The sequence below is a fragment of the Stenotrophomonas sp. TWI169 genome (assembly GCF_039674705.1).
Taxonomy (GTDB): Bacteria; Pseudomonadota; Gammaproteobacteria; order Xanthomonadales; family Xanthomonadaceae; genus Stenotrophomonas; species Stenotrophomonas maltophilia_P.
The window spans coordinates 1-108151 of record NZ_JBDJOB010000015.1 but is presented as its reverse complement, the minus strand read 5'-3'; the positions used below and the strand labels follow the sequence as shown (position 1 = coordinate 108151).

Annotated in this window: 99 protein-coding genes; 68 read left to right on the top strand and 31 right to left on the bottom strand. The window is 66.7% G+C overall.

Going from position 1 to position 108151, the window contains the following annotated elements; translation table 11 throughout:
- Nucleotides 1-369 precede the first annotated feature (369 nt).
- On the top strand, nt 370-1281 hold the full coding sequence (hemC, locus tag ABE543_RS12845) for a hydroxymethylbilane synthase (RefSeq protein WP_279942221.1): 912 nt from the start codon (nt 370-372) through the stop codon (nt 1279-1281).
- Nucleotides 1282-1349: 68 nt separating this feature from the next.
- Here hemC and ABE543_RS12840 read toward each other — a convergent pair whose 3' ends face one another.
- Nucleotides 1350-2126, bottom strand: coding sequence for a DUF481 domain-containing protein (locus ABE543_RS12840; protein ID WP_065175204.1), 777 nt, complete (start codon nt 2124-2126; stop codon nt 1350-1352).
- Nucleotides 2127-2232: 106 nt separating this feature from the next.
- Complete coding sequence (locus tag ABE543_RS12835) at nt 2233-2835, bottom strand: hypothetical protein (protein WP_346475766.1); 603 nt, start codon at nt 2833-2835, stop codon at nt 2233-2235.
- Between the two features lie 83 nt (nt 2836-2918).
- On the opposite strand from ABE543_RS12835, the gene ABE543_RS12830 reads away from it, so the two are divergent.
- Both ABE543_RS12830 and ABE543_RS12825 read left to right on the top strand, forming a co-directional pair.
- Nucleotides 2919-3890, top strand: a complete 972-nt coding sequence (locus ABE543_RS12830; RefSeq protein WP_053520325.1) for a YafY family protein — start codon at nt 2919-2921, stop codon at nt 3888-3890.
- 26 nt (nt 3891-3916) lie between these two features.
- A complete protein-coding gene (locus ABE543_RS12825; protein ID WP_065175202.1) occupies nt 3917-4711 on the top strand; it encodes a MetQ/NlpA family ABC transporter substrate-binding protein in 795 nt (264 codons plus the stop codon).
- 73 nt (nt 4712-4784) lie between these two features.
- Here the strand turns inward: ABE543_RS12825 and glpK are convergent, their stop codons facing one another.
- The 3 genes from glpK to ABE543_RS12810 form a co-directional block, all read right to left on the bottom strand.
- A complete protein-coding gene (gene glpK, locus ABE543_RS12820) occupies nt 4785-6284 on the bottom strand; it encodes a glycerol kinase GlpK (RefSeq protein ID WP_346475765.1) in 1500 nt (499 codons plus the stop codon).
- Nucleotides 6285-6347: 63 nt separating this feature from the next.
- Nucleotides 6348-7859: a glycerol-3-phosphate dehydrogenase gene (glpD, locus tag ABE543_RS12815; protein WP_346475764.1), complete on the bottom strand. Its 1512-nt coding sequence runs from the start codon at nt 7857-7859 to the stop codon at nt 6348-6350.
- 158 nt (nt 7860-8017) lie between these two features.
- Nucleotides 8018-8653: an OmpW family outer membrane protein gene (locus ABE543_RS12810; protein ID WP_053520322.1), complete on the bottom strand. Its 636-nt coding sequence runs from the start codon at nt 8651-8653 to the stop codon at nt 8018-8020.
- 187 nt (nt 8654-8840) lie between these two features.
- Here ABE543_RS12810 and ABE543_RS12805 point away from each other — a divergent pair, with 187 nt between their 5' ends.
- From ABE543_RS12805 to lpdA, 3 genes are all read left to right on the top strand, one after another.
- Nucleotides 8841-9356, top strand: a complete 516-nt coding sequence (locus ABE543_RS12805; RefSeq protein ID WP_053518745.1) for a DNA-deoxyinosine glycosylase — start codon at nt 8841-8843, stop codon at nt 9354-9356.
- Between the two features lie 167 nt (nt 9357-9523).
- Nucleotides 9524-11236, top strand: a complete 1713-nt coding sequence (gene aceF, locus ABE543_RS12800) for a dihydrolipoyllysine-residue acetyltransferase (RefSeq protein WP_346475763.1) — start codon at nt 9524-9526, stop codon at nt 11234-11236.
- A 107-nt stretch (nt 11237-11343) separates the two neighbouring features.
- Nucleotides 11344-13152 carry a dihydrolipoyl dehydrogenase gene (gene lpdA / locus ABE543_RS12795; protein ID WP_065175199.1) on the top strand — a complete coding sequence of 603 codons (1809 nt, stop codon included), beginning with the start codon at nt 11344-11346 and terminating at the stop codon, nt 13150-13152.
- 475 nt (nt 13153-13627) lie between these two features.
- Here the strand turns inward: lpdA and ABE543_RS12790 are convergent, their stop codons facing one another.
- On the bottom strand, nt 13628-14446 hold the full coding sequence (locus tag ABE543_RS12790) for a hypothetical protein (protein WP_053518741.1): 819 nt from the start codon (nt 14444-14446) through the stop codon (nt 13628-13630).
- A gap of 460 nt (nt 14447-14906) precedes the next feature.
- Between ABE543_RS12790 and ABE543_RS12785 the strand changes: the two genes are divergently transcribed.
- The 9 genes from ABE543_RS12785 (at nt 14907) to ABE543_RS12745 (ending at nt 22107) form a co-directional block, all read left to right on the top strand.
- Entirely contained in the window at nt 14907-15272 is a 366-nt protein-coding gene (locus ABE543_RS12785) for a hypothetical protein (RefSeq protein ID WP_180876808.1), read from the top strand.
- Nucleotides 15273-15302: 30 nt separating this feature from the next.
- Nucleotides 15303-16103: a F0F1 ATP synthase subunit A gene (atpB, locus tag ABE543_RS12780; protein WP_053518739.1), complete on the top strand. Its 801-nt coding sequence runs from the start codon at nt 15303-15305 to the stop codon at nt 16101-16103.
- Nucleotides 16104-16176: 73 nt separating this feature from the next.
- Nucleotides 16177-16482, top strand: a complete 306-nt coding sequence (gene atpE / locus ABE543_RS12775; RefSeq protein ID WP_005411133.1) for a F0F1 ATP synthase subunit C — start codon at nt 16177-16179, stop codon at nt 16480-16482.
- 106 nt (nt 16483-16588) lie between these two features.
- Nucleotides 16589-17059 (top strand): F0F1 ATP synthase subunit B, encoded by a 471-nt coding sequence (locus ABE543_RS12770; RefSeq protein WP_053518738.1) that lies wholly within the window; start codon nt 16589-16591, stop codon nt 17057-17059.
- A 2-nt stretch (nt 17060-17061) separates the two neighbouring features.
- A complete protein-coding gene (locus tag ABE543_RS12765; protein WP_053518737.1) occupies nt 17062-17589 on the top strand; it encodes a F0F1 ATP synthase subunit delta in 528 nt (175 codons plus the stop codon).
- 44 nt (nt 17590-17633) lie between these two features.
- Nucleotides 17634-19181 carry a F0F1 ATP synthase subunit alpha gene (atpA, locus tag ABE543_RS12760; RefSeq protein WP_053518735.1) on the top strand — a complete coding sequence of 516 codons (1548 nt, stop codon included), beginning with the start codon at nt 17634-17636 and terminating at the stop codon, nt 19179-19181.
- Nucleotides 19182-19262: 81 nt separating this feature from the next.
- Nucleotides 19263-20126, top strand: a complete 864-nt coding sequence (gene atpG, locus ABE543_RS12755) for a F0F1 ATP synthase subunit gamma (RefSeq protein ID WP_053518734.1) — start codon at nt 19263-19265, stop codon at nt 20124-20126.
- Nucleotides 20127-20164: 38 nt separating this feature from the next.
- A complete protein-coding gene (atpD, locus tag ABE543_RS12750) occupies nt 20165-21571 on the top strand; it encodes a F0F1 ATP synthase subunit beta (RefSeq protein ID WP_049429233.1) in 1407 nt (468 codons plus the stop codon).
- Between the two features lie 113 nt (nt 21572-21684).
- Complete coding sequence (locus ABE543_RS12745; RefSeq protein ID WP_005419509.1) at nt 21685-22107, top strand: F0F1 ATP synthase subunit epsilon; 423 nt, start codon at nt 21685-21687, stop codon at nt 22105-22107.
- Between the two features lie 67 nt (nt 22108-22174).
- Here the strand turns inward: ABE543_RS12745 and ABE543_RS12740 are convergent, their stop codons facing one another.
- On the bottom strand, nt 22175-22558 hold the full coding sequence (locus tag ABE543_RS12740) for a GtrA family protein (RefSeq protein WP_053518733.1): 384 nt from the start codon (nt 22556-22558) through the stop codon (nt 22175-22177).
- An 81-nt stretch (nt 22559-22639) separates the two neighbouring features.
- Between ABE543_RS12740 and glmU the strand changes: the two genes are divergently transcribed.
- Together glmU and ABE543_RS12730 are read left to right on the top strand one after the other, a co-directional pair.
- Nucleotides 22640-24007: a bifunctional UDP-N-acetylglucosamine diphosphorylase/glucosamine-1-phosphate N-acetyltransferase GlmU gene (glmU, locus tag ABE543_RS12735; protein WP_065175197.1), complete on the top strand. Its 1368-nt coding sequence runs from the start codon at nt 22640-22642 to the stop codon at nt 24005-24007.
- Nucleotides 23976-24527 (top strand): GNAT family N-acetyltransferase, encoded by a 552-nt coding sequence (locus ABE543_RS12730; RefSeq protein ID WP_111186217.1) that lies wholly within the window; start codon nt 23976-23978, stop codon nt 24525-24527. The genes glmU and ABE543_RS12730 overlap by 32 nt, the downstream gene beginning before the upstream one ends.
- Nucleotides 24528-24621: 94 nt before the next feature.
- Here the strand turns inward: ABE543_RS12730 and ABE543_RS12725 are convergent, their stop codons facing one another.
- From ABE543_RS12725 to ABE543_RS12695, 7 genes are all read right to left on the bottom strand, one after another.
- Nucleotides 24622-25974, bottom strand: coding sequence for an ATP-binding protein (locus tag ABE543_RS12725; RefSeq protein ID WP_053518729.1), 1353 nt, complete (start codon nt 25972-25974; stop codon nt 24622-24624).
- Nucleotides 25971-27317 (bottom strand): sigma-54 dependent transcriptional regulator, encoded by a 1347-nt coding sequence (locus tag ABE543_RS12720; protein ID WP_346475762.1) that lies wholly within the window; start codon nt 27315-27317, stop codon nt 25971-25973. The genes ABE543_RS12725 and ABE543_RS12720 overlap by 4 nt, the downstream gene beginning before the upstream one ends.
- A 123-nt stretch (nt 27318-27440) precedes the next feature.
- The gene (locus ABE543_RS12715; protein ID WP_180876814.1) at nt 27441-27833 is read right to left on the bottom strand and encodes a PDZ domain-containing protein; all 393 of its coding nucleotides are present in this window, start codon (nt 27831-27833) and stop codon (nt 27441-27443) included.
- A gap of 1 nt (nt 27834) precedes the next feature.
- Nucleotides 27835-29058 (bottom strand): FtsX-like permease family protein, encoded by a 1224-nt coding sequence (locus ABE543_RS12710; RefSeq protein WP_053518725.1) that lies wholly within the window; start codon nt 29056-29058, stop codon nt 27835-27837.
- Between the two features lie 16 nt (nt 29059-29074).
- Nucleotides 29075-30379 carry an ABC transporter permease gene (locus ABE543_RS12705; RefSeq protein WP_053518747.1) on the bottom strand — a complete coding sequence of 435 codons (1305 nt, stop codon included), beginning with the start codon at nt 30377-30379 and terminating at the stop codon, nt 29075-29077.
- 10 nt (nt 30380-30389) lie between these two features.
- On the bottom strand, nt 30390-31112 hold the full coding sequence (locus tag ABE543_RS12700; RefSeq protein ID WP_053518723.1) for an ABC transporter ATP-binding protein: 723 nt from the start codon (nt 31110-31112) through the stop codon (nt 30390-30392).
- Between the two features lie 24 nt (nt 31113-31136).
- Nucleotides 31137-32414, bottom strand: coding sequence for an efflux RND transporter periplasmic adaptor subunit (locus ABE543_RS12695; RefSeq protein ID WP_053518722.1), 1278 nt, complete (start codon nt 32412-32414; stop codon nt 31137-31139).
- Between the two features lie 203 nt (nt 32415-32617).
- Here ABE543_RS12695 and glmS point away from each other — a divergent pair, with 203 nt between their 5' ends.
- Both glmS and ABE543_RS12685 read left to right on the top strand, forming a co-directional pair.
- On the top strand, nt 32618-34456 hold the full coding sequence (glmS, locus tag ABE543_RS12690; protein WP_346475761.1) for a glutamine--fructose-6-phosphate transaminase (isomerizing): 1839 nt from the start codon (nt 32618-32620) through the stop codon (nt 34454-34456).
- A gap of 448 nt (nt 34457-34904) precedes the next feature.
- Entirely contained in the window at nt 34905-35336 is a 432-nt protein-coding gene (locus ABE543_RS12685; RefSeq protein WP_053518718.1) for a CBS domain-containing protein, read from the top strand.
- A gap of 66 nt (nt 35337-35402) precedes the next feature.
- On the opposite strand, the gene ABE543_RS12680 is transcribed toward ABE543_RS12685, so the two are convergent.
- Together ABE543_RS12680 and gloA are read right to left on the bottom strand one after the other, a co-directional pair.
- A complete protein-coding gene (locus tag ABE543_RS12680; RefSeq protein WP_053518717.1) occupies nt 35403-35831 on the bottom strand; it encodes a VOC family protein in 429 nt (142 codons plus the stop codon).
- Between the two features lie 147 nt (nt 35832-35978).
- A complete protein-coding gene (gene gloA / locus ABE543_RS12675; protein WP_053518716.1) occupies nt 35979-36497 on the bottom strand; it encodes a lactoylglutathione lyase in 519 nt (172 codons plus the stop codon).
- Nucleotides 36498-36853: 356 nt separating this feature from the next.
- Between gloA and ABE543_RS12670 the strand changes: the two genes are divergently transcribed.
- The 5 genes from ABE543_RS12670 (at nt 36854) to ABE543_RS12650 (ending at nt 43836) form a co-directional block, all read left to right on the top strand.
- Nucleotides 36854-37261, top strand: a complete 408-nt coding sequence (locus tag ABE543_RS12670; protein ID WP_053518715.1) for a CopL family metal-binding regulatory protein — start codon at nt 36854-36856, stop codon at nt 37259-37261.
- A gap of 94 nt (nt 37262-37355) precedes the next feature.
- Nucleotides 37356-40070, top strand: coding sequence for a TonB-dependent receptor (locus tag ABE543_RS12665; RefSeq protein ID WP_346475760.1), 2715 nt, complete (start codon nt 37356-37358; stop codon nt 40068-40070).
- A 55-nt stretch (nt 40071-40125) separates the two neighbouring features.
- Nucleotides 40126-40818, top strand: a complete 693-nt coding sequence (locus tag ABE543_RS12660; protein WP_065181783.1) for a PepSY domain-containing protein — start codon at nt 40126-40128, stop codon at nt 40816-40818.
- Nucleotides 40815-42626, top strand: a complete 1812-nt coding sequence (locus ABE543_RS12655) for a 2Fe-2S iron-sulfur cluster-binding protein (protein ID WP_345776119.1) — start codon at nt 40815-40817, stop codon at nt 42624-42626. Before ABE543_RS12660 ends, ABE543_RS12655 begins: the two co-directional genes overlap by 4 nt.
- A gap of 97 nt (nt 42627-42723) precedes the next feature.
- Entirely contained in the window at nt 42724-43836 is a 1113-nt protein-coding gene (locus ABE543_RS12650; protein WP_065181781.1) for a PLP-dependent cysteine synthase family protein, read from the top strand.
- 378 nt (nt 43837-44214) lie between these two features.
- Here the strand turns inward: ABE543_RS12650 and ABE543_RS12645 are convergent, their stop codons facing one another.
- A complete protein-coding gene (locus ABE543_RS12645; protein ID WP_065175187.1) occupies nt 44215-44619 on the bottom strand; it encodes a hypothetical protein in 405 nt (134 codons plus the stop codon).
- A gap of 169 nt (nt 44620-44788) precedes the next feature.
- Between ABE543_RS12645 and ABE543_RS12640 the strand changes: the two genes are divergently transcribed.
- A complete protein-coding gene (locus tag ABE543_RS12640) occupies nt 44789-46819 on the top strand; it encodes a M3 family metallopeptidase (RefSeq protein WP_197600916.1) in 2031 nt (676 codons plus the stop codon).
- Nucleotides 46820-46876: 57 nt separating this feature from the next.
- On the opposite strand, the gene ABE543_RS12635 is transcribed toward ABE543_RS12640, so the two are convergent.
- Both ABE543_RS12635 and ABE543_RS12630 read right to left on the bottom strand, forming a co-directional pair.
- Nucleotides 46877-47680 carry an SDR family oxidoreductase gene (locus ABE543_RS12635; RefSeq protein ID WP_053519823.1) on the bottom strand — a complete coding sequence of 268 codons (804 nt, stop codon included), beginning with the start codon at nt 47678-47680 and terminating at the stop codon, nt 46877-46879.
- The gene (locus ABE543_RS12630; RefSeq protein WP_053519826.1) at nt 47677-48243 is read right to left on the bottom strand and encodes a DUF1415 domain-containing protein; all 567 of its coding nucleotides are present in this window, start codon (nt 48241-48243) and stop codon (nt 47677-47679) included. Before ABE543_RS12630 ends, ABE543_RS12635 begins: the two co-directional genes overlap by 4 nt.
- Nucleotides 48244-48436: 193 nt before the next feature.
- On the opposite strand from ABE543_RS12630, the gene ABE543_RS12625 reads away from it, so the two are divergent.
- From ABE543_RS12625 to ABE543_RS12615, 3 genes are all read left to right on the top strand, one after another.
- Nucleotides 48437-49903: an aldehyde dehydrogenase family protein gene (locus ABE543_RS12625; protein WP_197600917.1), complete on the top strand. Its 1467-nt coding sequence runs from the start codon at nt 48437-48439 to the stop codon at nt 49901-49903.
- 17 nt (nt 49904-49920) lie between these two features.
- Nucleotides 49921-51048: an NAD(P)-dependent alcohol dehydrogenase gene (locus ABE543_RS12620; RefSeq protein WP_346475759.1), complete on the top strand. Its 1128-nt coding sequence runs from the start codon at nt 49921-49923 to the stop codon at nt 51046-51048.
- 116 nt (nt 51049-51164) lie between these two features.
- On the top strand, nt 51165-52262 hold the full coding sequence (locus ABE543_RS12615) for a helix-turn-helix domain-containing protein (RefSeq protein ID WP_111186208.1): 1098 nt from the start codon (nt 51165-51167) through the stop codon (nt 52260-52262).
- Between the two features lie 35 nt (nt 52263-52297).
- Here ABE543_RS12615 and ABE543_RS12610 read toward each other — a convergent pair whose 3' ends face one another.
- A complete protein-coding gene (locus tag ABE543_RS12610) occupies nt 52298-52780 on the bottom strand; it encodes a YajQ family cyclic di-GMP-binding protein (protein ID WP_053519819.1) in 483 nt (160 codons plus the stop codon).
- Nucleotides 52781-52899: 119 nt separating this feature from the next.
- On the opposite strand from ABE543_RS12610, the gene ABE543_RS12605 reads away from it, so the two are divergent.
- From ABE543_RS12605 to ABE543_RS12595, 3 genes are all read left to right on the top strand, one after another.
- Nucleotides 52900-53796 (top strand): DMT family transporter, encoded by an 897-nt coding sequence (locus ABE543_RS12605; RefSeq protein ID WP_065175182.1) that lies wholly within the window; start codon nt 52900-52902, stop codon nt 53794-53796.
- Between the two features lie 207 nt (nt 53797-54003).
- On the top strand, nt 54004-55011 hold the full coding sequence (locus ABE543_RS12600) for a methionine ABC transporter ATP-binding protein (RefSeq protein ID WP_346475758.1): 1008 nt from the start codon (nt 54004-54006) through the stop codon (nt 55009-55011).
- Nucleotides 55008-55697 (top strand): methionine ABC transporter permease, encoded by a 690-nt coding sequence (locus ABE543_RS12595; RefSeq protein ID WP_053519816.1) that lies wholly within the window; start codon nt 55008-55010, stop codon nt 55695-55697. Before ABE543_RS12600 ends, ABE543_RS12595 begins: the two co-directional genes overlap by 4 nt.
- A gap of 84 nt (nt 55698-55781) precedes the next feature.
- Here the strand turns inward: ABE543_RS12595 and ABE543_RS12590 are convergent, their stop codons facing one another.
- Nucleotides 55782-56384, bottom strand: a complete 603-nt coding sequence (locus tag ABE543_RS12590; protein WP_346475757.1) for a lipocalin family protein — start codon at nt 56382-56384, stop codon at nt 55782-55784.
- Between the two features lie 128 nt (nt 56385-56512).
- On the opposite strand from ABE543_RS12590, the gene ABE543_RS12585 reads away from it, so the two are divergent.
- Both ABE543_RS12585 and ABE543_RS12580 read left to right on the top strand, forming a co-directional pair.
- On the top strand, nt 56513-56833 hold the full coding sequence (locus ABE543_RS12585) for a hypothetical protein (protein ID WP_053519814.1): 321 nt from the start codon (nt 56513-56515) through the stop codon (nt 56831-56833).
- A gap of 68 nt (nt 56834-56901) precedes the next feature.
- The gene (locus ABE543_RS12580) at nt 56902-58998 is read left to right on the top strand and encodes a prolyl oligopeptidase family serine peptidase (RefSeq protein WP_164150656.1); all 2097 of its coding nucleotides are present in this window, start codon (nt 56902-56904) and stop codon (nt 58996-58998) included.
- A 74-nt stretch (nt 58999-59072) separates the two neighbouring features.
- Here ABE543_RS12580 and ABE543_RS12575 read toward each other — a convergent pair whose 3' ends face one another.
- On the bottom strand, nt 59073-60257 hold the full coding sequence (locus ABE543_RS12575; protein WP_346475756.1) for a pyridoxal phosphate-dependent aminotransferase: 1185 nt from the start codon (nt 60255-60257) through the stop codon (nt 59073-59075).
- Between the two features lie 153 nt (nt 60258-60410).
- Between ABE543_RS12575 and ABE543_RS12570 the strand changes: the two genes are divergently transcribed.
- From ABE543_RS12570 to hslU, 8 genes are all read left to right on the top strand, one after another.
- Nucleotides 60411-62522 (top strand): S9 family peptidase, encoded by a 2112-nt coding sequence (locus ABE543_RS12570; RefSeq protein WP_065175180.1) that lies wholly within the window; start codon nt 60411-60413, stop codon nt 62520-62522.
- Between the two features lie 54 nt (nt 62523-62576).
- Entirely contained in the window at nt 62577-62999 is a 423-nt protein-coding gene (locus ABE543_RS12565) for a YbaN family protein (protein ID WP_053520181.1), read from the top strand.
- Between the two features lie 84 nt (nt 63000-63083).
- Nucleotides 63084-63329 (top strand): lipoprotein, encoded by a 246-nt coding sequence (locus ABE543_RS12560; protein ID WP_053520180.1) that lies wholly within the window; start codon nt 63084-63086, stop codon nt 63327-63329.
- On the top strand, nt 63322-64173 hold the full coding sequence (gene dapF, locus ABE543_RS12555) for a diaminopimelate epimerase (RefSeq protein WP_065175178.1): 852 nt from the start codon (nt 63322-63324) through the stop codon (nt 64171-64173). The genes ABE543_RS12560 and dapF overlap by 8 nt, the downstream gene beginning before the upstream one ends.
- On the top strand, nt 64170-64844 hold the full coding sequence (locus ABE543_RS12550; RefSeq protein ID WP_065175177.1) for a DUF484 family protein: 675 nt from the start codon (nt 64170-64172) through the stop codon (nt 64842-64844). Before dapF ends, ABE543_RS12550 begins: the two co-directional genes overlap by 4 nt.
- A 16-nt stretch (nt 64845-64860) precedes the next feature.
- Nucleotides 64861-65733 (top strand): tyrosine recombinase XerC, encoded by an 873-nt coding sequence (gene xerC / locus ABE543_RS12545; protein ID WP_053520177.1) that lies wholly within the window; start codon nt 64861-64863, stop codon nt 65731-65733.
- Between the two features lie 153 nt (nt 65734-65886).
- On the top strand, nt 65887-66438 hold the full coding sequence (gene hslV, locus ABE543_RS12540; RefSeq protein WP_053520176.1) for an ATP-dependent protease subunit HslV: 552 nt from the start codon (nt 65887-65889) through the stop codon (nt 66436-66438).
- Between the two features lie 88 nt (nt 66439-66526).
- Complete coding sequence (gene hslU / locus ABE543_RS12535) at nt 66527-67900, top strand: ATP-dependent protease ATPase subunit HslU (RefSeq protein WP_346475755.1); 1374 nt, start codon at nt 66527-66529, stop codon at nt 67898-67900.
- A gap of 56 nt (nt 67901-67956) precedes the next feature.
- Here hslU and ABE543_RS12530 read toward each other — a convergent pair whose 3' ends face one another.
- Entirely contained in the window at nt 67957-68616 is a 660-nt protein-coding gene (locus ABE543_RS12530) for a TetR family transcriptional regulator (protein WP_065175175.1), read from the bottom strand.
- Between the two features lie 221 nt (nt 68617-68837).
- Between ABE543_RS12530 and smeD the strand changes: the two genes are divergently transcribed.
- From smeD to smeF, 3 genes are all read left to right on the top strand, one after another.
- Nucleotides 68838-70019, top strand: coding sequence for a multidrug efflux RND transporter periplasmic adaptor subunit SmeD (gene smeD / locus ABE543_RS12525; protein ID WP_065175174.1), 1182 nt, complete (start codon nt 68838-68840; stop codon nt 70017-70019).
- 12 nt (nt 70020-70031) lie between these two features.
- Nucleotides 70032-73154 carry a multidrug efflux RND transporter permease subunit SmeE gene (gene smeE, locus ABE543_RS12520; protein ID WP_053520172.1) on the top strand — a complete coding sequence of 1041 codons (3123 nt, stop codon included), beginning with the start codon at nt 70032-70034 and terminating at the stop codon, nt 73152-73154.
- Between the two features lie 97 nt (nt 73155-73251).
- Nucleotides 73252-74637, top strand: coding sequence for a multidrug efflux RND transporter outer membrane subunit SmeF (smeF, locus tag ABE543_RS12515; RefSeq protein WP_346475754.1), 1386 nt, complete (start codon nt 73252-73254; stop codon nt 74635-74637).
- Nucleotides 74638-74940: 303 nt separating this feature from the next.
- On the opposite strand, the gene ABE543_RS12510 is transcribed toward smeF, so the two are convergent.
- The 5 genes from ABE543_RS12510 to ABE543_RS12490 all read right to left on the bottom strand — a co-directional run bounded on the left by ABE543_RS12510 (nt 74941) and on the right by ABE543_RS12490 (nt 77501).
- Nucleotides 74941-75393 (bottom strand): transposase, encoded by a 453-nt coding sequence (locus tag ABE543_RS12510; protein WP_277381092.1) that lies wholly within the window; start codon nt 75391-75393, stop codon nt 74941-74943.
- Nucleotides 75394-75697: 304 nt separating this feature from the next.
- Complete coding sequence (locus ABE543_RS12505) at nt 75698-76120, bottom strand: low affinity iron permease family protein (RefSeq protein WP_111186203.1); 423 nt, start codon at nt 76118-76120, stop codon at nt 75698-75700.
- Nucleotides 76121-76189: 69 nt separating this feature from the next.
- A complete protein-coding gene (locus tag ABE543_RS12500; RefSeq protein WP_111186202.1) occupies nt 76190-76516 on the bottom strand; it encodes a hypothetical protein in 327 nt (108 codons plus the stop codon).
- Between the two features lie 74 nt (nt 76517-76590).
- Nucleotides 76591-76851 (bottom strand): hypothetical protein, encoded by a 261-nt coding sequence (locus ABE543_RS12495; protein ID WP_346475753.1) that lies wholly within the window; start codon nt 76849-76851, stop codon nt 76591-76593.
- A 197-nt stretch (nt 76852-77048) separates the two neighbouring features.
- Nucleotides 77049-77501 (bottom strand): nucleoside deaminase, encoded by a 453-nt coding sequence (locus ABE543_RS12490; protein ID WP_346475752.1) that lies wholly within the window; start codon nt 77499-77501, stop codon nt 77049-77051.
- An 80-nt stretch (nt 77502-77581) separates the two neighbouring features.
- Here ABE543_RS12490 and ubiE point away from each other — a divergent pair, with 80 nt between their 5' ends.
- The 4 genes from ubiE (at nt 77582) to ABE543_RS12470 (ending at nt 81963) form a co-directional block, all read left to right on the top strand.
- Nucleotides 77582-78343: a bifunctional demethylmenaquinone methyltransferase/2-methoxy-6-polyprenyl-1,4-benzoquinol methylase UbiE gene (gene ubiE / locus ABE543_RS12485; protein WP_346475751.1), complete on the top strand. Its 762-nt coding sequence runs from the start codon at nt 77582-77584 to the stop codon at nt 78341-78343.
- A 247-nt stretch (nt 78344-78590) separates the two neighbouring features.
- A complete protein-coding gene (locus tag ABE543_RS12480; RefSeq protein ID WP_111186200.1) occupies nt 78591-80519 on the top strand; it encodes a M1 family metallopeptidase in 1929 nt (642 codons plus the stop codon).
- Between the two features lie 92 nt (nt 80520-80611).
- Complete coding sequence (locus ABE543_RS12475; RefSeq protein ID WP_164150675.1) at nt 80612-81343, top strand: hypothetical protein; 732 nt, start codon at nt 80612-80614, stop codon at nt 81341-81343.
- Nucleotides 81343-81963 carry an HAD family hydrolase gene (locus ABE543_RS12470; protein WP_346475750.1) on the top strand — a complete coding sequence of 207 codons (621 nt, stop codon included), beginning with the start codon at nt 81343-81345 and terminating at the stop codon, nt 81961-81963. Before ABE543_RS12475 ends, ABE543_RS12470 begins: the two co-directional genes overlap by 1 nt.
- 188 nt (nt 81964-82151) lie before the next feature.
- On the opposite strand, the gene ABE543_RS12465 is transcribed toward ABE543_RS12470, so the two are convergent.
- The gene (locus tag ABE543_RS12465; RefSeq protein WP_053519641.1) at nt 82152-83090 is read right to left on the bottom strand and encodes a carbohydrate kinase family protein; all 939 of its coding nucleotides are present in this window, start codon (nt 83088-83090) and stop codon (nt 82152-82154) included.
- A gap of 283 nt (nt 83091-83373) precedes the next feature.
- Between ABE543_RS12465 and ABE543_RS12460 the strand changes: the two genes are divergently transcribed.
- From ABE543_RS12460 to ABE543_RS12420, 9 genes are all read left to right on the top strand, one after another.
- Nucleotides 83374-84420, top strand: coding sequence for a rod shape-determining protein (locus ABE543_RS12460; protein ID WP_005411077.1), 1047 nt, complete (start codon nt 83374-83376; stop codon nt 84418-84420).
- Nucleotides 84421-84541: 121 nt separating this feature from the next.
- Nucleotides 84542-85609 carry a rod shape-determining protein MreC gene (mreC, locus tag ABE543_RS12455; RefSeq protein ID WP_128989983.1) on the top strand — a complete coding sequence of 356 codons (1068 nt, stop codon included), beginning with the start codon at nt 84542-84544 and terminating at the stop codon, nt 85607-85609.
- On the top strand, nt 85606-86091 hold the full coding sequence (mreD, locus tag ABE543_RS12450; RefSeq protein ID WP_053519639.1) for a rod shape-determining protein MreD: 486 nt from the start codon (nt 85606-85608) through the stop codon (nt 86089-86091). Before mreC ends, mreD begins: the two co-directional genes overlap by 4 nt.
- Before the next feature lie 3 nt (nt 86092-86094).
- Nucleotides 86095-88173, top strand: coding sequence for a penicillin-binding protein 2 (mrdA, locus tag ABE543_RS12445; RefSeq protein ID WP_065175165.1), 2079 nt, complete (start codon nt 86095-86097; stop codon nt 88171-88173).
- A complete protein-coding gene (rodA, locus tag ABE543_RS12440; RefSeq protein ID WP_053519637.1) occupies nt 88170-89282 on the top strand; it encodes a rod shape-determining protein RodA in 1113 nt (370 codons plus the stop codon). The genes mrdA and rodA overlap by 4 nt, the downstream gene beginning before the upstream one ends.
- 105 nt (nt 89283-89387) lie before the next feature.
- Complete coding sequence (locus tag ABE543_RS12435; RefSeq protein ID WP_197572726.1) at nt 89388-89576, top strand: hypothetical protein; 189 nt, start codon at nt 89388-89390, stop codon at nt 89574-89576.
- Nucleotides 89577-89811: 235 nt separating this feature from the next.
- Entirely contained in the window at nt 89812-90957 is a 1146-nt protein-coding gene (gene mltB / locus ABE543_RS12430) for a lytic murein transglycosylase B (RefSeq protein ID WP_346475749.1), read from the top strand.
- Nucleotides 90954-92216, top strand: a complete 1263-nt coding sequence (locus tag ABE543_RS12425; RefSeq protein WP_197600926.1) for a septal ring lytic transglycosylase RlpA family protein — start codon at nt 90954-90956, stop codon at nt 92214-92216. Before mltB ends, ABE543_RS12425 begins: the two co-directional genes overlap by 4 nt.
- Nucleotides 92217-92314: 98 nt before the next feature.
- The gene (locus ABE543_RS12420; RefSeq protein ID WP_053519634.1) at nt 92315-93532 is read left to right on the top strand and encodes a D-alanyl-D-alanine carboxypeptidase family protein; all 1218 of its coding nucleotides are present in this window, start codon (nt 92315-92317) and stop codon (nt 93530-93532) included.
- A 95-nt stretch (nt 93533-93627) separates the two neighbouring features.
- Here the strand turns inward: ABE543_RS12420 and ABE543_RS12415 are convergent, their stop codons facing one another.
- Nucleotides 93628-94686, bottom strand: a complete 1059-nt coding sequence (locus ABE543_RS12415) for a lipid A deacylase LpxR family protein (protein WP_346475748.1) — start codon at nt 94684-94686, stop codon at nt 93628-93630.
- 274 nt (nt 94687-94960) lie between these two features.
- Between ABE543_RS12415 and ABE543_RS12410 the strand changes: the two genes are divergently transcribed.
- The 7 genes from ABE543_RS12410 to gnd all read left to right on the top strand — a co-directional run bounded on the left by ABE543_RS12410 (nt 94961) and on the right by gnd (nt 102382).
- Nucleotides 94961-95239: a YbeD family protein gene (locus tag ABE543_RS12410; RefSeq protein ID WP_053519645.1), complete on the top strand. Its 279-nt coding sequence runs from the start codon at nt 94961-94963 to the stop codon at nt 95237-95239.
- The gene (gene lipB, locus ABE543_RS12405; RefSeq protein ID WP_053519632.1) at nt 95227-95937 is read left to right on the top strand and encodes a lipoyl(octanoyl) transferase LipB; all 711 of its coding nucleotides are present in this window, start codon (nt 95227-95229) and stop codon (nt 95935-95937) included. The genes ABE543_RS12410 and lipB overlap by 13 nt, the downstream gene beginning before the upstream one ends.
- 18 nt (nt 95938-95955) lie before the next feature.
- The gene (gene lipA, locus ABE543_RS12400; protein WP_346475747.1) at nt 95956-96966 is read left to right on the top strand and encodes a lipoyl synthase; all 1011 of its coding nucleotides are present in this window, start codon (nt 95956-95958) and stop codon (nt 96964-96966) included.
- Between the two features lie 269 nt (nt 96967-97235).
- Nucleotides 97236-99413 carry a carboxy terminal-processing peptidase gene (locus tag ABE543_RS12395; protein ID WP_053519630.1) on the top strand — a complete coding sequence of 726 codons (2178 nt, stop codon included), beginning with the start codon at nt 97236-97238 and terminating at the stop codon, nt 99411-99413.
- Between the two features lie 194 nt (nt 99414-99607).
- On the top strand, nt 99608-100210 hold the full coding sequence (locus ABE543_RS12390; RefSeq protein ID WP_053519316.1) for a DUF2242 domain-containing protein: 603 nt from the start codon (nt 99608-99610) through the stop codon (nt 100208-100210).
- Between the two features lie 17 nt (nt 100211-100227).
- Entirely contained in the window at nt 100228-101466 is a 1239-nt protein-coding gene (locus ABE543_RS12385) for a hypothetical protein (RefSeq protein WP_346475746.1), read from the top strand.
- A gap of 10 nt (nt 101467-101476) precedes the next feature.
- Nucleotides 101477-102382, top strand: coding sequence for a phosphogluconate dehydrogenase (NAD(+)-dependent, decarboxylating) (gnd, locus tag ABE543_RS12380; RefSeq protein WP_053519312.1), 906 nt, complete (start codon nt 101477-101479; stop codon nt 102380-102382).
- A 56-nt stretch (nt 102383-102438) separates the two neighbouring features.
- Here the strand turns inward: gnd and ABE543_RS12375 are convergent, their stop codons facing one another.
- On the bottom strand, nt 102439-103482 hold the full coding sequence (locus tag ABE543_RS12375; protein ID WP_346475745.1) for an oxidoreductase: 1044 nt from the start codon (nt 103480-103482) through the stop codon (nt 102439-102441).
- A 172-nt stretch (nt 103483-103654) separates the two neighbouring features.
- Between ABE543_RS12375 and ABE543_RS12370 the strand changes: the two genes are divergently transcribed.
- The 4 genes from ABE543_RS12370 to ABE543_RS12355 all read left to right on the top strand — a co-directional run bounded on the left by ABE543_RS12370 (nt 103655) and on the right by ABE543_RS12355 (nt 108020).
- Nucleotides 103655-104041, top strand: a complete 387-nt coding sequence (locus ABE543_RS12370; protein ID WP_053519307.1) for a BON domain-containing protein — start codon at nt 103655-103657, stop codon at nt 104039-104041.
- A gap of 208 nt (nt 104042-104249) precedes the next feature.
- Entirely contained in the window at nt 104250-106067 is a 1818-nt protein-coding gene (locus ABE543_RS12365) for an ATP-binding protein (protein ID WP_053519305.1), read from the top strand.
- Entirely contained in the window at nt 106064-106504 is a 441-nt protein-coding gene (locus tag ABE543_RS12360; RefSeq protein ID WP_053519303.1) for a response regulator, read from the top strand. Before ABE543_RS12365 ends, ABE543_RS12360 begins: the two co-directional genes overlap by 4 nt.
- 4 nt (nt 106505-106508) lie before the next feature.
- Nucleotides 106509-108020, top strand: a complete 1512-nt coding sequence (locus ABE543_RS12355; RefSeq protein ID WP_346475744.1) for an ATP-binding protein — start codon at nt 106509-106511, stop codon at nt 108018-108020.
- Nucleotides 108021-108151 lie beyond the last annotated feature (131 nt).

Below are 108151 nucleotides of genomic sequence, written 5' to 3'. Positions count from 1 at the left end.
CGCCCCACCCTCGCGTGTTTCCTGGTGCCGGACGGCACCTTTTTTTGGGGTGGGTGATAGGTGTCAGATCCTTTTTCCGCTGTAAATGGGATCTCACCCCGAGAGCCGCTGGCTGTTGCTTCTGCTTCTTTCTTTTGATCTTCCGTGGCTGGCGCACACGGAAACTGTCAGAGGCCGGGCGGGGTGGGTTGCGCAGGGGCGTGAGCCGCATGGATGCGGCGACCGAGCTTACATGGACGTGCTTGCAGCGGCCCCTGCGCAGCCCATCCCGCCCGGCCAAGCACGGCTGTTGCTTCAGCCTTGTCCCCAGCCAGCCACGAGGGGCTCCGCCGTTGGCCGTATCCGCGCCGAAGGCGCGATAATGACCGGATGGAAACCGTCCGCATCGCCACCCGCAAGAGCCCGCTCGCCCTCTGGCAGAGCGAACACGTCGCCGACCGCCTCCGCCAGGCCCATCCCGGCCTGCACGTGGAACTGGTCCCGATGAGCACGCGCGGCGATGAAGTGCTCGACCGCTCGCTGGCCGCCATCGGTGGCAAGGGCCTGTTCCTGAAGGAACTGGAGCTGGCCATCCTCCGCGGCGATGCGGACTGCGCCGTGCATTCGCTGAAGGATGTGCCGATGGAACTGGATGCGCCGTTCGTGCTGCCGGCCGTGCTGCCCCGTCATGACCCGGCCGACGGCTTCGTCTCCAACCTCTATGCCTCGCTTGATGCGTTGCCCATCGGCGCGCGCGTCGGCACGTCCTCGCTGCGCCGCCAGGCCCAGCTGCGTGCGCTGCGCCCGGACCTGGAACTGCTGGACCTGCGTGGCAACGTCAATACGCGCCTGGCCAAACTCGACAACGGGGGCTACGACGCCATCGTGCTGGCCGTCGCCGGGCTGGAGCGCCTGGGACTGGGCGATCGGATCGTGCTGCGCCTGCAGCCGCCGCACTGGCTGCCGGCGCCGGCGCAGGGCGCCGTGGCCGTGGAGTGCGACGGCAGCAATGCGCCGCTGATGGCCTTGTTCGCTGCGCTCGATGACGCCGCGACACGCGCCTGCGTGGAAGCGGAGCGGGCAATGAACCGCGCGCTGCATGGCAGCTGCCATGTGCCGGTGGCGGCGATCGCGCAGTGGCAGGGGCAGGACCTGCACCTGCAGGGGCTGGTCGGCAGCGCCAGCGATGGCCGTGCGGTGCGCGCCGAAGGCGTGGGCCCGGCCAGCGACCCGGACGCGCTGGGCCAGCGCGTGGCGCAGAGGCTGCTCGATGGCGGGGCGGGTGAGCTGCTGAACGCCTGACCCGGCCGATTCCCTCGGCCAGGCGCTGCGGAACAGAAACGAAAACGGGCGCCAGGCGCCCGTTTCGCTTATTTGAACTTGTAGACCACGTTCATGGTGGTCAGCGTATCGGTCTTGCGCTTGTCCACCGCGACGTCGCTGTTGTAGCGGGCCTGCCAGCCGGCCTTCAAGGCCAGGTGTTCATTCATGCTCACCGACAGGCCGAAATCGTTCTGGCCGAAGGTGTTGTACGACCCCGATTCGACCAGCAGCGTGTTGACCAGATCGGTGTTCTCGGTAAGCGAGTACTTCATGTCGAACAGGCCACGACCGATCAGCCCGGTACGGGTGCGATCATCCTCGGTGCTGTGGGTGCGGCGCACACCGGGGCCGACCTGGGCATCGAAATAGAAGCGCTCGGTACTCCACAGACGGGTGCCGTAACCCAGACCGAACGAGCTCTGGCGGTCGTAGGTGGCGAAGTCATCGCGCTCGGTACGCACCGTGGCGGTCAGCTGGCGGTGCTCGCCCAGCTGCAGCGCGCTGCCGGCGCTGCCGGTGTAGCGGTTGGCGGTGGTGTTGTTGCGGCGGGTGGTGGTGCCGTCGTCGTTGGTCTCGGTCACCTTGGAGCTGGAACGCAGGCCGAACAGGTCCATGCTGTGCACCCAGTCACCGTCGGTGTAGCGCAGGCGCAGGCGGCCGTTGAAGCTCTCGGTGCTGCTGTTGCCGCGTGCCGAGGCGAAGCCGAGCTCGCCGCCGCTGCCGCTCCAGGGCGAGGACATCGCCGCCAGTTCGGATGCATCCTGCGCGTACGCCAGCGGGGCGCAGAGCAGCAGGGGAATCAGCAGGGACACGCGCAGGGACATCGAGGCTTCTCCGAAGCGGTTAACAACCCGTGATGATACTGGAAGCGTGATGGCCGTCCGCCCCATGGCGCTGGCCGCTTCAGCAGGCGTTGTCACCGCTCCCCATTCAGGGCAGCTCGATGCGGAGGGAGGGGTCGTTGAAGCGCGAATAGCGCAGGCGCAGCTGGAACACCTGGCCGTTGCTGCTGCCGCTGCGCACGATCTGGCGTGGCAGGCCCTTCCCGTCCACCCAGTACTCCAGGCGCTCGCCGGGGCCGGCGCCACGCAGCCGGTAGCGGCGGGTCTGGACCCCGTCCAGCGTCTGGCTGCCCAGATCCTCGGCCTGCAGCGCCGCGGGCGCGACGTCGGCCGGCAGCGGCGTCCGCCATTGCTCGAGCAGACCGGGCAGCGTCGGCACCTGGCGGATGGCCCCGTCGGCCTGCAGGAACATCGTGTCACCGATGATGGTCTGTGCACCGGCCGCCGTCTGTACCCGGAATCGGTCCGGGGCCACGAAGTCCATCGCACTGCGGACCGGCTGTGGCGTACCCAGCACTTCCAGTTCCGCGTGGAAGCTGCGCAGGGCGGCGAACCGTTGGCTGGCGGCCAGTACCGCCTGCGCCGGGTCGGCCTGCGGAACGACCGCGTCGCCGCCGGACGGCGCTGGGGGGCGACCACAGGCAGCCAGCAGCAGGCAGGCCAGCAGGGGCAGGGCGGGCAACCGGCGCATGGGAGGGCTTTCGCAGAGGGCGGGGCGCCCACGATAGCCCAAACCCCCCACACAAGACCCGCGACTCGGACATAATCGGGGGCATGGACCGATACGAACGCATCACCGCCCTGCATCGTCTGCTCAAGTCCGCGCGCTATCCGGTGACGGTGGCGACCCTGCAGGACAAGCTCGGTTGTTCCCGTGCCACCGTCTACCGCGACCTGGCGTTCCTGCGCGACGCGCTGATGGCGCCGATCGAGGGCGATGGCGAGGCCGGTTTCCGCTATCACGCCGACGAAAGCGACCGCTTCGAACTGCCCGGCCTCTGGCTCAGCTCGGAGGAGCTGCATGCCCTGCTGGCATCGCAGCACCTGCTGGCCCGTACCGGCGGGGGCGTGCTGTCTTCGGTGCTGGCACCGCTGCAGCAGCGCATCGAAAGCCTGCTGGCCGCGCAGGCGGGGGTCTCCAGCTGGCCGGTGGACCGGGTGCGGGTCATTCCGCATCGCGGCCGCAAATTCGACGAAGGCAGCTTCCGCAGCGTGGCTTCGGCCGTGCTCGAGCGGCGCCAGCTGGGTTTCGAGTACCGCGCCCGTTCCACCGACGAACCGACCAAGCGCACCGTTTCGCCGCAGCGCCTGACCCACTACCGCGACAACTGGTACCTCGATGCGTGGGACCACGACCGCGAGGCCCTCCGCAGCTTCGCGGTGGACCGGATCCACAAGGCGCGGGTGATCGACCACACGGCCCGTGACGTGGCCGACAGCGAACTGGACGAGCAGCTGGGTGCCAGCTACGGCATTTTCTCCGGTGCGCCGAAGGGCTGGGCCACCATCCTGTTCAGCGCCAAGGCTGCGCGCTGGGTCGCCGATGAGCACTGGCATTCCAAGCAGCAGGGCCGTTTCCTGGCCGACGGCCGCTATGAACTGAAAGTGCCTTACAGCGTGTCACGCGAACTGCTGATGGATGTGCTGCATTACGGCTCGGATGCCGAGATCGTCGAACCGACGATGCTGCGCGAGCAGGCCAAGGCGCTGCTCGAGCTGGCCCTGAGCAACTACGATAGATCCTGACCTCCCCCCCGAGAATCATTCCGCCCATGAAGAAGACCCTGTTGCTGCCCCTGCTCGCCGCTGCGCTGGCCCTGACCGCCTGCGGCAAGTCCGGCGAGCCTTCGCAGAAGCTGGTGGTGGCCGCCACGGCCGTGCCGCACGCCGAAATCCTCGAGGTGGTCAAGCCGATCCTCAAACAGGAAGGCGTGGAACTGGACGTGCGCGTGTTCAACGACTACGTGCAGCCCAACGACCAGCTGGTGCAGAAGCAGGTGGACGTGAACTACTTCCAGACCGAGCCGTACCTGGACGCCTACAACCGCGACCGCAAGACCGATCTGGTGACGGTGATCGGCGTGCACATCGAGCCGTTCGGCGCATACTCGCGCAAGATCAAGTCGCTGGCCGAACTGCGCGAAGGCGCGGATGTGGTCATCCCGAACGATCCGAGCAACAACAGCCGGGCGCTGATCCTGCTGCACAAGGCCGGTGTGATCGAGCTGAAGGATCCGACCAATGCGCTGGCAACCCAGCGCGACATCGTCTCCAATCCGAAGCAGCTGAAGTTCCGCGAGCTGGATTCGGCGATGCTGCCCCGCGTACTGGATCAGGTGGACCTGGCCCTGATCAACACCAACTATGCATTGGATGCGGGTCTGAACCCGACCCGGGATGCGCTGGCGATCGAGAGCAAGGACTCGCCGTACGTGAACTTCCTGGTGGCCCGGCCCGACAACAAGGATGATGCGCGCGTGCAGAAGCTGGCCAAGGCGCTCACCAGCGCACAGGTGAAGGCGTTCATCGAGACCAAGTACAAGGGTGCCGTGCTGCCGGCGTTCTGATGTTGGGGTAGCGCCGGTCCATGCCCGGCGGATTGGGGATTGATTTGCCGGGCATGGCCCGGTGCTGCCGCCCTCAATCGACGTGGAAGGCCAGGGTGGCGGCGACCGCCTGCTGCCACCCGGCATACAGCGTCTCGCGCCGTGATGCCGGCATCTGCGGCTCGAAACGGCGGTCCAGTCCCCATTGCGCGGCGATCTGTTCGCGGCTTTCCCAGAATCCCACCGCCAGCCCGGCCAGGTAGGCCGCGCCCAGCGCCGTGGTCTCGGTCAGCCGTGGCCGCAGCAGCGGAACGCCCAGAATGTCGGCCTGGAAGCTGGCAAGGAAGTCGTTGCCGATCGCGCCGCCGTCGGCACGCAGCTCGCTCAGGCCGATACCTGCATCGGACTGCATGGCATCGAGTACATCGCGGGTCTGGTAAGCCATTGCTTCCAATGCTGCACGCACGAAGTGCGACCTGCTGGTGCCCCGGGTCAGGCCGAACATCGCTCCACGCACGTCGCTGCGCCAGTAAGGCGCACCCAGGCCCACGAACGCCGGCACCAGATAGACGCCAGCGCTGTCGCCGACCTTCGCGGCCAGCGCCTGGCTGTCGCTGGCCCGATCGATCATGCGCAGGCCGTCGCGCAGCCACTGCACCACCGAGCCGGCGATGAAGATCGACCCCTCCAGTGCGTACTCCACGCGCCCGTCCAGGCCCCAGGCGATGGTGGTCAGCAGGCCATTGTGCGAACGCACGGCCTGCGTTCCGGTGTGCATCAGCATGAAGCAGCCGGTGCCGTAGGTGTTCTTCACCATGCCCGGCTGGAAGCAGGCCTGGCCGAACAGCGCGGCCTGCTGGTCGCCAGCGATACCGGCGATCGGAATCGGGTGGTCGAAGAAGAACTGCGGCCGGGTGTGCGCGTACACCGCGCTGGAGTCACGCACCTGCGGCAGCATGGCGCGCGGAATGTCCAGCAGCGCGAGCAGCTCGTGGTCCCAGTCCAGGGTGTGGATGTTGAACAGCAGCGTGCGTGCGGCGTTGCTGTAGTCCGTCACGTGTGCCTGGCCGCCACTGAGATTCCAGACCAGCCAGCTGTCGATGGTGCCGAACAGCAGTTCGCCACGCTCCGCGCGCTGTTGTGCGCCTTCCACGTGATCGAGGATCCAGCGCACCTTGGTGGCCGAGAAGTAGGCATCGATCAGCAGGCCGGTGCGTTCACGGATCAGCGCTTCGTGCCCCTGCGAGCGCAACCGCTCGCAGATGGCCTGGCTTTGCCGGGACTGCCAGACGATGGCGTTGTGGATCGGCTGGCCCGTGGCGCGTTCCCAGACCACGGTGGTCTCGCGCTGGTTGGTGATGCCCAGTGCGGCGATGTGGCGCGGGTCGATCTGTTCGCGGCTGAGCAGCTCGGTCAGCGTGGCGTAGACGCTGGTGAGGATCTCGCGCGGGTCATGTTCCACCCAACCGGGCTGCGGGAAAATCTGGGCGAACTCACGTTGCGCGCTGCCGACGATGTCGCCGGCGTGATCGAACAGGATCGCGCGCGAACTGGTGGTGCCCTGATCGATGGCCAGCACGTAGCGGGGCGTCATGCGGCGTCTCCGGTAGAGATGGGGAAATCCTACTGCATCGGCAGCGACGGGCCATGCCGGGTGTCACCGCGATCGGCCGGGCATGGCCTGGTGCTGCTGTTCCTCCAACCAGTCCTGCAGGCGTGCCACCTGTGCGGTGTCCAGCCGCAGTCCCAGCTTGCTCCGCCGCCACAGTATGTCCTCGGCGGTATGCGCCCATTCGTGATCGCGCAGGAACACGACCTCATGGGCGTGCAGCCCACCGCCGAAGTGTTCGCCGAGATCGTCCATGCCCTGCACCCCGTGCAGCAGCTCGGTGCTGCGGCTGCCATAGGCCTCGGCCCAGCGCCGCGTAGTGTCCTCAGGCAACCACGGTGCGAGTCTCCGCAGGTGAGAGCGTGCCTGCACGGCATCGCCCCAGTCGCTGCCCGGCAGCGGCGTCCCGGCTGCCGTCCATGCCGGCCCCATCTGCGGCAGGTGGGGCCGCAGCAGATCCAGCGCTTCTTCGGCCGGAACGCGGTAGGTGGTCAGCTTCCCCCCCAGCACGTGCACGGCGGGCGCGCCCTGCACCTGCAACTGCAGGCGATAGTCGCGGCTGAGTCGTGCCGCGCGCGGATCCGGGTCGGCCAGCAGCGGGCGCACGCCGGCAAACTGCCAGACCACCTCCGTCGCCGTGATCGGCTGGCGCAGATAGCGGTTGGCTGCCTCGCACAGGTATGTCACTTCCGAAGGCAGCACGTGGCAGCGCGCCGGATCGCCCTGATAGTCGGTGTCGGTGGTACCCACCAGCAGGTGGTCGTGGGTGAAGGGCAGCAGGAATACGACCCGTCCGTCGGGCTGCTGCAGCAGGCAGGCGCTGTCATCGGGCCAGGGCCGGCGCAGCACGATGTGGCTGCCCTGCACCAGGCGCAGGGCCGGTGTGCCGCTGCGCGCCTGCATGCGTTGCAGCAGGCCTCCGGCCCAGGGACCGGCCGCGTTGGCCACGGCATGTGCATGCACCGTCTGCTGCTGTCCCGCTGCATCGACCAGTACCGCCCGCCAGTGGCCCTGCTCGCCGTGCAGTTCGACGCAGCGGGTGCGAACCTGTACACGGGCACCGCGTTGCGCGGCATCCAGCGCGTTGAGCAGGACCAGGCGTGCATCGTCCACCTGCGCGTCGGCATAGCTGAAGGCCTGGTGCAACGATGGCGACAGCCACGTGCCCAACGGGTCGTGTGGCAGGTGCAGTGCGCGCGAAGCCGGAAACGCTGCGCCGCGATGGCCGAGGTGGTCATACAGCCACAGGCCGAGCCGCAGCATCCAGCGTGGCCGCAGGTGGGGTTCCCAGGGCAGCACGAAGCGCAGCGGCCGGACCAGGCAGGGCGCCTGCCTGCGGAGCACATCGCGTTCGCCCAGCGCCTTGCGCACCAGGCCGAACTCGCCCTGTTCCAGGTAGCGCAGCCCGCCATGGACCAGCTTGCTGCTGGCGCTGGAGGTATGTGACGCAAGATCGTGCTGCTCGCAGAGCAGCACGCGCAGGCCGCGGCCTGCGGCATCGCGCGCGATGCCGGCGCCGTTGATGCCACCTCCGATCACCAGCAGGTCGACGTTGTCCATCACGATCACCGGCCTTCCGTCCTTTGCAGAGTCAAGCCCTGCTCGACGTCCGGAGAAAAGCAGTCGAGCACGGCCCGACTCTACACAGAACGCGGGTGACGGAAACGACGACGGGCCCCGAAGGGCCCGTCGCGTACAGACAGTGAAGCAGGCGGTGCTTAGAAGCGGGCGCCGATACCCACGCCGACAGTCCACGGATCCAGCTTGGCTTCGCCGATCTTCTCGCCACCCACCTTCACGTCCGGGCGGGCGCGCATGTAGCGGGCATCAGCACGGGCGAACCAGGTGGAGTTGATGTTCATGTCGACGCCGACGGTGCCGATCACGCCCTTGGCATCCTTCAGGCGGATGTCGGAGCTGCTGCCGTCAGCCAGCGATTCGTTGCTGAAGGCCGACTGGAAGTAGCCCACGCCCACGAACGGACGGAACACGTTGTCGGCCTGGCCGAAGTGGTACTGGCCGCTCAGTGCGACCGGCTGCTGCTCGACGCTGCCCAGGCGGGTGTTGCCCGGACCCTTGACGCGGTGATCGAACTTGTCGGCAGCGCCCCACAGCTCAACGGCCCAGTTGTCGTTGACGTAGTAGCTGAAGCTGACGGTCGGCGCCGGGCCGCCATCGAGCTTCTTGACGCCGGTGATCGGGTCATTCTTCGGCTGCAGCAGCGTGACGCCGCCAACCACGGCAAAATGCTTGCCCGAGGCGGTGTCGGTGGTGCTGCTGTCCTGGGCGAAAGCGGCCGGCGCGAAGGCGGCCGAGGTCAGCAGGGCGAGACTCAGGATACGGATGGAGCGCATGGGGGTATCTCCTAATGTTTCTTGTTTTTGGGCCCCCGGTTGCGGGGCGAGCACACCGTAGTCGCCTCAACATGAATCGAATCCGACGCGCGTTAAAAAATAGTTCGCTCTGTTCAGCGATGAGTTCGAAAAGCCTGTTTTCATGGGGTTTTTGCTCTGGAGGAATGTTCATGCAGTTGCACAAACCGTGAGCGCGCCAACGCTCTGCACCGGCCTGCCCGCGCAGGTGAACACGCGATCGCGCGTGTTGCTGCTTGGTTCGATGCCGGGTGCTGCGTCGCTGCACGCTGGCCAGTACTACGCGCATCCACGCAATCGTTTCTGGCCGCTCATGTCCGATATCTGCGGCTTTGACGCCGGTTTGCCCTATCCGCAACGCATGCGCGCGCTGAACGCCGCCGGTGTCGGGGTGTGGGATGTGATCGGCCGATGCGAGCGCCGGGGCAGCCTGGATGCGGACATCGTGCGTGGCACGGAAGTGGCCAACGCGCTGCCGGAACTGATCGCCCTGCTGCCTGAGCTGCAGCTGATCGGCTGCAATGGTGCTGCGTCGATGCAGGCATTCCAGCGCTGGGTGCTGCCTGTCCTGGGGGCGCCACCGCGTGTGCTGGCGCTGCCCTCGACCAGCCCGGCCAATGCGGCCTGGTCGCTGCAGCGCCTGCGTCAGGCCTGGCAGCCGGTGGCCGATGCACTGGCGACATGAAGCGGACATCGTGCGGACAATACGCTACCCACTGGAGGTGCCTGCGCCCCATGGGCAACAGCGTGTCCCGGCTGCGTGCGTACTGAAAACACCTGTAACGGTTGGCGCTGGCCCCCGCTGGCCGCACAATAGACGTTTCCCTACACCAGATTGCCGGAGTTATCCCCATGGCCGAAATCAAGGAAGCACTTGTCCCCGATATCGGTGACTACAGCGATATCCCGGTAATCGAGGTGCTTGTCGCCGTTGGCGATACGGTCAGGAAGGACCAGGGCCTGGTGACGCTGGAAAGCGACAAGGCGACCATGGAAGTGCCGTCTTCGGTGGCCGGTGTGGTCAAGGAGATCAAGGTCAAGGTGGGTGACACCCTGTCCGAGGGCAAGGTCGTGGCGCTGATCGAAGTGGCGGCAGACGAGGCCGCAGCGCCGGCCGCTCCGGCCCCGGCCCTGGCCAAGGCCGCTGCCCCGGCGGCTGCCACCCAGAGCGCCCCGGCCCCGGCGGCTGCCGCGCCGGCCGCCCCGGCTGCCGGTGGCGGTGCGGTTGAAGCCCGGGTGCCGGACATCGGCGATTACACCGACATCCCGGTCATCGAAGTGCTGGTCGCCGTGGGCGACACCGTCAAGAAGGATCAGGGCCTGGTCACGCTGGAAAGCGACAAGGCGACCATGGAAGTGCCGTCCTCGGTGGCCGGTGTGGTCAAGGAACTGAAGGTCAAGGTGGGGGACACCCTGTCGCAGGGCAATGTGGTGGCCATCATCGAAGCCGAGGGTGCTGCTGCGCCGGCGCCGACCCGCGAAGCGGCTGCGGCGGCCCCGGCCGCTGCCGAGACCGCCACCCAGGTCGAGCCGGTCGCTGTGCCCGCCCAGCCGGACAAGCTGGCGGCTCGTGAGATCGCGTCGGCCGGCGCTCCGTCCAGCCCGCCCGTACAGTTCAACGCCGATGGCGTGCTGCCGGCCAAGGTGCCGTATGCCACCCCGGCGGTGCGCGTGTTCGCCCGCGAGCTGGGCGTGGACCTGCTGCAGATCAGCGGTACCGAGAAGGGCGGGCGCATCACCAAGGGTGACGTGCAGAAATTCGTCAAGGCCGCGCTCAGTGGTGGCGTTCCGGCCGCGGGCGGCACCGCTGCCGCCGCAGGCGGTGGGCTGAACCTGCTGCCGTGGCCGAAGGTCGATTTCAGCAAGTTCGGCGAGACCGAAGTGCAGCCGCTGTCGCGCATCAAGAAGATCTCCGGCGCGAACCTGGCCCGCAACTGGGCGATGATTCCGCACGTCACCCAGTTCGACCAGGCCGACATCACCGACCTGGAAGCACTGCGCGTGGCACTGAACAAGGAGAACGAGAAGGCCGGCATCAAGCTGACCATGCTCGCCTTCCTGATCAAGGCCAGCGCCGCGGCGCTGAAGAAGTTCCCGGAGTTCAACGCCTCGCTGGACGCCAGCGGCGAGAACCTGACCCTGAAGAAGTACTTCAACATCGGGTTCGCCGCCGATACGCCGAACGGCCTGGTCGTGCCGGTGATCCGCGACGTCGACAAGAAGGGCGTGGTGCAGATCGCGCAGGAAACCGGCGAGCTGGCCAAGAAGGCGCGCGACGGCAAGCTGGGCCCGGCCGACATGAGTGGCGGCTGCTTCTCGATCAGCTCGCTGGGCGGGATCGGTGGCACCGCGTTCACCCCGATCGTCAATGCCCCGGAAGTGGCCATCCTGGGCGTGTCCAAGTCCTCCATCCAGCCGGTCTGGAATGGCAAGGAATTCGCACCGAAGCTGCTGCTGCCGCTGTCGCTGAGCTACGACCACCGCGTCATCGATGGCGCCCTGGCCGCACGCTTCACCACGTACCTGTCGCAGGTACTGGCCGACATGCGTCGCGTGCTGCTGTAAGGCACCCGCTTCGCCCCCACCGTGTGGCCGTCGCCCTTGGCGCGGCCGCCTGACGAAACGCAGTGACAGCCCGCCGGCCACCCCGGCCGGGCATGAGGAAAACCACCATGGCCACGATTGAAGTCAAGGTTCCCGACATCGGCGATTACAGCGATGTGCCGGTGATCGAAGTATTGGTCGCCGTCGGCGACACGGTGAAGAAAGACCAGGGCCTGGTGACCCTGGAATCGGACAAGGCCACGCTGGAAGTGCCGTCCTCGGCCGCCGGTGTGGTCAAGGAACTGAAGGTCAAGCTCGGCGATACGCTGTCCGAGGGGGCCGTGGTGGTCCTGCTGGACACCGAAGGAGCCGCCGAGGCCCCGGCCAAGGCAGCCGCACCTGCGCCGGCGGCCGCCGCCCCGGCCAGCAAGCCGCCGGTGACCCCGTCGCATCGTGCCCCGGCCGAACCGGCCGCACCGAAGCCGGCGCTGGCCAGCGGCAAGCCGGCCGACATCGAATGCGAGATGGTCGTGCTGGGCTCCGGCCCGGGCGGCTACACCGCCGCGTTCCGCGCAGCCGATGTCGGCCTGGATACGGTACTGGTCGAGCGCTACGCCAGCCTCGGCGGCGTCTGCCTCAACGTCGGCTGCATTCCGTCCAAGGCACTGCTGCATGCGGCGGCGGTCATCGATGAAGTCGCCCATGCCGGCGATTTCGGCGTGGAGTTCGGCAAGCCGACGATCACGCTGGACAAGCTGCGCCAGTACAAGGAAAAGGTCGTCAACCAGCTGACCAAGGGTCTGGCTGGCATGGCCAAGCAGCGCAAGGTGCGCAACGTGCAGGGTGTCGGTCGGTTCCTGTCGGCCAACGAGCTGGAGATCACCGCCGCTGACGGCAGCACGCAGCTGCTGCGCTTCCAGAAGTGCATCATCGCCGCCGGTTCGCAGGCGGTGAAGCTGCCGAACTTCCCGTGGGACGACAAGCGCGTGATGGATTCCACCGACGCGCTGGAGCTGGCCGAAGTGCCGGGTTCGCTGCTGGTTGTCGGTGGCGGCATCATCGGCCTGGAAATGGCGACCGTGTACGGTGCGCTGGGCAGCAAGGTCACCGTGGTCGAATTCATGGACCAGCTGATGCCGGGCGCCGACAAGGACCTGGTCAAGCCGCTGGCCGACCGCCTGAAGAAGCAGGGCATCGACGTTCACCTGAAGACCAAGGCGTCGGGCGTCACCGCCGATGCCAAGGGCATCACCGTGACCTTCGAGGCGGCCGAGGAAGGGCAGTCGCCGGCGCTGGCGCAGGGGACCTTCGACCGCGTGCTGGTCGCCGTGGGTCGTTCGCCGAATGGCAAGAAGATCGATGCCGAGAAGGCTGGCGTGCAGGTCACCGAGCGTGGCTTCATCCCGGTTGACCGGCAGATGCGTACCAATGTGCCGCACATCTTCGCCATCGGTGACATCGTCGGCAACCCGATGCTGGCCCACAAGGCCACGCACGAGGGCAAGCTGGCGGCTGAAGTGGCGGCCGGCCACAAGAAGGAGTGGGTGGCCCGCGTGATTCCGTCGGTGGCCTACACCAACCCGGAGATCGCCTGGGTGGGCGTGACCGAGACCGAGGCCAAGGCCAAGGGCCTGAAGGTCGGCGTGGCCAAGTTCCCGTGGGCGGCCAGTGGCCGCGCGATCGGCATCGGTCGCACCGAGGGCTTCACCAAGCTGATCTTCGATGAAGAGACCCACCGCATCATCGGTGGCGCGATCGTCGGTGTGCATGCCGGTGACCTGCTGGCCGAGATCGGTCTGGCCATCGAGATGGGCGCGGAAGCCGAAGACATCGGCCACACCATCCATGCCCATCCGACGCTGAGTGAATCGGTGGCGATGGCTTCGGAAATCTACGACGGCACGATCACCGATCTGTACATGCCGAAGAAGAAGTAAGGCGCTTGCGCCGGGCCATGCCCGGTGAAACGGAAAGCCCGGCGAAAGCCGGGTTTTTTGTTGGTGGCTTCTGTGGTTTCGGTGACTCTGGTCGCGAGCTTCAGGGCCTCTGCGCGAGTGGCAGACGCTTGGACAAATGTCCCCCGTCGTCCGCCTGCGGCGGTCGCCTCCCCCTTTACTGTGTCGAAATGCCTGCCACCCGTGCAGCGGCTCGGCTTTCGGAGGGTCCAGCCGCAAGAGGCACTTCGACAGGCGCGTGGAGGCCTGACACGCGGAGGGAGAGGGGGCTGCGTGCGAAGTAAAGGAGGAGGTGACGGCCGCAGGCCGGCGCCGGGGGACATTCGCACGCAGCCCCCTCTCCCTCCAGCGCTCGACCATGCCGCTTTACCCCGGCAGGACAAAGCAGCACAAAAAAACGCGGCCCCCGATGTTTCGGAGGCCGCGCCAGGAGAGAGTGCGATGGAAGGGGCAGGAATCAGAACACGAAGCTGACGCCGGCCACCGGGCCCTTGAATTCCTGCTTCAGACCGATGGTGCCGTCGCTGCCCTTCTTGTCCGCATCCAGCTTGAACCAGTCGTAGCCGGCGAACAGGCCGAAGTTCTTGGTCAGGCGGTAATCGACGATGGCATTGGCGCGGCTCAGGTCACCCTTGTAGTCATCGAAGCTGCCCCAGCGGGTGTTGAGGTACTGACCCTGCAGGGTGATCATCCACTTCTCGGACGGGGTGAAGCTCAGGCGTGCACCGACCACCGGTGCCACACCGTCGGTCTTCTCGTCCAGGAACTGGCCTTCATACACGGTGCCCAGGTCCGCATAGCCCTTGGTGCTGACCTTGGCGTACTCCGCACCCAGCTGCAGGCCCAGATCGAAGGTGTCAGTGTCGACGACGGAGTAGTCGTAGACCAGGCTGGCCACCTGGTACTTCAGCTCGGCCTTGACGAAGCTGTCAGCCGGCACGTTGACGCCGCCGAAGGAGATGTCCTGGCCCAGCGTCTCGCGCCGGTCCTTGTCGTACTTGAAGTAGTTGAACAGGAAGCGCTGGCGGTCGCTGAGGCGGAACATGCCGTCTACCCGCGGTTCCCATTCCTTGCCGCCCAGCTTGAAATCTTCCGAGAAACCGACGTCCTGGCCGGCGACAGTGGTGTTGCCGCGCAGCGTGTTGTCCGAATCGATGTTCATCGCACCCAGGCGCAGGGCGAAACGGTCATCGCCTTCGGCGGCATGGGCGGCGCTGGCGAACGATGCGCCGGCGGCAAGCAGGGAGAGGGCGAGCAGGGTGGGGACGGAGCGCATCGAAGAGTCCTTGCAGTGGTTCATCAGAATGAAGCCCACTGTGCAGGACGCACTCGTCCACCATGCGTGAACGTATGGTCGATGGCGTGTGCACGGTTCAGCGCTGTCACGACCATGAAAAAGGATGGCCCCGGAGCCGGGCTTCGGGGCCATCGTGGACCTGCGGGGCGAAGCGTCGACGAGGTTGCTGCAGGCAGGTCGGAAGGTCGGACCGGCAAGGTCGCGGAAAGTTCCCAGGCGTGCGACCAAAGTTCAATACGCTGCACCGCAGCATCATGTGGACGTCATTGTCCCTTGGGCGGCACGCAAAAATGTAACCGTTACCGCAACTTGCGCCCTTCCGGGATGAACAGGCAGCGGTTGTCTCGCAAATTGTCCCATTGCTATAATTTGGCGGCTCGATGAGGCCCCCCTGCTGTAGCCGCCTCAGCCCTCCACTTGCAACCACGCGGGACGTCCTGTGCTGAACTCCGTTGAAGCGGGTCGGCGACTGATGCTGCGCGCCGCGGTCTACCCGCTGGCCGCAGTGGCTGTCCTGGCCCTGGCCTTCCTGCTGGTAGGGCCGAAGTACGCGCTCGGTGCCCTGGCATCCGGCGTGGCGATCTCGGCCGGTGGCTGGGTCGCGGCACGGATGGCGCTGGGCGGGGGTGCCCTGGCTGCGGGGTCGGCAATGGCACGGCTGATCATTGCGATCGTGGCGAAGTGGGTAGTCGTTTTCGGCGTCCTGCTGGTGGGGTTCCTGGTCTTCAAGCTGCCTGCATTGGCGCTGTTGGCCGGTATCGCCGTCGGCTTGATGTTCCAGGTCCTGGCGATGGCCAGGCGTTGACAGAATTCAATTAACTAAGGTTCCGGACACATGGCGGGCGAGGCTCTAACCCCTACCAGCTACATCCAGCATCACCTGCAGAACCTGACCGCACCGGTCGGCAACGGCGACGGGATGTTCTGGCATATTCACGTCGATACCTTCCTCACCGCGGTCCTGATGGGCCTGGTGATCGTGGTCGCCTTCTGGCTGGGCACCCGCAAGGCCACGGCTGGCGTGCCGGGCAAGTGGCAGGCCTTCGTGGAGATCTGCCTGGAGTTCGTCGACCGCCAGGCCAAGGACACCTACCACGGCAAGAGCAAGTTGGTCACGCCGATCGCCATCACGATCTTCTTCTGGATCCTGATGATGAACCTCATCAAGATGATCCCGGCCGACTTCATCGCCAAGCCGCTGGAGCTGGCGGGCATCCATTACTGGAAGCCAGTGCCGACCGCCGACGTCAATGCCACCCTGGGCATGGCCATCAGCGTGTTCTTTCTGATGCTGTTCTTCGCGCTGAAGTCCAAGGGACTGGGCGGCTTCATCAAGGAGTTCCTGACGGCTCCGTTCGGCAAGTGGATGATGCCGTTCAACCTGATCCTCAACATCGTCGAGTGGCTGAGCAAGCCGATCTCCCTGGCGATGCGACTGTTCGGCAACATGTTCGGCGGCGAAATCGTGTTCCTGCTGATCTGGGTGCTGGGTGGTGCCGGTTTCTTCGGCGCCATTGCCGGTGGTGCGTTCGGCCTCGGCTGGATGCTGTTCCACCTGCTGGTGATCCCGCTGCAGGCCTTCATCTTCATGATGCTGTCGATCGTGTACCTGAGCCTGTCGGAAGACGCTCACTGAGTTTCAAGCTTCAACGCGTTTCAACCTTCATCCGTTTCATCACCCTTAGCAACTTAAGTTCCTGGAGATAACCATGTACTTCGCCGTCCTGACCAACTTCGCGCAGATTCAGAGCTCCACCGCCCTCGCCGTCGGCATCATGATCGGCCTGGCCGCGCTGGGCGCCGGTCTGGGTCTGGCCATCATGGCTGGTAAGTTCCTGGAGTCGGCCGCCCGCCAGCCGGAACTGATCCCGGTCCTGCAGGTCCGCATGTTCATCACCGCCGGCCTGATCGACGCCGCGTTCATCATCTCGGTCGCCGTCGGCCTGCTGCTGGCCTTCGCCAACCCGCTGTCGGCCGCCTTCGCCGGTGCCGTCACCAAGGCTCTGGCCGGCTGATACAGCGGTTTGAGACGACCGGGTGCTGATGCACCCGGTTTCGGATGAAGGCCGGATGCGCCGCCCCGGCGGCGCGTCCACCCCGAAACCAGCGATCGAGCTAACCATGAATATCAATTTCACCCTTCTTGCGCAGGCGCTCGCCTTCGCTGGTCTGATCTGGATCATCGCGACCAAGATCTGGCCGCCGCTGATGAACGCGATCGAAGAGCGCCAGCAGAAGATTGCTGAAGGCCTCGCTGCTGCCGACCGCAGCCAGAAAGATCTGGCCCAGGCGCAGGAGAAGGTCAACGAAGCGCTGAAGGAAGCCCGCACCAAGGCCAACGAGATCATCGACCAGGCCCACGCGCGCGCCAACCAGATCGTCGACGCAGCCCGTACCGAAGCGATCACCGAAGCCACCCGTCAGAAGGAACTGGCCCAGGCTGAGATCGACGCCGCCGCCAACCGTGCCCGTGAAGATCTGCGCAAGCAGGTGTCCGCGCTGGCCGTGACCGGTGCCGAAAAGCTGCTCAAGCGCGAAATCGACGCCAACGCCCACAAGGCGCTGCTCGACGAGCTGGCCTCGGAGATCTAAGGATGAGCCAGGCCCTCACGCTTGCCCGCCCGTACGCCCGCGCCGCGTTCGCGACCGCGCGCGACGAAGGCGCGTTCGCGCCGTGGTCGGACGCCCTGGCGTTCTCCGCCCACGTCGCCGCCGACCCGCGCGTGGCGGCCCTGCTCGCCAACCCGGAGCTCGGTCGTGACGACGCTGTCGCCCTGCTGGCGCCGGCGACCCACGGCGAAAGCTTCTCGCGCTTCCTGGCCATCCTGGCCGAATCGCATCGTCTGCCGCTGCTGCCGGAGATCTCCGGCATGTTCGACGCCCTGCGCGCCGAAGCCGAGCACGTGGTCAAGGCCACCGTGACCTCGGCCGCCGAACTGTCGGCCGGCGAGCTGGACGCGATCAAGGTCGCGCTGCGCAAGCGCTTCAACCGCGAGGTCGATGTGACCACTGCGGTCGATGCCTCGCTGATCGGCGGCGCCGTGATCGACGCCGGCGACGTGGTCATCGATGGTTCGCTGAAGGGCAAGCTGGCCCGCCTGCAGACCGCGCTCGCTAACTGAATTCATTTAACGTCCGGCCCCGCTGCCGGCACTAGGACTTGACGATGGCAACCACGCTCAACCCCTCCGAAATCAGCGAACTGATCAAGAACCGCATCGAGAAGGTCAAGCTGGCCGCGGAATCGCGCAACGAAGGCACCGTGACCAGCGTGTCCGACGGCATCGTGCGCATCTTCGGTCTGGCCGACGTGATGCAGGGCGAAATGATCGAACTGCCGAACAACACCTTCGCCCTGGCCCTGAACCTGGAGCGCGACTCGGTCGGCGCCGTGGTCCTGGGTGACTACGAGCACCTGCGCGAAGGCGACGTCGCCAAGACCACCGGCCGCATCCTGGAAGTGCCGGTCGGTCCGGAACTGCTGGGCCGCGTCGTCAACGCGCTCGGCGAGCCGATCGACGGCAAGGGCCCGCTGGGCACCGACGTGACCGCTCCGGTGGAGCGTGTTGCTCCGGGCGTGATCTGGCGCAAGTCGGTCGACCAGCCGGTGCAGACCGGTTACAAGTCGGTCGACTCGATGATCCCGATCGGCCGTGGCCAGCGCGAGCTGATCATCGGTGACCGCCAGACCGGCAAGACCGCCATGGCGATCGACGCGGTGATCAACCAGAAGGGCACCGGCATCAAGTGCGTGTACGTTGCGATCGGCCAGAAGGCATCGACCATCGCCAACATCGTGCGCAAGCTGGAAGAAAACGGCGCCCTGGCCCACACCATCGTCGTGGCCGCCACCGCGTCCGAATCGGCTGCGATGCAGTACATCAGCGCCTACTCGGGCTGCACCATGGGTGAGTACTTCATGGACCGCGGCGAAGACGCGCTGATCGTGTACGACGATCTGTCCAAGCAGGCCGTTGCCTACCGCCAGATCTCGCTGCTGCTGAAGCGCCCGCCGGGCCGTGAAGCCTACCCGGGCGACGTGTTCTACCTGCACTCGCGCCTGCTGGAACGCGCTGCCCGCGTGTCCGAGGAGTACGTCGAGAAGTTCACCGAAGGCAAGGTCACCGGCAAGACCGGTTCGCTGACCGCGCTGCCGATCATCGAAACCCAGGCCGGCGACGTGTCCGCCTTCGTTCCGACCAACGTGATCTCGATCACCGACGGCCAGATCTTCCTGGAAACCGACCTGTTCAACGCCGGCATCCGCCCGGCCGTGAACGCCGGTATCTCGGTGTCGCGCGTCGGTGGTTCGGCGCAGACCAAGATCATCAAGAAGCTGTCGGGCGGCATCCGCATCTCGCTTGCCCAGTACCGTGAGCTGGCTGCGTTCGCGCAGTTCGCTTCGGATCTGGACGAAGCCACCCGCAAGCAGCTGGAACGTGGCCAGCGCGTCACCGAGCTGATGAAGCAGAAGCAGTACGCGCCGATGTCGATCGCCAACCAGGCGCTGTCGATCTACGCCGTCAACGAGGGTTACCTCGACGACGTGCCGGTCAACAAGCTGCTGGCGTTCGAAGAGGGCCTGCACGCCCACTTCGCCAACACCCAGGGCGAGCTGATCAACAAGGTCAACGCCACCGGTGGCTGGGACAACGATATCGAAGGTGCCTTCAAGAAGGGCATCGCCGACTTCAAGACCACCGGCAGCTGGTAACAGCGCATGGGGAACGGGGCCTGGCCCCGTTCCACCGTTGAACAACGCGGGGCATCAGCCCCGCGCCACGGGAAACAAGAGATGGCAAGCGGACGCGAAATCAAAACCAAGATCAAGAGCGTGCAGAACACCCGCAAGGTGACGCGCGCCCTGGAGATGGTCTCGGCCTCCAAGATCCGCAAGGCGCAGGATCGGATGAAGACCTCGCGTCCGTACGCGCAGGCGATGAAGCAGGTGATCGGCCACCTGGCGCAGGCCAGCACCGATTACCAGCATCCGTTCCTGGTCGAGCGCGAGCAGGTCAAGCGGGTCGGTTTCATCGTGATCTCCTCCGATCGCGGCCTGGCCGGCGGCCTGAACAACAACCTGTTCCGCAAGATGCTGGGCGAAGCCAAGGCATGGCAGGACAAGGGTGCGGAAGTGGATCTGGTGACCATCGGCCAGAAGGCATCGACCTTCTTCCGCCGCGTCAAGGTCAACATGGTCGGCAGCGTGACCCACATCGGCGACGTGCCGAAGCTGGAATCGCTGATCGGTGTGATCAAGGTCATGCTCGACGCCTTCACTGAAGGCAAGGTCGACCGCGTGTACCTGGTCTACAACCGCTTCGTGAACACCATGACGCAGAAGGCCAGCTTCGATCAGCTGCTGCCGCTGCCGGCGGCCGAGAAGCAGGTCGCGCACCACGACTGGGATTACCTGTACGAACCCGATGCCGCGACCGTGCTTGAGCACGTGATGACGCGTTACATCGAGTCGCTGGTGTACCAGGCATTGCTGGAAAACGTCGCCTCCGAACATGCCGCACGCATGGTCGCGATGAAGGCGGCGAGCGACAACGCCAACAAGCTGATCGGTACGCTGCAGCTCGTCTACAACAAGGCGCGCCAGGCAGCGATCACCCAGGAAATCTCCGAAATCGTCGGCGGCGCGGCAGCAGTCTGACCGCGTTCGTTCAAAGCACACATTTAGAGGATGCAGCAATGAGTCAGGGCAAGATCGTTCAGATCATCGGCGCGGTCGTCGACGTCGAATTCCCGCGTGAGTCGGTGCCGAAGGTGTACGACGCACTGAAGGTCGACAACACCGAAATCACCCTTGAAGTCCAGCAGCAGCTGGGCGACGGCGTGGTGCGTACCATCGCCCTCGGTTCCACCGATGGCCTGAAGCGCAACCTGGTCGCCACCAACACCGGTCGTGGCATCTCGGTGCCGGTCGGCGCCGGCACCCTGGGCCGCATCATGGACGTGCTGGGCCGTCCGATCGACGAAGCCGGCCCGGTCGCTGCCAGCGACAACTGGGAAATCCACCGTGCGGCACCGTCGTACGAAGACCAGTCCCCGGCCACCGAGCTGCTGGAAACCGGCATCAAGGTCATCGACCTGATGTGCCCGTTCGCCAAGGGCGGCAAGGTCGGCCTGTTCGGCGGCGCCGGCGTCGGCAAGACCGTCAACATGATGGAACTGATCAACAACATCGCCAAGGCACACAGCGGTCTGTCCGTGTTCGCCGGCGTGGGTGAGCGTACCCGTGAGGGCAACGACTTCTACCACGAAATGAAGGACTCCAACGTCCTCGACAAGGTGGCGATGGTGTACGGCCAGATGAACGAGCCGCCGGGCAACCGCCTGCGCGTCGCGCTGACCGGCCTGACCATGGCCGAGTACTTCCGCGACGAGAAGGACGAGAACGGCAAGGGCAAGGACGTGCTGCTGTTCGTCGACAACATCTACCGCTATACCCTGGCCGGTACCGAAGTGTCGGCACTGCTGGGTCGTATGCCGTCCGCCGTGGGTTACCAGCCGACCCTGGCCGAGGAAATGGGCGTCCTGCAGGAGCGCATCACCTCGACCAAGAACGGTTCGATCACCTCGATCCAGGCCGTCTACGTTCCCGCGGACGACCTGACCGATCCGTCGCCGGCGACCACCTTCGCCCACCTGGACTCGACCGTGACCCTGTCGCGTTCGATCGCCTCGCTGGGTATCTACCCGGCCGTCGATCCGCTGGACTCCACCAGCCGCCAGATGGACCCGCTGGTCATCGGCCACGAGCACTACGACACCGCCCAGCGCGTCCAGCAGACCCTGCAGAAGTACAAGGAACTGAAGGACATCATCGCCATCCTGGGCATGGACGAACTGTCCGAAGAAGACAAGCAGGCCGTGTCGCGCGCCCGCAAGATCGAGCGCTTCTTCAGCCAGCCGTTCCACGTGGCCGAAGTGTTCACCGGTTCGCCGGGCAAGTACGTGCCGCTGAAGGACACCATCCGTGGCTTCAAGGCCATCGTCGATGGCGAGTACGACCACCTGCCGGAGCAGGCGTTCTACATGGTCGGCGGCATCGAAGAAGCGGTCGAGAAGGCCAAGAAGATGGCCGAGAAGGCCTGATCCGGGAGGGGCGGGAGCGATCCTGCCCGACCTGACGCCGGCGCCGGGCAGCCGCCCGGGCCGGTGGACCTCCACGGTGGCATCGCGCCACCGCGAACAGCGAAGAGATTTGCATGAGCACGATCCGTTGCGACATCGTCAGCGCCGAGCAGGAAATCTTCCGTGGCGAAGCGACCTTGGTCGTGGCCACCGGTGAGCTGGGCGAACTGGGCATCGCGCCCAAGCACGCACCGCTGATCACCCGCCTGAAGCCGGGCAAGGTGGTGGTGACCACGCCGAACGGCGAGCAGCTGGATTTCGCCATTTCCGGCGGCATCCTGGAGGTTCAGCCGCAGGTGGTGACCGTGCTGGCCGACACCGCGATCCGCGCGCAGGACATCGACGAAGCCTCGGTCCGCAAGGCCAAGGAAGAAGCCGAGCGCATCCTGGCCAACCGTGGTGAAGCCATGGAAGTGGCCGAAGCCCAGCAGAAGCTGGCCGAAGCCGTGGTCCAGTTGCAGGCGCTGGAGCGCCTGCGCAAGAACCTCAAGCACTGAGGCTCGCCACACCCACAGGAACGCCGGCCTCGTGCCGGCGTTTTTGTTTGTGCGCCATCACCGCCGGTCAGCGGTAGACCACGTGGCGCATCAGCAGGAACGACACCGCCGCCAGTCCGCCCTCGACCAGCGGCTTGGCCAGCCACGCGTAGCGCAGGCCCAGAGCCTGGTCGACCAGGCTGACCAGCAGCGTGCTGGCCGCCGTCAGCAGCAGCCACAGCGCGCAGAAGCGCGCAAAGCGCTTCCAGCCCAGCTTGTGCGTGCCCGGCTCGGCGAACGTGTAGCGACCGTTGAGCCAGAAGCCCAGCAGCATCCCCGCCAGCCGGCCCGTGACGTTGGCCGGTGCAACCGGCAACCCCAGTGCGGTGGCCGCCACGAAGACCACCCAGTCGACCAGCAGCTGCACGAGCCCGATGACGAGGTAGGTGCTTCCCTGGCGGATGAGGCTCATCGGCATGCTGAAGAAGGAGGGGCATCCATGTTAACGGGCCACGCTCTAGAATCGGTGTCATCGAACCACGGATTCCCCCCCATGACCCAACCCCTGCACGTGATCATCCTGGCCGCAGGTGCCGGCAAGCGCATGAAGTCGGTGCTGCCGAAGGTGCTGCAGCCGATCGCCGGGCAGCCGATGCTCGCGCATGTCATCGCTGCCGCCCGCGAGCTCGACCCCGCTGCGATCCACGTGGTGTATGGCCATGGTGGCGAGGCAGTGCGGCGCCACTTCGCCGACCAGACCGACCTGCAATGGGCCGAGCAGGCACAGCAGCTGGGGACCGGCCACGCGGTCGCGCAGGCGATGCCGCAGGTGCCCGACGCCGCGCAGGTGCTGGTGCTGTACGGCGATGTGCCGTTGATCCGCGCGCAGACGCTGCGCGACCTGCTGGCGCAGCCGGGCCGGCTGGCCGTGCTTGTGGCCGATGTCGATGACCCGACCGGTTATGGCCGCGTGCTGCGCGACGCCGAGGGCCGGGTCGGTGCCATCGTCGAACAGAAGGACGCCAGCGATGACCAACTGCGAGTGCGCACGATCAATACCGGCATCATCACCGCCGAATCGACCGCGCTGCGCCGGTGGCTCTCGCAGCTGTCCAACAGCAACGCGCAGGGCGAGTACTACCTGACCGACGTATTTGCCTTTGCAGCCCGTGAGTTCACCCCGGCCGAGATGGCACTGGTGGCCGATGTGCAGGAAGCAGAAGGGGCGAACGATCCCTGGCAGCTGGCGCAGCTCGAGCGCGCGTGGCAGCGCCGCGCAGTACGTGCGCTGTGCGCGCAGGGCGCGCGCGTGCTGGACCCGTCACGGCTGGATATCCGCGGCAGCGTGACGGTCGGCAGCGATGTGCTCATCGATGTCGATGTCATTCTCGAGGGCAAGGTGGTGCTGGGAGATGGCGTGACCATCGGCCCGTTCAATCGACTCAAGGACGTGACGCTCGGGCCGGGCACCGAAGTGCGCGCGCACTGCGACCTGGAAGGGGTGGTCACCGAAGGTGCCGCATCCGTCGGTCCGTTCGCCCGGCTGCGCCCGGGCACGGTGCTCGCCGATGGCGTCCACGTAGGCAACTTCGTGGAGACCAAGAAAGTGACCCTCGGCGTGGGCAGCAAGGCCAACCACCTGACCTATCTGGGCGATGCGGTGATCGGCAGCAAGGTGAACATCGGCGCCGGCACCATCACCTGCAACTACGACGGCGTGAACAAGTCGACCACGACCATCGGCGACAATGCCTTCATCGGTTCCAACAGCTCGCTGGTGGCGCCGGTGCTGATCGGCGAGGGCGCCACCATCGCCGCCGGTTCGGTCATCACCCGCACCGCGCCGGACGGCAAGCTGACGCTGGCACGCGCACGGCAGGAAACCATCGATGGCTGGAAGCGGCCGGTCAAGAAATCCTGAGCCACGGATTCCGCATGCCGACGAGCTCGGCGTGCTGCCGGCGATCGAACAGCGTGCCGGCGAACTGCTGAAGGGCCACGAAGCCTATCCGGTGTTCGCCGGCCACGGCCTGGATCTGCAGGCGCTGCGGGACGGCCTCCGGCGTGGGCAGCTGTGGGTGGTGGATGACGCCGACGGCGGCGGCATCGCCGGTTACCTGCTGGCAGGCGGGCTGTGCGGCGAATTCCATGTGCTGCAGATGGATGTGGACCCGGCGCATGCGCGTCGTGGCCATGGTCGTGCTTTGCTGCGGCACGCGTTGGCAATGGCCAGGACCCAGGGCTATCGCTCTGCGGTGCTGACGACGCTGGCAGACGTGCCGTGGAATGCGCCGTTCTATGCCGGCGAGGGATTCGTGGGGCTTGCGCAGGAGGAATGGGGTGACGGGCTGCAGGCCGTGATGGCGGAGGAAGCCGCATTGGGGTTTCCGATGCATCTACGGGTGGCGATGCGGCGTGTCCTGTCTTCGATGGATGGCTGAAGGTCGTTCCGGGGTGCCTTCGCCAATGATGTCGGGCAGCGCCGGGTCATGCCCGGCGAGCGGAGCGGCCGCTTCCGCTTCCCGGAGCGTCACCTCACCCCGCCGGCAGCAGGATCGAAACACACAACCCACCCTCACTGCGGTTCTGCAGCGACACCCGTCCACCGTGCGCCTCCACGATCTCCCGGGTCAGCGCCAGTCCCAGCCCGGTGCCGTTGCGCTTGGTCGAATAGAACGGCATCAACGCATTCTGCAGTACCTGCTCGTTCATGCCTTTGCCGCGATCAAGCACATCCAGACGCAGCCACTGGGGCAGGCGGGTCAACTGCACCTGCACGTCATCGTTGGGCGGATCGGCTTCCGCGCAGGCTTCGTGCGCGTTCTTCAGCAGGTTCAGCAGTGCCTGCCCGAACTGCGCGATATCGATGCGGCTGCTCATCTCCTCGTCCGGCTCCTGCTCCATGCCGAACGGAATCTGCTGGCGCAGGCTGGACAGGAACGGGGCCCAGTGCACGGTCTGCAGCTGGGGCTGTGGCAGCTTGGCGAAGCGTGCGTATCCGCGGATGAATCCCTCCAGGTGGCGGGCGCGATCTTCGATGGTGGTGAAGATCTCCGGCAGGCGGTCGAACCGCTCACGCTTGACCAGTTCCCCTCCGGAATGCGCCAGCGAGGCAATCGGTGCCAGCGAATTGTTCAGCTCGTGGCTGATCACCCGGATCACCTTCTTCCAGGTCTGGACTTCCTGCCTGCGCAGCTCGGCGGTGAGCAGACGCACCAGCAGCAGATCATGGGGCCGTCCATTGAGATGGAACGCGCGCCGCGACAGGTGGTAGACCTGCTCGTCATCCTCGTCGCCGTCCTCGCCTTCGGCCTGCACCGCGAACAGGCTGTCGCCGCCGCGGGCGATGGCGTCGCGCAGTTCCACCGGCACCTGCTCCAGCACCTCCTCCAGGCGCTGGCCCTCCAGCTTCCAGCCACCATGCAGCAGCTTGCGCGCAGCCAGGTTGGAGAACACCACACGGGCGATGCCATCACCGCCTGATGCGATCAGCAGCATCGCCACGGGCGTGTTCTGCACCATCGTGTCCAGCAGCAGTTCGCGTTGCACCAGACCCTGGCGCTGCTCGCGCAGCACGTCGCCCAGCTCGCGATGTGCCTTCACCAGGTCACCCAGTTCGTCGTTGCCTTCCCAGTGAACGCCGAAGTTGTACTCGCCATCGCGGTAGCTGCTGGTCGTGCCGGACAACGCACGCATCAGCGAGCGGACCGGTGCGGTGGCGCGGCGCAGCGCCCACCACATCAGGGCAAGCAGGATCACCGTGGATACGATGGCCACCGCCCAGCCGTGGTCGAGCCAGTAGGCCAGCAGCCAGGGCAGCGCGGCAGCCAGCGCCAGCACCGGCAGCAGGCGCAGGAACAGGCGGAAGGTGAACGAGCGTCGCTTCATTCGCGCGGAATGCCGTGGCGGTCCATGCGCCGGTACAGTGCCTGGCGGCTGAGACCGAGTTCGGCGGCCGCCTGCGCGATGACCCCATGATTGCGCGCCAGTACCTCCTCGATGCGCGTGCGGTCCGGATCGTTGCCGGCGCTCGGCGCCGGGCGTGGCGCAGCCGGAGCGCGTGGCAGGTTGAGATCGGTCACTTCGATGCGGTTGCCGGTGGCCAGCAGCTCGGCGCGCTGGATCACGTTGCGCAGTTCGCGCACGTTGCCCGGCCATGGGTGCCGTTGCAGCGCGGCCGCGGCGGCGCTGGACAACGGCTTGCCGTCCGCCAGGAAGCGCTCGGCCAGCGGCAGGATGTCGCCGGGCCGCTCGGCCAGCGGCGGCAGCACCAGCTCCACGGTGTTGAGGCGGTAGTACAGGTCCTCGCGGAACGTGCCGTCGCGGATCATCGCCGGCAGGTCGGCATTGGTGGCGCTGACCACGCGTACCTTGACCTGGCGTTCGCGGTTGGAGCCCAGGCGCTCGAAGCGACCGGTCTCCAGCACGCGCAGCAGCTTCATCTGCCCGCCCAGCGACAGGTTGCCGATCTCATCCAGGAACAGGGTGCCTCCATCGGCCGCCTCGAACTTGCCTTCGCGCGCCTTGTTGGCACCGGTGTAGGCACCTGCCTCGGCGCCGAACAGCTCGGCTTCGATCAGCTCGGACGGCAGCGCACCACAGTTGACCGTGACGAACGGTCCCTTTGCCACCAGCGAATTGGCCTGGATGATCTGCGCGATCTTCTCCTTGCCGGCGCCATTGGGTCCGGTGATCAGTACCGGCAGTTCGGAGCGTGCGACCTGGCAGGCCAGGGTGATCACGCGTTCACTGGCAGGATCGGCGAAGACGGCACCACTGAGGTCGTACTTCTGTTCCAGCGCGGTGCGCTGGCGCTGCTCGCGTTCGCGCCGACGGTCCAGTTCGCGACGTGCTTCGGACAGTTCCAGCAGGTTGTTGACCGTGGTCAGCAGCTTGCGGTCGTCCCAGGGCTTGGCCAGGTAATCGGCCGCGCCGGCCTTGACCAGGTCCACCGCGCTGCTCAGATGGGTCCAGGCGGTCAGCAGGATCACCGGCAGGTCGGGGTGGCGTGCGCGGATCTGTGCGAACAGAGCCTCACCTTCCTCGCCGGAGGTGGTGTCCTCGCTGAAGTTCATGTCCTGGATCACCAGGTCCACCGGCTGCGATTCGAGCAGGGCCAGGCCTTCGGCCGGGCTCTGTGCCTGCAGCGTGTCGATGTCGTGCAGGGAGAACAGCACGTCCAGCGCGGTGCCCACGCTGGCGTTGTCGTCGATGATGAGGATCGCGGGCATGGACCGGTTCTGGAAAAAGGGATGGGCAGCGCCGGAGAGAGCTGTAGGTTCCAGGGCGCCGGTAGGAGCAGGCGCCACCCATCAAGCATAGCTAAAAGCTGCCGCCCTGCAGCCGGTGCCGGATCACCGTCGTGGCGGCGGCGGAGCCGGCGGCGGTGGTGGTGCGGTGGGCGGTGACAGCAGGGGCCGCCAGCCAGCCAGGGACACCGGCACGGTCAGCGTCTTTCCATCGCGCTGCAGCAGCAGCCGTACGCTGGATGCGTCGGTGGCCTGCATCGCGGCTGTCAGCTGGTCGACCTGCTGCACGGCGGTATCGTCCACGCGCAGGATGCGGTCGCCACGGCGCACGCCGAAGCGCGCCTCCGGATGCGCCGCATCGACCCGCACGTGGCCACCCGAGGAAGCCAGCGCCACATGGGCGCCGTCGTCCTGCCAGCTCATGGTCTGCTGGTTGCTGCTGCCGGCAAGGGCCGGCAGCGGCAGCATCAGCATCATCGCCAGGAAAGGTGCGCGCATGTCAGGCCCCCCGCGTGGCGACGGCCGGAGGCACGGCGGCCGCCCGGCGCGCAGGGCCGAACACGGCGATCTGGCCCAGTGCCCACAGCAGCACCGCACCCAGCGGCAGGTACAGCAGCGGCATGCGAGGCAGCTCGTACATGTTCATCAACCACAGATTGATGGCGTAGGCCGCCAGCATGCCCAGCACGATGCCCAGCGAGGCCAGCAGGAAGTTCTCGGTCTGGAAGTAGCGCAGCACCTGGCCGCGGGTGGCACCGAGGGCACGGCGGATGCCGATCTGCTTGCTGCGCTGCTGCACCCAGAAGCTGGCCAGGCCGACGATGCCCAGCGCGGTCACCACCAGCAGGGCGATGCATACGGTGACCAGCAGCCCGACCATCGCCCGGTCGTTCTTGAAGTAGTCGTTGCGCTGGTCCTCATAGCTGAGCTTCTCGCGCACCAGGCGGTTGGGATCGTTGCGTTCCAGGGCCGCCAGGGCACCCTTCAGCACTTCATCGCGGCGTTCAGGCGTGGTGCGCAGCATGTACGGGCCGCCGCTGGCGAAGTCGGTGCGCACCGGCAGGATCATCGACAGGGTGGTGTTGTTGTTCCAGTCCGTCGGCGGCGCGAGGTGGGCAACCACGCCCACCACGTGCAGCGCCTGCCGACCCATGTAGAAGGTCTTGCCCAGCGGGTTCTGGCCCGGGAACATCTTCTCGGCCACGGCCTGGTTGAGGATCACCGCCGAAGCCTTGTCCGGTGTGGTGCTGGCCGACTTGCGTGCGTCCTCGAAGTCGATGTACTCGCCGGGCAGGAAGTCACGGCCGGCCACCAGCTGCAGGCCCAGGGTGGACAAGGCACCTTCGTTGAACATGTACAGCGTCGCCGAGGTCGTCGGCCGTTCCTGGTCGCGCTCGCGCGAGATGCTGGTATTGGACGAGCTGGGGCGGAACGGCAGCTGGTTGACCTTGGTCACGCTGGTCGCACCGGGAACGGCGCGCAGCGCGGCCAGGTCTTCCTGGGTACGCGCCATGGCATTGGTCTGGGTACCGATGCCACTGGTACGGACGATCACCAGTTCGTTCTCGGCCAGGCCGCTGGGCTGGGTGATCTTCTCCACGCGCTGGCTGACCAGGAACAACGCGTTGCAGACGATGGCGCAGGTCAGCGCGATTTCCAGCACGATCAGGGCAGCGGCGGTCTTGTGCCGGCGCAGCGTGCTGAGGATGGGGCGGATATCCATGGCAGTGTCCTTGTGCTTACTGCGACTTGAGCTGGATGGCGGGGGTGACCTGCATGGCACGCCAGGCCGGAAGGAATCCGGCGGCCAGGCTGGCCAGCAGGGTCAGGCCGAGGGCGAGCAGCAGCATGCTGCCGTCCAGATGGGCCAGCTGGGCGTACTCCACCGGCTGCCTGCGCACTGCGGCCAGACCGATCAGGGCCAGGCCGATGCCGAGCACACCGCCGACCACACCGATGGCACCGGCTTCGACCAGGCACTGCAGGAAGATCTGCCCACGGCTGGCACCCAGCGCACGCCGCACGCCGATCTCACCGCTGCGGCGCAGGAACTTGGCCAGCAGCAGACCGACCGTATTGACCAGGCACACGCCCAGGAAGCCCAGCGCCAGCCACATCTGCAGGCGCACGTCGCTGGGCACCGCACCGTTGAAGTCCAGCCACTCCATGACGCTGCGCACACGCACGTTGGCGGGACGCTCGAAGCGGCCTGCAGCGCGCTGCTGGTCGGAGTAGTTCACCAGATAGCGGCGGTAGTCATCGACCTTGCCCGGCTCCAGCTCGACCCAGTACTGGATCCAGGTGCAGGCCGCACTGAGCGAGTGGCTGTCGCCGCCCGGGCCGCCGTCGCGGAAGCAGTTCATGTTGCCGTTGTTGCCGAAATCCAGATCCATGGCAGTGGAGAACGGCACCAGCAGGTCCTCGTCCTTGCCGTAGGAACCGGTGGTCAGGTCGAAGAACTGCGGTTCGGGATTCCATTCCTTCATCACGCCGATCACGCGCAGCGACTGGCTGTTCACGCGTATCTCCCGGCCCACGCTGTTGGCGCCCTGGAACAGCTTTTCATTGATGGCTTTGGACAGCACCACCACGCGGCTGTGTGCATCGTCGTCGCTGGCAGACCAGGCGCGGCCGTACTGCATCGGCACGTTGAACATCGGGAAGAAGTCCGCCGAGGTCCAGCGCGTATCCACCGAGAACGGCTTGAGGGTGCTGCCCTCCGGCTCGACGATGGCACTGCCGCCACTCATCATCGCCTGGTGCACGGCGCGCTTCTCGCGCAGCAGGGCTTCGGCGTCGAACCGCGTCATCTGGCCTTCCGGCTCCTCGTCCGTCAGGTAGCCGGAGCGCGGCCGCGGATCGAGCTGCGCGTAGAACAGGCGGTCGCTCTTCTCCGGAATCGGATCGCCGGACAGGACATGGAACACGGTCAGGGTGGTCATCGAGGCACCGATGCCCAGTGCGATGGCCACCACCATCAGCGCGGTCAGTACCTTGTTGCGGCGGAAGCTGCGTACCGCCAGTCGAGCGTAGTAGGCGAACATGGGCATGCCCTCACTCGTTGACGGCGACGATGCGGCGCGGGGTGGCCAGCACCGGCTCGCGCACCAGGTCGGTGACCTGGCCATCGACGATGTGCACGTTGCGCTGCGCACGCGCGGCCAGTTCCGGATCATGGGTGACCATGACGATGGTGGTGCCGGCCGCGTTGATTTCCTCCAGCAGCTCCATCACGCCACGTGCCATCTGCGTATCCAGGTTGCCGGTCGGTTCGTCGGCCAGCAGCAGGCGCGGGCTGCCGGCGAGGGCACGGGCAATCGCCGCGCGCTGCTGCTGGCCGCCGGACAGTTCGTTCGGGTAGTGCTTCATGCGTGAGCCCAGGCCGACCTGGGTCAGCGCCTTCTCGATGCGCTCACGGCGCTCGCCGGCACTCATCTTGCGGTAGCGAAGCGGCACGTCGACGTTGTCGAACAGGTTCAGGTCCGGAATCAGGTTGAAGCCCTGGAAGATGAAGCCGATCTTCTGGTTGCGCAGGCGGCTGCGCGCATCATCACCGAGCTGGCTGACATCCTCGCCATCAAGCAGGTAGGTGCCGCTGGTGAAGGTCTCCAGCAGGCCGGCGATGTTGAGGAAGGTGGTCTTGCCGGAGCCGGAGGGACCGGTGACGGCGACGAACTCGCCCTCCTTGACCTGCAGTTCCAGCGAGCGCAGTGCATGGGTTTCCACCTGTTCAGTGCGGAAGACCTTGGCGACCGAACGCATTTCGAGCATGTACATGGGGTGTCCTCTCTCCAGGATGTATCAGTTGACGGAGACGCGTTCGGCGTCCTTGAACAGGTCGCTGCCGGAGACCACGATACGGTCGCCCGGCTGCACACCCGACTTGATTTCCACTTCGCCCAGGCTGCTGACGCCCAGTTCCACCGGACGGCGCACCGCCGTGCGGCCATCCATCACGTAGGCCACGCCGTTGCCCTGTTCGACGAACGGGCCGCGCTCGACCTTCAGCACGTTCTTGCGGGTATCCAGCAGCACCCGGACCGACATGCGCTGGCTCTGGCGCAGGCCTTCGGGCTGCTTGTCGGCGAAGCGCACGCGGGCATTGACCTCGCCGTTCACCACTTCCGGCGACACCGCGCTGATCTCGCCCGGGAACGGCTGGCCGTTGCCGCCGGTGAGCTGTGCGGGCATGCCGATGGCCAGATCACGAGCGAAGCTTTCCGGAACCTTGATCTCGACTTCGAACTTGGACAGGTCCACCACGCCCAGCACCGGCGCATTGGCCGCCAGGTTGGTGGACTGGGTGGCCTGTACCTGGCCCACCTGGCCATCGAACGGCGCGCGCAGGGTCAGCGCATCGACCTGGCGCTGCACTTCGGCCACCACCGCCTTCTGGCGATCGGCCAGCAACCGCTTGTTGCGTGCATCCAGGTCGGCGCCCTGGCTCTGCAGGCGGGCATCGGTGGTGGCGTTGGCAAGGCTGATGTCGGCCTTCTTCAGGCTGTCCTGGGCCTTGGCCAGGTCGATCTGCGGCACCGCACCGCCGTCGAAGCCGCGCTGGTAGCGTTGCAGGTCGCGATCGGCAGCCTGGCGCTCGATGGTGGCCTGATCGGTTTCCTTGCGCGATTTGGCGCGGGCCAGCGTTGCGTCCAGCGCGGCGCGGCTGGCCTCGGCTTCCAGGCCAGCCAGGGTGGCCTGTTCCTGGGCCAGCTTGCTGCGCAGTTCCGGGCTGTCGATGATGGCCAGCTCCTGTCCCTTCTTGACCACGTCGCCGGCCACGACCTTCAGGTCCACGGTACCGGCGGAGATCGCATACAGCACCGGGCTGTTGGCGGCGATCACACGGCCGTCGGCAGCGATGTCACGCACCAGGTCGCCACGTTGCACTTCGGCGATGCGCACCCGGCTGCTGTCGAACGAGCGGCTGGCGTTTGCCCAGGCGTACACGGCCCAGCCGATGCCGGCGAGCAGGGCGATGCTGCCCAGTGCCGGCCAACGGTAGCGATGCCAGGCGGCGGCGGTCGGGCGGGCCGGGGTGGAGGAAACGATCTGGTCCTGGGCGGAAGTGTCGCGGATCATCGGGTTCGTGCCTGACGGTGGTGATCCATACCAAGCACGTTGCGTGCCAACTTTATTTCCTTTCCTATCAATAAGTTGCAATTCGAGTGGCGGTGTCCGGGTGTCCGCGGACACCTGTGCGGACACATTCATTAAGCGGACAGGAGGGGGAAACCGGACACGCACGCTAGAATGCCGCGACCGTCTTCAAGGAAATGCGTGACATGTGTGGAATCGTGGGAGCGATCGCTGATCGCGACGTGGTGCCGGTGCTGATCGAAGGTCTGAAGCGACTGGAGTACCGCGGCTACGATTCTTCAGGCATCGCGGTGATCGACGCGACCGATCGCCCTGACGTGCACCGCGTCCGCCGCACCGGCCGGGTCGCCGAGATGGCCGCTGCCGCCGCCGCCGAGGGGTTCGATGCGCAGCTGGGTATCGGCCATACGCGTTGGGCCACCCATGGCGGCGTCACCGAGGCCAATGCGCATCCGCACATCAGCCAGGGCGTGGCCCTGGTCCACAACGGCATCATCGAGAACCATGAAGAACAGCGCGAGCGGCTGCGCGCGCTGGGCTACACCTTCGAGTCGCAGACCGACACCGAAGTGATCGCCCACCTGATCCATCATCATCTGCAGAGCGGTGACGATCTGCTGGTGGCGCTGCAGCGCACCGTGAAGGAACTGACCGGCGCCTATGCGCTGGCCGTGGTCAGCCGCGCCGAGCCGGAACGCTTCGTCTGCGCACGCATGGGCTGCCCGCTGCTGGTCGGCCTGGGCGAAGGCGAGAACTTCGTTGCCTCCGATGTCTCGGCGGTGATCTCGGCCACCCGCAAGGTGATCTTCCTGGAGGAAGGCGACACCGCCGAGGTGCGCCGCGAGGGCGTGCGTATCTTCGACGAGCACGATCAGCCGGTACAGCGTGAGGTGCACCTGTCCGACGTGTCGCTGGCCTCGCTGGAACTCGGCCCTTACCGCCATTTCATGCAGAAGGAAATCCACGAGCAGCCGCGCGCGCTGGGTGACACCATCGAGGCGGCGATCGACGCCGGTGGCTTCCCGGCCGAGCTGTTCGGCAGGAATGCCGAGGCGGTGCTGGCGGGCATCGAAGGCGTGCAGATCCTGGCGTGCGGCACCAGCTACTACGCCGGCCTGACCGCGCGCTACTGGATCGAGTCCATCGCCGGCCTGCCGTGCAGCGTGGAGATCGCCAGCGAGTACCGCTACCGCGCGGCGTATGCGAACCCGAAGCACCTGGTGGTGACGATCTCCCAGTCCGGCGAAACGCTGGACACGATGGAGGCGCTGAAGTACGCCAAGTCGCTCGGCCACCAGCACACGCTGTCTATCTGCAACGTGCCGGAAAGCGCGATTCCACGCGCCAGTGAACTGGTCTGCTATACCCGTGCCGGGGCCGAGATCGGCGTGGCTTCGACCAAGGCGTTCACTACCCAGCTGGCCGCGCTGTTCCAGCTGACCGTGGTGCTGGGCAAGCTGCATGGGCGCGTCGATGCCGCACAGGAAGCCGACTATCTGGAGCAGCTGCGCTTCCTGCCGGGCAGCGTGCAGCACGCGTTGAACCTGGAGCCGCAGATCGCGGCCTGGGCAGAGCGCTTCGCGCGCAAATCCAACGCGCTGTTCCTGGGTCGTGGCCTGCACTATCCGATCGCACTGGAAGGTTCGCTCAAGCTCAAGGAGATCTCCTATATCCACGCCGAGGCGTATCCGGCGGGCGAGCTCAAGCACGGTCCGCTGGCGCTGGTGGACGAGGACATGCCGGTGGTGGTGATCGCCCCCAACGACAGCCTGCTGGAGAAGGTGAAGTCGAACATGCAGGAAGTCCGCGCGCGGGGAGGCGAGCTGTTCGTGTTCGCCGACCAGGACAGCAACTTCTCCGAAAGCGAAGGTGTGCATGTGATCCGTACTCCGCGCCACGCGGGCGTGCTCAGTCCGGTGGTGCATACCATTCCGGTGCAGCTGCTGGCCTACCACACCGCACTGGCGCGTGGCACCGACGTGGACAAGCCGCGCAACCTGGCCAAGAGCGTGACGGTGGAGTAACCGCCATCGGCTGCATGGGATGCTTCAGGTGAAGGGGGCCACGTGGCCCCCTTTCGTTTGCGCCGCTCACAGCGCCAAGTGGGACACCCGCAGGGTGTTCTGTCCGCGCTCGGCAGCAGGCAATCAATCTTTAACGTGCAGCACCGCGTGTGTTCAGCGGCGGTTTCAGCCGCAGTGCCATTCTCTGGATCGTCGGCAGGTTCCCACGACGTACTGTCCTATCGATGCCGGTAGTGACCGAGGATCGCAGTCGTAGAATCGAGCCGATCGAGATACGGGTTGCGTTGCCGGACCCGCCTCGTTCGCGTTGCAGCACCTCGCCTTGCCGATGCATTCCCCATGGGCAGACCGGTGCGCCAGACGTGCGCTGAAAGGTCTGTTCCCGGGGAGGGGGCGAATCGGAAGAGCACACTTTTTTGACTTCAGTGACCTGCAACAGGAAACAAGAATGAACGTCCGCGAACTCCTGCAATCCAAGAAAGAAGCTGTCATCACCATCGATGCGGAAGACACCATCGGTGCCGCCGCCCACAAGATGAGCGCGAACAGGATCGCTGCCCTGGTGGTGATGAAGGATGATGCGCCGGTCGGCATCATCTCCGAGAAAGACATCGTGCGTACCCTGGCTGACGATGGCCCGCAGGCCGGCCGCCGGGTGATTTCCACCCTGCCGTCCACGGGACTGGAAGGCATCGCACCGGAGGCCACACTGAAGCAGGCCATGTCGTTGATGACGTACTCGCGGCGCCGTCATCTGATGGTCACCGATGGCACGCGCCTGGTCGGCATCCTCAGCCTGGGCGACATCGTGAAGAATCTGCTGGGCGAGCTGGAGCTGGAAAAGGCCGTGCTGCAGGACATCTACATGGCCGCGCATTGACGCCGGCGCAGTAGAAAAAAAGAAGCCGGGCACTGCCCGGCTTCTTCGTTCACGGCATCGGTGGAATCAGAACGTCACCTTCACCGAATCGGCGCTGTAGCGCGCCGGGCCGTGATAGACCACCTCGATGTTGTTGCCATCCGGGTCAAGCACGAACGCGCCGTAGTAGCCCGGATGATAGGGGCGCTCGCCCGGTGCGCCGTTGTCGGTGCCGCCAGCGGCGATGGCGGCAGCATGAAACGCATCGACGGTCGCCGCATCGCGCGCCTGGAATGCCAGGTGGTGGCGTCCGGTCAGCTGGCCGGCAGCGGCTTCGCTGCTGGCGGTGGAAATGAACAGCTCGTCAGCCCAGAAATAGTCCGGCCCTTCGCCGGCAACCGGAATGCCGATCGTGTCGAACACCGCCTGGTAGAAGCGGCGGCTGGCCGGCAGGTCGCGCACCACCAGCTGCAGGTGATCGATCAATCGACCGCGGTGCAGTTCCATAGTTTCCATGCGTACCTCTACAGAAAAGGGGACAGTGTGGATAGCGCCGGGCCGCGCCCGGCGAGCGCGCAGCGCGGCCTGCTTCCCGTGCGATGAATATCGGAGCAAGGCCGCCGGGCATGGCCTGGCGCCAGCGCAATTGTGCCCCTTTCCGGATCAGGCGTTGGCGATGATTTCCACCCAGTAGCCGTCAGGGTCCTTGATGAAGGCGATGTTCTTCATGCGACCGTCGGTCAGGCGCTTCTGGAACGGCACGCCCAGATCCTCGAAGCGCTGGCAGGCAGCTTCCAGCTCGGGCACCGAGACGCAGATGTGGCCGAAGCCGCGCGGATCGCTGTTGCCGTCGTGGTAGACCGGGCCATCCTGGGCTTCGGTGCCGTGGTTGTGGGTCAGCTCCAGCACGCCCGGCAGGCCGGCCATCCACAGGCGGCGCTCGGCATCGTCTTCCGGCACCACGGCGCCGGACGGCACGTAGGCCAGGAAATACAGGCTGAACTGCGCTTCGGCGAAGTCACGCTTGTCGATCAGCCGGTAGCCCAGCACGCGGGTGTAGAAGTCCAGCGAGGCGGTGATGTCCTTCACCCGCAGCATGGTGTGGTTGAACACGAAGCCGGTGGTTTCGGCCGGGGCCTGGGCGGCGACGCCGGGGACCTGTTGGAGGGAAGAAAGGCTCATGATTCGCGTCCTGTCAGCAATGGAGGGAAATGACCCGCGGAGAGTGGCTGGAAGTTGCATCTGAAACCGGCAGTTGCCGGAACCCGCACTTCGCTTGCATCCTCGTTGTCGATCTGGGATCGTCGGGTCATGTTGCAGCGCAGGATAATCGGTGTGCGTCCGCAATGGGATGAGCGCTTCCGCAACGCCGGGTGAAATGCCTGCAACCAGAGCAGTACGGCGCGGCAGTGGGACGCAGGGGAATCCGGCAGGGATGGCGAGACGCCCGCGCATCGTCGCGGGCGGTTGACAGCCCGTTGCCTGCCGCGCTAATGATTGTATGTATATACAAATAACCGAGGGTCTTCAGGGGTCCCATGCCTTACCGCCGATGGCTGCCGCTGCTGCTGATGGCCGTGCTCCTCTTCGAAGGTGTCTTCGGAGCGTGGGCGGGGACGCGCATGGCGCTGCCTGGCGGGGACGCTGCAGGCTCCGCGGGCCGGGCGATTGCGGGCTGCCAGGCAACACCGCGCAGCGCGGCACCGGCGTCGGGCCACACCCGCCATGATCAGGCGCCGGTGGCCGCCGGCGACGTGCACAAGGATCACTGCAGCTGTGTCGATGCGGCCGGCTGCGACTGCCGCTGCCTGTTGAGTCTCTACCCTCCGATGCCATCGCTGCTGCTGCCCAGCGCCCATCCGCGCATCGCGCTGGACATTGCGCTGCCGGCACTGATCCTGCCTGCCAGCAAACTTTCCCGCGTATTCCGACCTCCCATCGCCTGAGCGGCTGTCCCCGCGTCGACATGACGCCGTCGTGTCCCTTTGCCCGAATCGTGGCGGGGGCACCCAGAGACAGTATTCCTGCGGGAGAGAGAACATGTATCTGAAGTCCAATGCCATGGCTGCGGCCATCGGCAGTCTGCTGTGCGTCTCCGTTGTCCACTCCGTCGCCGCGCAGGATGCGCAGTCGCCCGATGCGAAGGCACGCACGCTGGATACCGTGCAGGTGACCGGCAGCCACATCAAGCGCGCGCAGCTGTCAGGCGTCGGCCCGGTGAGCGTGGTCGATGCCGAGGCCATCGAACGTTCCGGCGCCACCTCGGTGGAAACCCTGCTGCAGCGCCTGCCGGCCTCGGCAGGGTTCGCGGGCAGCCAGAGCAATGCGTACTGGGCCGAGAACGGCTACGGCACCACCCAGGTCAATCTGCGCGGTCTCGGCATCAACCGGACCCTGGTCCTGCTCAACGGCCGGCGCATCGTCAATGGCGGCACTGGCGCCAACAGTTCGGTCGACCTCAATGTCATTCCGGTCTCGCTGATCGAGCGCGTGGAGGTGCTCAAGGACGGTGCCTCGGCAATCTATGGCGCTGATGCGGTGGCTGGCGTGGTCAACATCATCACCAAGCAGGGATTCGAGGGTGCCGAAGCGGTGGTGCGCTATGGCCAGACCAGCCAGGGCGACGGCGAGGAAACCTCCGTCGATGTCAGCTGGGGTGTCAGCAGCGAACGCGGCTCGCTGATGGCTGCGGTCAGCTACTTCGACAGCGGCGCGGTCAACATGGCCTCGCGCGCGCCCTGCGGCCTGATCGAATCCGATGGCCGGCTGGTCTGCTCCGGCAGTTCGTCCACCATCGGTGGTCGTGCACTGCTGGCAGATGGCCGACGGGTCAACTTCAACCAGGTGCCCGGGGGCGATGGCGATTTCTACGAGCCCTATTCGGCGGCCAAGCACAACTACAACGGCAATCCCACGCTCAACGCGGTCAACCCGATCGAGCGGCTCAGCCTGAGCGTATTCGGCGACAGCCAGTTGAATGACAGCACGCGTGCGTTCATCGAAGCGATGTACACCAACCGCCAGTCCAGGCAGCTGGCGACCTCGGGTGGACTGGGCGTCTACCGGCCGATCAACATCGCCGCTGATCACCCGACCAATCCCACCGGGCAGGATCTGCTGCTGCAGCGCCGGCGCCTGGAAGAGGCCGGTCCCCGCCACTTCTTCCAGGAGACCGACACCTACCGGGTGGTAGCGGGCCTGAAAGGCCAGTTCGGCACCACCTGGGACTGGTCGGTGGCCTTCAACTGGGGGCGCAACACCGGCGTGGATGGTTCGGACAATGTCGCCAACCTCGATCGCGTCGACCAGACGCTGGACCGGTCCCTGTGCAGTACCGCGCCCGGCGCAGCGATTCCCTGCGGCGACTATCTCGGCTACGGGGACCTGAGCCGTGACGTGCTGGATTACATCCTGTACACCTCGCGCGATACCGGCGGAAACGAGCAGAAGAGCTTCACCGCCAATCTCAGCGGGCAGATCTTCGAGCTGCCGGCAGGCTGGGTGGGATTCGCCGCGGGCGTGGAGGTGCGCAGGGAGCGCGGTTGGCGTGATCCGGATCCGTTGACCGTGCTCGGCATCGGCAACACCAACCAGCAGGATCCGATCGCCGGGCGATACACGGCCAAGGAAGCGTACATGGAGCTGGCGGTGCCGCTGCTGCAGGACGCGGTCATCGCAGATTCGCTGTACCTCAACCTGGCCGGCCGCGTGTCCGACTACGACCTGTTCGGGCGCGACTTCAACTACAAGGCCGGGCTGGACTGGCAGGTCAGCCCTTCGCTGAAGCTGCGCAGCACCTATGCTACGGCATTCCGCATTCCCAACATCCCCGAACTGTTCGGTGGCGTGTCCGAGGGCAACCTCACCACCACCGACCCCTGCAGTGGCTGGAGCGGACTGCCGGCCAGCTCGATCGTGCGTGCGAACTGCCAGGCCGATGGCGTGCCGGCTGGTTACGTGCAGCCGGGCAATACCATCCTGACCACGTCCGGCGGCAATGCGGATCTCGAGCCGGAAGATGCGACCTCCTTCACCGCCGGGGTGGTGTGGACACCCACGTTCGCACCCGGGCTGACGCTCACCCTGGACTACTACCGCATCCGCATCGAGAACGCGATCCAGCGTATCGCCGGCTCCACCAAGCTGGCCATCTGCTACAACACTCCGTCGCTGGCGCATCCGTTCTGCGACGCCAGCAACTTCACCCGCGACCCGCGCACCGGCGAAGTGAACTACCTCTCATCGCAGCCGGTGAACACGGCCGATGAGCAGGTCAGTGGCTACGACCTGGGCGCACTCTACGAGTTCAAGCCGTGGGGCATGGACGCCAGCATCAGTGCCGACATCTCCTACCTTCAGCGTTATGACGTGCGCCCGTATGCCGGAGCAGAGGTGATCACGTATGCCGGCAGGATCACCGGCGGCCGTGGCAGCTATGCCAAGTGGCGTGGACTGATGTCGATGAACGCGTCCCGTGGGCAATGGTCCGGTACCTGGACCACCCAGTACATCGGCCGGGCCGACGACATCAATGCCGCGCGTGGCGACATCGGTGATCATGCGCCATCGGTGTTCTATCACAATCTCCAGCTCAGGTACGCGGTCAGCAAGGCGCTGGATGTGGCGCTGGGCGTGGACAACGTCTTTGATCGCTCGGCGCCGTTCATCCAGAGCTATACCGACGCCAACACAGACACCATGACCTACGACCTGCTCGGTCGTCGCTGGTATGCACGCATCGGCTACCGCTGGTGATCGCACGCGCCCCCGTCGCCTGCGGCGGGGGTGCTCCGCAAGGGAGAGAAGGTAGATGAAACCCGCATTCTGGGCGCGCCGCGCCCACAAATGGATCGGACTGGTGATCGGTGTGCAGGCGCTGTTGTGGATGCTCAGCGGGGTCTACATGACCGTGGTGCCGCTGCAGGTGATCCATGGCGACCACCTGGCCCATGTCCGTGGCGAACCGCTGGCGCCGGTGCATGATCGGGTCGGTGTCGATGTGCTGGCCGCGCGTTATCCCGGCCTGCAGTCGTTCCGCCTCAAGCGGCTGCTGGAGCGTGAGGTCTACGACGTCCAGCGCGGACCGGAACGCTTCCTGGTCGATGCCCGCAGTGGAGAGCGCCTGCCGCGGCTGGACCGGGATGGCGCCATCGCGCTGGCCACAGCGCTGTACCAGGGCGCAGGCGAGGTCGCGCGGGTGGAATGGGTGACCCGTGCGCCGTCGGAAGTGAAGACGCGACCGGTGCCGATGTGGGCCGTCCATTTCGCTGACCGCGGAAGCACCACGCTGTACCTGTCACCGGACAGCGGTGAACTGCTGGCGCGCCGGCACAGCCTGTGGCGCTGGTTCGATTTCCTGTGGATGTTCCACATCATGGACTACGAGCAGCGCACCGACGTCAACAATGGCCTGCTGCGCGTCGCATCGGTGATCGGGCTGGCATTCGGCCTCAGTGGCGTGTGGCTGCTGTTCTACAGCTTCGGCCAGAGGAGGCGCGCATGACGCCGTGGCTGCGCCGGCTGCACAGGTGGATCGGGGTGCTGGTGGGACTGCAGTTCCTGGTCTGGCTCGGCAGTGGACTGGGCATGAGCCTGCTTGACCCGGACCGGATCGCCGGCACTTCGCAGCGGGCTGCGCCCGCGGCGCCCCCGGCATGGCCGGCAGATACCGTCTCACCGGCCGATGCGCTGCGTGCTGCGCGGTGGCCGGCCGCGACCCTGGACAGCGGCTGGCTGCTGCAGGCGCCGGTGTATCGACTGCAGTCAGCGGAAGGCACCGAGGTGATCGATGCGCGTGATGGCAGGCGCATCACCATCGATCCGGTGATCGCGCTGCGCGTCGCGCAGGCCGCCTACCGTGGCCAGGGCGTGCCCGCAGCGCCGGTGCATCTGGCGCACAGTCTGGAGACGCGCGGCCATCCCGACGCGGTGTGGCGGGTGGACTTCGGCGATGCGCAGGACACCACCGTCTACGTCTCCGCCGACAGCGGACAGGTGCTCGAGCATCGCACCGCAACGTGGCGGCTGTTCGATGTGTTCTGGATGCTGCACATCATGGACTACGCGGCGCGGGCCAACTTCAACAATCCGCTGGTGGTGGGGATGGGGCTGGGGGGGCTGTGGATGGCCTTGACCGGCGCGTGGCTGCTGCTGGCAAGCGTCCGCCTGCATGAGTTCGTTCCACATCGATGGCGCAGCCGCCGGCAGTTGGCAGTGTTCGCCCCGGGAGGCACGCACCTGCGCACCGTGGCCGCGGCGCAGGGGGACAGTGTCTACCTGGCGCTGGCCCGCGAAGGCGTGAACCTGCCTTCCAACTGCGGCGGCGGGCAGAGCTGTGGACTGTGCGAAGTCCGGGTCCGTGGACAGGCTGGAACCCCTTCCGCCGCAGATCGGGCGCACCTGGCCGGATCGCGCCTGAAGGTCGGCTGCCGGCTCGCCTGCAACCTGCAGGTGGAGGCGGATATGGAGATCGAGGTAGCCGGCGGTGCCAGCCTGTGGACCGAGCATGAGGCAACGGTCGAGCGGATCGAAGCGGTGACCCCGTTCCTGCGCGAGATCCACCTGCGTCCCGACCACGCCGCCGACGCACTCTATCAACCCGGCTGCTACCTGCAGCTGCATGTGCCCGAATACGAGCTGCCCCGTTCCGCGCTCTGGCATCCGGACGAACACCGGCAGGACTGGGCACCGTTGGCCCTGCCGGAAACCCTGCACAACAAGGCGGCGGTGCGTCGTTCGTACTCGCTGGCGATGCCGGTTGCCGCCGAAGCGGGGCGCCTGGTGCTGCTGGCCCGGTTCAGCCCCGGCTGGCAGCAGGGCAAGCGGCATCCGCCGGGCAAAGGGTCCAGCTATCTGTACGCGTTGCGCCCCGGCGATCGCGTCCGCTACAGCGGACCGTTCGGTGATTTCGCGCTCAGCGGCGTGTCCCGGGAAAAGATCTTCATCGGAGCCGGCGCCGGCATGGCGCCGCTGCGGGCGATGATCGAACATCGGCTTTCCGAGGGAGGGCAGGAGCGCATCCACTACTGGTACGGTGCCCGCAGCGACCGCGATTGCCCCTACATGGCGCAGATGCAGGCCCTGCAGGCAGCGCACGCGAACTTCAGCTGGCATCCCGTCTGGTCCGGGCAGGGAACTGGCCGGCGCGTGCATGACGCCATCCATGAGGATCTGCTGCAACGGCATCCGGATCTTTCCGGCTGCGAGTTCTACCTGTGCGGGCCACCACCGATGCTGGCCGCGACCCGGCAGCTGCTGCAGCGGCTGGGGGTGACGGAAGAGCGGATCGCATACGACGATTTCAAGATCTGAAGTGGAGGCGCCGTGGCCGTGCAGGGCGGCCGCGGCGCCCGTTGCAGCGGTGCGGGCGGAGTAGAATGCGCAGCTGTACTCACCGAAGTGGCGTTCCATGTCCCAGCGCGCCTGGGTGGCTGCGGCCATCCGCAAGATCGAAGCCGATTTCAACCGGTCCGCCGATACCCACCTGATCCCGATGGCGCTGCCCGGGTTCGAAGGCATCGATGTCTACCTGAAGGATGAATCCAGCCACCCCACCGGCAGCCTCAAGCACCGCTTGGCGCGTTCGCTGTTCCTGTACGCGCTGGCCAACGGCTGGCTGCGCGAAGGGCGGCCGGTGATCGAGGCGTCGAGCGGCTCGACCGCGGTGTCCGAAGCGTATTTCGCACGCCTGCTGGGGCTGCCCTTCATCGCGGTGATTCCGGCCACGACCTCGCCGGAAAAGATCGCTGCCATCGAATTCCATGGTGGCCGCTGCCACCTGGTCGAGCGCGCCTGTGATCTCAACTGCGAATCGGAACGGCTGGCGCGCGAAACCGGCGGTCACTTCATGGACCAGTTCACCTACGCCGAACGGGCCACTGACTGGCGCGCCAACAACAACATCGCCGAGTCCATCTTCAAGCAGATGGCCGAAGAGCCCAGCCCGGTACCCGAGTGGATCGTGTGCAGCCCAGGCACCGGCGGCACTGCGGCCACGCTGGGCCGCTACGTCAGCTACCGGCGGCACGACACCCGCATCCTCTGCGCGGATCCGGAGATCTCGGTGTTCTTCGAGGGCTACCAGGCGGCGGTGGCGGGCGAGCAGCAGTGGCGTGACCTGACCTGCAGCGGTGGCTCCCGTGTGGAAGGCATCGGCCGACCGCGGGTGGAGCCGAGCTTCATTCCAACCAGCGTCGATGCGATGGTGAAGGTGCCGGATGCATTGAGCCTGGCAGCCATGCGCCACGTCAGCCGGCAGCTCGGTCGGCGCGTGGGAGGCTCCACCGGCACCAACTTCATCGGTGTGCTGCAGGCGGCGCAGTGGATGCGCGAAGCCGGCCGCCACGGCAGCATCGTCAGCATCCTGTGCGACAGTGGCGAGCGCTACGCGCAGAGCTATTACGACCCGGCGTGGTACGCACGACAGGGCATCGATGTGGACGGTGCCGATGCGCAGCTGGCCGCGGCCGTGGCGGGTCAGGGCCTGCCTGCGCTGCCGTGCTGCAGCCTGGAAGCGCTGTAAGCCTGCGGTGCCTCCGCCGGGCATGGCCCGGCGCTACCAGAGCCCGTCGATCGCGGTCGCGCCGGGCCACGCCTGGCGAGCGCAGCGGCGAATCAGAGCCCGTCGATCCCGGTAGCGCCGGGCCACGCCCGGCGAGCGCAGCGGCGTATCAGAGCCCGTCGGTCCCGGTAGCGCCGGGCCACGCCCGGCGAGCGCAGCGGCGTATCAGAGCCCGTCGATCGCGGTAGCGCCGGGCCACGCCCGGCGAGCGCAGCGGCGCATCAGAGCCCGTCGATCCCGGTAGCGCCGGGCCACGCCCGGCGAGCGCAGCGGCGTATCAGAGCCCGTCGATCCCGGTAGCGCCGGGCCACGCCCGGCGAGCGCAGCGGCGTATCCCGATCAGTACCCCGCCGCAGTGAACGCGTCGAGCACCGCATCGCGCAGCGCATCAGGCAGCGCCTCGATGTCCATCGCGCGATCATCCAGGTGCAGCCGTGGGTCCAGGCTGCTGATGCGGTCCTGGGCCAGCGCCTGCAGCCACAGCAGCACGCAGATCACGAACTCACGCTCGTGCCCCGGGTGCAGGTGGCGGGCACCGCGTTCGATCACCTCGAACGGGTACCACTCCTGCTCGTCGTTGAGGATGCCGCCCTGCTGCATGAGCACCTGCAGCTCCTGCAGATGGCGCCGGGCATCATCGCCGGGATCGCACAATGTGGCGATCCAGGACAACTCCTCCGCGCTGGCAGACAGCGCCAGCGACCGGGCCGGCAACGCGGTTGCAACCTGAGCCAGACCTTCCATGTGGGGCCTCTATCGGCATGTTCCGCTGCGGACTCCCCCGCAGCCAGAGCTTCCGCGCGACCCCGTAAGGCCGACGTGAATGATTGGCGCGCCCCCCTTGTCTGCGGCTCCGGCCAGCGCCATATCGACTGGGCTGCCCGCTCCTCGGGCCCGTAACTGGAGATCTGCCGTGACCGCTGCCAACCCCCTGCTCGATTTCTCCGGCCTGCCGCGCTTCGAGGCGATCCGCCCCGAGCACGTGGCGCCGGCGCTGGACGTGCTGCTGGCCGAGGCCGAGGCCGCCGTCAACGCAGCCGAGCAGGTGCAGCCGGTCCGCTGGGACACCTTCGTGGTCCCGCTGGACGATGCCACCGAGCGGCTGTGGCGCGCCTGGGGCCTGGTCGGCCACCTGCAGGGCGTGTTCAACACGCCGGAACTGCGCGAGGCCTACAACAGCAATCTGCCGCGGGTGACCCGCTTCGCCAGTGCGCTGGGCCAGAACCTGGCGCTGTACCGCCAGTACCAGGCATTGGCCACCGGCCCGGAGGCGGGGTCGTTCGATGAGGCCCGGCGCAAGGTGCTGGACAATACGCTGCGCGACTTCCGCCTGGGGGGCGCGGAGCTGGCGCCGGACGCCCAGCAGCGGTTCGCCGCGATCAAGGAAGAACTGTCGGCGCTGTCCGCGAAGTTCTCGCAGAATGTGCTGGACGCCACCGATGCGTGGTCGTTGATCGTGGAAGACGAAGCACGCCTGGCCGGCGTGCCGGACGACGTGAAGGCTGCCGCGCGTGCGGCAGCGGCGAACGATGGCAGGGACGGTTGGAAGTTGACGCTGCAGATGCCGTGTTACCTGCCGGTACAGACCTGGGCCGAAGATCGTGACCTGCGCGAGATCCTGTACCGGGCCAGCGCGCAGCGCGCTTCCGAATTCGGCGATGACGCGTTGGACAACAGCGGCAACATCGACCGCATCCTGGCCCTGCGGGCTGAACTGGCCGCACTGCTCGGCTTTGATTCCTACGCCGACTACTCGGTGGCCACCAAGATGGCGCAGGACCCGGCCGAAGTGCTGGGCTTCCTGCGTGACTTGGCGTCGCGCGCCAAGCCGTTCGCGGCCAGGGACCGTGCCGAACTGGAGCAGTTCGCGCGTGACCACCTGGGCATCGACAGCCTGCAGGCCTGGGACCTGGCGTTCGCGGCCGACCGCCTGAAGCAGGCGCGCTACAGCTATTCCGAGCAGGAGGTGAAACAGTACTTCACCGAGCCGAAGGTGCTGGGTGGATTGTTCTCGGTGATCGAGCAGCTGTATGGACTGCGCGTGCAGGAGGACAGCGCACCGGTCTGGCACGAGGACGTACGCTTCTTCCGCCTGGTCGATGCGCAGGACGCGCTGGTAGGCCAGTTCTACCTGGATCTGTACGCCCGTGAGGGCAAGCGCGGCGGTGCGTGGATGGACGATTGCCGCAACCGGCGCGAGCGTGCCGATGGCAGCGTGCAGACGCCGCTGGTGTATCTGGTGTGCAACTTCGGTCGCGGTGCCAGCGGCAGGCCGGCTACGTTCAGCCACAATGAAGTGACCACGCTGTTCCATGAAATGGGCCATGGCCTGCACCAGCTGCTGACCCGGATTGGTGAGCTGGGCGTGGCCGGCATCAATGGCGTGGAATGGGATGCGGTGGAGCTCCCCAGCCAGTTCATGGAGAACTTCTGCTGGGAATGGGACCACCTGCAGCGCATGACTGCGCACGTGGAGACGGGTGAACCGCTGCCACGTGCGCTGTATGAGCGCATGCTGGCCGCGCGCAATTTCCACAGCGGCATGGCGACTGTCCGCCAGCTGGAGTTCGGTCTGTTCGACATGCTGCTGCACAGCCAGTTCGAGCCCACGCAGGACAGTGTGCTGGCACTGCTGGAGCGCGTGCGCGGCGAAGTGGCGGTGAATCATCCGCCAGCCTGGAACCGCTTCCCGCATCAGTTCAGCCACATCTTCGCCGGTGGCTATGCGGCCGGCTACTACAGTTACAAATGGGCCGAGGTGCTCAGTGCCGATGCCTATGCGGCGTTCGAGGAAGCACCGCAGGCATTGGCCGCGACCGGTGCACGTTTCCGCGACGAGATCCTCTCGCGCGGGGGCAGCCGTCCAGCGGCCGAGAACTTCAAGGCCTTCCGTGGCCGTGCGCCGCAGATCGATGCGCTGCTGCGCCATTCGGGCATGGCCTGATCCCACGTCGGCTGTGAGGGGTGCCCCCCATGGCGGGCACCCCTCGACGGGCATCGGTCACTCGGCGTAGATCATCCTGCGGGTCATGCCGCCGTCGACGATGAAATCCTGGCCGGTGGTGAATCCGGACAGCGGCGACAACAGGTACACCGCCAGCGCGCCGATGTCTTCCGGGCGGCCGACGCGGCCGACCGGATGCTGTGCGTGGTCGATGGCCGAATACTCGGGCGCATGGCGCCGGGAGGGCGCCTGCCACTCGCTGGTGCCGATCCAGCCCGGACTGATGCTGTTCACCCGTACCGCCGGTCCGGCGCTGATTGCCAGCGCGTGGGTGAATGCCACCAGTCCGCCCTTGGCCGCGGCATAGGCTTCGCTATGGGCTTCGGACTGCCGGGCGCGGGTCGAGGCGATGTTGATGATGGCGCCGGCGCCACCGGATGACAGTGCCGGCAGGGCATGCCGGCTGCACAGGAAAGCACCATGCAGCGATGACAGGCGGCGCTGCCATTCGTCCCACGCCATGTCCTGCAGTGGCGTACCGTGCGCACCGGCGATGCCGGCATTGTTGACCAGGCCATCGATGCCGCCAAACCGCTGCACCGCCGTGGCGATGAACGCGCGCACGCTGGCTTCGTCGGTGATGTCCAGGGGCTGGAACGCCGCATCGTCATCGCGCTGCCATTCGGCCAGGCAGGCGTGGCCGGCTTCCGTATCCAGATCACCGATCAGCACGCGGCCGCCGGCACCGAGCACGGCCTGGGCGATGCCGCGGCCGATGCCATTGGCGCCACCGGTGACCAGCACCACCTTGCCCGCCAGCGGCGCGGCAGGCCAGGCAGCGATCGGCGGAGCCGCGCTCATGACAGGTCTTCGCCACGCAGGCGGCGATGCCAGCCGTCCACGCCGATGCGGTCCAGCGTCTGGATGTTGCGCTCGACGATCACGTCCGGATCGGGGAAGGCGTCCACCGCGCGTGCCACGCTGTCCTCGCGCAGCAGGTGCAGCGTGGGATAGGGCGCGCGGTTGGTGTAATTGCTGGCGTCGTTGGCGGCCACGCCTTCGAACTGGTAGTCCGGATGGAAGCTGGCCACCTGCAGGATGCCCTGCAGATCGAGCGCCTCGATCGCCGCGTCGGCGTTGTCGAGGAAGTCGTTGTAGTCCAGGAAATCCGTCAGCACCTGCGGGTGCACGATCAGGGTGGTGTCGATCTGCTCGGCCGGCGTGTCCCGCAGCAGCACCAGTTCCTCGGCCAGCTGTTCGACCAGTGCTTCGGGGGTGGTGGCATCACTGAGCACGAAGCGGACCTGGTCCTTCACATATACGGCCTTGGCGAAGGGACACAGGTTCAGGCCGATGACGATGCGCTCCAGCCACAGGCGGGTGGCGGCGATCGGGTCGTCGGTGGGCAGGGCGATATCGGTCATGGCGGGCACATCGGCGGGCGAGGTCGCCATTGTAGGCAGTGTGCCGCCGCTGCGCTGTTCACTGTGCAGGAACTGGACAGTCGCCATGCTGCAAATCCCCGCCGATTCAAGCCTTTGCAGGCCACCGGCAGATGGCCGATTGCCTGCTGCGGGCGGTAGGCGTGGAATGGACGCACGACACAGGAGGACACCCATGACTGCATCTTCTCCGTGGCTGCCGGACGCCCTTTGGGCCGGCGCCCTCTTCGATGGCCGGTGGCAGGCGGCCGCGCAACGGCAGCCGGTGATCGAGCCGGCCACCGGTAACACGCTCGGCCAGATCGGCCTGGCCGACCCGGCGCAGGTGGAGCGCTCGGCGGCGGCCGCTGCGCAGGCGCAGCAGGCGTGGGCGGCGGCTCCGTACGAACAGCGCGCTGAAGTGCTGCGCAAAGCGGCACGCCTGGCCGAAGAACACATCGACACCCTGGTCGAATGGCTGGTACGCGAAAGCGGCTCCACCCGCCTGAAGGCAGGTTTTGAGGCCAAGGTGACCATCAAGGCACTGCACGAGGCTGCGGCGCTGCCGTCGCGCAGCACCGGCGAGATTCTGCCTTCCGAGCCGGGCCGGCTGAATCTGGCGCGGCGCCGACCGCTGGGTGTGGTAGGGGTCATCTCGCCTTTCAACTTTCCGCTGTATCTGGCCATGCGCGCGGTGGCGCCGGCCATCGCGCTGGGCAACGCGGTGGTACTCAAACCTGACCCGCGCACAGCGGTGTGCGGCGGGGCGGTGATCGCACGCCTGTTCGAGCAGGCCGGCCTGCCGGCAGGCGTTCTGCACATGCTGCCCGGTGATGGCGCGGCCGGCGCTGCGCTGACCAGCGATCCGCACGTGGCGATGATCCAGTTCACCGGCTCCACCGCCGCCGGGCGCAAGGTCGGAGAAGCGGCGGGCAAGCATCTGAAGAAGGTCTCGTTGGAGCTGGGCGGCAAGAACTCGTTGATCATCCTCGATGATGCCGACCTCGACCTGGCGGTGGCCAACACCGCGTGGGGGGTCTACCTGCATCAGGGCCAGATCTGCATGGCGACCGGCCGCGTGCTGGTGCAGCGGAAGATCCACTCCGCGTTCCTGCAGAAGCTGGTGGCCAAGGCCAATTCATTGAAGGTGGGCGATCCGGCGCGCGAAGACGTGGCGATCGGTCCGCTGATCAATGCCGGCCAGCGCGACCACGCCACGCGCGTGGTCGAGCAGGCAGTGCAGGCCGGTGCCTCGCTGGAGGCCGGAGGTACCCATCGCGATCTGTTCTTCGCGCCGACCGTGCTTGGCAACGTCTCTGCTGACAATCCGGCGTTCAACGAAGAAATCTTCGCGCCGGTGGCGGTGGTGGTGCCGTTCGACGATGACGACGATGCCGTGCGCCTGGCCAACGACAGCGAGTACGGCCTGTCGATGGCCATCGTTTCCAGCAATGTCGGCCGCGCACTGAAGCTCGGCGAGCGCCTGCGCACCGGGCTGCTGCACATAAACGATCAGACCGTGAACGACGAGGTGATCAATCCCTTTGGCGGCGTCGGAGCATCCGGCAATGGCACCAGTATCGGCGGCCCCGCCAACTGGGAGGAGTTCACGCAGTGGCAGTGGTTGACCGTCAAGGGCGAGGCGCCCGCTTACCCGATCTGATCGAAGGAGCCATCACGATGAACGACAATACGGCAACACGCGAGATCACCGCCGCAGTGGTCCGCGGCAAGGAACAACCCTTCGTCATCGAGCAGGCCCGGCTGCGCGGCCCGCAGGAGGATGAGGTCCTGGTGAAGGTGGTAGCCACCGGCCTGTGCCACACCGACCTGATCGTGCGCGATCAGTACTACCCGGTGCCGTTGCCCGCGGTGCTGGGTCACGAAGGCGCCGGCGTCGTGGAGGCGGTCGGCCCCAACGTAAAGGAACTGAAAGCAGGGGATCACGTGGTGCTGACCTATGGCGCCTGCGGCCACTGCAATCCGTGCCGGGGCGGTCATGGCGCCTACTGCAGGGATTTCTTCGCGCTGAACTTTGGTGGCGATGATGGCCACGGCCATACCGCCATCACCGATGCGCAGGGTCAGCCGTTGCACGACCATTTCTTCGCGCAGTCTTCGTTTGCCACCTATGCGCTGGCGCGCGAGATCAATGCGATCAAGGTGCCCGACGATGCACCGCTGGAGCTGCTGGGCCCGCTGGGTTGCGGCATCCAGACCGGTGCCGGCGCGGTACTCAATTCGCTGAAGGTACGCTCGGGCAGCAGTTTTGCCAGCTACGGTGCCGGCGCAGTGGGTCTGAGTGCGGTGATGGCGGCCAAGGTGGCCGGTGCCACGACCATCATCGCCATCGATGTGGTGCCGTCGCGGCTGGCACTCGCGCTGGAGCTGGGCGCCACCCACGTGGTCAACAGCCGCGAGACCGATGTGGTCGAGGCCGTGCGCGCCATCACCGGCGGTGGCGCTGATTTCGCGCTGGAATCGACCGGTCGCCCGGAGGTGCTCTCTGCGGGTATCGAGGTCTTGGGGGGCTTGGGCATGATGGGCGTGGTCGGTGCACCGAAGTTGGGCACGACCGCCAGTTTCGACGTGAACAACCTGCTGCTGGGTGGCCGCAGCATCCGTGGCATCGTGGAAGGCGACAGTGTGCCGCAGGTGTTCATTCCGCAGCTGGTCACGCTGTTCCAGCAGGGCCGCTTCCCGTTCGACAGGCTGGTGAAGTTCTACCCGCTGGAGCAGATCAACCAGGCGGCCGAGGACAGCACCCGGGGCATCACCCTGAAGCCGATCCTGCGCATCGCGGCGTGATCTGAGGGCAGGGCTGCAGGGCTTCGCCCTGCACCTGCCGGATGGGCGGCAACCGCAGGCAAACACCTCATCGGAGCGTAACGTGGCGTTGCCGCTGGCCGGTGTACGCTGCGCCCATGATCGCAACCTCCGTCGGGCAACAGCAGCTGGTAGCGGTACGCGCGGCCTTTGCCGAGGGCGATGCGCGCTCATTGAACGTGTTGCCGCAGCCGTTGCAGCAGTCGTGGATGCGCTCGCGCGCGGCTGGCCTGCAGCCCGGGCAGGAACCGGTCTACCTGCCGCTGCAGAGCGATGGCCGGCATCTGCCACAGCGCGACGACCGTCGCCTGGCACGCTGCGTGCAACCGGAGCTGGAACAGCTGTGGGCCGCTTTCGGCGGACGTGGCTGGACGATGTTCTGCGCCAACCGCGAGGGCATGGTGATCGCGCAGCAGGCGCATGGCCTGGAAGACTCGCCCCTGCTGCGGCCGATCCAGGTCGGGCGGCGGCTGGGCGAAAGCGAGATCGGCACCACCGCGCCGGCGGTCAGCCTGGCCGACGACCTGCCAGCGCTGGTGCGCGGCAATGAACATTACCTGCAGCGTTTCGCTCCGGTGTTCTGCCTCAGTGAACCCCTGCACGATCTCGACGGGCGGGTATGCGGAGTGATCGATATCACCGGGCTGGGTGAGCGCGATCCTTCGCTGCTGCAGGGCTATTTCCGGCAGGCCGCACTGGCCAGCGAGAATCGCCTGTTCCACACGCTTGCCGATGTGCACCTGCTGGCGCTGCAGCATGATCCGCGCTGGCTGGCGTCACCCTTGCAGGGGCTGCTGGCGGTGCAGGAGGATGGCCAGCTGCGCGCCGCCAACCGTGTGGCCCGGCGTCTGTTGGGCCTGCCGCGGCGCGGGCCACTGCCGTTGCTGGATATTGCAGCGGTGTTTGCCGGCGCCAGTGCCGCACAGCGGCGGCGCCTGCTGCAGCCGGGGGCGCCGCATCGGGTCCGGTTGGGCGAGGGCAGTGCGGTCTACCTGCAGCATCTGCAGGCGCCGCGCAAGGTCGCTGGCAACAGCGTGCGACGGTCTTCACCGGCGACGATGGCGGCGCCGGCGCTGCGCGATCAGCAGCGTGAAGCGGCGCGCCGGGCGGCGCAGGCGGCGGACGGCAATCTCAGTCTGGCCGCACGCCAGCTGGGCATCTCGCGCACCACGCTGTACAAGCTGCTGCGTGATTGATCGAGCGCGGTGCCGGGCCACGCCCGGCGGAGCAGTCAGTCGCGGAAATTGTTGAACTGCAGCGGCAGCTCGAACTTGCCGGCCTTCAGTACTGCGATCGCGTCCTGCAGATCGTCGCGCTTCTTGCCCTGCACGCGCAGCTTGTCGCCATTGATCTGGCTTTCCACCTTCAGCTTGGCGTCCTTCAGTGCGGCGGCGATCTTCTTGGCCACCTTCTGCTCGATGCCCTGCTTGACGGTAATCTTCTGCCGCGCCTGCGCCAGATTGGTCTCGATGTCGCCGAACTCCAGGCTCAGCACGTCGATGCCGCGCGCTGCCAGACGCGCACGCAGGATGTCGTTCATCTGCTTGAGCTGGAACTCGGTCGGCGCGAACTGGTTGATGACATCGCCATCACGCTCGAACTTGGCGTCCACGCCCTTGAAATCGAAGCGGGTGCTCAGTTCGCGGTTGGCCTGGTCGATGGCGTTGGTCAGCTCGTGGGTGTCGACTTCGGAGACGACGTCGAAGGAAGGCATGGGCGATGCTCCACAGAATTCAGTGCGGACATTCTATCGCGCCGGCCAGCCTGCCCGCTTTCCGTGGCGCTGGGCATCGCTGCAACGGCATCCCGCCGCCGGCTCGGCGATAATGGGCCATGAACGTGCAACGCTCCCCCTCGCGCGCGGTGGCCTGGATGGTCGCCGCGGTCGCCTGCTTCTCCCTGATGGACGCCGGCATGAAGCAGCTGGCGGCCAGCTATCCCACCCTGCAGGTGACCTTCCTGCGCGGCGCGGCGTCGTTGCCGTTCGTGCTGGTCTGGGTGCTGGTCAGCGCGGGCCCGCGTTCGCTGGTGCCACGTCGCTGGGGCCTGCATCTGCTGCGTGGCGCGCTGGGCATGGCGATGATCGGCTGCTTCGTGTTCGCGTTGCGCGATCTGCCACTGTCCACCGCCTACACCATCTACTTCGTCGCGCCGCTGCTGATCGCGGCCCTGTCGGTGCCGCTGCTGGGCGAACGGGTCGGACCGCGTCGCTGGGTGGCCATCGGCATCGGCCTGGTCGGCGTGCTGGTGGTGCTGCGGCCCGGCGTGGATGGGTTCATCTCGGTGCCGGGCCTGATGGTGCTGGCCGCGGCCACCGCCTACGCCGTTGCCGCGATCACGGTCAGCCTGCTGACCCGTACCGACACCTCGCAGTCGATGGTGGTCTGGTTCCTGGTCATCATGGCGATCGGCGCGGGCCTGCTGGCGATTCCCGGCTGGAGGCCGCTGCTGCTGGCGCACGCGCCGCTGATCGCGGGCATGGGGCTGGCCGGTGCGCTGGGTCAGATCGCCCTGACCAAGGCCTTCCAGCTGGGCGAGGCATCCATGATCGCGCCCCTGGAGTACAGCGGCCTGGTCTGGGTGATCGGATGGGATCTGGCTTTCTGGGGGCAGTTGCCGGATGGCTACACCTGGGTGGGGGCGGCGATCATCGTGGCGTCGGGCCTGTACCTGCTGCACCGCGAGCGGGTGAACCGCCAGCAGCCGCCGAAGCCGCTGGATCATCCCTGAACCGGTTTGGCCGGGGAGCGGGGTCAGAGCCCCTGCGGGGATCCGACCCCGGGGTCAGATCCCACAGGGGCTCTGACCCCGGAACCCGGCCGGAGCAGGCGCCTTAGAACCAAAAGGAATAACATTCTGGCCCATGGCGCGGGCGCGCGACCGCCGGCGCTGGTAGGCTGCACGCCCCCTTCTGTCGCCTGCCGGTGAGCCGCTCCCGTGATCGAGTTCCAGCGCCTGCACAAATCCTATGCCGTTGCCGGCCGCGCGGTCAGCGCGCTGCAACCGCTGGACCTGACCATCGAGGCCGGCGAGGTCTTCGGCATCATCGGTCATTCCGGTGCCGGCAAATCGACGCTGATCCGCATGATCAACCGCCTGGAAGAGCATTCCGGTGGCCGATTGCTGATCGGCGGCGAGGACATCACCGCGCTGGATGCCGACGGCCTGCGCTCGCTGCGCCGGCGAATCGGCATGATCTTCCAGCACTTCAACCTGCTGTCCTCGCGCACGGTGGCGGGCAACGTCGCCTTCCCGCTGGAGCTGGCCGGTACACCGAAGGCGGAGATCGACAGCCGGGTGGCCGAACTGCTGCAGACCGTCGGCCTGCAGGCACACGCACAGAAGTACCCGGCCCAGCTGTCCGGAGGCCAGAAGCAGCGCGTGGGCATCGCCCGTGCCTTGGCCACCCGCCCGCAGATCCTGCTGTGCGACGAGGCCACCAGTGCTCTCGACCCGCAGACCACCGCGTCGGTGCTGGCGCTGCTGTCGAAGATCAACCGCGAGCTGGGCCTGACCATCGTGCTGATCACCCACGAAATGGATGTGATCCGCCGCGTCTGCGACCGGGTGGCGGTGCTCGATGCCGGCCAGCTGGTGGAGACCGGTCCGGTCACCCAGGTGTTCCTGCATCCGCAGCATCCCACCACCCGCCGTTTCGTCAGCGAATCGGAGCATGTGGACGAAGGAACGCTGCACCGTGATTTCGACGCCGTGAGTGGGCGCATCGTGCGCTTGACCTTCCTCGGTGGCGATACCTACGAACCCCTGCTGGGCAGCATCGCGCGCCAGACCGGGGTCGATTACAACATCCTGTCCGGGCGTATCGACCGGATCAAGGACACACCGTATGGCCAACTGGTCGTGGCCCTGGTCGGTGGCGATCACGCCGCCGCGCAGGCCGCGTTCGTGGCCGCTGGCGTGCATGTCGAGGAACTGCGTCGATGATCATTGCTGCTGCAGACGGATTCTTCCGCCACCTGGACGCCGGCAAGTGGGCCGATATCGGCCAGGCTACCATCGACACCCTGCTGATGCTGGCCGGTTCGCTACCCTTGACCCTGGCCATCGGGCTGCCGCTGGGCGTGCTGCTGTACCTGTTCGGTGCGCCGCAGATGAAGCGTCGTCCGTTCGCCTATGGCGTGCTGGCGCTGGTGGTCAACCTGCTGCGCTCGGTGCCCTTCATCATCCTGATGATCGTGCTGATTCCGGTGACGCTGTTCATGATGGGGACGTCGCTGGGTGTTCGCGGTGCGATCGTGCCCCTGGTGATCGGCGCCGCACCGTTCTATGCGCGGCTTGTGGAAACCGCGCTGCGCGAAGTGGACCGTGGGGTGATCGAGGCGACCCAGGCGATGGGCGCAACCACCTGGCAGCTGGTCACCCGTGTGCTGCTGCCGGAAGCGCGGCCGGGCCTGATCGCAGGTGCCACGGTCACGACCGTTGCGCTGATCGGCTTCACCGCCATGGGCGGTGCGATCGGCTCGGGCGGCCTGGGCGATCTGGCGTTCCGTGATGGCTACCAGCGTTCGCACACCGACGTCGCCCTGGTGACCGTGGTGCTGCTGCTGGTGCTGGTGCAGCTGCTGCAGATGCTAGGCGACCGGCTGGTCGCACATTACACCCGCAGGTAACCGGCACGTCCGCCGGGCATGGCCCGGCGCTACCCTGCCACGCGGACGTTCCAGTAGCGCCGGGCCATGCCCGGCGGCGTCGTCTCACCGCGCGTTGGGCACTTCATAGCCCAGTTTGCCGACCTGGTCCGGGCGCTGCGGCACCCGCTTGAGCTTGTCGGTATTCACTCCGTACTCGTCGCGCAGGCGCTCGGCCAGCTCCTTGTACAGCGTCTTGTCCATGTCAGGCCGACGGGCAAAGATCCACGCCATCTCGCGGCCCGGATAGCCGATCAGTGCCCAGGAGTAATCCGGCGCCACTTCCAGAACGCGCGAATGGGTCGGCACCACGCGGTAGAACCAGGTCCGCCAGCCATGGTTGCCGCTGTCCGGGTCGACGCTGGCACGGGCGCGGATCTCCTGTTGCGGTTCGCTGAAGCCGTTGCGGTAGCGGTAGGTGATGGCAACCTTGTGATCGTCGCGCAGCGCGTACTCGTTGACGCTGGCAACGTGACCGCGCTCGACGAAGTTCGGCACGCGGCCGATCACGTACCAGGTGCCCATGAAACGTTGCAGGTCGATCGGCGCGTTCGGATCGGGGGCGCGGGCCGCCGCGGCACGCGGCGACGGCGGATCGCTGGCAGCCAGCGCCGGGCCCGCCAGGGACAGGGCCAGCAGCACGGCGCAGAGCGGGCGGATCGAAGTCATGCGGGAGCGGGCTCCAGTGGGCTTGCACGCGCATGGTCGACTGTGTGCACGCGGTCCGTCAATGGTGTCGCAGCGTATGAGAAGGCCCTTGCCCAAGCTGTGTTGCATTGTCCACCGGAGAAACCCGCATGAGCGCACGCCTCACACGCCGCCCCTCGACTGAACGCGTCAGCGAACGCGCCGATCCGCGCCTGCTGCGGGGTGTACAGCATCTGGCACTGGCCGGCGTCGCACTGGTCCTGGTGTGGCCGGCCGCCCGTGGCAGCAGTGCCTGGCTGGGTTGGCTGCCCCTGTGGCTGATCGGCATGCCGCTGGTGGCCTGGTGGGCGTTGCTGCGCTGCCCATTGCCGTCGCTGCGGCGGCGGTCGTCGCGTCGTACCGGTGGACAGGCGCGCCGCCGCAGGGCAGCCGGCGCGCGCGGCCGACGCGGCGCGACGGCGGCGGCCTGACCTTCGACACGGGGGCGGTGTCCGGATCCGTGCTAGCGTTCCACGGCTTATGACTGCCTGGAGCTGCAATGTCACGACTCGCTTCCGCCTGCCTGCTGGCTGGCATGATGACCGCTGCCTCGGTGGGGACCGCAGTGGCTGCTGAAGATACCGACCGTTATGCCTGGCTGGAGGACGTCACCGGCGACAAGCCGCTGTCCTGGGTCAAGGAACAGAACGCCAAGGCCGAGGCGCGCCTGGCGCAGACTCCGGCCTTCAGGCAGATGGAGGCCAGCATCCGTGAGGTGCTCGATTCGGATGCCAAGATTCCCGGCGTGCAGAAGATCGGCGACTACTACTACAACTTCTGGAAGGACAAGCAGCACGAACGTGGCCTGTGGCGGCGCACCACCCTGGCCGAGTACCGCAAGGCCTCGCCGCAGTGGGAAACCGTGCTTGACCTGGACGCACTGAACAAGGCCGAGGGCGAGAACTGGGTCTGGCACGGCGCCGACTGCCTGCGCCCGGACTACAGCCGCTGCCTGATCGCGCTGTCACGCGGCGGCGCGGATGCCGATGTCACCCGCGAGTTCGATCTGTCGACGAAGCGCTGGATCGAGGATGGCTTCTTCCGTCCCGAGTCGAAGGGCGGCCTGAACTGGATCGATCGCGATACCGTGTTCGTCTACACCGATTTCGGTGCCGGCACCATGACCACCTCCGGCTACCCGCGCGTGGCCAAGCTGTGGAAGCGTGGGACGCCGATGTCGTCGGCCAGCGTGGTGTACGAAGGCAAGCCGGAGGACATGTACATCGCGGCGATGCACGATGACACCCCGGGCTTCGAGCGCAACCTGGTCAGCCGCACGCTGGCGTTCTACAACAATGAGGTCTACCTGCGCGGCGACGATGGCACGCTGACCAAGATCGATGCGCCGAACTCCGCCGAGAAGGGCCTGCACAAGCAGTGGCTGACCCTGGAGCTGCGCGACGCCTGGACCGTGGGCGGCAGGACCTACGCGTCCGGCTCGCTGCTGGCGACCCGGCTCGATGACTTCCTGGCCGGCAAGCGTGACTTCGAGGTCCTGTTCACCCCGACCGCGACCACCTCGCTGGCCGGTGCGACCTGGACCAAGAACCACCTCGTCCTGAACGTGCTGGACGATGTGAAGAATCGCCTGTCCGTGCTGACCCCGGGCGCCAATGGCTGGCAGAAGAGCGCGTTTGTCGGCGCGCCGGCATTCGGCACTCTGGCCGTGGGCGCAGTGGACAGCGACGACAGCGATGCGGTCTGGCTGACCGCCACCGACTATCTGACGCCGACCACCCTGGCTTTGGCCGAGATCGGCAAGGCACCGGAAACGCTGAAGACCATGCCGGCCTTCTTCAATGCCGAGGGCAAGGTGATCGAGCAGCACTTCGCCACCAGCAAGGATGGCACCCGTGTGCCGTACTTCGTGGTGCATGCCAAGGACATGAAGCTGGACGGCTCCAATCCGACCCTGCTGTACGGCTACGGCGGTTTCGAGATTTCGCTGACACCCAGCTATTCCGGTGGCATGGGCCGCGCCTGGCTGGAGAAGGGCGGTGTGTACGTGGTCGCCAACATCCGTGGTGGCGGTGAGTACGGCCCACGCTGGCACCAGGCGGCGCTGAAGCAGAATCGTCACAAGGCCTACGAGGACATGGCCGCGGTGGCACAGGATCTGGTCAAGCGCAGGATCACCAGTGCCAGGCACCTGGGCGTGCAGGGCGGCAGCAACGGCGGCCTGCTGACCGGCAACATGCTGACGCAGTACCCGGAACTGTTCGGTGCGGTGGTGGTGCAGGTTCCGCTGCTGGACATGAAGCGCTACAGCCACCTGCTGGCCGGCGCGTCGTGGATGGCCGAGTACGGCAACCCCGATACCAGCGACTGGGAGTTCATCAAGACCTTCTCGCCGTACCACCTGTTCGACGCGAAGAAGAACTACCCGCCGGTGCTGTTCACCACCTCCACCCGCGATGACCGCGTGCACCCGGCCCATGCCCGCAAGATGGCGGCGAAGATGATCGATGCCGGCAAGGATGTGACCTACTACGAGAACATCGAAGGTGGTCATGGCGGCGCAGCCAACAACGCGCAGGCCGCGCACATGGCGGCCCTGGCCTACAGCTTCCTGTGGGAGCGCCTGGGCGGTAAATGACGAAATGAAAAACGCCGCCCCCGGGCGGCGTTTTTCATGGGCGGCGCTGCGCGCTCGCCGGGCATGGCCCGGCGCTAGCGGAAATGTTGCAGCCCGCGCGCGATGCGCTCCACCGCTTCCTGCAGCCGCGGGATTTCCTGGGTATAGGCCAGGCGCACATGCTGGTTGGCGCGGTGGAAGCCGAAATCCAGGCCCGGGGTGAAGGCCACATGCTCGGTTTCGAGGAAGTGCGCGCAGAACGCCTGGGCATCGTCGGTGAACGCACTGACATCGGCATACAGATAAAACGCGCCCTGCGGCTCCACCTCGATGCGGAAGCCCAGCTCGCGCAGCGCCGGCAACAGGAAATCGCGACGCTGGCGGAAGGCCTCCCGTCGCTGTTCGAAGATCGCCATCGATTCATCGGTGAAACAGGCCAGGGCTGCATGCTGGGCGATGCTCGACGCACTGATGTACAGGTTCTGCGCCAGCTTCTCCAGTTCGGGCACCGCTGCGGGCGGCGCCACCAGCCAGCCCAGGCGCCAGCCGGTCATGCCGAAGTACTTCGAGAAACTGTTCAGCACGAACGCGCTGTCATCGACCTGCAATACGCTGGCCGCGTCCACGCCGTAGGTCAGGCCGTGATAGATCTCGTCCACCACCAGGTGCCCGCCGCGTGCGTGCAGTGTGCGTGACAGCGCCGCAAGTTCATCGGCCGACAGCACCGTGCCGGTGGGGTTGGCCGGCGAGGCGACGAGTGCGCCGACGCTGTCCGTGTTCCAGTGCTGTTGCACCAGCGAGGGTGTGAGCTGGTAGGCGGTCTGTGGACCGACCGGGACCAGCTGTGCGGCACCTTCCACCAGGCGCAGGAAATGCCGGTTGCAGGGATAGCCGGGATCGGCCAGCAGCCAGTGCCGGCCCGGGTCGACCAGCAGGCTGCTGGCCAGCAGCAGCGCGCCGGAGCCGCCAGGAGTGACCAGGATGCGTTCCGGATCCACATCCAGCCGGTAACGGCTGCGATAGAAACCGCTGATCGCCTGGCGCAGCGCAGGCAGGCCGCGTGCGGCGGTGTAGCGCGTGTGCCCGGCGGCCAGGGCCGCCTGGCCGGCACGCACCACCGGCCCGGCCGTGGTGAAGTCCGGTTCGCCGATCTCCAGGTGGATGACATCGTGGCCGGCCTGTTCCAGCGCCTGCGCGTGGGCCAGCAGGGACATCACGTGGAACGGAGCGATTTCATGGCTGCGCCGGCTGTAGACCGGCGGGTGGGGCAGGGTACTCATGCGCCCATGGTACGCCGACCGCTGCCAGCGGACCCGCACCGTGACGACCTGCAGGGTTGTGGTGCCGACGGGATTGGGGTCAGATCGCTGTTCGGGGAAAGGGAACCGATCCCGTCGAAGACCATTGCATTGAAGCGCCTGGAGCCTTATCTCATGAAGTCCACCCTCTGCCTGTTGCTCGCCAGCCTGATGACCAGCACCGCTACCGCCGCCCCCCTGCCTGTTCCGCCGGACGCCGCCCGGCATCCGCACGAGGTCAAGGCCCCGTTCGGCGCGACCCGCAACGACGACTATTACTGGCTGCGTGACGACAAGCGCGCGAACAAGGACATGCTGGCCTACCTGCAGGCCGAGAACGCCTATGCCGACCAGGTGCTGGCGCCGTTGAAGCCGCTGGAAGACGCGCTGTACAAGGAAATCGTCGGCCGCATCAAGCAGGATGATTCCAGCGTGCCGGCGCGCGAGCGCGGCTATTGGTACTACAGCCGCTTCGAGACCGGGCAGGACTACCCGATCCACGCACGCCGCAAGGGCAGCATGGATGCCGCCGAAGAAGTGCTGCTGGACGTCAACGCAATGGCCGCCGGCAAGGGCTACTTCAATGTCGGCTCGATGGAAGTCAGCCAGGACAACCAGCTGCTGGCCTGGGCCGACGATGACGTGGGCCGTCGCCAGTACACGATCCGCTTCAAGGACCTGCGGACCGGGCAGGTGCTGCCCGACGTGATCACCGGCAGTTCCGGCGACCTGGTCTGGGCCGACGACAACCGCACCGTGCTGTACGTCGAGAACGATCCGGAAACGCTGCTGACCGTGCGCGTGAAGAAGCACGTGCTGGGCACCCCGGCCAGCGCCGACACCGTCGTCTACGAAGAGAAGGACGACAGCTTCTACATGGGCATCGGCCGCACCCGCGACGACCGCTTCATCACCATCGGCGTGCACAGTACCGTGTCGTCGGAAGAGCGCTACGCGCCGGCCAGCGACCCGACCACGTTCACCGTGCTGGCGCCACGCCAGCGCGACGTCGAGTACGACGCCGACCACTACGATGGCCGCTGGGTGATACGTACCAACGACAGTGCAAAGAACTTCAAACTGGTCACCGCACCGACCGATGCCACCTCGCGTGCGCAGTGGAAGGACTGGATCGCGCATGACGATGCGGTGTTCATCGAAGGATTCGAGCTGTTTGATGGCTTCACCGCCATTGCCGAGCGTTCCGAAGGCCTGGAGCGCATCCGCCTGCTGTTCAAGGATGGCCGCAGCGACTACGTGAAGGCCGATGAGCCGGCGTACTCGATGGGCCTGGGCGACAACACCGAGGCCGATACGCCATGGCTGCGCTACGTCTACACCTCGATGACCACCCCGACCACCGTGTTCGAGCTGAACACCGCCACCGGCGAGCGCCGCCAGCTGAAGGTGCAGCCGGTGATCGGCTATGACGCATCGAAGTACGAAACCGAACGCGTCTGGATCACCGCGCGCGATGGCGTGAAGGTGCCGGTGTCGCTGGTCTACCGCAAGGGCTACCAGAAGGACGGCAAGGGCGCGCTGTTCCAGTACGCCTACGGCAGCTACGGCATGTCGATGGACCCGTACTTCAACCAGACGGCAGTGAGCCTGCTCGATCGCGGCGTGGTGTATGCCATCGCCCACATCCGCGGTGGCCAGGAGATGGGCCGCGACTGGTACGAGAACGGCAAGCTGCTGCACAAGCAGAACACCTTCAACGACTTCATCGACGTTACCCGTGGACTGGTGGCGCAGGGCTGGGCGGCGAAGGATCGCGTGGCCGCGTCCGGTGGCAGTGCCGGTGGCCTGCTGATGGGGGCGGTGGCCAACCAGGCGCCGCAGGACTACCGGGTGATGGTGGCGCAGGTGCCGTTCGTGGACGTGGTCACCACCATGCTGGATCCGACCATCCCGCTGACCACCAACGAGTACGACGAGTGGGGCAACCCGGAGCAGAAGCAGTACTACGACTACATGCTCTCGTACTCGCCCTACGACAATGTCAGGAAGCAGGATTATCCGGCGCTGTTCGTCGGTACCGGCCTGTGGGATTCGCAGGTGCAGTACTGGGAACCGGCCAAGTGGGTGGCCAGGCTGCGCGACGACAACACTGGCCATTACCCGATCCTGTTCCGCACCAACATGGAGGCCGGCCATGGCGGCAAGTCGGGTCGCTTCCAGCGTTACCGCGAGCTGTCCGAATCGTATGCCTTCGTGCTGCAGCAACTGGGTATCGCAGCACCGTGATTGCGGCGGGGTGCCGGGCGTTGCCGGGCACCCCGAACCGTTATCCTTGCGAGCATGAGCCTGCCTGAACCGCCTGCCGCCCAGGACGCAGCCCCGACCCGCCGGCCGGTGCGTTTCCGCTGGGCATGGTGGCTGCTCGCCTATGTCAGTCTCGGCACCGGCATTGTCGGCATCTTCGTGCCGGGGCTGCCGACAACCGTATTCATCCTGATCTCGGCATGGGCCGCCTCGCGCGGCTCCGAGCGGCTGCACGCCTGGCTGCTGCAGCATCCGCGCTTCGGGCCGGCCATCAGCAACTGGCAGGCGCATGGCGCGGTCAGCCGCTACGGCAAATGGATGGCCACGATCACCATGGCGGTCTGCGCCGGGATCATGCTGTGGTGCGTGCCGATCGCCTGGGTGAAGTGGTTCTCCATCGGCAGCATGACCGTGGTGGCGATCTGGCTGTGGACGCGGCCGCTGCCGCCGCAGGACTGACCCTTCCGCCGGGCATGGCTCGGCGCTGCCATGGGGGCCGTACCCTCCACCAACCGCTCAGCCGGCAGTGGCTATACTCGGGCCATGAAGATTCCCCATCGAAACGCCATCCTGATTCCGCTGGCAGCGGCCTCGCTGCTGTTCCTGTCCGCCTGCGGCAACAAGGGCCCGCTGGTGCTGCCGCAGAAGCCGGTGCCGGTGGAAGAGACCGTCGAGCCGGCCACCGATGCCGACGGCGAAGCCACCCCGCCTGCCACCCAGGACACGGGTGACGGCAGTCCGTCGGTGACCCCGGACCCGGTGAAGAAGGTGGACGACGGGAATGAGTAAGACCGGTTCCACCGCGCTGCGTTTCAGCAAGATGCACGGCGCGGGTAACGATTTCGTAGTGATCGACCTGCGCGACGGCACCGCGCCGCCCACGCCACAGCTGGCCGCGCGCCTGGCCGACCGCCACACCGGCGTGGGCTGCGACCAGATCCTGACCATCGAGGCCCCGCGCGTCGAAGGCTCGGTCGCCTCGTACCGGATCTGGAACGCCGATGGCTCCAATTCCGAGCAGTGCGGCAACGGCGCGCGCTGCATCGCGGCCTGGCTGGTGCGCGAGGGCAGTGCCCAGGGCGATGCATTCGTCATCGACAGCCCACTGGCCAGCCATGCGGTGCAGGTGCTGGGCCAGGGCCAGTATGCGGTGACCATGGGCGTACCCGCATTCGAACCTGCCAGCGTGCCGCTGGTCGGCTTTGCCCACCCGCGCGAGGAGTATCTGCTGCCGCTGCAGGGCGAGAGCGTGCGGTTTGCTGCGGTGTCGATGGGCAATCCGCATGCCGTGATCGAGGTGGGCCTGATCGATGCGGCGCCGGTCGAGCGCGTCGGCGCGCTGCTGCAGCAGCATGCCTCGTTCCCGAAGTCGGTGAACGTGGGGTTCACCCAGGTCATCGCGCCGGACCACGCGCGGTTGCGCGTGTTCGAGCGGGGCGTCGGCGAGACCCTCGCCTGCGGCAGCGGCGCCTGTGCAGCCGCAGTCACCCTCATGCAGCGCGGTCGCCTGCAGCGCGATGCACGCATCAGCCTGCCCGGCGGCGAACTGCGCATCCAGTGGCCGGGCGAGGGGCAGCCCGTGGTGATGGCCGGCCCCACCGCATTCGTCTTCGAAGGGGAGTGGATCGCATGACTGAGACCGTCGACAAGCTCGGGGCCCATGAAGTCGCTGCCTGGTTGCGGCGCCATCCGGCCTTCCTCAAGCAGTTTCCGGACCTGGCGCTGACCCTGGTGGTGCCGCGCGATGACGGCCCGACCGCATCGCTGGCCAGCTACCAGCTGGAGCTGCTGCGGGAAAAGAACCGCGAGCTGGCGCGACGGTTGGCCGATCTGGGCGCGACCGCCCAGGTCAACGAACGGCTGGCGGTGCGCACCCACCAGCTGACGCTGGCACTGATGAAGCAGGGCAGTGCCGCCGATACCCTGCGTGCGATGGCCGCCTCGCTGCAGGAGGATTTTGCGGGTGATCTGGTGCGGCTGGTCGTGCACGTGCCGGTGGCCGGGCTGGAACAGGCCGAATGGCTGCAGGTCATCGCGGCCGACGATCCACGACTGGGCCCCTTCCGTGATTGCCTGAAGGACGGTGAGCCGATCTGCGGCCGCCTGCAGCCGGAAAAGAACGCGGTGCTGTATGGCGCGCGCAGTGAGGAGGTGCAGACCACCGCCCTGCTGCCGCTGCCGGGTGTCGGCCTGATCGCGGTCGGCAGCCATGACCCGAACCGCTTCTACCCGGGCATGGGCACGCTGTTCCTGCGCATGATGGGCGAGGCCCTGGCCACCGGCCTCAAGCGCTTCCAGGACTGAGCGGAGCGCGGCGGCGATGAGCGCGGTCATGGCGTTCCTGCAGCACCTGCAGGTGGAACGGCGGATGTCGGCGCATACGCTGGACGCCTACCGTCGCGACCTGGATGCACTGGCGGCATGGGCCGAGCCGCGGGGCGTGCCGGTGGAGGCGCTGGATGCTGACGCCGTGCGACAGTTCGTCGCCGATGAACATCGCCGGGGCCTGTCGGCCAAGAGCCTGCAGCGGCGGCTGTCTGCCTGCCGCAGCTTTTATGCGTGGCTGCTCAGGCATGGCCGCATCGAGGTCAGTCCAGCGGCCACGCTGAAGGCACCGCGAGCGCCGCGCAGGCTGCCGCAGGTGCTCGACGCCGATGAAGCAGTGCAACTGGTCGAACTGGAACCGGAAGGCGAGCTGGGGCGACGCGACCGCGCGCTGCTGGAGCTGTTCTATTCCTCCGGCCTGCGCCTGAGCGAGGTCTGCGCATTGACCTGGCGTGACCTGGATTTTGCCAGCGGACTGGTCAACGTGATGGGCAAAGGCAACCGCCAGCGTCGGGTACCGTTCGGCAAGCCGGCGCGCGAGGCACTGCTTGCGTGGCGAAGCGAAAGCGGCGGCGCCCCGGCCACCCCGGTGTTTCCGGGCCGCAACGGGCCGATCAGCCAGCGCGCGGTGCAGATCCGCATCCGCCAGCTGGCGCAGCGGCAAGGGCTGTTCAAGCACGTGCATCCGCACATGCTGCGGCACAGCTTCGCCAGCCACATCCTCGAGTCGTCCGGCGACCTGCGCGGCGTGCAGGAACTGCTGGGGCACGCCGACATCGCCACCACGCAGATCTACACCCATCTGGATTTCCAGCACCTGGCCAAGGTCTACGACGCTGCGCATCCGCGCGCCAAGCGCCGCCGGTAGCGCCAATCCACGCCCGGCGGCAGTGGTAGCGCCGGGCCGTGCCCGGCGGATACGGCGGCCGCTGGCGCCCGAGCCCTGAACGGCAGCCATCCGCGCAGGCTTGATCGGCCCCGGCGCTGTCCCCATGTCCCGGGAACAGCTATCGGAGGCCGCATGGACCCCAGTCAGAACCCCAACGTTTTCCACGCCACCACCATCGTCTGCGTGCGTCGCGGCGAGCATGTGGCCATTGCCGGCGACGGCCAGGTCACGCTCGGCCACACCGTGATGAAGGGCAATGCGCGCAAGGTGCGCCGGCTGGGTCGCGATGGCCAGGTGCTGGCCGGTTTCGCCGGCGCGGCCGCCGATGCCTTCACCCTGTTCGAGCTGTTCGAGGCCAAGCTGGAAAAGCACGGCCAGCTGCAGCGTGCCGCCGTCGAGCTGGCCAAGGACTGGCGCACCGAGCGTCGCCTGGGCAAGCTGGAAGCACTGTTGGCCGTGGCCGACAAGGAAACCTCGCTGATCATCAGCGGTACCGGCGACGTGATCGAGCCGGAAGACGGCATCATCGCCATCGGTTCCGGCGGTTCCTACGCGCTGTCGGCGGCCCGCGCGCTGATGGCGCACACGGCGCTGGATGCGCGCACCATCGCCAGTGAAGCGATCAACATCGCGGGCGACATCTGCATCTACACCAACCGCAACGTGGTGGTCGAGGAGCTGTGACGCTCCCTGATCCGCCGGGCATGGCCCGGCGCTACCGGCCGGGCCGTCTGGTTCCGGTGTCATCGACAACGCATTCGTGAGCCCATCCATGTCGAAGATCGAAGTTTCCTCCGCCACCATGACGCCGCGCGAGATCGTGCAGGAGCTGGACCGGCACATCGTTGGCCAGCATGACGCCAAGCGCGCCGTGGCCATCGCCCTGCGCAACCGCTGGCGCCGCATGCAGCTGCCGGCCGAGCTGCGCAACGAGGTCATGCCGAAGAACATCCTGATGATCGGCCCGACCGGCGTCGGCAAGACCGAGATCGCGCGTCGCCTGGCCACGCTGGCCAATGCGCCGTTCGTGAAGGTCGAAGCGACCCGTTTCACCGAGGTCGGCTACGTCGGCAAGGACGTCGAACAGATCATCCGCGATCTGGCCGATACCGCGGTCAAGCTGTACCGCGAGCAGGCCAAGGTGCGCGTGCGCACCCAGGCCGAAGAACGTGCCGAAGACCGCATTCTCGATGCGCTGCTGCCACGCCGCAGCGGCGGCATCGGTTTCGACCCGGAAGTGGCGCGCAACGAGCCGTCGGCACAGGACAACGAAACCCGCATCAAGTTCCGCAAGATGCTGCGCAATGGTGAGCTGGACGAGCGCGAGATTGAACTGGATCTGGCCGCCAACGTCAGCATGGACATCATGACGCCGCCGGGCATGGAGGAGATGGGCCAGCAGCTGAAGTCCATGTTCGCCAATCTCGGCGGTGGTGCCAAGGCGCACAAGCGCACCTTGACCATCAAGGCGGCACGCCCGCTGCTGCTGGAGGAAGAAGCCGGCAAGCTGGTCAACGAGGACGATATCCGCACTGCGGCGATCGAAGCCTGCGAGCAGCATGGCATCGTCTTCATCGACGAGATCGACAAGGTTGCCAAGCGCGGTGAAAACGTGGGTGGTGGCGACGTCTCGCGTGAAGGCGTGCAGCGCGATCTGCTGCCGCTGGTGGAAGGCTCGAACGTGTCGACCAAGTACGGCACGATCAAGACCGACCATATCCTGTTCATCGCTTCCGGTGCCTTCCATCTGGCCAAGCCGAGCGATCTGATTCCGGAGCTGCAGGGTCGTTTCCCGATCCGCGTGGAACTGGGCGCGCTGAGCAAGGGTGATTTCGTGCGCATCCTGACCGAGCCGAAGGCGGCGCTGACCAAGCAGTACGAAGCGCTGCTGGCCACCGAAGGCGTCAAGGTCAGCTTCACTGCCGACGCCATCGACCGCCTGGCCGAGATCGCCTTCCAGGTGAACGAGCGCCAGGAGAACATCGGTGCCCGCCGCCTGCATACGGTACTGGAGCGCCTGCTGGATTCGCTCAGCTACGAAGCGCCTGACCGCGATGGCGAGACCCTGGCCATCGACAGCGCTTACGTCGATGCGCATCTGGGTGAACTGGTGCAGGATCCCGACCTGAGCCGCTACATCCTGTAACGCAGAAGGCCGCCGAAAGGCGGCCTTCTTGTTTGAGCGATCCGACCCCTGTGCGCTCAGGCCTCCGGCAACGGCGCAGGTACGGTGCCCGGCTCGAACACGCCTTCCTTCACGTAGGCGGCCAGGGTCATGTCCAGCGCGAGCATGCCGTCGCGCTGGAGATCCATCAGATCCGGCTCGACCATCGCGCCGTGCAGCACCCCCAGCACGGTCGCGTGCAGCATGCGCGCGGCGATCTTCGGGTCGGCGCCTTCGCGCAGCTGGCCCAGCGCCTGCGCGCGTCGCAGCGCACGCTCCATCCGGTCCAGCGCGTCGCGGAAACCGGCCTGCTGGAGTTCGGTCAGCACCTTGGTATCGGCCGAAGCATCGCTGCGCAGCATGATCTCCATGGTCTTGCGCAGGCGCTCGTCTTCGGACAGCTCGATGAAGGAATGGATCATCACCGCGCGCAGATCATGCACCGGCGTATCGCGCTGCTCGGTGGAGGTGCGCTCCAGTTCCTGCATGAAAGGCAGGTGCACCCGTTCGATGATCGCGGCCAGCACCTCGCCCTTGTTCTTGAAGTGCCAGTACACGGCGCCGCGGGTATAGCCGGCGCGGGCACCGATCATCTCCAGCGTGGTACGGGCCACGCCATGTTCATGGAAGCAGGCTTCGGCGGCGTCAAGGATGCCTTCCCGGGTTGCCTGGGTGTCCTCTTTGGTCTTGCGGGCCATGGGTACGAGTACGGGTGAAACGTGGCTGAATTGTACCTGTTTACAAACAAACAAGCATGTATGTATATTTCACCTCCATCGTTCCCGTCGTGTGCGTGGCTGTCCTGTTCCGGCACCCATGCCTGCCCGGGTGGGCGTTGTACGTGAGGCCTCAACCCTTTCCCGGGAGGTGTCCGCCGTATCAGCGCCTGCTGAGATTCTTCCTTCCAAGAGCCTTCCCCATGTTGCTGAGCCGAATCCGACCCTTTGCGCTGTCGCTGGCCATCGCCACGACCGTGGCCGCCTGTGGCGGCGAACCCCAGGCCCCCGAACAGGGGCCCGGCCAGGTCAGCGTGGTCACGCTGAAGTCCGAGACCGTGGGCCTGACCCGCGAGTTGCCGGGCCGGACCAATGCCTTCCTGGTGGCCGAAGTCCGTCCGCAGGTCAGCGGCATCGTGGCCAAGCGCCTGTTTACCGAGGGCGGCATGGTCAAGGCCGGCGAGCCGTTGTACCAGTTGGATGACGCCAGCTACCGCGCCCAGGCCAACAGTGCCCGCGCACAGCTGGCCCGCGCCGAAGCCACGGCCAACGCCGCGCGCCTGAGTGCCAAGCGCATCACCGAGCTGGCCAAGGTCGATGCGGTCAGCCAGCAGGATCTGGAAAACGCCGTAGCCGCGCAGAAGCAGGCCGAGGCCGACGTCGGCGCCGCCCGGGCTTCGCTGGATTCGGCCAACGTCACGCTGGGCTACGCCCGCATCACCGCGCCCATCAGCGGCCGCATCGGCAAGTCCAGCGTCACCCAGGGTGCGCTGGTGAACGCCGGCCAGGCCGACGCCCTGGCCACAGTGCAGCAGCTGGATCCGATCTATGTCGACCTCACCCAGTCCTCGGCCGAGCTGCTGCAGCTGCGCCGCGAGCTGGCCGCCGGCCGCCTGCAGGACAACCAGCAGACGCCGGTCAGCATCCTGCTGGAAGACGGCAGCGCTTTCGAGCACAAGGGCACGCTGGAGTTCTCCGAAGTCAGCGTCGATCCAGCCACCGGCAGCTTCGGCCTGCGGGTCAAGGTGGAAAACCCCGATGGCCTGCTGATGCCGGGCATGTACGTGCGCGCAGTGATCGGTGGCGGCGTGCGCAGCGACGCCGTGCTGGTGCCGATGCAGGGCATCGCCCGCGATGCCAAGGGTGACACCACGGCGATGGTGGTCGGCAAGGACAGCAAGGTCGAAGTCCGCCCGGTCAAGGTCAGCCGCACCATCGGCGACAAGTGGCTGGTCGAGGATGGCCTGAAGCCCGGCGACAAGGTCATCGTCGAAGGCCTGCAGAAGATCGGCCCCGGCATGCCGGTCAACGCCACCGAAAAGGGCGCCGCACCGGCCAAGCCGGCCGCTGCCCCGCCTGCGGCTCCGGCCGGCGACGCGAAGTAAGCGGAGAATTCCATGGCACGCTTTTTCATTGATCGACCCATCTTCGCGTGGGTCATCGCCATCATCATCATGCTCGCCGGCGGCCTGGCCCTGTTCAAGCTGCCGGTCTCGATGTATCCCAACGTCGCTCCGCCGGCGGTGGAAATCAGCGCCACCTACCCGGGTGCCTCGGCCAAAGTGGTCGAAGACTCGGTGACGCAGATCATCGAGCAGAACATGAAGGGGCTTGATGGCCTGATCTACTTCTCCTCCAACAGCTCGGCCAACGGCCAGGCGACCATCACCCTGACCTTCGAGAGCGGTACCAATCCGGACATCGCGCAGGTGCAGGTGCAGAACAAGCTGCAGCTGGCCATGCCGCTGCTGCCGCAGGAAGTGCAGCGGCAGGGCATCAACGTGGCCAAGTCCAGCTCGGGCTTCCTGAACGTGATCGCCTTCGTCTCCGAAGACGGCAGCATGGATGCCAACGACATCGCCGATTACGTCGGCTCCAATGTCGTCGATCGCCTGAGCCGAGTCCCGGGCGTGGGCAACATCCAGGTCTTCGGCGGCAAGTACGCCATGCGCATCTGGCTGGACCCGAACAAGCTGCATACCTACGGCCTGTCGGTGCCGGAAGTGACCGCAGCGATCCAGGCACAGAACGCACAGGTGGCGATCGGCCAGCTGGGCGGCGCGCCCTCGGTCAAGGGCCAGCAGCTCAACGCCACGATCAATGCGCAGTCGCGCCTGCAGACGCCGGAGCAGTTCCGCAACATCGTCGTGCGCGGCGCGCAGGACGGTGCCGAACTGCGCCTGGGTGATGTCGCCCGCGTCGAGCTGGGCGCGGAGTCCTACGACTTCGTCACCCGCTACAACGGCCAGCCGGCCAGCGGCCTGGCCGTCACCCTGGCCACCGGCGCCAATGCGCTCGACACTGCCGCCGGCGTGGATGCCGCGCTGGACGACCTGAAGAACTTCTTCCCGGCCGGCCTGAAGGCCGAGATTCCGTACGACACCACGCCGTTCGTACGCGTGTCGATCAAGGGCGTCGTGCAGACCCTGATCGAAGCGATCGTGCTGGTGTTCGTGGTGATGTATCTGTTCCTGCAGAACTTCCGCGCCACCCTGATCCCGACCATCGCCGTGCCGGTGGTGCTGCTGGGCACGTTCGGCGTACTGGCGATGCTCGGCTTCTCGGTGAATATGCTGACCATGTTCGCGATGGTGCTGGCGATCGGCCTGTTGGTGGACGACGCCATCGTGGTGGTGGAGAACGTCGAGCGCATCATGTCCGAGGAGGGCCTGTCGCCGCTGGAGGCCACCCGCAAGTCGATGGGCCAGATCACCGGTGCACTGGTCGGCATCGGCCTGGTGCTGTCGGCCGTCTTCGTGCCGATGGCCTTCATGAGTGGCTCCACCGGCGTGATCTACCGGCAGTTCTCGGCCACGATCGTTTCGGCGATGGCGCTGTCGGTGCTGGTCGCGATCGTACTGACCCCGGCGCTGTGCGCCACGCTGCTCAAGCCGCTGAAGAAGGGCGAGCATCATGTCGCCCACCGCGGCCTGGCCGGTCGCTTCTTCAACGGCTTCAACCGGGGTTTCGACCGCACCAGCGAAAGCTACCAGCGTGGTGTACGCGGCATCCTGAACCGTCCGTGGCGTTTCATGGGCATCGTCGCCGCGCTGTTCGTACTGATGGCGGTTCTGTTCGTGCGCCTGCCCAGCTCGTTCCTGCCCAATGAAGACCAGGGCGTGCTGATGGCGCTGGTGCAGGCCCCGGTCGGCGCCACCCAGGAACGTACCCTGGAATCGATCGCGGCACTGGAGAACCACTTCCTGGAGAACGAGAAGGCGGCGGTCGAGTCGGTGTTCTCGGTGCAGGGCTTCAGCTTCGCCGGCATGGGCCAGAACGCGGGCATGGCCTTCGTCAAGCTGAAGGACTGGAGCGAGCGTGACGCCGACAACGGCGTGATGCCGATCACCGGCCGCGCCATGGCTGCGCTGGGTGGGATCAAGGACGCCTTCATCTTCGCCTTCCCGCCGCCGGCGATCCCGGAGCTGGGCACTGCTTCGGGCTACACCTTCTTCCTGAAGGACAACAGCGGCCAGGGCCACGATGCGCTGGTGGCCGCGCGTGACCAGCTGCTCGGCCTGGCGGCCGGCAGCAAGAAGCTGGCCAACGTCCGCCCGAACGGCCAGGAAGACACGCCGCAGTTCCGCATCGACATCGACGTGGCCAAGGCAACGTCGCTGGGGCTGTCGATCGCCCAGGTCAATACCACCCTGGCCACCGCATGGGGCAGCGCCTACATCGATGATTTCGTCGATCGTGGCCGCGTCAAGCGCGTGTTCGTGCAGGCCGACCAGCCGTTCCGCATGGTACCGGAGGACTTCGATCTCTGGTCGGTGAAGAACGACAAGGGCGAGATGGTTCCGTTCAGCGCCTTCGCCAGCAAGCACTGGGATTACGGCTCGCCGCGCCTGGAGCGCTACAACGGCGTGTCGGCAATGGAAATCCAGGGCGAACCGGCCCCGGGAGTCGCCTCCGGTGACGCCATGGCGGAGATCGAGCAGCTGGCCAAGCAGCTGCCGGCGGGCTTCGGCATCGAGTGGACCGCGATGTCCTATCAGGAACGCCAGGCCGGCTCGCAGACCCCGCTGCTGTACACGCTATCGCTGATGATCGTGTTCCTGTGCCTGGCCGCGATGTACGAAAGCTGGAGTGTTCCGACCGCCGTGCTGCTGGCCGCCCCGCTGGGTATCCTCGGCGCGGTGCTGGCCAACACCTTCAAGGGCCTGGAGCGCGACATCTACTTCCAGGTGGCAATGCTGACCACGGTGGGCCTGACCAGCAAGAACGCGATCCTGATCGTCGAGTTCGCCAAGGAAAACCTGGAGAAGGGGGCCGGCCTGATCGAATCGATCATGCATGCCGTGCGCGATCGCCTGCGTCCCATCGTGATGACCTCGCTTGCATTCGGCATGGGCGTGGTGCCGCTGGCGATCTCCACCGGTGCCGGTTCCGGCGCCAAGCAGGCCATCGGCATCGGCGTGCTGGGCGGCATGATCGTCGGCACCGCGCTGGGCGTGTTCTTCGTGCCGCTGTTCTTCGTGGTGGTGCAGCGCGTGTTCAAACGCAGGACCGCCGAGTGATGGAATCCGGCAGCGCCGGGCCATGCCCGGCGGATGCCTTACCACGTAGCTGCCGGGAACGGCCCGGCGCTACCACCGTGACCCCCAAGGTGTCGCCATGAAATTCTCTTCTCTTGCTGTATCCCTGGCCGCCGTGCTCACGGTCGCCGGCTGCTCCACCCTCGCGCCGAAGGACACGGCCGTTGCCCCGGCGATTCCTGCGCAGTGGCCGGCAGAGGCCACGCAGGGCCAGGTTGCCGATGTGGCCACGCTGGGCTGGCGTGACTTCTTCACCGATCCACGCCTGCAGCAGGTGATCGGCCAGGCGCTGGACAACAACCGCGACCTGCGTGTGGCCGTGCTCAATGTCGAGCGCGCACGCGGCCAGTACCGGGTGCAGCGCGCCGACCGGGTGCCGGGTGTGGCCTTCACCGGGCAGATGGAGCGCACAGGTACGGATGCGGGAGTCACCGAGCAGTTCACTGCCGGCGTCGGTGTGGCCGAATTCGAGCTGGACCTGTTCGGCCGCGTGCGCAACCTCAGCGAAGCAGCCCTGCAGCAGTACTTTGCCATCGCCGCCAACCGCCGTAATGCACAGCTGAGCCTGGTGGCCGAGACGGCAACGGCGTGGCTGACCTACGGCGCCGACAGCCAGCAGCTGAAGATCGCCGAAGCGACGCTGAAGACCTATGAGGATTCGCTGCGCCTGGCAGAAGCACGCCATGAACGTGGCGGCAGTTCAGCACTTGAACTGACCCAGACCCGCACCCTGGTCGAAACCGCGCGCACCGATGCCGCACGCCTGCGCGGCCAGCTCGCGCAGGACCGCAATGCCCTGGCGCTGCTGGCCGGTGGCCAGGTCGACCCGGCTCTGCTGCCGGATGGCATCGAGCCGCAGTTGCTGGCACTGGCCCCACCACCGGCCGGCCTGCCCAGCGACGTGCTGCTGCTGCGCCCGGACATCATGGCGGCCGAACATCAGTTGCTGGCCGCCAACGCCAACATCGGCGCTGCCCGCGCAGCGTTCTTCCCGAGCATTTCGCTGACAGGCAGCATCGGCAGCGGATCGAATGAACTGTCGAACCTCTTCGACAGCGGCACGCGCGTGTGGAGCTTCCTGCCGAAGATCACCCTGCCGATCTTCCAGGGCGGCCGTTTGCGTGCCAATCTCGACATCGCCAATGCAGATCGTGACATTGCACTGGCGCAGTACGAGAAGGCGATCCAGAACGGCTTCCGCGAAGCGGCGGATGCGTTGGCGATGAACGTAAGCCTGGATGAGCAGGTCAGCGCCCAGCAGCGTCTGGTCGACGCGGCCGAGCAGGCCAACCGGCTGTCGCAGGCACGCTATGACGCCGGCCTGGACAGCTTCGTCAGCCTGCTCGACGCGCGTCGTACGGCCTACAGCGCGCAGCAGACGCGGCTGCAGGCGCAACTGGCCCAGCAGGCCAACCGCATCACCCTGTACAAGGTGCTGGGCGGCGGCTGGCACGAACGCAGCTGACGGGACGCGCCGGGCATGGCCCGGCGTGGATTCTGGTAGCGCCGGGTCATACCCGGCGGCGCTTCGATCAGGCGTTCGCAAAGTCTGACGCAGGCCGCGCTGCGCGCTCGCCGGGCATGGCCCGGCGCTACCTGGAGGTGGATTGCGGTAGCGCCGGGTCATACCCGGCGGCGCTTCGATCAGACATTCGCAGGGCCTGACGCAGGCCGCGTTACGCGCTCGCCGGGCATGGCCCGACGTGGATTCCGGTAGCGCCGGGTCATACCCGGCGGCTCTTCGGCCAGACATTCGCAAGGCTCGGTACTACCGCAGGGACCAGCGGCACCAGGCGAATGGATACTCGTCCAGCTGAACCGCCAGCCCCGCACGAACGGGATTGCCAAGGATGTACAGCGCATGGCGCCTGATTGCATCTTCAGTGCGCACCGCATGATCGAAGTAGCTCGGCTGCCATAGCGGCGTCTGCACGCCAAATTGCTGCCCCAACAGCCTGCTGCTGCGTGATTTCAGCGTTCCCATCAGGCGCGCAAGTGTTCCATCACGGAGTTGCACCAGCCAATGCAGATGATCGGGCATGACGACCCATGCGAATGAATGGCTGAGTCCCATGTGTTCGACGTAGCGAAGCGAATCCACAAGGCATGCAGCACAACGGGGATCCGCAAAAACACGCCGACGTTGCCGCACGACGGTCGTGAGCACGTAGTAGCCTTCGATGCGCGAATCGCGGCCGCGCGTTAGGTGACGACTGGACATGCGGCCAGTCTGTGCCGGAGGGATGCATGCGTTTATCAGCGATTGCCAATGAATCACGTGGGGAACCGCCGTGTTGCAGCTTCACCTTGAGGAGCCGCGCTGCGCGCTCGCCGGGCATGGCCCGGCGCTACCTGTAGGTGGATTGCGGTAGCGCTAGGTCATATCCGGCGGCGCTTCGATCAGGCCTTCGCAGGGCCTGACGCAGGCCGCGCTACGCGCTCGCCGGGCATGGTCCGACGTGGATTACGGTAGCGCCGGGTCATACCCGGCGGCGCTTCCATCAGGTGTTCGCAGGTCGTCAGGGCTACACCGCTTCGTCATCACGGCGCACCGTGTGGCAGGCCCGCACACGGGCCAGGGCGTCGCCGGCTTCGCGTGCCATCCGCTCATACTCGGCGCGGATCTCTTCCAGCCGCTGCTCGTCCAGTTCCTCCAGATCCAGCAGCTCGTTGTTGGCCTCCGCGGTGGCGCGGATCAGCTCGTCCAGCTTGATCTGCATCGCCGCGGTATCGGCGTTCTGCGTGTGCTGGATCAGAAAGACCATCAGGAAGGTGATGATGGTGGTGCCGGTGTTGATGACCAGCTGCCAGGTGTCGTTGAAGCCGAACACCGGGCCGGAGATGCCCCACACCACCACGATGGCTACTGCGACCAGAAAGGTCCACGGAGAGCCGGTGGCGGCCGCGGCCTTCTTGGCGATGGTATTGAACAGGTTTCTTGCTTTCATCGTCGTCGTCCCGCTGGGATGACGTGATGATCGGCGCGTGGCCGTGCAGCCTGCGTGCAGCAGGCCTGCTCAGGCGCGCAGCCGCGGTGCGTCCTGCAGGCGCACGCGGCTGGCCTGGTAGACGTGCTGCCAGCAGCGGTCAACGAACTCGCGGGCCTGTGCTTCGCTCAGCCGCGGCATGATCTGAAGCGCATACTGGGTCTGGAACATCTCGTCACGCTGCGCGTTGCTGGCGCGCGGCTGGGTGATCAGCGAATCGCAGGCGAACTTGATCCAGGGCACGTAGGAGCCAAACGAATTATGAGGCAGCGCACCGTCGGCGTGCTGGCGGCGCCAGTGATCGAGTTCCGCATCGACGTCGATGACCGGGGGAATGGCGGGGACTTCAGTGTGCATGTCGATCCAATCGGTTGGGGTGGACGTGGAGTGGGGGGCATCGCAGTGTGCCCCGCCCGCCGGTGGAAGCGGTGTCATCGCAATGTGGAAACTGCGTTGCGATCACCGATCAGTTGGGCGTGCTCGGCCACGCCGAGGTCTTCAGCCATGTCCGCCATCGCGTTGCACAGGCGGACATGGTCGCGTGGATGGCCGCGCACCAGTTCCAGCTGCATGCCCTGGTAAGCGGTCCAGAACAGCGCACCGCGCCGGTGCAGCCGATACTGGTCCCGCAGGCGGGCGCGGATTGCGTCAAGAATCGGATCGGGCGTGGGGCTTGCGGCGTGCGCGCACATGGCTGGCTCCGCCGGGGTAGGGGGCCCCGGTAACCCCACCGTAGGCGTGCCGGAGCGATGGGGTGTTACCGCAGCGTGTGCATGTGTGCCGACGGAGTGCGCAGCGCGTCACATCGAACGCCGCAGACGCTGACTGCACAAGGGCCTGCCGCGGATGAAGCGTTCATTAAACGCGCGCCGCGTTCAGTCCACGGCACTCATTCGCCAATATCTTCGTTCCAGATCTCGGGATATTGCGCAATGAAGCCCCCGAGCAGGTCGACGCATTCCCGGCTGTCGAGGTCGATCACATTGACGCCGTTTTCGCGCAGCCAGTCGATGCCGCCCTGGAACGTGCGGGACTCGCCGACCACCACGGTGCCGATGTTGAACTGGCGCACCAGTCCCGAGCAGTACCAGCACGGGGCCAGGGTGGTCACCATGATCGTGTCGCGGTAGCGACGCTGGCGCCCGGCCTTGCGGAAGGCGTCGGTCTCGCCGTGCACGGAGGGATCGCCTTCCTGCACCCGGCGGTTGTGGCCGCAGCCGAGCAGGCGACCGTCGTTGTGGTACAGCGCCGCGCCGATCGGCACGCCGCCCTCGGCCAAGCCCTGGCGGGCTTCGGCGATGGCGGTCTGCAGCAGGGCCTGGTAATCAGGTGTGGTGATCATGCGGGGCTCCGGAAGGTCATGGGCTGCCATGATAAGGCGCCGTTCCCCCGCAGCGGCCCTGGCGGTGCGATAATCGGGACATGAGCGAATCCCCCTACAAATCCGGTACCACCCATTTCGGGTTCCGCGACGTCGCCGCCAAGGACAAGCAGAAGCTGGTCGGGCAGGTGTTCACCTCGGTCGCGCGCAACTACGACCTGATGAACGACCTGATGAGCCTGGGCGTGCACCGGGCGTGGAAGCGTTACTACGTGGCGACCGCGCAGGTGAAGCCCGGTGACCGCGTGCTTGACCTCGCGGGGGGCACTGGCGACATTGCCGCCCTGCTGAAGGAGCGCGTCGGCGCCGAAGGTTCGGTGGTTCTGGGCGACATCAATGCCGGCATGCTGTCGGTGGGCCGTGATCGCCTCACCAACCGCGGCCTGGTGCTGGGCCTGGACTACGTCCAGTGCAATGCCGAGGCCCTGCCGTTCCCGGACAACAGCTTCGACCTGGTCACCATCGCCTTCGGCCTGCGCAACGTGACCGACAAGGATGCCGGCCTGCGCGAGATGTACCGCGTGCTCAAGGTCGGCGGCCAGGCGCGTGTGCTGGAGTTCTCCGAGGTCACCGCCGACTGGTTCAAGCCGATCTACGACTTCCACTCGTTCAAGATCCTGCCGAAGCTGGGCAAGCTGTTCGCCAATGATTCGGACAGCTACCAGTACCTGGCCGAGAGCATCCGCAAGCATCCGCCGCAGGACGAGCTGAGGGCCATGATGGGCGAGGCCGGTTTCGAGCGCTGCCACTACAAGAACCTGACCGGCGGCATCGTGTCGATCCACTCCGGCTACAAGCTGTAAGCCTTGCCCTTGGTGGGTGCCAACCTTGGTTGGCACTCGGCCGCTGCGGTCATCCGCTCTGGTAGGTGCCGACCTTGGTCGGCACGGGCCTGCCACATGCGTTGATGGATCCGTGCCAACCAAGGTTGGCACCTACCCAGGGCGCCGCCGCAGGATCGGCCTTGGCCGCCTTACCCCGCACCGCGCAACGCCTGCGGGGCCGGAGGGAGGTACCATTGGGGTTTGCTCCCCGTAACGGTCCCGATTCATGCGCAATCCGCTGATGCTCCTTCCGTTGGCCGTGGCCCTGGCCGCCGGCTGCTCCCAGGAGGCGGCCGCGCCCGCCGCCGCCCCGACTGCCGAAAAGGCCCCCGCCGCTCCCGTGAACGCCGAGAACCGCAGCCACGACGAAAGCTCGTACGCCGAGCCGGACAAGGTCGTCATCAAGGACATCGCGCTGGATCTGAAGCTGGACTTCGACCAGAAGCAGATCGGCGGTACCGCGACCTACACCCTGGAATGGAAGCAGAAGGACGCCACGCAGCTGGTGCTCGACACCCGCGAGCTGACCGTGTCCAAGGTCGAAGCCGTTGCCGCTGACGGCGCGCGCAGCCCGCTGAAGTTCGAGCTGGCGGCGGCCGACAAGGTGTTCGGCAGCAAGCTGACCATCGAGGCCCCGCAGCAGCCGGCCAAGGTCGAGGTGACCTACCACACCGCGCCGACCGCCTCGGGCCTGCAGTGGCTGGCGCCGTCGATGACCGAAGGCAAGAAGCTGCCCTTCATGTTCAGCCAGTCGCAGGCCATCCATGCCCGTTCCTGGGTGCCGCTGCAGGACACCCCGAGCGTGCGCTTCACCTACAGCGCGCACGTGGTCTCGCGCCCGGACGTCATGGTGCTGATGAGCGCCGACAACGACCCCAAGGCCGCGCGTGATGGTGACTACACCTTCAAGATGCCGCAGCCGATCCCGTCCTACCTGCTGGCGATCGCCGCCGGCGATCTGGTGTTCGAGCCGATCTCCGGCCGCTCCGGCGTCTGGGCCGAACCGACCATGGTCGGCAAGGCGGCCAAGGAATTCGAGGACACCGAGAAGATGATCGGTGCCGCCGAGAAGCTGTACGGCGAGTACCGCTGGGGCCGTTACGACATGCTGGTGCTGCCGCCGTCGTTCCCGTTCGGCGGCATGGAGAACCCGCGCCTGACCTTCGCCACCCCGACCGTGATCGTCGGCGACAAATCGCTGGTTTCGCTGGTCGCCCACGAACTGGCGCACAGCTGGTCGGGCAACCTGGTGACCAACGCCAGCTGGAAGGACATCTGGCTCAACGAGGGCTTCACCACCTACGTCCAGGGCCGCATCACCGAAGCGCTGTACGGCAAGGAGATGGCCGAAATGGAGCGGCAGATCGACCAGACCGATCTGCTGGCGGAAGTGAAGGACATGAGCCCCGCCGACCAGGCGCTGGCGCTGCCGCCGCTGAACGAGCGTGACCCCGATGAAGCCCTGAGCCAGGTGGCCTACGTCAAGGGTTCCTGGTTCCTGGAGTTCCTGGAACAGCGCTTCGGCCGCGAGACCTTCGATCCGTTCCTGCGCGGCTGGTTCGATGACCACGCCTTCCAGAGCGCGAATACCGACCAGTTCGTCGAGTACCTGAAGAAGAACCTGCTGCCGAAGAACCCGTCGGCAGTGACGGAAGCCGAACTGAAGGCATGGCTGGACGAGCCGGGCATCCCGGCGTTCGCGGCCAAGGCGCAGTCGCGCAACTTCAGCAGCGTCGATACCGCGCGCATCGCCTTCACCAGCGCAGGCACCGTGCCCAGCAGCCAGGTCATCGCTGACTGGAGCACCCAGGAGTGGGTGCGCTTCATCGACGGCCTGGGCACGACCCAGCCGCTGGACACGCTGGCCACGCTGGACAAGGCCTTCCACTTCACGGGCACGCCGAATGGCGAGATCGCCATGCGCTGGTATCCGCTGGCCATCCGCAGCGGCTACGAGCCGGCCAATGAGGCCGCGGCGGCATTCATCGAGCGTGTCGGCCGTCGCAAGCTGATCCTGCCGATCTACGCCGAACTGGTGAAAACGCCGAAGGGGCTGGAGCTGGCCAAGCAGGCCTTCGAGAAGGCCAAGCCGGGCTACCATCCGATCACCACTGCCTCGGTCCAGGACATGCTGGCCAAGGCCGAAGCCAAGTAAGAACAAGCGCCGGGCCCTGCCCGGCGCTTTTTTTGTAGAGTCGAGCCATGCGCGACTTTGCAAGCATGCGAAAAACACGAAGGACCTCTGCCATGAAACGACTGATCCTGCTCACCGCCTGCACCCTGGCCCTGGCCGCCTGCAGCAATCCCGAAGAAGAGCGCAAGGCGCAGGAAGCCGCCGCGGCCGCCGTTCAGGCGCAGAAGGAAGCCAAGGCCGAGGACGTGGCCAGGCAGTACGACATGGCCGTCGCCGCGCAGGACTGGGAGCGCGCGCGACTGCATGGCGCCGCGCTGCTGGATGAGTACAAGGACACGGCCGCCGCCGAGCGCATCGCCGCAGGCTTCGAAGAGGTCAAGGCCAAGGGCGATGCCGCGCGCGACCTGCGCCGCATGCAGGCGCTGTGGCAGTACAACCAGATACCGGTCGGCAACAAGGGCAACCAGGTGTCGGCGCAGATCTACAGCAAGGAACGGGTGGACGTGGATGGCAGCGGCGCCAAGCCGGTGCAGCTGGTGTTCCGCGATCACCCGGAGTGGAAGCGGCACGCCTACCTGGTGCTGCAGGCCGGCGATTTCCGCTGCCCGCAGTGTACGGTGAAGGTGACCGTGGACGACGGCAAGCCGGTGTCGATGGCCGCCTGGCGGCCGCAGACCGATGAGGCGATTGCGCTGTTCATCACCGATCAGAAGGCGCTGTGGAAGCTTGCGCGCAAGGGCAAGTCGATCAGCATCGAGTTCCCGGTCAAGGCCGGCGGCACCCGCACGGCGGTGTTCGAGACCGGGGGCGTGGACGCAAGCCGCATGCCGTCGTGGTGGCAGTGATGATCGCGACGGGCAGCGCAGTGCACGCGTTGTCCGCGATCCGGCACTGGGTGTTCGACATGGACGGCACGCTGACTGTGGCCGTGCATGATTTCGCCGCGATCCGCCGCGCACTGGAGATCGCCGCCGAGGAAGACATCCTCGACCATATCGCGGCGCTGCCTGACGCATCGGCGCAGGCCAAGCGTGAGTGGTTGCTGGACCACGAGCGCGGGCTGGCCGAGGAGGCGTTGCCGGCACCGGGCGCGGTGAAGCTGCTGCGCGCGCTGGCGGCGGCTGGCTGCCGGCTGGGCATCCTGACCCGCAACGACCATGCGCTGGCGAAGCTGACGCTGGAGGCGATCGGGGTCGGGGAACTGTTCGACGATGCCGACATCATCGGCCGCGAAGAAGCGGTGCCCAAGCCCTCGCCGGATGGCCTGCAGCAGCACCTGCGGCGCTGGGGCGTTGCCGCCGCGCAGGCGGTGATGGTGGGTGACCACGCCTATGATCTGGACTGCGGCCGTGCCGCCGGCACCCACACCGTGCTGGTCAACCTGCCTGACAACCCGTGGCCGGGCCGCGCGGATTGGCACTTCGCCGATTGCCGCGCCCTGTTGGCAGCGTGGCAGGGCGCATGACCGTGTAGAGCCGAGCCCACGCTCGGCTGCTCTGCGGTCATATCGCGCTGGCGCGCGCAGGCCGAGCATGGGCTCGGCTCTACAGACAGCAGGCAACGTGTCGGTCGGAAGTTCCGGTAGTGCCGGCCGCTGGCCGGCAGTGTCGACCCAGGTCGACACCCACCGAGCAGCTGCGCGGGCAGTTCGGTTTACGCGCCCAGCGCGTAACCGAACTGCTGCTTGAACTGCTCGTTGAACTCATCGAAGGTGAAGCGCTGGTTCTGGGTGCCCGGGTGCTCGACCTTCAGTGCGCCCATCAGGTTGCCCATGCGGCCGATGGTCAGCCAGTCGTAGCCTTTCTGGATGCCGTAGATCAGGCCGGCGCGGAAGGCATCGCCGCAGCCGGTCGGATCGACCACACGGCGCTCGTGCGCCGGCGGGATGTCGTAGCTCTTGTCCGGCGTGTGGATGACCGCGCCCTTCGGGCCGCGGGTGGTGATGTAGGCCTGCACGCGGCTGACGATTTCCTTTTCGTCCCAGCCGGTGCGTTCCTGCAGCAGGTTCGACTCGTAGTCGTTGACCACCACGTAGTCGGCCTGCTCGATGAACTGGCGCAGCTCCGGTCCGTTGAACAGCGGCATGGCCTGGCCCGGGTCGAAGATGAACGGGATGCCGTCCTCGTGGAACTCCAGCGCGTTCTGGATCATGCCTTCGCGGCCGTCCGGGCCGACCAGGCCCAGGGTCACGCCCGGCACGCCACGCACGTGGTTCTCGTAGGAACGCATCATCGCGCCCGGGTGGAAGGCGGTGATCTGGTTGTTGTCGTGGTCGGTGGTGATGAAGGCCTGCGGGGTGAACAGCTCATCGATCACGCGCACGCGCGACAGGTCGATGCCCAGGCCATCGAAGTACTCGCGGTACGGGCCGAAGTCCGAGCCGACCGTGCCCATCGGGATCGGGTGGCCGCCCAGTAGATGCAGGTTGTAGGCGATGTTGCCGGCGCAGCCGCCGAACTCGCGGCGCATCCGCGGGACCAGGAACGACACGTTCAGGATGTGCACCTTGTCCGGCAGGATGTGATTCTTGAACTGGTCCGGAAACACCATGATGGTGTCGAAGGCAAGAGAACCACAGATCAGAGCGGACATCGATGTAAGCCTATGCGGTGAATTTTGGGGTGGGCCTGCCCGCTTCGACGGGCAAGCAAACGGCGCCCTTGGGCGCCCGACGGCGCAAAGGTTACCCGCTGGTGCCGCTCAGGGCCAGAAGCGGGTGATGCCGGATCAGGCCCAAAGCCTGTGAAGACGCGGGTTCAGCTGGATTTTTCCTTGCTCGGCGGCAGGCGGGTTGCTAGGCTTGTCGGCCTCGATTTCTGCCCATTTTTTCGCCATCCCGCGGCGGGCACGACACCCCTCAGGACTCCTTCCTCAGATGTTCAAGAAACTCCGTGGCATGTTCTCCAATGACCTGTCCATCGACCTGGGCACGGCCAACACCCTCATTTACGTGCGCGGGCAGGGGATCGTGCTGAATGAGCCTTCGGTCGTGGCCGTGCGCCAGGACCGTGCCATCGGTGGCACCCGCTCGGTGGCAGCCGTCGGTGCCGAGGCCAAGCAGATGCTGGGCCGTACCCCGGGCCACATCACCACCATCCGCCCGATGAAGGATGGCGTCATCGCCGACTTCACCTATACCGAGGCGATGCTCAAGCACTTCATCAAGAAGGTGCACAAGTCCCGCGTGCTGCGCCCGAGTCCGCGCGTGCTGGTCTGTGTGCCGGCCGGCTCGACCCAGGTCGAGCGTCGTGCGATCAAGGAATCGGCCGAGGAAGCCGGTGCCCGCGACGTGTACCTGATCGAAGAGCCGATGGCCGCTGCGATCGGCGCCGGCATGCCGGTCACCGAAGCCCGTGGCTCGATGGTCATCGATATCGGCGGTGGCACCACCGAAGTGGCGGTCATCTCCCTCAACGGCATCGTCTATTCGGCCTCCGTCCGCATCGGTGGCGACCGCTTCGACGAGTCGATCACCAACTACGTGCGCCGCAACCACGGCATGCTGATCGGTGAAGCCACGGCCGAGCGCATCAAGGTGGAGCTGGGCTGTGCCTACCCGCAGGCAGAGGTGCAGGAGCTGGAGATTTCCGGCCGCAACCTCGCCGAGGGCGTGCCGAAGATGATCAAGATCAGCTCCAACGAAGTGCTCGAAGCCCTGCACGAACCCCTGTCGGGCATCGTCAGCGCGGTCAAGCTGGCCCTGGAGCAGACGCCGCCGGAACTGTGCGCCGACGTCGCCGAGCGCGGCATCGTGCTGACCGGTGGTGGCGCCCTGCTGCGTGACCTGGATCGCCTGATCTCCGAGGAGACCGGCCTGCACGTGCAGGTGGCCGACGATCCGCTGACCTGCGTGGCCCGCGGCGGTGGTCGTGCGCTGGAGCTGGTCGACATGCACGGCAACGAGTTCTTTGCGCCGGAATAAGCTGTCCCGGCCGTTCCTGCCCGCAGCGCCCCTCCGGGGTGCGGCCCGTCGCGTTGGCGGGCCGGCACCGGCGGGGCGTCCGCGTGTTTCCCCTCCGCCTTCTGCCAGTTGAATCGTTGCCGTGCCGCCCTACGCCGGTCCTCCCGTTGCTTCCCGATCCGGTGATGCCGCCAGCCCGCTGCGGCTGCTGGCCTATCTCGCGCTGGCCATCACCCTGATCGTCCTCGACGACCAGGCCGGCTGGCTGGCGCGCCTGCGTGAACAGGCCAACACCCTGGTGCAGCCGGTCTGGGCCCTGGCAGGCCTGCCGGGCAAGCTGGGCAGCCAGGTCAAGGACAACGCGGCCAGCCACAGCCAGCTGGTCAGCGAGAACCGCGAGCTGCGCAACCAGCTGCTGCTGGCCAACGCCCGCCTGACCCGTCTGCAGACCGCTGCGCTGGACAATGCCCAGCTGCGCGAACTGCTGAACGTGGCCGAGCGCAGCGGACTGGACGTGCAGTTGGCGCCGATCCTCGATATCGACCTGGACCCGGTGAAACAGCGTCTGGTACTCGACGCAGGCAGCCGCGAGGGAGTGCATGTCGGCCAGGCGGTGATCGACGCCGGTGGGCTGATGGGCCAGGTGATCAGCGTTACCGGCGGCACCTCTACCGTGCTGCTGCTGACCGACCCCGACCATGCCGTGCCGGTGACCGTGGCCCGCAACGGTGTCCGCCTGATCGTCTACGGTCGCGGCGATACGCTGGAACTGCGCGACATCCCGCTCAGTGCCGGGGTGGAAGTGGGCGATGAGATCGTCACCTCCGGTCTCGGTGGCCGTTTCCCGGCCGGTTTCCCGGTCGGCACCATCACCGCGCTGCGCCCGGATGACACCCATGCCTTCCTGGTCGGTGAGCTGAAGCCGGCCGCACAGCTCGACCGCGGCCGCGATGTGCTGCTGCTGCGCCCGGGCGCAGCGATCCGCATCCCGCCGGAAGTACGCCTGCAGCTGGAGGACACCGCGCCAGGCGGGCCAGCCAATGCGGCAACCGTGCCAGTCCCGGCAACGCCGGCAGCAGCACCGGCAGCAGCACCGGCAGACACCCGCGCAGGGCAGCCGTCGGCGCCGGCCGTCACTCCGGCGTCTTCGACCGCCCCGGATCCGCAGCCGGCAACCGGACCGGCCGCCGCCGCAGGGGTCCAGCGATGAGCCGCCTGCGCGACAATCCCTGGGTGCTGCCGGCCAGTCTGGTGGTGGCCCTGCTGCTGGGCCTGCTGCCGCTGCCGGCCCTGCTGCAGCCGCTGCGCCCGTACTGGCTGGCGCTGGTGCTGGCGTACTGGGTGATCGAAACGCCCGAGCGCGTTGGTCTCGGCATCGCATTCGCCAGTGGCGTTGTCGCCGACCTGCTGTATGGCGGGGTGCTGGGTGAACAAGCGCTGCGCCTGGTGATGCTGGCCTTCATCCTGCAGCGCTTCCGCGCCCGCATCCGCTTCTTCCCGATGTCCCAGCAGATGCTCGCCATTGGTGGCCTGCTGTTCAACGACCGCATCGTCAGCGCGCTGGTGCACATCGTGGTGGATGAGCCGACGCTGCCGTGGTCGTACTGGTGGGCGCCGCTGCTGGGCATGGGCCTGTGGCCGCTGGTATTCGTGCTGCTGGACGCGGTGCGTTTCGGCAAACGCGGGCGTTGAGCCATGATTCCGCGCCGCCAGGTCAAGAACCCGCACGCCGAAGCCGAGCAGTTCCGCCGTCGTGCGGCGCTGGGTTTCCTGGGGGTGCTGGTCTGCCTGCTCGGGCTGGGGGGCTGGTACTTCAAGCTGCAGGTGCTGGACCACGACATCTACGCCACCCGTTCGGAAGCCAACCGCATCAAGCCGCGGCCGGTGGTGCCGGGGCGCGGCATGATCTACGACCGCAACGGCCGCCTGCTGGCCGAGAACGTGCCGGCTTTCCGCCTGGACGTGACCCCGGACAAGGTCAAGGACATGGATGCCACGCTGGAAGGACTGGCAAAGATCATCGAGATCAGTCCGGAAGAGCTGGAGGCGTTCAACAAGTCGCGCAAGGCGCGCCGGAAGTTCCTGCCGGTCACGCTCAAGCTGCGCATGACCGACGATGAGATGGCACGCTTCGCCGTCGATCGCTGGCGCTTCCCGGGTGTCGAGCTGGAGCCCTACCTGACCCGTCGTTATCCGTACGGCGATCTGTTCGCGCATATCATCGGCTACGTCGGTCGTGTCGATGACAAGGATCTGGAGATCCTTGGCGAGGGCAATGCCGCGTTGACCCACATCGGCAAGTCGGGCCTGGAGCGTTATTACGAGCAGCAGCTGCGCGGCAAGGTCGGTTACGAGCAGGTGGAGACCAACGTGCAGGGCCGTGCGATCCGCACCATCGGCCGCGTTGCCGCGCAGTCCGGTGTCGACCTGCGCCTGTCGATCGACGCCGACCTGCAGCGGGCGATGGTTGCCGCCTTCGGCGACCAGGAAGGCTCGGCGGTCGCGATGGACCCGCGCACGGGCGAGGTCCTGGCGATGGTCAGCCTGCCGTCGTACGACCCGAACCTGTTCGTCAACGGCATCTCCCACGCCGATTTCAAAGCGTTGAACGACAATCCGTCGCGCCCGCAGTTCAACCGCCTAGTACTGGGCGGCGTGGCGCCCGGCTCGACGCTCAAGCCGCTGATCGCACTGGCCGGTCTGGACGCCGGTGTGCGCCGCCCGGAAGACAAGATCCTGTCCACCGGCATGTTCTACCTGCCCGGCACCAGCCGCGGCTGGGGCGATGCCAACCGTGGCGGCCATGGCTGGACCGACCTGCGCAAGTCGATCTCAAATTCGGTCAATACCTATTACTACCGGCTGGCGCTGGACCTGGGCATCGAGCGTTTCGACCATTACATGGACTATTACGGTTTCGGCCAGCCGACCGGCATCGACCTGACCGGCGAGATCGGCGGCATCCTGCCGTCACCGGCGTACAAGCGGAAGACCCGCAAGGAAGCGTGGTACCCCGGCGATACGGTCAACATCAGCATCGGCCAGGGCGACTGGAAGGTCACCCCGCTGCAGCTGGCGCGGGGCGTCAGCGGTCTGGCCAGCGGGCAGCTGCGCACGCCGCACCTGGTCATCCAGCAGCGCGAAGGGTTCGACAGCGAGTGGACCGGGGTGCCGGCACGCGACAGCAAGCCGGTCAGCCCCAATCCGAACAACGTGCAGGCCGTGCGCGAAGGCATGATGGCGACCATGCAGCCCGGCGGCAGCGGCTGGCGGGTGGCGGTCGGGGCGCCGTACGTGATGGCCGGCAAGACCGGCACCGCGCAGGTGGTCAGCCGCCGTGGCACGGCAGCGGTGAATCCCAAGAGCCTGCCGATGCACCTGCGCCACCGTGCGCTGTTCGTTGGCTTCGCGCCGGCTGATCAGCCGGTGATCGCATTGGCGATCGCGGTGGAAGGCGGCGGTTACGGCGGCTCGGCAGCTGCGCCGATCGCACGCAAGGTGTTCGATGCCTGGCTGCTGGGCAAGATGCCCGATGGCATCCAGCCGCTGGACAGCGAACGCGGCACCACCGCCATCGGTGCGACCGCTTTCGACAACGAGGACGTGGGCGCCCGCCAGGCGGGGGATGCTGCCGCCGCACAGGTCGGTGAGCATCCGGTGCTGATCGGCGCTGCGGTCCCGCAGCCCCAGCCGCAGCCGGGAACACCCGCTGCGCCGGCACCGGCACTGCCTGCCGCGCCGCGTCCACCGGCGGCTGCGGAGGCGACGCGATGAAGGCCTTCCTGCGATGGGCCGGGGACATGCTGCGGCGCTTCTTCAGCACGCTGGACTGGGTGCTGTGCCTTGCCCTGGGCGCGCTGATGATGATCGGCCTGGCCACGCTGAAGAGTGCAGGCGGCGACAGCCTGGTAATGGCGCAGGGCGCCCGCTTCGCCGTGGGCATGGCCGCGCTGTGGGCCATCTCGCGGGTACCGATCCTGCGCATCCGTTCGGCGACGCCGATGATCTACGCGATCTCGATGATCCCGTTGCTGGCGGTGTTCGTGCTCGGTACCGGCAAATACGGCCGGCAGTGGCTGGACCTGAAGTTCTTCTACCTGCAGCCGGCTGAACTGCTGAAGGTGAGCCTGCCGATGATGGTGGCCTGGTACCTGCACCGGGTGCCCTTGCCACCACGCATCAATACGGTGCTGGTGTCGCTGGTCATCATCGGCGTGCCGACCGGTCTGGTGATGCTACAGCCGGACTTCGGCACGGGCGTGCTGATCGCCGCCAGCGGCGTGTTCGTGCTGCTGCTGGCCGGGTTGCCATGGTGGTGGGTGGGGCTGGGCGTGGGCGGCGTGGCCGCGGTTGCGCCGCTGGCCTGGTTCTGGCTGCTGCGGCCCTACCAGAAGGACCGCATCATGATGTTCCTCGACCCGGAAATGGATGCGCTGGGCGCGGGCTGGAACATCATCCAGTCGAAGATCGCGATCGGTTCCGGCGGGTTCGACGGCAAGGGCTGGGGCGAAGGCTCGCAGTCGCACCTGAACTTCATTCCCGAGCAGACCACCGACTTTGCATTCTCGGTGTTGAGCGAGGAATTCGGCTGGATCGGCGTGGCCGTCGTGCTGGCGCTGTACCTGGTGGTGATCGGGCGCTGCCTGTGGATTGCCAGCCAGTCGCGCGACTCCTATTCGCGGCTGCTGGCCGGTGCCACCGGCCTGGCGTTCTTCGTCTACGTGCTGGTCAATGGCGGAATGATCTCGGGTCTGTTGCCGGTGGTGGGCGTACCGATGCCGTTGATCAGCTATGGCGGTACGTCGGCCGTCTCGCTGCTGGCCGGCTTCGGGCTGGTGATGGCGGTGCGCAGCCACAATCCCGTGCACGGCGGCTACGGCTAGCACCTCCGGGAGCGCGCGGCCGACGCGGGTTGCTGCACCTCTGCGGTTTCGGGCAAGGCCGGGGCCGTCCAACGCTTGCGCAACGCCCTTCATGGAAGCGTTCCCATGAAGACGCGCAACAGCAGGTCCGCTGACCAAAGCCCTAAAAAAACGTTATCTAGTTCACACTTTTACGCTGCGTTGATTTTGATCAATGGACTTGTCGCAATCGGCCTGCACAATGGCGGCCCGTTCGGCACGGCGCGCCGTCTATCGTTGCAGCGCGAGGGGGCGTCGGGCGGGAAGCAGTACTGATCCAACGGATACAGGGCGCGTGGGGTACTGCCACTGGGGAGCGGCAGCCGCGCGCGTATCGACCGGATCCGGTCGCCGGTTGCGTCTGCGGGGATGGGGACGCAACCGGCAACCTCTCAACTGAATGCGATGGATCGCTCACATCGTTTTCACAATTTCGACTGCTTGCAAGCAAATCGTTGTGATTCATGGTGTTAGGGGTTTTAATTCATCCATGACCTGCTAACCTGCGACGATGATTCGACGCACTCTGGCCTGCATGCTTACCCTCGGCCTGGTCGCCTGCGCGACCCAGCCGACATCTCCACCGTCTTCACCGCAGGCCAGCAGTACGCCGCGCCATCCGGCCAGCAAGCCCAAGGGACCGGCCGAGGCCGCGCCGGAAGCCACCGCCGCCACCGCGCCACCGGTCGATCTCACACCGGTTCCGTTCGAGACCGCGCGCGCCACCTTCATCGCCGATACCGCCAAGCGTTACGGACTCCAGCCCGACGAGATCCGTCGCGTGCTCGACCAGGCGCAGGTGCGCCAGCCGATCATCGCCGCGATGTCGCGCCCTGCCGAACGGGTCAAACCCTGGAACGAATACCGGCCGATGTTCATCAGCAAGGCGCGCATCGAGGGGGGCCGTGCCTTCCTCGCCGAACACCGCGCCGAGCTGGATCGCGTGCAGCAGCGCACCGGTGTTCCGGCCGAGGTGATCGTGGCGATCATCGGCGTGGAGACCAGCTATGGCAGGAATGCCGGCAACCACCGCGTGCTCGATGCGCTGTACACGCTGGCCTTCTACTACCCGCGCAGCGGCGATCCGGAGAAGCTGGAACGCGAGGTGCGCCGCGAGCTGTTCTTCCGTGATGAACTGGCCAAGCTGTTTGAACTGGGCCGCGAGGAGAAACTCGACATCACCACGCTCAAGGGCAGCTATGCCGGTGCGATGGGCATGGGCCAGTTCATGCCGTCCAGCTACCTGGACTATGCCGTGGATGGCAACGGCGACGGTCGCCGTGACCTGTTCAACAGCTACGACGACGTGTTTTCCTCCATTGCCAACTACTTCGTGAAGAAGGGAGGCTGGGTCCGGGGCGGGCAGGTGGCCGTGCCGGCGACACTCGCTCCGGGGCGCGAGGAATTCAATCCGACCGAGTGGGCACCGACCTGGTCGCTGGCCGATCTGGCCCAGCGTGGCTATCAGCCTGCCGCACCGGTACAGCCGGGTGCGACGGCCACTCCGGTTACGCTCGAGGGCAGCGCCGGCAAGCAGTACTGGCTGGGCTTCCAGAACTACTACGCGATCACCCGCTACAACCTCTCGAAGATGTATGCGATGGCCGTGTTCCAGTTGTCGCAGGCCATTGCCGGACAGGAGCTGCCCCCGGCATGAACATCAGATGGCTGGTCCCTGGATTGATCGTCCTCGCGCTGGCCGCCTGCAGCAGCGCGCCGAAGAAGCCGGCCACCGCCGGCCACGGTGGAACGCCTTCCGGTACGGTGGTGCAGGGCAGGGGCACGCGCCCGGCGCATTGTCCGGAGGGATCGCCCTATGCGGCGGCCAAGGAAGACCCGAACACGCGGGGCAACTACACCGCCGGCGGCCTGTACCGGCCGGGCGTGAAAGACAGCACGCCGACCTACATTCCGAACGTGGCCTGCATTCCCGAGCCGGAAGTGACGGCTGAAACACGCTCGGCCATCGGCAACAAATCGCCGTACGTGGTGCTGGGCAAGTCGTACAAGGTGCTCGACGATACCCGCGATTATGTCGAGCGCGGTACGGCGTCGTACTACGGCGCCAAGTTCCATGGCCGCCTGACCTCGAACCGGGAGGTCTACGACATGTACCAGTTCACCGCTGCGCACAAGACGCTGCCGCTGCCCAGCTTCGCCCGCGTGACCAATCTGGACAACGGCGAGTCGGTGATCGTGCGGGTCAATGACCGGGGCCCGTTCCACGATGGCCGCGTGGTCGATCTGAGCTATGCCGCTGCGGTACGCCTGGGCATCACCCAGCGCGGAACCGGCAATGTGGAGGTGCGCGCGCTGCAGCCGGGTGAGGGCAATCTGCTGGCGCAGAAGCCGTCGCGCCGCGAGCGCCGGGCGGCCGAAGCCGCCGCCGCTGCCGGTGCGGCGACGACGATGGCGAGCACTGTCGCCACGCGCCCGGCGGCCGACAGCGACATCGACCGCCTGGTCAAACGCCTGCCTGCCGATGCGGCGCCGACCCGGGGCCAGCCGGCCACCACGCAGGCGGTGGTCAGCACGTTGCCGGACGTGGCGGTCAGCAGCCTGCCGCCGAGTGCAGTGGGCGTCCGCACTGCGGCACCTGCCGCTGCGCCGGCGAGGGTCGCCGCCACGGCGCCGCGCGCTTCCGCGGCACCGGCCAGCAGCCCCACGCTGTCGCAGCAGGTGGTGGGTGCGGTGATGGTGCAGGTGGCCAGCTTCTCCAACCGTGACAATGCCAATCGTGCGATGGGCCAGCTCAATGCGGCCGGCATCGTCGGCGCGACCATCAGCGACATCGCCGCCGGTGGCCGCACGCTCTTCCGTCTGCGCGTACCCGCCAGCGACCATGCCAGTGCCGCGGAACTTGTCGGCCGCATCGCCGGTCTGGGCCTTGGATCGCCGCAGATCGTCAAGGATTGATCCCGCCCGGGTCGGTGCTGCCGGCCCGGGCCCCCCCGGCCTACAATGGCCATTCTGTTCCCCCTCCATTCCCGGCCGTCCCTGGAGCCCGCTGTCCAATGAATTTCCGTTCCGCCGCCACCGCCCTGGCCGCCACCCTGGTGGTGGGCCTGGCTTCTGCCCAGACGCCGCTGCCGACCCCGGCCGCACCTGCACCTGCCGCCGCTGCGGCTCCGGCCACCGTGGCCACGCCACCGGCCCCGGTGCCGAGTGTGTCCAAGGCCTGGATCCTGATGGACTACGCCACCGGCCAGGTGCTGGCGGGCGAGAACATCCACGAGCAGCTGGCGCCGGCCAGCATCACCAAGGTGATGACCTCCTACGTGATCGCCGCTGAGGTCAAGAACGGCAAGGTCCGTGCGGATGACCAGGTGATGATGAGCGAGCGCGCCTGGCGCGAAGGCGGTGCGGGTACCGACGGCAGCTACAGCGGCTTCCCGGTGAACCAGACCGCGCGCCTGGAAGACATGGAAAAGGGCATGGCCATCCAGTCCGGCAACGATGCCGCGATCGCCCTGGCCGAGCACGTGGCGGGCAGCGAGGAAGCCTTCGCCTCGCTGATGAACAGCTACGCCGCCAAGATCGGCATGAAGAACTCGCACTTCGTCAACGCCCACGGCCTGACCGCCGCGGGCCACCACAGCACCGCCTATGACCTGGCGCTGCTGGGCCGGGCGATGGTGCGTGATTACCCGGAAACCTACGCGTACAACAAGATCAAGGAATTCCAGGTCGGCAACATCAAGCAGCCCAACCGCAACCTGCTGTTGTGGCGCGACGGCAGTGTCGATGGCATCAAGACCGGGCACACCTCCGAGGCGGGCTACTGCCTGATGAGTTCGGCGCAGCGCGGCGACCAGCGCCTGATCGCGGTGGTGCTGGGCGGCGCCTCCGAGAAGCAGCGCGCCGATGACAGCCTGGCGCTGTTGAACTGGGGCTTCCGCTTCTTCGAAACGCACCGCCTGTATGAGCCGGGCAAGGCCGTCGCCGAGCACAAGGTGTGGAAGGGCACCAGTGACAAGGTGCAGCTGGGCGTGGCGCAGCCGATGCTGGTCAGCGTGCCGCGTGGCCGCTACAACGATCTGAAGCCGAGCATCGATGTGCCCAAGACCCTGGAAGCGCCGTTCACGGCCGGCCAGCAGATCGGCACGGTGAAGGTGAGCCTGGATGGCAAGGTGGTGGCCGAAGCGCCGCTGGTGGCGGTGGCTGCCGTCGAGCAGGCCGGCTTCTTCAAGCGCCTGTGGGACAGCTTCTGGATGTGGTGGGAATCGGAATGATCCGCGGCGCCATGCGATGACGTGAAAAGGAAAAGGCCGGCGCATGCCGGCCTTTTCCGTTGCAACCAATGTGCGGACCAGATGTCCGCACTGTTCTAGAGCGAACGGCTGATGGTGAAGCTGCCGAACACCGGTGCCTCGCGCTGGCCGTTGAACTCGCGGGTGCTGTGGTAGCGCGCCGCTGCGAACTTCCAGCGCCCGCGCATCACCGCGATTCCGTAGCCGCCGTAGGCCACGATGTGGCGCTTGTCGACGCTGTGGCTGTTGCGGAAGGTGTTGCCGTCCAGGGTGATGTTGCGGATCACCCAGGCGGCATCGCTGGTGGCGAACAGATGCCATGACCAGCCGCTCGGCCTGCCACCGCGGGTCGGCGCGGTGTTCTCGCCGGCAGGACGCAGCGGCGTGCTGCCGAAGTCATCCGGCAGTTTCCAGCCGAAGCGCACCTCGCCACCGATGTTGGCCTTGGTCGCCAGGTTGCCGACCGAGCCGCCGTAGTGGCTGATCGCATCCCAGCCCCAGCCGCCCGCGTTGACGCTGGCATCGCCCGGCCAACGACGCATCCGCTCATGGGTCAGCATCACCAGCGGCTCGTTGTGCAGCTGGTTGTCCCAGCCCTGGAACTTCTCATCGTTCAGCACCTCATGCACCGCGTTCTGCACCTGCTTGCCCTGGGCCCACGGACCGACAACGCCCAGCGTCAGCTGGGTGGTCTGCAGTCGATCACCACTGCGTGCGTTGTAGCCGAAGCTGGCGATCAGCACGCCCGCGTAGGGGCGGTCATCCTTGATCAGGTCCTTCCGGGTGAAGTCGGTCGGGGTGAAGATGCCCTGGGCGATGCTGAAGATCATGTTCTGCTGTTCGAACCGGCCCGGGTGCAGGCGCTCCAGATAGCCGTTGACCCAGCGCGCCAGGCGCGGCAGGCAGGGATCGTCGGTGTAATCGACGAGGTTCGGTGATACGAAGGTCAGTTCGGCGCCGTTGGTATACCCCTGGTCCTGGTGGCGGCCGCCGAACAGGTCGTTGTCAACGCGGAAATTGATCTGCGGCGGGTGCTCACGCATGGCATCGGGGCCGCATTGTTCGGCGGCCTGCGCGGCAAGGGGGAGGGCGGCGGCCAGGAGGCCGGACAGCCCGAAGGCTGCGACGCTACGCATGGATGGAATGCTCATGGGGAAAGGGGTGGTCGTCTGTCGTTATATGCAACGACACGGTACCCCGGCCCGCGTGACGGTACGAGCGCGTCCCGGTCACTTGTCTGTTCCGAAAACGACATTGTCTCGTGACGACAACCGGCGCCGGGGGGCTTGTCGCGCGCCCGCGGCAGGAAGCTGAATGGGAATTCAGGTGCAACGCAGCGGCCTGCCGGTGTCCGCGTTGACCTGGATGAATACTCTTGGGTTTGTTGCCCTGCGGCCCGATAATGGGTCCATGGAAATCAAGTCCGACAACCCCGACCACGGCTTCCAGTTCCCCGGCCAGTTCGAGCTCAGCGCCATGGGCCCGGCCAACCGCGGCCTGGAGCATGAGCTTCCCCGACTGCTGCAGGCCGAAGGCCTCGACGTCGTGAACGAGCGCATCAGCTGGAAGCATTCGTCCAATGGCAAGTACGTGTCGGTCCGGCTGGTGTTCAAGGCCGAGACCCGCGAACAGTACGACGCCGCCCATCGGGCGCTGCGCGATCACCCGGAAGTGAAGTGGACGCTGTAGCCGACAGCTGCCCGGCCGACGCCGCTCCGGAAAACCGTCCGCCGCGTCCGGCGCTGGTGCGCGACCTTGGCCGCCAGGCCTATGAGCCGGTCTGGCGGGCGATGCAGCGCTTCACCGATCAGCGCGCTGACGAGACGACCGACGAGCTGTGGGTGGTGGAGCACGATCCGGTGTTCACCCTCGGCCAGGCCGGCAAGGACGAGCATGTGCTGGCGCCGGGAGCGATCCCGGTGCTGCACGTGGACCGCGGCGGCCAGGTCACCTACCACGGGCCGGGGCAGATCGTGATCTACCCGCTGCTGCGCCTGCCGCGCCTGGGCATCGGCGTGCGCGACTACGTGTGCCGCATCGAGCAGGCCATCATCGATACGTTGGCCGAATGGAACATCGGTGCCGAACGCCGCGAAGGCGCCCCGGGCGTCTACGTTGGCAATGCCAAGATTGCCGCACTGGGTATCCGCGTGCGCCGTGGCTGCACCTTCCATGGCCTGGCCTTCAACGTGGCCATGGATCTGGAACCCTTCCACCGCATCAACCCCTGTGGTTACCAGGGGCTGCAGGTGACCTCGGTGGTAGACTTGGGCGGGCCGTCCGGGATGGATGCCGTCAAGACGGTGCTGCTGGAACAGCTGGCCCGCCAGTTCGGCCTGCGGCTGCAGCACGTGCCCGAACTGCCTGATCTCTCTGCGGCCGCCTGACCGCTCCCCGGAACTGCCATGACTGAAACCACTGCCCGCACCATTCCCCTGCAGATCGTGCAGGGCGACCTTCCGACCGCCGCGCCGTTGCAGGCCGGCGTCAAGCAGCTGGGCGGGGACAAGATCAACCGTTCGCCGGTTCAGTTCGCCGATGCACCGGTGCTGCGCAAGCCCTCCTGGATCCGCGTGCGCATTCCCTCGGGCAATGCGGTCCAGAACCTGAAGGCCAAGCTGCGCGAGAACCGCCTGGTGACGGTCTGCGAGGAAGCCAGCTGCCCGAACATCCATGAGTGCTTCGGCCACGGTACGGCGACCTTCATGATCCTGGGCGAGGTCTGCACCCGCCGCTGCTCGTTCTGCGACGTCGCCCACGGCCGGCCCAAGCCGCCGGATGCCAACGAGCCGGCCAGCCTCGGCCAGACGGTGGCCGACATGGGCCTGAAGTATGTGGTGGTGACCAGTGTCGACCGCGATGACCTGCGCGACGGCGGTGCCCAGCACTTCGTCGACTGCATCACCGCCATCCGTGAGAAGTCGCCGGGTACCCGCATCGAAGTGCTGACCCCGGACTTCCGCGGCAAGGGCCGCATGGAGCGCGCGCTGGACATCCTCGCGCAGAACCCGCCGGACGTGTTCAACCACAACATCGAGACCGTGCCGGACCTGTACCGCAACGTGCGCCCGGGCGCGGACTACCAGTGGTCGCTGACGCTGCTGAAGAACTTCAAGGCCCAGCACCCGCAGGTGCCGACCAAGAGCGGCATCATGCTGGGTCTTGGCGAGGACTTCGAGCAGATCAAGGCGACGATGCGTGACCTGCGTGCCCACGACGTGGACATGATCACCATCGGCCAGTACCTGCAGCCGACCGCGCACCACCACCCGGTGCTGAAGTACTGGACGCCCGAGGATTACAAGGCGCTGGAAGACTACGGCTATGAGCTGGGCTTCAGTCACGTCGCCTCCGGCCCCATGGTGCGCTCTTCGTACCACGCCGACGTGCAGGCCAAGGGCGCCGGAGTTTCCTGACCGGTAGATCCGGGCCATGCCCGGCGGTTCTTTCCCGCTGCGCTCGCCGGGCATGGCCCGGCGCTACCGATGGGCGTGCCTACCACCGTGGTGGGCGCGGACCGTTGGTCCGCACGCCTTCGCCTGCATTCACAATTTGCTACACCGGCCCCGCTAGGCTGGTTTTCCACCGGATGCGGACGGGTGACAAACCCGGCAACTTTCGGCACTGTCGTGATGTCTGAACACCACGCAGTCTCCCCCTTGGCAAGGCGCCTTCGAGCACGTTCATGAAATTCAAAGCCCCCGCATTCCTGATGGCCCTGGCGCTGGTAGCGCCGCTGGCGCTGTCGGCCAAGGCCGATTCGCCGGCGCTGCCGGCTGCGGCGACCGCCGATCAGGTGACCACCTCCAAGCTGGTGTACGGCCTGTTGTCCGACAGCCGGTACGCCTACCGTCCGCGTGCGCTCGATGAAGCCACCTCCAAGGATGTGTTCAAGCGTTACCTGGAGACCCTGGACGGCGGCAAGCAGTACTTCACCCAGGCCGATGTGGCGCGCTTCGCACCCTTCGAGGCGAACATCGCCAATGCCATCCGTGGCGGTGAACTTGAGCCGGCCTTCCAGGTCTTCGCGGTGTACAAGCAGCGCGTAGGCGAGCGCGTGGCCTACGCACGCAAGCTGCTCAGGCAGGAGCCGGACTTCACCACCGACGAGCGCTTTGAGTACGACCGCAAGAAGGTGCCGTGGGCGGCCAGCAATGCCGAGCTGGATGAACTGTGGCGCAAGTCGGTCAAGAATGACTGGCTGCGCCTGAAGCTGGCCGGCAAGAAGCCGGACGACATCCGCAAGACGCTGGACAAGCGCTACGCGACGCTGGAGAAGTCGGTCAACGAGCTGAAGGGCGAGGATGTCTTCCAGTTCTTCCTCAACGCCTACACCAGTGCGGTCGATCCGCACACCGACTACTTCACTCCGCGTACCGCCGAGAACTTCAACCAGGCGATGTCGCTGTCACTGGAAGGCATCGGTGCGCAGCTGCAGCGGCAGGACGACATGGTGGTGATCCGCGAGATCATCGCCGGCGGACCGGCCTCCGTGGATGGCACCCTGAAGCCGGGTGACCGCATCGTCGGTGTCGGCCAGGGCAAGTCGGGCGTGGTCGAGGATGTGATCGGCTGGCGCATCGACGACGTCGTGGCCAAGATCCGCGGTGCCAAGGATACCCAGGTCAAGCTGGAGTTCATCCCGGCCGAGGAGGGCGCCGATGGCAAGCATCACACCCTGGTCCTGACCCGGCAGAAGGTGCGCCTGGCCGAGCAGGCCGCCAAGGGTGAAACCATGACCATTCCGGCCGCCAACGGCGAGCCGGCACGGAAGATCGGCGTGATCAAGCTGCCGACCTTCTACCAGGACTTCGAGGGCCGCCGCCGCAATGCCGCCGATTATGCGTCGGCCACCCGCGATGTGGCCAAGCTGCTGGCGGGCTTCAAGAACGACAAGCTCGACGGCGTCGTGCTGGACCTGCGCAACAACGGTGGTGGCTCGCTGGACGAGGCGATCGAACTGACCGGGCTGTTCATCGAACAGGGCCCCGTGGTGCAGGTGCGTGAATCGGGCGGCCGCATCACCGTCAACAGCGACCGCAATCAGGGCGTGGCGTGGGACGGCCCGCTGGCCGTGCTGGTCAACCGTGGTTCGGCCTCGGCGTCGGAAATCTTCGCCGGTGCCATCCAGGACTACGGCCGCGGCCTGGTGATCGGCGAGACCACCTTCGGCAAGGGCACCGTGCAGAACATCGTCGACCTTGATCGCTGGCCGAGCGGCGAAACGCAGCGCTTCGGCCAGGTCAAGCTGACCATCGCCCAGTTCTTCCGCATCAGCGGCAGCAGCACCCAGCACAAGGGCGTGGTGCCGGACCTGGCGTTCCCCGCCAGCGTCGATGCCACCGAGTTCGGCGAAAGCACCTACGACAATGCCCTGCCGTGGACCCGCATCGCCGCGGTGCCGCATACGCAGTACGGGAACTTCGCGCCGCTGCTGCCGAAGCTGGAAACCCGCCACGAGGCACGCATCGCCACCGACAAGGAATTCGTGTGGTGGAACGAGGATGTCGAGCAGTTCCGTGCCGAAGCGGCGAAGAAGTATGTCTCGCTCAATGAAGCGACGCGTCGTGCCGAGCGGGAACGCCAGGACACCCAGCGCAAAGAGCGCCAGATCATGCGCAAGGAGCTGGGCCTGGCCCTGGATCCGCTGGCCGATGACAGCAGCGATGACGGCCTGACCGGCAACGAGCGCGATATCGTCAAGGATGCCGCCCGTGAGAAGGCCGCCGAGAAGCGACCGGACCCGCTGCTGCGTGAATCCGCTGCGATCCTGGCCGATGCGGTGAATCTGCTGGCCAATGATCGCCCGCTGTCGGCGCAGGTGCTGCCGCAGTCCACCGGGGCCGGTCGCTGGGCCGACTGAGCCACGCGTGACATGAAGTACCCCACGGGGCCGGCAATGCCGGCCCCGTCTGCGTTGACGGGCAGCGCCGGGCCATGCCCGGCGCTGCCGGTGCATGAACCGGGAGCAACAACCTGCGCCGCCAGCGGTGCTGTCGACCTGCCGCACACGGGGGCGGGACTACCCTAGCAGCTACCTTTCTCGCAGGAGTTCCCATGCGGGTCTCCCCTCTGTGCAGCGTTGCCGTCGGTATTGCCAGTGCCCTGATCCTGTCGGCCTGCGGTGGCCGCGCCGCCGACAGCACCGTGCTGCGCGAGTCCTTCGATTCCGGCGACACCTTCTCCCGGACGGTCGACAGCCGCCCGGCCGATGCCTGTGAAGCGGCGCGACGGGCCCTGCTCAGCCAGGGCTATGCGATCGCCCGCGTCGATGACGCGCAGGTGGAGGGGAGCAAGAACTTCCAGCCACGCGAGGACGATCACGAGCAACTGGTACTCCGCATCTCCTGCGCGCCGCGTGGCAGCCAGTCGCTGGTGTTCGTCAGCGCGGTGCAGGACCGCTATGCGTTGAAGAAGAGCCCGACCTCGGCCAGCGTGGGCGTGGGCGCGCTGGGTTCGGTATCGCTGCCGTTCGGCAGCAATGACGATTCCCTGGTGAAGGTCGCCAGCAGCACCATCACCGATGCCGACTTCTACCGCCGGTTCTTCCAGCGCCTGCAGCAGTACCTGCCGGCCGCCCCCGGTGAGGCGCCGCCGGTTCCGGAACGGTTGCCCGCTCCCCCCGTATCGGAGCCGGCGGCGGCGACGGATCAGGGTTGAGCGTGCGGCGTGGGTTGATGGTCATGGCCCTGCTGCTGGCTTCGCCGGCAGGCAGCGCGGCGGCGGCCGCGGACTGCACGCAGGGCCTGCTGCAGCGGCTGGGCTGGCGGTTTGAAGTGGCTGCGGTCAGTGCGCCGCAGATCCAGGGTGGCCCGGTGTGCACCCGGGCATCGCTGGCCGAGGCGCAGGCCGCAGGTGATCTGCGTGTGCGATGGCCGCAGACGCTGGACGGGGCGCAGCGCGAGGCGCTGCTGCAGCAGCTGCTGGAGGATCCTGCCACGGTCTGTGCCTATGCCTTCGAACTGGGCGCGGCGACCCGACGGGCCGCCACCTCGCTGCAGGGCAACCCGCAGTTCCGCTTCTCCGGCGCACAGCTGGGCTGGATCGGCTTCGGGATGCAGGGCGCACGGGCGCAGGGGTGGCGACGCGTGCGCAGCTTCGGCCGCGGCTACGTTCCCGTGGATGGCAACAGCCGCGCGCTGCAGGCGTTCTACGGCGGTGCGGTGCGTGCCGAATGCGGTGTCGGCCGCCAGGTCGCGCAGCTGGCAACGCAGCGTGAGCTGTATGGCGATGCTGCGTTCGACGCGGAGTTCACCGCAGGCGAACTGTCGATCGGCACCTTCATCGCGCTGCACGGCACCGACAGTGTCCTGCTCGGTGCGCATGCGGGCGACTTCCTTGCCGACGGCAAAGCCGTGCGCACCTCGGCGAGGGGACGTCAGGCCTTCGCGGGCCTGCCCGGCTTCATCGAACACGTGTACGACAAGAGCACGCTGGACGATCTGAGCAACCAGGCCGAGAACTTCGTCGTTGTCGACGTCGGGCCGGATGCAGCACAGGCGCTTGCCCGCCACGGAGGCCTGGCCTGGTACGACCAGCGCAACGCCGAGCTGTGGCAACTGGCGCAGGGGCTGCCGCGGGTGGGGCGGCGCTATTTCGAGCGGCTCCTGTTCGAACGCGACCCCGGACTGCGGGCGCGCCTTCCAGCGCGCTACCACGCCCGCCTGGCACGCATGGACCAGGTGCTGGACGATCCGTTCTACCAGCAGTTCGTGATCTACGTGCATCCGCGCGGTATACGTCCTATCGGCTACCACATCGCCCGGCTGCTCGACCGCAATCCACGAACGCCGTTTTCGATCGACCTGGCGGTGCACAATCTGCATACCACGCTCTACCGGCGTTGGCGCGAGGCGCAGCTGCGCCACTGTGCGTCAACCGGCAGGCCAGGCAGCCTGACCCTAGACCCCAACTGAAGGTGAAACAATGGATATTGCAATGATCGGCCTTGGCCGCATGGGCGCCAACATGGCCCAGCGCCTGCATCGCGGCGGCCACCGCGTGGTCGGCTACGACCCGGGCGAAGGCGCCCGCCAGCGCGCCGCGGAGGCCGGCATCGAAGTAGTCGATTCGCTGGCCGCCGCGGTCGCCGCGCTGCCGGTGCCGCGCGTGCTGTGGTTGATGGTGCCGGCGGGCGAAACGGTCGACCAGACGCTCGGCCAGCTGACCCCGCACCTGGCCGAGGGTGACATCGTCATTGACGGCGGAAACTCCAATTACCAGGACTCGATCCGCCGCGCCAAGGCGCTGGCCGAGGACGACCTGGGCTACGTCGACTGCGGCACCAGCGGCGGCATCTGGGGCCTGCAGGAGGGCTACAGCCTGATGGTCGGCGGTGAGGCGAAGGTGGTGGAGCAGGTTGCGCCGCTGCTGCGCACACTGGCGCCGGCGGAGGATCGGGGTTGGGCACGCGTCGGTCCTCCCGGTGCGGGCCATTTCACCAAGATGGTCCACAACGGCATCGAGTACGGAATGATGCAGGCCTACGCCGAAGGCTTCGCACTGATGGAACGCAAGCAGGACATGGAGCTGGACCTGGCGCAGGTTGCCGAGGTCTGGCGCCATGGCAGCGTGGTGCGTTCGTGGTTGCTGGACCTGAGTGCCGAGGCGCTCAAGCGCAATCCGTCGCTGGATGGCATCGCCCCCTACGTGGAGGATTCCGGTGAAGGCCGCTGGACCGTGGCCGAAGCGATCGCGCTGGATGTGCCGGCGCCGGTGATCACGCTCTCGCTGCTGGAACGCCTGCGGTCGCGCGAGTCGAATTCGTTCACTGACCGCCTGCTGGCGGCGATGCGCAACGAGTTCGGTGGGCATGCGATCAAGAAGTCGTAAGCGCCAGGAACGGAGCCCTTCGGCGCTGCCGTGGGGTTCCGGGCCGCGGACCGCGATCAGTTCAGTGCGATGCGCCGGGCCTCGCAAGCGCTGTCCCTGCCAGCCTGCAGCAAGCGCATTACCTGCAGCGCCTGCAACGGGCTGACCGTGGGTTCACCGTCACCCTGCATCGCCGCAGCGAACTGGGCATACAGGCGGCGATAGTCGCCCGGCAGGTTGTCGACCGTGCTGCGTTGCACGTTGTCCTCGGCATCGCAGTACACCCGCTCGCCGTGACGCGGGTCGATGCCCCAGCCCGGCGCGCCCGGCGCAACGCCGCGGCGCAGCTGTGCTTCCTGTACGTCCAGGCCCTGCTTGATCCAGCTGGCGCGGCTGCCGTGCACGGCGAACCGGGGCGCCGGGGCCGCCACCAGCGAACCGGCATGGAGGATCGCGCGGTGCCTCGGGTAATGCAGCACCGCATGGAAGTAATCGATGCCGCTGCCGCCTTCGCGCTGCACCGCCAGGTCCGCGTCGATCGCCTGCGGCCAGCCGAACAGCACCAGCATCTGATCCAGCAGATGCGGTGCAAGGTCATACCACAGGCCACTGCCAGGCCCCTCCTGCTCCCGCCAGCGCTCGCGCACGTGGGGCCGGTAGCGATCGAAATGCGCATGGCATTCGGCGACTTCGCCGAGCGCACCTTCGGCCAGCAAGGCCTGCAACGTCAGGAAATCGGCGTCGAAACGGCGATTCTGGAACACCGTGACGATGCGGTCTGCATCGCGCGCCGCCGCCAGCACGGCTTCGGCTTCGGCCACGTCCAGTGCGAAGGGTTTGTCCACCAGCACATGCTTGCCTGCGGCCAGCGCGGCCATCGCCAATGGTGCGTGCTGGTCATTCGGCGTGGCAATCACCACCGCGTCCACCGCCGGATCGTCGAATACGTCCCGGGGTGCCGCGCGCACATGTACATCGCTGAACGTGCGCAGCAGCAGGTCGCGCTGCGAACTGACCACGCTGTGCAGGGTCAGTCCCGGGGTGTGCTGGATCAGCGGCGCGTGGAAAACGCGGCCGGCGAGGCCGTACCCGATCAGGGCCAGTTGCAGGTCAGGGCGCATGGCAGTGCTCCGCGCAGATCAGGCATGCAGGGTAAACGACGGGGGCCAGGATCCAAAGCTGAACGGTTGCGTTGAAAACCGGCGCGATTCACGGCGGCGTGACCGTAGCGCCACGCCTGCTGCACGGCGCTGCGGCCACACTGACCCCACATTCCGCAGGAGGTAACATACGATGAACAACCCGACCCGTACGCTGATTGCTTCGGCCCTCACCCTGGGCCTGGCGCTGTCCTCCTCGGCTGCATTCGCCAAGGATCCGGCAGCCAAGAGTCCGCCTGCCACCGACCATTCGGCGATGACCCACGCCGATCGCCACGACTCCAACGAGCCGGTGACCGACACCTGGATCACCACCAAGGTGAAGGCCGACCTGCTGGCCAGCAGCAATGTGCCGGGCACCGAGGTCAAGGTGGAAACCGTGAATGGCGTCGTCAGCCTCAGCGGCACGGTGGCGACCCAGGCCGAGCATGACAAGGCCGTCACTACGGCCAAGGGCATCAAGGGCGTCACCCGCGTTGATGCCAGCGCGCTGAAGGTCAACGCGGCGGCCAAGCGCTGATCCCGTGCGCCGCCCCGCCGGGGCGCCGCAGTACAGCTGCATGACGGTGGAGCCGGGCCAGCCCCGGCTCCACCCATGATGTTTTCTGGAGCGTTCAGCTGCCAAGGCCAGACGTTCCAGAGGTGTGACCGCCTGCGCTATATTGCCGGTTCCGCCGCAGCTGGGCCTGTCCGGGCCCATCCCTCTGCGGCCGTGCTGATGAGGAACTATGGCGCTGGTGTTCAGTGACGACATCTGGGATCGCTGGCGATTGCCGGCCTTGGCGCTGGCCGCCGCCGCGATCATCGTCGTGCCGTGGTTGACCCAGCGCAAGCTTCAGCGTGAGAACGAAGAAGCCATGGCCTGGGTGACGCATACGCAGGCGGTTGGCGTGGCGCTCCAACAGTTGCAGGCCGATGTGCGCGATGTCGAGTCGGCGGCGTTGACGCTGTCCAAAGGCGTGGACGCGCCCGGTCTGCGCGAGCGCATGGCCAAGGCCAACGAGATTCCCGGCCGACTCGCAGAGCTGGGCCGGATGACACGCGATAATCCTGAGCAGCTGATCCGCATCGGTCGCATCGAGTCCATGCTGGAAGGGCGGCTGGCGGTGGCGCGCGCGCTGGCCAAGGCCGAACCGAACAGTGACCAGCGCGCGCTGGTACAGGACCTGAGCACCCGTTACCCGATCCGCAGCGTGGTTGAAGAGCTGCAGAACAGCGAGCAGGCGCTGCTGGCCGAGCGGGCCGAACAGGCTGCGCGGCAGCGCAGGCAGACCGAATTCGTCTCGTGGAGCTCGCTGGTGGTACAGCTGGCGCTGCTCGGCCTGGTGCTCTGGCTGCTGCAGCGGCAGATCGGTCGCCGCCTGCAGGCCGAACGGCAGTCGCTGCGCTCGGCCGCGCGCGCTGCCTCAGTACTGCAGACCGTGCGTGAGCCGATCGTGCTGCTCGACCGCGAGCTGCGCGTGCAGCTGCACAATCCGGCCTTTGCCGAGTTGTACGGCCTGCAGGACGAACGTGCCGATGGCCTGTTGCTGGATGACGTCGGCGACGGCGCCTGGCGGGACGCCGTCGTGCGCCAGCGCCTGGTCGATGTGCTGCTGCGCGGGCGCGAGCTGTGGGACTTCGAGCACGAACAGCGCACCTCCGAGGGCGTGGTGCGCTACATGCTGCTCAACGCGCGGCGCATGCCGCTGCCGGATACCGACGATGAAGTGGTGTTGCTGACCGTCAGCGATGTCACCGTGCAGCGCGCCGTGCAGTCGCGTGTGGAGGAACTGAACCGCCAGCTGGAAGGCAAGGTGGCGCAGGTCTCGGAGGTCAATCGCGAGCTGGAAGCATTCAGCTATTCGGTGTCGCATGACCTGCGCGCGCCGCTGCGCCACGTTGCCGGCTTCTCCGACAAGCTGTCGCGCCACCTGGGCGAGAGCGCCGACGAGAAGAGCCTGCATTACCTTGGGGTGATCTCCAGCTCGGCGCGGCGCATGGCGACGCTGATCGACGATCTGCTGGTCTATTCGCGGCTGGGGCGCGCAGCGATGCGCCAGCAGGCAGTGGACATGCAGTCGCTGGTGTCCGATACCCGCGCGATGCTCGATTCCAACCTGCAGGCCGAGGCTGAAAGCAGTGGCCAGGTCCATCACGTCGAATGGAACATCGCACCGCTGCCGATCGTGGTGGCCGATGAGAACATGATGCGCCAGGTGTGGCTGAACCTGCTCGGCAACGCGGTCAAGTATTCCAGCAACCGCGAACCGGCGAAGATCCGCGTGGATTACCAGCCGCAGCCTGATGGCGGCCATCAGTTCACGGTCAGCGACAATGGTGCAGGCTTTGACATGGCCTATGCCGGAAAGCTGTTCGGCGTGTTCCAGCGCCTGCACAAGGCCAGTGATTACCCCGGTACCGGCATCGGCCTGGCCAGCGTACGGCGCGTGCTGACCCGTCATGGAGGCCGGGTCTGGGCCGAAGCCGAGCCGGACGCCGGCGCAACCTTCCACTTCTACCTGCCTCCCGCGCTCGACGCGGACAAACAAGGTCCCTCCGCATGACGACTCTGCGCACCATCCTTCTTGCCGAAGACAGCCCGGCCGATGCCGAGATGGCGATCGACGCCCTGCAGGAAGCCCGCCTGGCCAATCCCATCGTGCACGTCGAGGACGGCGTGGAGGTCATGGACTACCTGCTGCGGCGCGGTACCTTCGCCAGCCGCGAGGAGGGCCTGCCGGCGGTGCTGCTGCTGGACATCAAGATGCCGCGCATGGACGGCCTGGAAGTGCTGCGGCAGATCCGTGAGCACGAGGAGCTCAAGCGCCTTCCCGTGGTGATCCTGTCGTCCTCGCGCGAAGAGAGCGATCTGGCCCGCAGCTGGGACATGGGCGTGAACGCCTACGTGGTCAAGCCGGTGGACGTGGACCAGTTCTTCGGTGCCGTGCAGACCCTGGGCAAGTTCTGGGCACTGATCAACCAGGCACCGGAACTCGAGTAAGCCCATGCCCCTGACCGGTCCCTCCCTCGGGGCACTGCGCATCCTGCTGGTGGAGGATTCGCCTGAAGACGCCGAGCTGATGTCCGAACAGATGCTGGATGCGGGCCTGGAAGCCCGCTTCGAGCGCGTTGAGAGCGAGGCGGAACTGCGCCAGGCGCTGGCCTCCTTCCAGCCGGATATCGTGCTGTCCGACCTGAGCATGCCGGGTTTCTCCGGCGACGATGCCTTGCGCATCGTGCGCGAGACGGCGCCGGATGTTCCCTTCATCTTCGTCTCGGGCACGATGGGTGAGGAGAATGCAGTGGCGGCGCTGCAGAAGGGCGCCAACGACTACATCATCAAGCACCAGCCGGCGCGCCTGCCGTCGGCGGTGGCCCGTGCGATCCGCGAGGCGCGCAGCGCGGTGGAGCGTTCGCGCGTGGAGACCGAGCTGATGCGCGCGCAACGGCTGGAAAGCCTTTCGCTGCTCGCCGCTGGCCTCAGCCACGACCTGCGCAACATCCTGCAGCCGCTGCTGATCATGCCGGACCTGCTGAAGGCGCGCACCGATGATCCGCAGCTGCACCACCTTGCGGATGTGATCGCCGAGTGCGGCCGCCGCGGTCATGAAATGGCGGAATCGATGTTGTCGTTCGTCCGTGGCTCGCGCAAGCCCAGCGAACGCGTGCAGATCGACGGCCTGTTCGACGCGGTGGCGCTGCTGCTGCGCAGCAACGTGCCCGATGCGGTGCGCCTGCACCTGCAGGTGGAAGACGAGGGCCTTGCGGTCGATGCGAACTACACCGAGCTGCAGCAGGTGCTGTTGAACCTGGCACTCAATGCAATCCAGGCGATGCCCAGCGGCGGCCGCCTGAGCCTGACCGCAAGCCATGCCGGCGAGCGCGACGGTGTGGACTGGATGCGCATCGCCGTGGCCGACGACGGCATCGGCATGGATGCCGATACGCTCTCGCATCTGTTCAATCCCTTCTTCACCACCAAGGCGGACGGTACCGGCCTGGGCCTGATTTCCTGCAAGCGCATCGTCGAAGGTGCTGGCGGCAGCATCACGGTCACCAGCCAGCCCGGGCAGGGCACCTGTTTCGAGCTGCGCCTGCCGATGCGTGACGCCATCGAGAGCGGCGAGCCGATCGAGCAGCTGGTGGCACTGGGCAGTGGCCAGTCGATCCTGGTGGTCGATGGCGAAGCCACGCGCCTGTCGCTGCTGGGCAATGCGCTGTCCAGCCAGGGATATCAGCTGCAGCTGGCTTCCGATGGACCGGCGGCGTTGCGCTGGATGCAGCAGGAGGCGATGCCGGCGCTGGTGATCGCCGATGCCGGCTCCAAACTGCTGCCGGCCAGCCAGCTGCTGGGCGAAATGGCCGGACTGGGTTACCGGGGGCCGGCGCTGGTGCTGGAAGACGCGTCAGTGGACGTTCCGGCCGATGCATTCCCTGATGGCATCGAGGTGCATGTGCTGCGCAAGCCGTTGCAGATGCAGCAGGTGTTCCGCGCTGTGGCAGAGGCACTGGGCTGAATCTGCGTCGCCGGGCATTGCCCGGCGCTACCGGCAGGGGGAGGGAGGGCCGGGCCATGCCCGCGGGCAGGGGCCCCCGGCCGTGGCGGGGGTTCCCCTGGGCAGGGGGGCGGGCGGTCCCCCGCCTGTTC

Coding starts and splice junctions, on each gene's coding strand:
- ABE543_RS12390 (WP_053519316.1), top strand. CDS start 99,608: ATGCGGGTCTCCCCTCTGTGCAGCGTTGCCGTCGGTATTGCCAGTGCC.
- glmS (WP_346475761.1), top strand. CDS start 32,618: ATGTGTGGAATCGTGGGAGCGATCGCTGATCGCGACGTGGTGCCGGTG.
- ABE543_RS12700 (WP_053518723.1), bottom strand. CDS start 31,112: ATGTACATGCTCGAAATGCGTTCGGTCGCCAAGGTCTTCCGCACTGAA.
- ABE543_RS12635 (WP_053519823.1), bottom strand. CDS start 47,680: ATGAGCGCGGCTCCGCCGATCGCTGCCTGGCCTGCCGCGCCGCTGGCG.
- ABE543_RS12650 (WP_065181781.1), top strand. CDS start 42,724: ATGTCCCAGCGCGCCTGGGTGGCTGCGGCCATCCGCAAGATCGAAGCC.
- gnd (WP_053519312.1), top strand. CDS start 101,477: ATGGATATTGCAATGATCGGCCTTGGCCGCATGGGCGCCAACATGGCC.
- mrdA (WP_065175165.1), top strand. CDS start 86,095: ATGATTCCGCGCCGCCAGGTCAAGAACCCGCACGCCGAAGCCGAGCAG.
- dapF (WP_065175178.1), top strand. CDS start 63,322: ATGAGTAAGACCGGTTCCACCGCGCTGCGTTTCAGCAAGATGCACGGC.
- ABE543_RS12560 (WP_053520180.1), top strand. CDS start 63,084: ATGAAGATTCCCCATCGAAACGCCATCCTGATTCCGCTGGCAGCGGCC.
- ABE543_RS12425 (WP_197600926.1), top strand. CDS start 90,954: ATGAACATCAGATGGCTGGTCCCTGGATTGATCGTCCTCGCGCTGGCC.
- hemC (WP_279942221.1), top strand. CDS start 370: ATGGAAACCGTCCGCATCGCCACCCGCAAGAGCCCGCTCGCCCTCTGG.
- ABE543_RS12680 (WP_053518717.1), bottom strand. CDS start 35,831: ATGGAAACTATGGAACTGCACCGCGGTCGATTGATCGATCACCTGCAG.
- gloA (WP_053518716.1), bottom strand. CDS start 36,497: ATGAGCCTTTCTTCCCTCCAACAGGTCCCCGGCGTCGCCGCCCAGGCC.
- ABE543_RS12565 (WP_053520181.1), top strand. CDS start 62,577: ATGAGCCTGCCTGAACCGCCTGCCGCCCAGGACGCAGCCCCGACCCGC.
- ABE543_RS12625 (WP_197600917.1), top strand. CDS start 48,437: ATGACTGCATCTTCTCCGTGGCTGCCGGACGCCCTTTGGGCCGGCGCC.
- ABE543_RS12745 (WP_005419509.1), top strand. CDS start 21,685: ATGAGCACGATCCGTTGCGACATCGTCAGCGCCGAGCAGGAAATCTTC.
- glpK (WP_346475765.1), bottom strand. CDS start 6,284: ATGACGCCCCGCTACGTGCTGGCCATCGATCAGGGCACCACCAGTTCG.
- ABE543_RS12685 (WP_053518718.1), top strand. CDS start 34,905: ATGAACGTCCGCGAACTCCTGCAATCCAAGAAAGAAGCTGTCATCACC.
- ABE543_RS12385 (WP_346475746.1), top strand. CDS start 100,228: ATGGTCATGGCCCTGCTGCTGGCTTCGCCGGCAGGCAGCGCGGCGGCG.
- ABE543_RS12730 (WP_111186217.1), top strand. CDS start 23,976: ATGGCTGGAAGCGGCCGGTCAAGAAATCCTGAGCCACGGATTCCGCAT.
- atpD (WP_049429233.1), top strand. CDS start 20,165: ATGAGTCAGGGCAAGATCGTTCAGATCATCGGCGCGGTCGTCGACGTC.
- ubiE (WP_346475751.1), top strand. CDS start 77,582: ATGAGCGAATCCCCCTACAAATCCGGTACCACCCATTTCGGGTTCCGC.
- ABE543_RS12765 (WP_053518737.1), top strand. CDS start 17,062: ATGAGCCAGGCCCTCACGCTTGCCCGCCCGTACGCCCGCGCCGCGTTC.
- ABE543_RS12490 (WP_346475752.1), bottom strand. CDS start 77,501: ATGATCACCACACCTGATTACCAGGCCCTGCTGCAGACCGCCATCGCC.
- hslU (WP_346475755.1), top strand. CDS start 66,527: ATGTCGAAGATCGAAGTTTCCTCCGCCACCATGACGCCGCGCGAGATC.
- ABE543_RS12460 (WP_005411077.1), top strand. CDS start 83,374: ATGTTCAAGAAACTCCGTGGCATGTTCTCCAATGACCTGTCCATCGAC.
- mltB (WP_346475749.1), top strand. CDS start 89,812: ATGATTCGACGCACTCTGGCCTGCATGCTTACCCTCGGCCTGGTCGCC.
- ABE543_RS12575 (WP_346475756.1), bottom strand. CDS start 60,257: ATGAGTACCCTGCCCCACCCGCCGGTCTACAGCCGGCGCAGCCATGAA.
- atpB (WP_053518739.1), top strand. CDS start 15,303: ATGGCGGGCGAGGCTCTAACCCCTACCAGCTACATCCAGCATCACCTG.
- ABE543_RS12710 (WP_053518725.1), bottom strand. CDS start 29,058: ATGGATATCCGCCCCATCCTCAGCACGCTGCGCCGGCACAAGACCGCC.
- ABE543_RS12655 (WP_345776119.1), top strand. CDS start 40,815: ATGACGCCGTGGCTGCGCCGGCTGCACAGGTGGATCGGGGTGCTGGTG.
- ABE543_RS12365 (WP_053519305.1), top strand. CDS start 104,250: ATGGCGCTGGTGTTCAGTGACGACATCTGGGATCGCTGGCGATTGCCG.
- ABE543_RS12500 (WP_111186202.1), bottom strand. CDS start 76,516: ATGCACACTGAAGTCCCCGCCATTCCCCCGGTCATCGACGTCGATGCG.
- ABE543_RS12580 (WP_164150656.1), top strand. CDS start 56,902: ATGTCACGACTCGCTTCCGCCTGCCTGCTGGCTGGCATGATGACCGCT.
- ABE543_RS12790 (WP_053518741.1), bottom strand. CDS start 14,446: ATGCGCTCCGTCCCCACCCTGCTCGCCCTCTCCCTGCTTGCCGCCGGC.
- hslV (WP_053520176.1), top strand. CDS start 65,887: ATGGACCCCAGTCAGAACCCCAACGTTTTCCACGCCACCACCATCGTC.
- ABE543_RS12770 (WP_053518738.1), top strand. CDS start 16,589: ATGAATATCAATTTCACCCTTCTTGCGCAGGCGCTCGCCTTCGCTGGT.
- ABE543_RS12695 (WP_053518722.1), bottom strand. CDS start 32,414: ATGATCCGCGACACTTCCGCCCAGGACCAGATCGTTTCCTCCACCCCG.
- aceF (WP_346475763.1), top strand. CDS start 9,524: ATGGCCGAAATCAAGGAAGCACTTGTCCCCGATATCGGTGACTACAGC.
- ABE543_RS12830 (WP_053520325.1), top strand. CDS start 2,919: ATGGACCGATACGAACGCATCACCGCCCTGCATCGTCTGCTCAAGTCC.
- smeE (WP_053520172.1), top strand. CDS start 70,032: ATGGCACGCTTTTTCATTGATCGACCCATCTTCGCGTGGGTCATCGCC.
- smeF (WP_346475754.1), top strand. CDS start 73,252: ATGAAATTCTCTTCTCTTGCTGTATCCCTGGCCGCCGTGCTCACGGTC.
- ABE543_RS12740 (WP_053518733.1), bottom strand. CDS start 22,558: ATGAGCCTCATCCGCCAGGGAAGCACCTACCTCGTCATCGGGCTCGTG.
- ABE543_RS12725 (WP_053518729.1), bottom strand. CDS start 25,974: ATGAAGCGACGCTCGTTCACCTTCCGCCTGTTCCTGCGCCTGCTGCCG.
- atpE (WP_005411133.1), top strand. CDS start 16,177: ATGTACTTCGCCGTCCTGACCAACTTCGCGCAGATTCAGAGCTCCACC.
- ABE543_RS12810 (WP_053520322.1), bottom strand. CDS start 8,653: ATGCGCTCCATCCGTATCCTGAGTCTCGCCCTGCTGACCTCGGCCGCC.
- ABE543_RS12615 (WP_111186208.1), top strand. CDS start 51,165: ATGATCGCAACCTCCGTCGGGCAACAGCAGCTGGTAGCGGTACGCGCG.
- ABE543_RS12630 (WP_053519826.1), bottom strand. CDS start 48,243: ATGACCGATATCGCCCTGCCCACCGACGACCCGATCGCCGCCACCCGC.
- atpG (WP_053518734.1), top strand. CDS start 19,263: ATGGCAAGCGGACGCGAAATCAAAACCAAGATCAAGAGCGTGCAGAAC.
- ABE543_RS12355 (WP_346475744.1), top strand. CDS start 106,509: ATGCCCCTGACCGGTCCCTCCCTCGGGGCACTGCGCATCCTGCTGGTG.
- ABE543_RS12465 (WP_053519641.1), bottom strand. CDS start 83,090: ATGTCCGCTCTGATCTGTGGTTCTCTTGCCTTCGACACCATCATGGTG.
- glpD (WP_346475764.1), bottom strand. CDS start 7,859: ATGGACAACGTCGACCTGCTGGTGATCGGAGGTGGCATCAACGGCGCC.
- ABE543_RS12375 (WP_346475745.1), bottom strand. CDS start 103,482: ATGCGCCCTGACCTGCAACTGGCCCTGATCGGGTACGGCCTCGCCGGC.
- ABE543_RS12670 (WP_053518715.1), top strand. CDS start 36,854: ATGCCTTACCGCCGATGGCTGCCGCTGCTGCTGATGGCCGTGCTCCTC.
- ABE543_RS12605 (WP_065175182.1), top strand. CDS start 52,900: ATGAACGTGCAACGCTCCCCCTCGCGCGCGGTGGCCTGGATGGTCGCC.
- glmU (WP_065175197.1), top strand. CDS start 22,640: ATGACCCAACCCCTGCACGTGATCATCCTGGCCGCAGGTGCCGGCAAG.
- ABE543_RS12505 (WP_111186203.1), bottom strand. CDS start 76,120: ATGAAAGCAAGAAACCTGTTCAATACCATCGCCAAGAAGGCCGCGGCC.
- ABE543_RS12495 (WP_346475753.1), bottom strand. CDS start 76,851: ATGTGCGCGCACGCCGCAAGCCCCACGCCCGATCCGATTCTTGACGCA.
- ABE543_RS12510 (WP_277381092.1), bottom strand. CDS start 75,393: ATGTCCAGTCGTCACCTAACGCGCGGCCGCGATTCGCGCATCGAAGGC.
- atpA (WP_053518735.1), top strand. CDS start 17,634: ATGGCAACCACGCTCAACCCCTCCGAAATCAGCGAACTGATCAAGAAC.
- ABE543_RS12705 (WP_053518747.1), bottom strand. CDS start 30,379: ATGTTCGCCTACTACGCTCGACTGGCGGTACGCAGCTTCCGCCGCAAC.
- ABE543_RS12585 (WP_053519814.1), top strand. CDS start 56,513: ATGAGCGCACGCCTCACACGCCGCCCCTCGACTGAACGCGTCAGCGAA.
- ABE543_RS12530 (WP_065175175.1), bottom strand. CDS start 68,616: ATGGCCCGCAAGACCAAAGAGGACACCCAGGCAACCCGGGAAGGCATC.
- ABE543_RS12370 (WP_053519307.1), top strand. CDS start 103,655: ATGAACAACCCGACCCGTACGCTGATTGCTTCGGCCCTCACCCTGGGC.
- xerC (WP_053520177.1), top strand. CDS start 64,861: ATGAGCGCGGTCATGGCGTTCCTGCAGCACCTGCAGGTGGAACGGCGG.
- ABE543_RS12620 (WP_346475759.1), top strand. CDS start 49,921: ATGAACGACAATACGGCAACACGCGAGATCACCGCCGCAGTGGTCCGC.
- ABE543_RS12420 (WP_053519634.1), top strand. CDS start 92,315: ATGAATTTCCGTTCCGCCGCCACCGCCCTGGCCGCCACCCTGGTGGTG.
- lipA (WP_346475747.1), top strand. CDS start 95,956: ATGACTGAAACCACTGCCCGCACCATTCCCCTGCAGATCGTGCAGGGC.
- ABE543_RS12360 (WP_053519303.1), top strand. CDS start 106,064: ATGACGACTCTGCGCACCATCCTTCTTGCCGAAGACAGCCCGGCCGAT.
- ABE543_RS12415 (WP_346475748.1), bottom strand. CDS start 94,686: ATGCGTAGCGTCGCAGCCTTCGGGCTGTCCGGCCTCCTGGCCGCCGCC.
- rodA (WP_053519637.1), top strand. CDS start 88,170: ATGAAGGCCTTCCTGCGATGGGCCGGGGACATGCTGCGGCGCTTCTTC.
- ABE543_RS12595 (WP_053519816.1), top strand. CDS start 55,008: ATGATCATTGCTGCTGCAGACGGATTCTTCCGCCACCTGGACGCCGGC.
- ABE543_RS12610 (WP_053519819.1), bottom strand. CDS start 52,780: ATGCCTTCCTTCGACGTCGTCTCCGAAGTCGACACCCACGAGCTGACC.
- ABE543_RS12825 (WP_065175202.1), top strand. CDS start 3,917: ATGAAGAAGACCCTGTTGCTGCCCCTGCTCGCCGCTGCGCTGGCCCTG.
- ABE543_RS12660 (WP_065181783.1), top strand. CDS start 40,126: ATGAAACCCGCATTCTGGGCGCGCCGCGCCCACAAATGGATCGGACTG.
- ABE543_RS12480 (WP_111186200.1), top strand. CDS start 78,591: ATGCGCAATCCGCTGATGCTCCTTCCGTTGGCCGTGGCCCTGGCCGCC.
- mreD (WP_053519639.1), top strand. CDS start 85,606: ATGAGCCGCCTGCGCGACAATCCCTGGGTGCTGCCGGCCAGTCTGGTG.
- ABE543_RS12715 (WP_180876814.1), bottom strand. CDS start 27,833: ATGCGCGCACCTTTCCTGGCGATGATGCTGATGCTGCCGCTGCCGGCC.
- ABE543_RS12665 (WP_346475760.1), top strand. CDS start 37,356: ATGTATCTGAAGTCCAATGCCATGGCTGCGGCCATCGGCAGTCTGCTG.
- ABE543_RS12835 (WP_346475766.1), bottom strand. CDS start 2,835: ATGCGCCGGTTGCCCGCCCTGCCCCTGCTGGCCTGCCTGCTGCTGGCT.
- ABE543_RS12475 (WP_164150675.1), top strand. CDS start 80,612: ATGAAACGACTGATCCTGCTCACCGCCTGCACCCTGGCCCTGGCCGCC.
- ABE543_RS12470 (WP_346475750.1), top strand. CDS start 81,343: ATGATCGCGACGGGCAGCGCAGTGCACGCGTTGTCCGCGATCCGGCAC.
- ABE543_RS12645 (WP_065175187.1), bottom strand. CDS start 44,619: ATGGAAGGTCTGGCTCAGGTTGCAACCGCGTTGCCGGCCCGGTCGCTG.
- ABE543_RS12720 (WP_346475762.1), bottom strand. CDS start 27,317: ATGCCCGCGATCCTCATCATCGACGACAACGCCAGCGTGGGCACCGCG.
- ABE543_RS12435 (WP_197572726.1), top strand. CDS start 89,388: ATGAAGACGCGCAACAGCAGGTCCGCTGACCAAAGCCCTAAAAAAACG.
- smeD (WP_065175174.1), top strand. CDS start 68,838: ATGTTGCTGAGCCGAATCCGACCCTTTGCGCTGTCGCTGGCCATCGCC.
- ABE543_RS12410 (WP_053519645.1), top strand. CDS start 94,961: ATGGAAATCAAGTCCGACAACCCCGACCACGGCTTCCAGTTCCCCGGC.
- ABE543_RS12840 (WP_065175204.1), bottom strand. CDS start 2,126: ATGTCCCTGCGCGTGTCCCTGCTGATTCCCCTGCTGCTCTGCGCCCCG.
- ABE543_RS12395 (WP_053519630.1), top strand. CDS start 97,236: ATGAAATTCAAAGCCCCCGCATTCCTGATGGCCCTGGCGCTGGTAGCG.
- ABE543_RS12550 (WP_065175177.1), top strand. CDS start 64,170: ATGACTGAGACCGTCGACAAGCTCGGGGCCCATGAAGTCGCTGCCTGG.
- ABE543_RS12590 (WP_346475757.1), bottom strand. CDS start 56,384: ATGACTTCGATCCGCCCGCTCTGCGCCGTGCTGCTGGCCCTGTCCCTG.
- lpdA (WP_065175199.1), top strand. CDS start 11,344: ATGGCCACGATTGAAGTCAAGGTTCCCGACATCGGCGATTACAGCGAT.
- ABE543_RS12570 (WP_065175180.1), top strand. CDS start 60,411: ATGAAGTCCACCCTCTGCCTGTTGCTCGCCAGCCTGATGACCAGCACC.